Genomic DNA, 115,343 nt, shown 5'->3' with positions numbered 1-115,343 from the left:
TCGCCCGTTCACTGGATTTTGACTTGGATGACTTCCAACGCGAGGCCTGCCGGTCACTCCAGGAAGGACGGGGCGTCCTGGTGGCAGCACCCACGGGCGCGGGCAAGACGATCGTGGGTGAGTTTGCCATCTACCTCGCGCTTGAGCGCGGCCTCAAGGCGTTCTACACCACCCCCATCAAAGCGCTGAGCAACCAAAAATTCTCGGAACTGGCCTCGAAATACGGTGCCGGGAACGTGGGATTGTTGACAGGTGACACCACCATCAACGGCGATGCCCCGGTGGTGGTCATGACCACCGAAGTCCTGCGAAACATGCTTTATGCGGATTCGGAAACCTTGGGCGACCTGGGTTTCGTGGTGATGGACGAGGTTCATTACCTGGCCGACCGCTTCCGCGGCGCCGTGTGGGAAGAAGTCATCATCCACTTGCCCAGCGAAGTACAAGTGGCCTCCTTGAGCGCCACGGTCTCCAATGCTGAAGAATTCGGCGCCTGGCTGGACACCGTCCGGGGCGATACCGACGTCATCGTCTCCGAGCACAGGCCGGTCCCGTTGTGGCAGCACGTCATGGTGGGCCGGGAAATAGTTGACCTTTTTTCCGGCGACACCACTTTTGATGAGATCGCTCCACAGGCACCCGGTGCACCGGAGACAGAAGTACCGGATATCTCCGAGGCCGCCGAGGTAGACACCGAGCCCGCCTCGGCAGAGCGCCGAAAGGTCCATGCGAAGCGTACATCCGCGGCTAAGATCCATCAGGCAGTCACCGGACCGGAATTCGAGGTCAACCCCGATCTCCTGGCCATGGCCCGTTCCGAGAGCCGCATGAACATGAATGGCCGCTTTGGCCACGGAGGACGCAGCCGCCGTCGTCAGGACCGCTACCGTGACGAACGTCAGCAGTCCGAGCAGCGCAGCCCGGTTCGGAAGGCGAGCCGGCCACAGGTCATCGAGAGCCTCAGGCGCCAGGATCTCCTGCCCGCCATCACCTTCATCTTCTCCCGGGCAGGCTGTGACGCAGCCGTTGCCCAATGCGCAGCCTCCGGGCTGTGGCTGACCACCGAACATGAACAGCAGATCATCGCCCAGCGTGTGGACGAAGCCAGCCATGAAATTCCCGCGGACGATCTCGATGTCCTCGGATTCTGGGGATGGCGCGATGGCCTTGTCAGGGGCTTTGCCGCCCACCACGCAGGCATGTTGCCCACGTTCAAGGAAGTGGTGGAAAAACTCTTCGCCGATGGCTTGGTAAAGGCCGTCTTCGCGACTGAAACACTGGCACTGGGCGTGAACATGCCCGCCCGCTGCGTGGTGCTGGAGAAACTGGAGAAATTCAACGGTGAAGCCCACGTCAACATCACGGCGGGGGAGTACACCCAGCTGACCGGTAGGGCCGGACGCCGGGGCATCGACGTCGAAGGCCATGCCGTGGTGCTATGGCAGCCGGGAACAGACCCCGCTGCTGTAGCCGGACTCGCCTCACGGCGCACGTATCCCTTGAATTCCAGCTTCCGCCCCACCTACAACATGAGCATCAACCTCATTGCCCAGTTCGGCCGCGTGCGGGCGCGCGAAATCCTGGAGTCCTCCTTCGCGCAGTTCCAGGCGGACAGGTCCGTGGTGGGTCTGGCCCGGCAGGTCCGGGGACGCGAAGAGTCGTTGGCAGGCTACGCGAAATCCATGCAGTGCCACCTGGGCGACTTCACGGAGTATGCAAAACTGCGGCGCGAACTCAGTGACGCTGAGAACTTTGCGGCCCGGGACCATCAGCGTGCCCGCAAGTCCCATGTAGCCGATTCCCTGGCCCGGCTGATCCCCGGTGACGTCGTCAGCATCTACAGCGGCAGGATGGCCGGGCATGCGGTTGTCCTTGACGTTGACCCGAATGCCCGGGAGCCGCGCCCATCAGTGCTTACCTCCGATGGCCAGCTCCGTCGCATCGGCGTGCACGATCTCGATGGACCGGTCTCGCCTGTTACCCGCATCCGCATTCCCAAGTCCTTTAACGCCAAGGTTCCCAAGTCACGCCGCGACCTCGCATCCTCCATGCGTCACGCCATCAGCGAAGACGCACCGCACAGCCGCCGCAACAGCCGGCACGAGGACTTCGGGCTGGGGGCCCGGCTGCCGGACCAGGAAAAGAAGATCGCCGATCTGAGGCGCGCCCTCAGGGCCCACCCCTGCCACGGTTGCAGCGAGCGGGAGGACCACGCCCGGTGGTCCGAACGTTGGTGGAAGTTGCGCAAGGAAACCGACGGCCTGGTCCGCCAGATCCAAGGCCGGACCAACACCATCGCCAAAACGTTCGACCGCGTGTGCGACGTCCTCTCCGCCTATGGATACCTCGAGACGAACGATGCCGGCAACGTCACCATCAGCACTGATGGGCAGCGGCTGCGCCGGATCTATGGGGAAAAGGATCTGCTGATTTCCCAGTCGGTCCGACGCGGGGCATTGAACGATCTCGATGCCGCCGAGTTGGCGTCGCTAGCCAGCACGCTGGTCTATCAAGCCAAACGCGAAGACCGTGGCTTGCGGCCCAGGATGCCTTCTGTTTCGCTGGAGTCGGCCGTGGATATCGTCATCCGCGAATGGTCCCAACTGGAGGACACCGAAGAGCACCACAGACTTCCCTTAACGGGCGAGCCGGAACTCGGACTGATGTGGCCCATGTACAAATGGGCCAGGGGCCGCCATCTTCAGGATGTTCTCAGCGGCACCGACCTCGCTGCCGGCGATTTTGTGCGCTGGGCAAAGCAAGTGGTGGATCTGCTGGACCAACTGGCCAAGATCCCGCAATTGGATCCCAGGGTGGCGCGGATCTGCCGCGAGTCCATTGATCTGGTTCGCCGTGGTGTTGTTGCCTACTCAACAGTGGCTTAGCACCGCCTCCACCCATTGACATTCTTCGACGCTCAAGGAGCATCCGCATGAACCAGCCAGGCGCATCAGCCGGCCACCTCCGCCCTGCCGTGGACCGCAAGGTGACCATGTACCGCAACGGATCCATCTATACGGCTGCTGATCCTTTTGCCACGGCCATGGTGGTAGATGGCGATACCGTCGCCTGGGTGGGCTCGGAGCAGGCCGCCACGTCCATCGTTGACTCGTCCATGGAAGTCATCGACCTCCGCGGAGCCCTCCTGGCTCCCGGTTTTGTGGATTCCCACGCACACCTGACAGAAACGGGCCTTGCCCTGGCCGGCCTGGACCTTTCCACCGTGCGTTCAGCCAAAGAACTGCTCGACGCCGTTGCCAGCGTCGGCGGGACCGGCACCATTACGGGGCACGGCTGGGATGAAACGGCGTGGAACGATCCCACGCTGCCCTCGCTCGAAGAGCTTGAACGGGCATCGGCCGGACGGCAGGTTTACCTCTCACGCATAGATGTCCACTCCGCCTTGGTCTCTTCGTCCTTGGCTGAGGCTGCCGGGCTGAAGGGTCTGGACGGGTTCTCTGGTGAGGCACGGGTAGTGCGGTCGGCGCATACCGCCGCACGCTTGACGGCCCGGCAGTTCCCCGAGGCAGAACGGCGTGCTTTTCAGGAACGTGCCCTCAGGGAAGCGGCATCCCACGGCTATGTAGCAATGGCGGAGATGTCGGCACCCCACATCTGCGGCCCGGACGATCTGCGCCTGGCAGCATCGTGGAATGACCAGGGTGGCAGGCCTGAAGTACTTCCGTACCGGGGTGAGCTTGCATCGTCCGTGGAGCACGCCGAGGACATCCTGGCCGGCCTTGGGACCAAGGTGCTGGGCCTCGCCGGCGACCTCAACATGGATGGTTCACTGGGTTCCCGGACAGCCGCGCTGTTGGATGACTATTCCGACGCACCCGGGAACCGCGGCAGCCTATACCTTTCCGTTGACGATGCTGCCAGGCACTTGGCTGCGACGTCCCAGCTGGGCATCCAGGCCGGCTTCCATGTCATTGGTGATGCAGGCCTCGCCGCTGTTCTCGAAGCCCTGGACGTCGCGGCAGGTGAAGTGGGGGAGCAGAAGATCCGGGCCGCGGGACACCGGCTGGAGCATGTTGAGCTGGCCGATCAGGCCGCTATCGACAAACTTGCCAAGTACTCCATTACCGTCAGCGTCCAACCGGGCTTCGACGCCGCCTGGGGTGCTCCGAATGGGCTGTATGAGCAGCGCCTGGGCGTTCGCAGCAAGGCCATGAACGCCTTTGCGTCCTTCTACGCCAGTGGAGTCCCCATTGCCTTTGGCAGTGACAGCCCTGTTACTCCGTTGCGGCCGTGGTCCAGCGTGCGCGCCTGCCTGGAACACAGCAACCCGGAACAACGGATTTCCGCCAGGGCTGCATTCCTTGGGCATACCCGCGCCGGATGGCGGGCCGCGAAGTACCGCAACCCCCTGATGGGACAGTTGGTACCGGGTGCGCCGGCCAGTTTCGCTGTTTGGGAAGTCGAAGAGCTCATGGTTCAGGTAGCAGACAGCCGGGTGCAGTCCTGGAGCACGGACCCGCGTGCGCGGACTCCACTCCTGCCCGCGCTCGATACCGGCAGCGACCCCCGGTGCCTGCAGACCGTTCGCGAGGGACAAGAGCTGTTTGCCCACGAATCGCTCCGCGTATAAACACCACAATTTCCGGTTGACTGCCGGGCCGTTGAACTGGGCGGATGCCTGGATCCGCAGGTCACCGGCCAGTTGACAGTGCGGAGTGAGTCCGTAGCATTGAGGCTCTACGGACGATCAACCCAGGGCGTGAGTTGCGGCTTGATGGTCCGGTCGTGGCCGGAACACGTTCATGGTGGCGGCAATCAGGTGGGCAGGTCCGCAACGACCCAGAAAACAGTTCGCCCGGGATCCATATGCCCGGCATTACTGGCCCTGGGCTTGCGGGCCTGCCCACGGCATGCCGGCCGGGAGGCGTGCATGGGCCTGCGTGTCCCACGCCACAGCCGCCCAAGGAGTGCCTTTCGGCGTCCTATAATGGAGAGTTGCGCCAGAATGCCAGTCGCCACGGCTGGCCCGGCACACTGACCGCTCCATCAAGGAAAGGCCTCTTCTTGCGTGTCCTGACGATCATTCCCACCTACAACGAGCTCGAATCGCTCCCCGTAACCCTGGGGCGGCTGCGTGCAGCAGTTCCCGAGTCCGATGTCCTGGTGGTTGACGACAACAGCCCTGATGGTACGGGACAGCTTGCCGACGAGTTTGCAGCCTCGGACCACCAAGTACACGTGCTTCACCGCAAGGGCAAGGAAGGCCTCGGCGCTGCCTACATTGCCGGTTTCAAGTGGGGTCTCGCTGCAGGGTACGACATCCTGGTGGAAATGGACGCCGACGGTTCGCACAAGCCCGAGCAACTGCCCCTGCTCCTGGATGCCGTGAAGGACGGGGCCGACCTCGCCATGGGCTCACGCTGGGTTCCTGGTGGCAGTGTTGTCAACTGGCCGCTCTACCGCCAAGCCATCTCCAGGATCGGCAGCACGTACGCCCGCATCATGCTTGGCGTGAAGATCAAGGACGTCACCGGCGGCTACCGCGCCTTCAAGCGCAGCACCCTCGAGGCCCTGAAACTGGATGAAGTGGAGTCCGTGGGCTACGGCTTCCAGGTGGACCTCGCATGGAGGGTGGCCAAGCTGGGCCTCCGCATCGAGGAACGTCCCATCACTTTTGTGGAGCGGGAGCTCGGTGCCTCCAAGATGAGCGGCAACATTGTGGTCGAAGCCATGATCAACGTGACCAAGTGGGGTCTGGCCGCCCGCTGGGCCAAGCTCACGCGCAAGTCACCCGTCACGGCGAAGTAGTCGTCCAACAAAAAGGGCCGGGCCCGGTTCCCACAGGGGAACCGGACCCGGCCTTGCTTGTCTCCAAGGGTATTAAGCCTGGGTTGGAGACTACGCGGAGCGGCGCTCTCCGCGGCGCTCACGCAGAATGTTCAAACGATCCTCAAGGATCTGCTCCAGCTCAGGAAGGCTGCGGCGTTCCAGCAGCATGTCCCAGTGGGTGCGGACGGCCTTTTCATTAGCGTCCACAGGACGCTCGCCGTCAACCAGAAGAGCTTCCTTGCCGGTCTTCGAAACCCAGACCGGGGGAATCTCTGCCTCGGAAGAGAAGGTCACGAAGACCTGCTCGCCATCCTCGCAACGGTACTCGACCCGCTGGCGCGGTGCCGGTTCAACGCCGGATTCGGTTTCCATGCTTTGGGCGCCAAGACGCATACCCCGCAGGCTGCGATCGCTCATGATTACTCCCTCTGTCTGTACGCGGAGCAGGAACTCCGCGCTGGCCGTAAGCCGTTTTCACGATCCTTACGGACTACTTCTGCACACCTTGCATCACTAATTGCAACGCCTGGCCAAGCTTTTATGTTCCATCCGCGCTGAACCAGCCGGACAAATATCCCATTATACGCCGAACAGCACCCACTACTCAAAAGCCGGGACAAGCAGCGAGCGGCCAGCCGGAATGGCTGACCGCTCGTAACGCCCTGATCCGTGGTTACTCGACGGGCCTTGCGTGCTCCCCGGTTGCCGCAGAGGGGGCCTTGGATTCGTCATTGCCACCGAAGAGACCCGCGGGGGAGTCCCCGGAGTTCCCGCCGAGGGCGCCTCCAATGCCCTTGAGGGCTTCTCCGACTTCGCTGGGAATAATCCACAGTTTGTTGGAGCTTCCTTCAGCGATCTTCGGGAGGGTCTGCAGATACTGGTAAGCAAGGAGCTTCTGGTCCGGATTGCCCTTGTGGATGGCATCGAAGACCTTCTGGATGGCTTGGGCTTCACCATCGGCCCGCAGGATGGCTGCCTTGGCGTCACCTTCAGCGGCGAGGATGGCCGCTTGCCGCTGGCCTTCAGCGGTGAGGATCTGCGACTGCTTGGTACCTTCGGCGGTGAGGATCGCTGCGCGGCGATCCCGCTCTGCGCGCATCTGCTTCTCCATGGAGTCCTGGATGGAGTGGGGCGGGTCGATCGCCTTCAGTTCCACACGCGACACACGGATTCCCCAGCGACCCGTTGCTTCATCAAGTACGCCACGCAGTTGACCGTTGATCTGGTCACGGGACGTGAGTGCTTCTTCGAGGTTCAGCCCGCCCACCACGTTACGGAGGGTGGTGGTTGTCAGCTGCTCGACTGCCTGGATGTAGTTGGCGATCTCATAGGTGGCCGCCCTGGGGTCAGTGACCTGGAAGTAGACCACAGTATCGATCGAGACTACGAGGTTGTCCTCGGTGATCACGGGCTGCGGCGGGAAGGACACTACTTGTTCGCGGAGATCCAAGAGCGGCAAGAGCCGGTCGACGAACGGAATCAGAATGGTCAAGCCCGGATTCAAGGTGCGCTGGTACTTACCGAGCCGTTCAACGACGCCGGCACGGGCCTGCGGGATGATCCTGACCGAGCGGACCAACACAATGATGACAAAAATAACGAGAACAACCAGCACAATTGCTGCTGCTGTTCCTCCTAAGCCGTCCATACATCTCCTTCGTTCCCCAATTGCGTGGTTTGATGCGGCGGTCCGGCGTGACTGCCTGACCGCATGAATCCAGGGCGCTTGGTCAGCGCGGGCTGTTTTCGGCAGGCGAGGTCACAACCGCCGTCGCGCCGTCGATTTTGGTGACCTGAACCGTGGCGCCGGCATCGATGACGCCGGCGGTGCTGCGGGCGCTCCAGACGTCGCCGCCAATCTTGACAAGCCCACTGGTGCCGCTCACGGCTTCGATGACGAGAGCGGGTTGGCCAATCAGGCGGTCAATATTGGACCGCTGTTCTTCGGGGCCTTTATGCAGGTGCTTGAGCGCTACGGGACGGACGAAGGCGATCATGAGAAGGGAAACCACGCAGAAGATGACGATCTGCAGCCAGAAATCCGCGCCGGCAAAATCGGCCACCAGTCCGGCCAACGCTCCGCCGCCCAGCATGATGAAGAAGAGGTCCAGGGTGAGCATTTCCACCACTGCAAAAGCGAGGAAGACTGTGAGCCAGAGGGCCCACCAATTCTCGCCGAGCCATTCGAACATCGTTTCCCCCTTGGTCCCGGACCCCGCAGGCGGGATCACAGTCGCTGTTCTTCCATCCTAGCCCGATGCAGCGTGCCACGTCAGGACACGGTAAAGACGCTGATCCGGAATTTCGCCAAGGTTGCCACGGACCCGCTTGGCTCGTTCACTTCTTCTCCTTGCTGCCCGAGATGATGCCCGGCAGGGCCCATGTAGGCGAGATCGCCCATCTGCCTGCCCGTCAGCTCCATGGGTACGTCCAGGCTATAGGTCCTGGTAAGGGTGAAATGCCCCTTCATCGAGTCAACCAGCCGTTCTTCCTTGCCTTCTTCGATGCCCAGCATGGACGTCCTGTCAGCAATTTCAGCAAGGTGGCCGGGCCTGGGCGTGACCACAATCAGTTTCCCGCCAGGACGTAGCACCCTCCCGAATTCGGCGGGGTTCCGAGGGGCAAAGACCACCATGACCACGTCCACTGAATTCTCAGCCACAGGCAAGGGGCGCCAAATGTCCCACACGAGGTTTACTGCCTGGGGGTTGAGCCGGGCCGCCCTGCGCAGCGCGAATTTGGAAATGTCCAGACCGATCGCCGAGGCCCCGGATGCTTCGATGACTGCTTGGAGGTAGTGCCCGGTTCCGGTTCCGGCGTCAAGAACCACCGCGCCGTGGTCAGGCAGTGCTCGCGCAGCTTCCTCGGCCACTGCTGTGGTCAAAGCAAAATAGTGTCCTGCTTCCAGAAAGCGGTGACGTGCTGCCACCATATCGGCAGTGTCGGCTTCGAAGACCGTGCCCTTGCCTGTCAAGAGGTTGAAGTATCCCTGCTTTGCAGCGTCGAAGAGGTGGCCGGACGGGCAGACCAACGTCCTCTGCGGACGTTCCATCAGCTGGAGCGCCCTGTGGCACAGCGGACAGCGGAGGGCAGCGACGGCGTCGGAGAACATGGTTTCAATCCTACGGCTGGCCGGAGTGTCAGGTGCCGCGCACGGGGCTGCCGGGCTAGGCTCACCCTCGTGAAACCCGAGCAACTTCCCCTGCTGAACTCCGTGTCCGCCCCTGCCATCCACCCTGATGGGACCAAGGCGGTGGTATCTGTCACCAGGCCGGATTTTGATGCCGACAGTTATGTCGGCCAGCTGTGGTCCATCCCCTTGGATACCACCAAGTATCCGCGCCGAATCACCCGCGGCTTCAGGGATGGTTCGCCGGCGTTCTCGCCTGACGGCCTTGTCCTGGCATTCCTCCGAAGCGATCCCGATGGCAAACCCCAACTGTTCGTCGTGGAGGCAGCCGGCGGCGAGCCGCAGCGGATCACCGATCAGCACTCGGGGGTGGGCGGCTTCACATGGGCGCCCGATTCACACAGGATTGCCTTCCTGGCACGCGTCCCGGAACCAGGGCGCTACGGGACCGTGGAGGGCTTGACCGCGTCCGGCGAGGACGCCCGCCTGGTCACCGCGAACCAGTACAGGATGAACGGCATCGGCTACACCGCCGATCAGCGCCAGCAGGTGTTCGTTGTTGAGGTTCCGGAGTTGGGCGGTGAGCCTGCGGTGGTACCCCGCGGACGCGCTGCCCACGAACAGCCCACTCCCGTAGCCCCCGGCATTCCCGTGGCCAGGCAGCTGACATTTGGCGACTCGGACCACGAGTCCCCGTGCTTCTCTGCCGACGGCTCACACCTTTACTTCGTAGCGGCCCTGCATGAGAGGCACGACGACGATCTGGTCACCTCGGTTTACAGGGTGGAGGCCGCCGGTGGCGAGCCGACCGTCGTCGAGCCCTCCAACGGAAAACTCCAAACGGTGACTGCAGTCCGCGCTTCCCTGGATGGACGCTGGTTGTTCTATACAGCCCAGGATCTGGGGACTACCGGCCGGGACTTCGTTGCCCGGAACGGCGTCCTGTACGCGATGCCGACCGGCGGGGGAGAGGCGGCTGCCCTGACCGACGTCGAACATCTTGACGTTTCAGGACCGCTGGAGCCGAGCGGGCCTTCCAGTGTCCTTGTCCTGAACACGGCCCTGGGCAGCGTCGAACTGCTTGACGTCAAGGCCGACGGCGGCATCATGCCCCTGGTCCACGGTGCCCGGGTGGTCATTGGCGCAACGGTAGCGGCAAACGGTGAAATCGCGGTGAGCCTTTCCGACGCCTCCACCGTGGGCGACGTCGCTTCCTTGGAACGCGGGGAACTGCGTCTGCTGACCGATTTCTCCGCTGCCCTCCGGAACAATTCCCGCGTCAGCGAGCCCTTGGACTTTGAAGCCGAATCCGCCGACGGCCATCCCGTCCATGGCTGGCTTGTCCTTCCGGACGGGCCCGGACCGCATCCGGTCTTACTCACGATCCACGGCGGCCCTTTTGCCCAGTACACGGGGACTTTCTTCGACGAGGCACAGGTCTACGCCGCCGCAGGATATGCAGTGGTGATGTGCAATCCCCGAGGGTCCGCCGGTTACGGCCAAGCCCATGGCCGCGCCATCAAGGAGCGGATGGGCACACTGGACATGCAGGATGTGCTTGCGTACCTGGATGCAGCCATGGCCGCCCACAAATCCTTGGACAAGGACAGGGTAGGCATTATGGGCGGCTCCTACGGTGGCTACCTGACGGCGTGGACCATCGCCCACGATCACCGCTTCAAGGCTGCGATTGTGGAACGCGGCTTCCTGGACCCTGTCAGCTTCGCCGGGTCCTCGGACATTGGCTGGTTCTTCGGCGGTGAATACACTGGTGGAACTGCTGAGCAGATGACAGCCCAGAGCCCTATGGCCGTGATGGGTGCCGTCCAAACTCCAACGCTGGTGGTGCACAGCGAGAACGATCTCCGATGCCCCATCGAGCAAGGCCAGCGCTACTACTCACAATTGAAGGCCCAGGGAGTTGATGCCGCCTTGCTGGTGTTCCCGGGCGAAGACCACGAGTTGTCCAGGTCAGGGACACCGCACCACCGGAAGCAGCGCTTTGAGCACATCCTTCGCTGGTGGGCACGGCACCTGCCTACTGAATCGAATCAGGCTTAGTCCGCGGTGGGGGCGGCACCCGTCGTCAGTGCAGGAAGCCCAGGCTCCGGCGCGCGTCCTCGATGTCCGGAGTGGCCCAGCGTGCGGAATGCTCAGCGTTGCTGGCCAAGGACCTGATCTCGGCGCGGTCCAGGTACAGCGTGCCGTGGAGGTGGTCCGTCTCATGTTGGACAATGCGAGCCTGCCAACCTGAGAACCATTCCTCCACAGGCTCACCCGCCGGTGTGAGGTACCTCAGTTCCACGTTCCGGTAGCGGGTCACCACTGCCTGGTAACCGTTCACGGAGAGGCAGCCCTCATAGAAGGAGGCCATCTCCGTACCCAGCGGCGTGTAGTGCGGGTTCACGATGACGAAAAACTCCATCTGTTCCCGGTGCCGTACTGCGGCGGAGACGGGGTCCAGATCGTACTGATCCTCCAGCACGGCCACTTGCAGGGGGATGCCCAATTGGGGAGCAGCCAGGCCGACGCCCGGGGCCTCATGCATGACCTCGCGCATGCGGTCCACCAGGGCCGCCAGTTCGACGTCGTCCAATTGGCCATCGTACGGTGCTGCCAATTGCCGCAGCACGGGGTGGCCCGCTTGGACAACCAGTGGAAGTTCATCCGCATCAAGCAACCTGCGGACAGCGTCCCGGATCTGGGTGGGGGTGAAGTCCGTGGCCGGCCTCAGGCCCTCGTGTTGAGGTTGATGGTTCATGGCAAGAGCCTATCGCCATGGGCCTCCTTTGCCTTGGGCTAGGCTCGACCAATGAGCGATTCATCTTCTTTGGACCGTGTCCTCGGATTCGTCCGGGCTGTTGAGGCCGGCGGTGGAGCTGCTGAGCTTCAGCCTTACCTTGCCGAGGACTTCCAACTCACCGAGTGGCCCCACGCATTATCCAAAACAGGTTCCACAAGGAACCTGCAGGAGACGTTGGCCGGTGCCGACCACAGCAAGGATATTGTTGCCAATCAACGGTTCGAGGTGGTCCGTACCACCAGCGAGGGTAGTCGCGTGGTCCTCGAGATGAACTGGTCGGCCACGTTGCTCCTGGATCTCCCGCACTGGGACCGTGGCGATACCATCCGCGCCAGAAGCACAGCAGTCTTTGAGCTGCGTGACGGGCTGATCGTCAGCCAGGATACCTACGACTGCTACTACACCACCCCTGAGTAGCTAGCGCATGGTGAAGCGCCGCTCCACCAGCCCGGCCACGGAGGGGAGCTCAAGCACTCCGGCAAAGAGTTTGTTCCTCGCTTCCATGGCAGCCGGTGGCAGCGGCCTGCCCAACGCCATGTTCAGTCCTGCCTGACGCGAAGCCCGCCTGGCTGCTTTCCTGCGCGACTTCTCAAAACGGTCCAGCAACCGGCCGACGTCCGAACCGCCGAAGGACGCATCCATGATGGGGGCCAATTGGGCAGCATCCAACCAGCCCAAATTCATGCCCTGGCCTCCGATCGGGCTGATTTCATGGGCTGCGTCGCCAAGCAAGACAACACGGCCGTGCACCATACGCGCCGCCAGCCGGGACCGCACCTCGAAGGCGCTCAACATGGTGTTGCTGCCTGCGTCCGGGACTTCGCCGGTTCTGTCGCCGATCAGCTTAGCCAGCCCGGCCGCCGTCGTGCCTTGGTCCGGTGATCCCAGCCGTACCACCCATCTGCGTACCCCGCCCGGCAACGGGAACGACTCCACGATCCCGTCCGGCTCCAAATACAGGACGGCATCCGTTCCATGACCGGTGGCATCAGCAAAATCGCCCATGATGTAGCAATCGGGATAGCTCCGCGAGGGCAGATGCGGCAGAATCCTTTGACGAATCGATGAATGCGCCCCATCAGCGGCCACCACCAGCCGGGCGCGGAACTCAAGGGCACCGCGGGCTGAATCGGCGGCGACACGCACGGACCGGAAGTCATCCACCACGTGGTGGACATCGGCGCCGCGGACGATCGCCGCCGGGTCAAGATCCATGACGGTCTTCTCCAAGACTGTTTCGGTCACCGTCTGGGGTACTGCAAGGATGAATGGGAAAGCGGGATCGCCGTCAAATGCCAACCGGGCCACCATCCGGCGCTGGCTATAGGCAACACCTTGGTGGATATGGACCCCGGCCGCAATCAGCTGGCCGGCAACCCCGGCGCGAGCCAGCTCCGCCAGTGCCGGAGGGTGGATGCCAATGGCGCGGGAACTGTCACTACGGCTTGACCGCCGTTCCAGAATCCGCACCTGATGTCCCCGCTGGAGCAACAGTGCTCCCATGAACAGCCCTACGGGACCGGCTCCGACGATCACTACGTCAAACATTTTCCTGCCTCGTCCGGGTGGACCGCGAATCCTCAAGCACCAGAAGGTGATGCCAAGGTCCGTTGGCCTCGACCCTCCATGGCGCCGGAACGGTTGATTCCAATTCCAAGGCAGTGTAGCTGCGCTTGATGGACACCAAGCCGTCAGCCAAGATGTACGAGCCGAATCCCAACGGCCAGAATCCGGCCATGAACAGCCCGTAGGAGAGGTTGCTGCGTTTGAGGTCGTTGTGGAGGACCAGACTGCGGCTGAGTGCTTCCGAGTCGCGCAGGACTGCGGCAAGTTCTCCGGAACCGAGGTGGTGGAGGATGTGGTTGGAGATCACGAAATCGAAGACCTTGCCCTCGGCCACCAACTCGGAACTGTGCGCTTGACGGTACGTAACACCTTCAATGGCGGGAACCTTGGAGGCAAAGGCAAACGCCCTGGCATCAGGGTCGATCGCTGTCACCGTGAGGCGGAAACCATCCTTGCGGGCCCATCCCGCCAGGCTCCGGGCAACGTCACCGCTGCCGCATCCTATGTCCAGCAAGGAGGCTGCACCCTGGGACGCCAGTTCCGGCCGGATCCTGTGGCGGTAGATGCCGTGCCACCCCGAGAGGAGCCTGTTGACCACCGGAAACCTGGCATACGTCCTGGTGAGGCGGGCGGGGTCGCAGTCTTCCTTGTCCATTTCCTCCACTGCGGACAGATCCCTCTCCTGAAGAGGGCCCCATGGACTCACAGATCGGGGGAGACCAGCGTGAAGAGTCCCGTCTCCACCGTCAGGCCCGGTCCGAACGCCATGGAACAGATCCGCTCCTCACGTTCCGTGGCGGCCTGCCCCAGCATGTACTTCAGGACAAAGAGCACGGTGGCACTGCTCATGTTGCCGTACTCACGCAATATTTCCCTCGCAGGGATCAGCTGCTCTTGCGTCAGTTCGAGTTTGGACTCCACTTTGTCCAGAATGCTGCGGCCCCCTGGATGGATGGCCCAATGCGTGATGTCTCTGTAAGGAAGTCCGGCCAACTCCGGCTCCTTGGCCAGGAGTGGTTCCAGGGCGCCTGTGATGTGTTCCTCGATGATGTGCGGGACGTAGGAGCCCAACACCATTTCGAATCCCTCATCGCCGATGTTCCAGGCCATGGCTTCCTCGCCGACGGGTGTCAGTACCGTCTCGAAGTGGTCCAGCCTGATGACCGGTTCCGGCCCTTCCGGCTCTTTGGACGTCACGACGGCGGCTGCCGCACCATCACCGAAGATGGCTGAACCCATGATCGTATCGGGATCGTTGGATGTGCGTACATGAAGGGAACAGAGTTCCACGCAGATCACCAGGACCACGGCCTCGGGATCGGCCACGCAGAACTGCTTGGCGGCTTTGAGGGCGGGGAATGCTGCGTAACAGCCCATGAACCCGAGGTGGTAGCGCTGAACCGCCGGGTTCAGGCCCAACGCCCTGACTACCTTGTAGTCGGGTCCCGGGTTGAAGAAACCGGTGCAGGAGACGGTGATGACGTGGGTGATGTCATCGAGGTCGATTCCCGAGGCCTGGGCCACCGCCGTCTTTCCTGCCTCCACGAACAACTTGGTGGCTTCCGTAGCGAAGATTTCGTTGCGTACCTTGGTGCTCGGGCTGAGGACCCTGTTGGTTTCGGGGTCGAAAAACTGCGGATTCTCCGAATGTGCATCGAGGCTCAGCTCTGCAACCGCCGTGTAACGGGTGTCGATGGCTGCTGAGTCAAAGCAGGTGCTCACAAGGCGCGTTCCCAGCCGCGTCAGGCCTGGTTGGGAAGCGAAAACTTCGCGCGCCTGCTGCTGGACCAGGATGGTTGGCGGAACTGCGGTTTCAAGGGACCTCACGTATACCGGCATGCTTCATTCTTAGCGAGTAAACGGTGGAAGACAATGGCAGAATCGAACTTACTGACCGAGGTCGGTCACGGATAGCCAGGCGACGCCGACGGGGGACTGTTGGGCAGCGCCGCCCCATAGATGGAGAAATGATGACTATTGCCGCGAGCACTGACACGGATTCTCCGGCGTCGCATGTCGCTGACACCCACGATCTCATCAGGGTCCAGGGTGCGCGCGAGAACAACTTGAAGGATGTCAGCATCGAGATCCCCAAGCGCCGGCTCACGGTGTTTACCGGTGTCTCGGGTTCAGGAAAGAGTTCGTTGGTTTTCGCAACCATCGCTGCAGAGTCGCAGCGCATGATCAACGAGACCTACAGCGCATTCGTGCAGGGTTTCATGCCCTCGCTGGCCCGCCCCGACGTGGACATGCTCGAAGGCCTGACGACGGCGATCATCGTGGACCAGGAACGCATGGGCTCCAACCCGCGTTCAACCGTGGGCACCGCCACGGACGCCAACGCCATGCTGCGGATACTCTTCAGCCGCCTCGCCCATCCGCACGTCGGCTCACCCAACGCCTACTCCTTCAACGTCCCCACCGTGAAGGCCAGTGGTGCCATCACAGTTGAGCGCGGCGAGGGCAAAACCAAGACGGAGAAAGCCACCTTCAACCGCTTGGGTGGTATGTGCTCACGATGTGAAGGGATGGGCTCCGTCAACGACTTTGATCTCACGGCACTCTATGACGACACCAAGTCCCTCAGCGAGGGCGCGCTCACCATTCCCGGCTACACCATGGATGGCTGGTACGGACGGATCTTCAGCGGCTCCGGCTTCTTCAACATGGACAAGCCCATTGCCAAGTTCACCAAGAAGGAGCTCCACGACCTCCTGTACCGCGAGCCCACCAAGATCAAGGTGGAGGGCATCAACCTCACCTATGAAGGGGTGATCCCCAAGATTCAAAAGTCGATGCTCAGCAAGGATGTGGACGCGCTGCAGCCGCACATCCGTGCGTTCGTTGAGCGCGCCATCACCTTCACCACGTGCCCCGAGTGCGAAGGGACGCGGCTGAGCCCCGAGGCACGGTCTTCCAAGATCAAAGGCAAGAGCATCGCCGATGTCTGCACCATGCAGATCAGCGATCTGGCCAGCTGGATCCGCGAACTCCATGAGCCGTCGGTGGCGCCACTGCTGAAGGGCCTTCAGCACCTTCTGGATTCCTTTGCGGAGATCGGCCTGGGGTATCTATCCCTCGACCGGCCGGCTGGCACCTTGTCCGGGGGAGAGGCACAGCGGACCAAGATGATCCGGCACCTGGGATCTTCCCTCACCGACGTGACTTACGTCTTCGATGAACCCACCATTGGACTTCATCCGCACGATATCGAGCGGATGAACCAGCTGTTGCTGCAGTTACGGGACAAGGGCAACACGGTTCTGGTGGTGGAGCACAAGCCGGAAACCATTGCGATTGCCGATCACGTGGTTGACCTTGGACCCGGCGCAGGCACTGGCGGCGGCACCGTCTGCTACGAAGGCGATCTGGAGGGGTTGCGGGGGAGCGACACCATCACAGGCCGCCATCTCGATGACCGCGCCTCCCTCAAGGAAACCGTCCGTCCCGGCTCAGGCCACTTGGAGATCCGGGGAGCTGCAACCAATAACCTGAAAGGCGTCGACGTCGACATTCCCCTTGGCGTTCTCTGCGTCCTGACCGGGGTGGCCGGCTCTGGCAAAAGTTCCCTGATCCATGGCTCGGTAGCGACGCGCGAGGGTGTTTTGGTCATTGACCAAGGTGCCATCCGCGGCTCGCGCAGGAGCAACCCTGCCACCTACACGGGACTTCTGGAACCTATTCGCAAAGCCTTTGCCAAAGCCAATGGCGTGAAGCCTGCTTTGTTCAGTTCAAACTCAGAAGGAGCATGCCCCACCTGTAACGGTGCCGGTGTTATCTATACGGACCTGGGGGTCATGGCCACCGTGGAGTCACCGTGTGAGGAATGCGAGGGAAAGCGCTTTCAGGCCTCGGTTCTTGAGTACAAATTGGGGGATCGCAATATTGCAGAAGTGCTTGCAATGTCTGTGGACGAAGCCGAAGTGTTCTTCAGTGAAGGTGAGGCGAGAACGCCGGCCGCCCACAAGGTCCTGGACCGGCTGTCAGACGTCGGCCTAGGCTACCTCACGCTGGGGCAGCCACTGACCACCTTGTCCGGCGGTGAGCGGCAACGGCTCAAGCTGGCCACGCAGATGTCCGAAAAAGGTGACATCTACATACTGGATGAGCCAACCACCGGCTTGCACCTTGCAGACGTTCAGAACCTCCTGGGAATGCTGGATCGTCTGGTCGAGTCGGGCAAATCCGTCATCGTGATCGAGCACCACCAAGCCGTCATGGCGCACGCTGACTGGATCATCGATCTCGGACCCGGCGCAGGACACGACGGCGGCAGGATCGTTTTCGCCGGCACGCCGTCCGAGCTTGTGGCTGGCGAATCGACGCTGACCGGCAAGCATTTGGCGGCCTACGTCGGGAAATAGCACCTTGTTGGGGGCCGCGCCAGGAAGCAGCACCAGCGCGGCCCCTGACGTTCAGGAGGCGGAGTTCCAGCACCCCCTTCCACCCCCGGGCATAACGCCGATAATCTACATTATGTAAAGTAGTCGGAAAGAAGCCCTCCCCGGAGGCCCGGCGGCAGCCACCAGTATCGTCTGCATATGACGGACCGCCAGGAGAAAGCCGCAACGGCAACGCAATGGTGGTTCTGGCCGAAATCTCCCCGGCGGACGGCCGTGACATATCCACGCGCACCTCGCGTGCCGAGCAGCGGCGCGTCTCGAGTATTGCTGGCCGCTGCGCTGACGTCAGGACATGCCTAAACGTGTGAGTGTGAGCCTACTTGACCCTTGACGCATGCCTGCTAATATCGAAAAACGAAGGTATGTCCTATCAAAAGAACAAAGGGTGACATGCCGCGGACGCTGTAGGCATTGGCGGAGCGGACTGAGCCTGGAACGTGGGGAACATTCAGTGGCGAATCAACTCGGCCTCAACATCGACCGCTCCTCCCCCATCCCCCTTTACCATCAGGTGGTTCAAGGCATAGAGGCAGCGATCCACAGCGGCGTCCTGGAACCCGGGAGCCGGCTGGATAACGAGATCGATCTCGCAGCACAGCTCAACTTATCCCGGCCCACCATGCGCAAAGCCATGGATGAGCTTGTCCGATCCGGACTCCTGGTCCGCAAACGCGGCGTGGGCACGCAGGTGGTTTCCAGCCAGGTGCGCCGGCCGCTGGAACTTTCCAGCTTGTTCGATGACCTCACCAATAACGGCAAGAAACCCACAACTGAAGTTCTCAGCTTCTCGCACATGGAGGCAGACGCACCAACTCTGGCCACGCTCCAACTTCCGGCCGGCTCCAAGGTGTACCACTTCACCCGCCTCCGCAAAGTGGGCGGAAAGCCCCTGGCGTTGATGGAAAACTGGGTCCGTGATGACATCGCGAGCATGGATGAAGCCATGCTCGCCGCTGAGGGCCTCTACGCAATCCTCCGCAGGGGCGGCGTTAATTTCCGTCTCGCCACACAGCGGATCGGTGCGATGATCGCCAACGACTACCAAGCACCCCTTTTGGAGACGGACGTCAACTCCGCTTTGGTGACTATGGAACGCACAGCCGTGGATGACACCGGACGTCGGGTTGAAACAGGACATCACGTCTACCGCGCTGATTCCTACAGCTTTGAAATGACTCTTGTACAGCGCTAACCGCAAAGGACTCCCCCACATGACCAACTGGGTCTATCCCCTGGGCACTGCCGCAGAAGGCAGCTGGGACATCTCCCTCGGAACATCAGATTCCGCTATTGCAGTGGACGGCTGGGCCCATACGGGCCTGAAGGTCGCCACGCTGGCCGCGGGCTCCGCCGTCGAACTTCCAGCCGCTGGTGAGGAGCGGATTGTGGTTCCGCTCAATGGATCCTTCACTGTCACCGTGGATGGCACCGAATACGACCTTGCGGGACGGGCATCTGTCTTCAGCGGTCCCAGCGACGTCCTGTACTCGGGCACCGGCAAGGCCGTTTCCATCACGTCGGTCGACGGCGGCCGGGTTGCCGTGGCGACAGCCCCGGCCAAGGCTTCGTATCCTACGCGGCTGATCACGGCGGCTGAGACGCCGGTCGAATTGCGGGGAGCCGGCAATTGCTCACGGCAGGTCCACAACTTCGGAACGCCCGCAGCACTGGAGGCCGACCGTTTTATTGTGTGTGAGGTCATCACACCCGCCGGCAATTGGTCCTCCTATCCCCCGCACAAGCATGATGAGGAAAAGGATGGTGAAACGCACCTCGAAGAAATCTATTACTTCGAGACTCAAGTTGCCGCCGGCTCCGGGGCGCCCTCGGACGCGGACGCCATGGGCTACCAGCGGGTATACGCCTCTGATGACCGGCCCATCGATGTCGCGGCAGAAGTCCGCACAGGCGATGTGGTCCTGGTCCCCTACGGTTGGCATGGCCCCGCCATGGCAGCACCGGGCTATGACCTGTACTACCTGAACGTGATGGCCGGCCCCGGACCGGTCCGCGAGTGGCTCATCAGCGATGACCCGCACCATGGCTGGGTTCGCCAGGGCTGGGACAGCCAGCAGATCGATCCACGCCTTCCGTTCGGGGCTTGATCAGCCCGGCTTGGCATGACGTCGCAAAACAAAAGCCTCCTCCTGAATCCGCGGACTCAGGAGGAGGCTTTTCACTTTGTTCAGAACCTAACCGGAAGTGCCACCCTGACCGGCACGCCCGTCACCAGCGACTCCTGGGCGGCATCTGCTACCCGCGATGCCGCCACGGCATCTTCCGGTGTGCACGGGTTCTCCCTCTCCCCCAGTATCAGCTCGACGAACGCCGCCATTTCGGAGCGATATGCCTGATCGAATCTCTCAGCAAAGGTCCGGTGGGGTTCACCTTCCGGGAACATGACACCGGGTTCAGCAGAGACCATGGCGCTCTGCCCATCCAGGCCCACCATGACTGATTTGTTGGAACCTTGGATCTCCAGGCGGACGTCGTGCCCAGCTCCGTTGTAGCGGCTCGCCGAAACTGTTCCCACGGTACCGTCGTCAAAAGTCACAACGGCCAGGGCCGTGTCCACATCCCCCACCTCACCAATGGCGGGATCACCGTTGTTGGAGCCTTTGGCATACACCTCAACAATCTCGCGCCCCGTCAACCAGCGGAGGATGTCGAAGTCATGGACCGAACAGTCGCGGAACAAGCCGCCGGATGTCGCAAGGAACTCCACCGGCGGCGGCGTCATATCGCAGGTGACGGCACGCACTGAATGAATCCAACCGAGCTCGCCGGCCTGAAAGCCGCGACGTGCTTCGAGGTAGCCCGCGTCGAAGCGGCGTTGATGACCGATCTGGACCACTCCATTGTTGTCCCGGACATAGTCCAGCACGGGGAGCGCCTCGTCCACGTTCATGGCCACCGGCTTTTCGCAAAAGACCGGGATACTGGCGTCCACACCTGCCCGGATCAGCTCCGGATGGGTACCTGTGCCCGTGGCGATGACCAGGCCGTCCACCCCTGAGGCAATCAGTTCCGCAACTGACTCCACGTATTCGGCGCCCAGGTCCATCGCAACCGTTCTGGCATGGTCAGCGGCAACGTCTGTGAGGCGAAGCCGCACATTGACGCCCTTGTTACTGAGGCCTGGAGTCAATGCGGTGATGTTCTTCGCGTGCATGACGCCAATGCGCCCCACGCCGACCAAGCCGAGTGTGATGTCTTTCATGATGTTCCTTCCGGGGGAAAATACTGGTGGTGGCCGTGGTTTACTGACCGTGCTCGCCTGGGAACACAATCCCCAGCTGGCGCCGGATTTCGTCCGCGACTTCGAGAGTTCGGATGGATGCTGCCAGCGTTCTTTGGCTCGCTTGGAAGTCGCCACTGGAAATGGAGCGCGCCACCGCCGCCGCCTCATAGTGCAGACCTTCGAAATGGCTGCCCGATGCTTCGTCATAGCGAAGCCGGGACCCGTCAGGGAATCTGACCTCGAACGCGCCCGGCATGTTGAAGGGGCCTTCAATCACCAGGGTGGCATCGGTACCAACGATCGTTGCGGTTGTCGGGGTGAAGTTGTGCAGGTGGGTGTTCACGGCTGCCTGTGCACCGCCGTCGAACGTCATGATGGCCGACAACTGGGCGTTTACGCCTGTCCTGTGGGGCTGACCGACGGCGTGCAATTCCCGCGGGCTCCCCAGCACCTCTGTGATAAGGGCCAGCGGGTAGGTGCCCAGATCAAGCAGGGGCCCTCCGGCCAATTCAGGACGGAAGATGCGATGGGAGGGGTCAAAGTGCTCGCCGTACTCGGCAACAATAGTGGTGATTGTTCCCAGCATGCCGGCATCCAGGAGTTGCCGGATCACATCAAACTTTGGCAGGAAAAAAGTCCACATGGCCTCGGCGGCAAATACCCCTGCGGACTCAGCCCTTGAAGCAATGTCCCGCGCTTGATCGGCATTGAGTCCCAGGGGTTTCTCGATCAGGACATGCTTGCCGGCGTCGATTGCCAGCAGGGCGGACGCGTGATGGGAGGTGTGTGGTGTGCAGATATACACAATGTCCACCTCCGGTGCTGCAACGAGTTCCTGATAGTTGCCGTAGGCGGCTGGAAGGTTGAATTTCTCCGCAAACGCTTTTGACCGACTCAGCGAACGGGATCCGACGGCGGTGATCACCTGGCCGGTATGCGCCTGGACCGATTGGGCGAACCGTTCTGCGATCCACCCCGGCCCCAAAATGCCCCAGCGAAGTGCAGGAGCATCTTTCGAGTCCGGTACACGGGACTGCGGAAGCAAGGGCGTGGTCATGAATAGCTGACCTTCGTCGACGCCCCACTGCTGTGGAGGGACTGGATCATTGCCTGGGCGACAAGCGCTGCATTCAGTCCGTCCTGTGCTCCGGCCAGTGGTGGCTGTTCTCCACGGGTGAGGGCGGAGATCCATGCTTGTAACTGCAGGCGATATGCGTCGGCGAAACGGGGGCGCCAGTCAGGCGGAATGACACCCTGTTTCGTTCCGTCCTGTTCGATGCCAAGAAGGGAACTGTCTTGCAACGCCGTGGTTCCCAGCTCGGAGACCACCTCGCAGCGGGTGGTGTAGCCATACCGGGCATTGAGAAACAACTCCAACGTGGTGAGTGTTCCATCTGCGGTACGAAGTGTCATGAAGGACGGGTCCTGCAGGCCATCGCCGGCATCCCGGGTGCTTTTTCCGGCCTGCCACGACACTTCCGCAATGGGCGAGTCCAAGAGCCAGGGAATGATATCCAGCTCGTGAATGGCCGAATTGGTAATGGCGGATTCCGAGGTGGCTCCCGGTGCTGCGGAAGCATTGCGGCTAACGCAATGGACCATCAGGGGCTCTCCCTGCGACCCTGCCTGCACGGCTGCCCGGAGTGCTACGTAGCCAGGGTCGAAGCGGCGCATAAAGCCCAGGGACAGGAGCGAGGTTCCTGTGGCGGCAACCATGTCGGCATCGGCCGCCACCACTTCCAGGCTTTCCAGAAGCGTCGGTGCCAGCGGCTTTTCGCACAGCACCGGCGTCATCGCCTCGAAGCATTCCAGCACCAAGCCGGCATGCGTGGAATCATGTGAGGCAACAACAACGGCATCCACCTCACTGGAATTGATCAATTCCGACGGGTCCGTGGTGATGCGTGCTGAGGCAGGCGCTGCTGCAGCCGCGCGATCGGCGTCGAGGTCTGCAACAAAAGTGACTTCGGCCCCGCCGATGGTAGTGGCGAGGTTCCTGATGTGGTCTGCGCCCATGATGCCGGCGCCAATAACACCTACCCTGATCGGCATGGTGATCCCTTCTGGTTGTGGAAGTAGCGGGTGCAGGTGATGCGCACAGCAGCGCGGGGTGTTCCGCACCAGCTCCGGAACACCCCGCCGCCTGCCGGCATTACCCGTGTTTCGGGGCGCCGGAACTTACTGTGACATCGACGTCGGCCACCTCGGCTTTGACTGCTTTGACTACATCCCCGTGCCCGCCCAACTGCTCCAGCTCGTGGGCGAGTTCGGCAAGTTCGGCACCACCGGCCATCTGGGCGGTGAGCTCGTCCAGGGTGATGTCCTTCTTGTCGTAGTAGCCAATCGACTTGCCTCGTTTGAGCAGCAGGAACCGGTCTCCCACCGGGAAAGCATGGTGCGGGTTGTGGGTAATGAAGATGACGCCGAGGCCGCGGTCGCGAGCCTGGAGGATGTAGCGCAACACCACGCCCGACTGCTTGACGCCCAACGCAGCAGTGGGCTCGTCGAGAATGAGGACCTTCGCGCCGAAGTAGACAGCCCGGGCAATGGCAACGCACTGGCGTTCACCACCGGAGAGCTGTCCGATGGGTTGCTCCACGTCACGAAGGTCAATGCCCATCTCGGCAAGTTCCTTGAGCGTAATGGCCTTCATTTGCTCGACATCCATGGACTTGAACGGTCCAAAGCCTTTAGTGAGCTCTGATCCGAGGAAGAAATTGCGCCAGATCGGCATCAGCGGCACCACCGCAAGGTCCTGGTAGACGGTGGCGATGCCTGCGTCCAAGGCATCACGGGGGGAACTGAACTTCCGTTCCTCGCCCATGATGTTCAGGACGCCCTCGTCGTGCTGGTGGAGTCCGGCGATGATCTTGATCAGCGTTGACTTGCCTGCACCATTGTCTCCCAGCACGCAGGTCACGCGGCCGTTGTCTACGGCCATGGTTACTTCACTCAACGCGATGATGTTGCCGTAGTGCTTACCCACCCCATCCAAGGACAGCAGGTGAACGGGTGTGTGCGTAAGTGGATCACGCTCATTTTGCAGCAGCGTTTCCTGGTCGATTGCTTTGGCATTCATTTCCGGTGCCCCTTACTTCAATTCCGCGCGGCGTTTGACGATGAGGTTGACGATCGTTGCGAGAAGCAGCATCAGCCCAAGGAAGAACTTGAACCAGTCCGGGTTCCACTGCGCATACACGATGCCCTTGTTGGCCATGCCGAAGATAAACGCGCCGATGGCGCCACCCACGGCAGAACCGTAACCACCGGTCAGGAGGCAACCGCCAATGACAGCGGCGATGATGTAGAGGAACTCGTTGCCCACGCCTTCGCCGGACTGTACTGAGTCAAAGGCAAAGAGGTTGTGCATGCCCAGGATCCAGCCACAGAAGCCAACGCCCATGAAGAGCCCTATCTTGGTGGCCTTGACCGGAACACCTACTGCCCGGGCGGCATTTGCATCACCCCCGACGGCAAAGATCCAGTTACCCACGCGCGTTCGCATGAGAACCCAGGTAGCGACAGCGACGAGGGCAACCCACATGAAGACGGTGATCTTAACTTCAACTCCACCCAGGTTTACGGAGGAGGCAAAGACAGCCTGAGCTGAGGAAAAACCATCCATGTCAGAGATGGAGGGCGATGAAACTCCACCGCCGATCATCCTTGTCAGCCCCAGGTTCAGCCCGGTCAGCATCAGGAACGTGGCCAAGGTGACGATGAAGCTTGGAAGCTTGGTCTTCATCAGGATCCAGCCGTTGATGAAGCCGATGGCCAGCGACACCACCAAGGCCAGGCCCACACCTACCCAGACGTTGGTGCTGAAGTACCAACTGAACATGGATGCCGTGAGGGCTGAACTGATGACCGCAACACCGGTGGAAAGGTCGAATTCTCCGCCAATCATCAACAGGGAGACACCTACAGCCATGATTCCAATAGTGGAGCTTCCATAGAGGACTGTGGCAAATGATGCGGGTTGCAGGAATGTGGGCGAAACCAATGCAAAGAAGATGAAGAGGACTATTGCCCCCACAAGGGCGCCAACTTCCGGCCGGCCCAACAGCTTCTGAAGTGGATTGCGCCTGCCGATTCGTTCATCACGAAGGGGAAGGGGGGTTTTGGATAAGGTCTGTGTCATGGCTTTCTCCTGCTAGGGCAGGTTCCCGGACGAAGGCCCGGGAACCTGCTTGGGGGAATCCTTAGCGGATACCTTCCTTGGCGAACTTGAGGACGTCGGGGGCCGAGGACTGATCGATGATCGATGGACCCGTCAGAACCGGAAGGCCGCCGCCAACATGGAAGCCGCCGCGCTTGACCTGCCAGAGCGCGTCAACGGCGCCGTAGCCCTGAAGCCACGGCTGCTGGTCAACGGTGAAGGCCACTTTGCCATCGATGATGGACTGCGCGAGTTCGCCGTTCATGTCAAAGGAGGCAACCTTAACTTTGTTTTGCAGGCCGAGCGATTCCACTGCCTTGTTGATGGTCAACGTAAAGGGCGCACCCAGGCCAATGATGGCGTCTGCGTCCGGTGTCGCCTGGAGCTTGGCCGTTACTGTGGAGGAAACCTGGGTCATATCCGTGCCTTGCACGAACAGGTTTTCGGTGCCCGGGACTTTCGACTTGACCCCTGCACACCGTGAATCAAGAGCAACGTTGCCTTGCTCCATAATGACGCAGATCGGATGCTTCACCCCGAGCGAAGTGAGCTTCTCTCCCACCGCCGCGCCGGCCAGGTTCTCGTCGGAACCGAAGTGGGTGAAAGCACCCACCTGCTTCCACACGTCCGCACCGGAGTTGAGGCTGACAACAGGGATACCAGCGTCGGCAGCCTTCTTGAGGACATCCTTCAAGGCGTCCGGCTTGGCCAGAGTGACTGCGATTCCGGCCACTTTCTGGTCGATGGCCTGCTGAATCAGTTGAGCCTGCCGCCCGCCCTCGGGATCCGACGTGTAGAGAAGCTCCACGTTGTCCTTGGCAGCAGCTTCTTCGGCGCCTTTGCGGAGAATGTCCCAGAACGTGTCGCCGGGGGCGGCGTGGGTGATGAGCGCTATTTTGATACGTTCCGTAGAGGCGACCTGTCCCCCACCGGCACCGCTGCCGGATCCGTCGGTTTTGCCTCCCGTGCTCGAACACGCACTCAGAGCCAGCAGCGGGACAACTGCGGCCACCACGGCCGCCTTACGCCAGGAAAACTTTCCCACGATGAATCTCCTTTGATTTCAGCTCCGGGCTGCCACCTTGCAGCCACCGGATTGCGCCTACATTGATCATGGTGATCCACGGCACATAAGTCAATAGTTTGTCCTGACATTAGGATGTAATCACGTAATATCCATTTACTCCATGGAATGGACGGGCCTGAATCGACAAAAAAGGGCAGCGCCGCTGTTATCAGCGATGCTGCCCTTTACTGGGTTGTTTGTTGACGTAGCGCTGGAGAGCTCAGGGTCCCGCGGGTGCCGCCGACGCAGGTGCCTTGCCCGCCACGTTCTTGAAGTAGTGCTCCAGGTCCTCAAGGCTTTTGTCCTTGGTTTCCGGAATGCACTTCGCGGCAAAAGTGATGGCAGCCACGCCGAGTACCGCGAAGACGAAGAAGGTGTTGGACAGTCCGATGGCTGCCAGGAGCTGGGGGAAGCCAAAGCCCACCAGGAAGTTGACTATCCACAGGACAAAGGCAGAAGCTCCCATGCCCAGACCCCGGATCTTCAGGGGGAAGATCTCGGAAAGCATCAACCACGTGACCGGAGAAATCGCGCCCTGTTGGAACGCAAGGAACGTCACCGTCAAGGCCAGGATGACAAACCCCCGGGCAGTCCCTTCCGGCAGCACCAGGGAGAAGATGCCAATGAGCAGGAGGGCACTTGTAGTGCCTATCTGCCCGGTGATGAGCATTTTTCGCCGACCAACCTTCCCCAGGAGCCAAATACCCACAAAGGTAGCCAGAACGGAAATGACGCCGTTGGCAATATTTGCCGTCAGGGCAGCCTCCCGGCCAAATCCTGATTCCGCAAGTATCTGGGTGCCGTAGTACATGATCGAGTTCACGCCGGTGATTTGCTGGATCACAGCCAAGCCGAGGCCCACCACGAAAATCCTGCGGAGCCAAGGAATGCCCAGATCCTTCCACGAACCCATTTTGGACTTGTAGTCCTCCACGGCCATGGCTTTGACATCCTCGAACTCAACCCGGGCCTCTTCCTGTGACCGAATTCGCCGAAGGACGCTCAGCGTCTCCCCAAAGTTCCCCATGGAAGCAAGCCAGCGCGGGCTCTCCGGCATGAAGTTCATGCCAATCCAGAGGGCGATCGCCGGGAGGGTTGCGATCACCAGCATCCAACGCCAGATTCCACCCGCCTCCCCGAACGTGTTCCCAAGGTAGGCATTGAAGATAAAAGCCAGCAGCTGTCCAGTGACGATCATCAGCTCGTTCTGGGTGACAATCCTGCCACGGCGGGCACTGGGAGAAACTTCAGCGAGATAGACCGGTACCGTGACCGAGGCACCTCCGACGGCGAGGCCAAGAATGAACCGGGCCGCCACCATTATTTCCGTGGTGGGAGCGAACGTACAGGCAAGCGTCCCCAGCAGGAAGATCATGGCGAGAACCATGATCATTCTCCGGCGGCCGTGCCGGTCGGCGAGCCTTCCGCCCAGAAGGGCTCCAAACGCGGCACCAAACAGCAGCGAAGAGGTCACCAACCCTTCCGTAAAGGGAGTGAGACCCAGGTCCTCCTGCATGTACGGCAAGGCACCGTTGATGACACCAGTGTCGTAACCGAAGAGCAGCCCGCCGAAGGTGGAAATGATCGTTACGGTCCGGAGCGCCCTCTTGTGGTTGACCGGTTTCTCAGCGGTTCCTGAAGGCAGTGAAGCGCTCACGCGCTGACCTTTTGAATATGCTGCTTCATGGTCTCCAACTGGTAGAGGGAGACGTCCTCCGCATTCTCATCCTCGGCGAAGACTGACGAGACCATCACGGTGTTCGCCTTGTCCAGGAACCCGATCTCCTTCAGGCCGCCAAAGAACTCGTCCCAGTTCACGTCGCCGTCGCCGATTTTGAGGTGCTGGTGGACGCGGACGGCATTGCCGGGCGGGTTGGTGATGTAGCGAAGACCGTGGGAGGCATGGTGGTTCATGGTGTCCGAGACGTGGACCAGGCGCAGCTTGTCCCCTGCCGCCCGCATGATCTCCAATGGCTTGTTTCCCATGTGGAAACTGTGCGAAGCAACGTAAACCATCCCGATGTTGGGCGAGTTGACGCCCCGGATGACGCGCAATGCGGCCAGCCCGTCCTCCACGAAGTCATCAGGATGCGGATCTATCAGTACATCCATGTCTTCGCGTTCAATGATCGGCAGCAGTTCTTCCATGGAGCGGTAGAACGCGCGCTCGGACTCTTCCGCCTTCTCCGGGCGGCCGCTGAACTCAGTGTTCATGGTCTGGACCCCGAGGTCCACTGCAATCTGGATGGCTCGCTTCCAGTAACGCACGGCTGCTTCCCGGGCGTCCTCATCCGGCCCCGACCAGCGAAGAACGGGCAGCACAGACGCGATTTCGACGCCGGCGTCCTTGCACGCTGCTTTCAGCTTGGCCACCAGTTCGTCATCCGCCTTGGGGTGGTTGAAGAACGGGATGAGGTCCGCGTGCGGTGTCATCTGCAGGTACTTGTAGCCCAGGTCTGCAGCCACCCGAGGGAACTCCAACAGGCTGTGGCTGTGGTGGAACGGTGTGGGATCAAGTGCGATCTTCATGGCCCACCCCTACTTGTAAAGATCCGGCTTGGTGTTCAGTTGGACTTTGACCTTTTCGCCGGACTTCTGGGCCTCGACGCCGGCCTCGCAGCAGGCAGCTGTGGCGTACCCGTCCCAGGCGGTAGGGCCGCCGATCTCCCCACGCAGGGCGGCGTCAACCCATGACTGCACCTCGACGTCGTACGCGGCTCCAAAGCGGTCCTCGAAACCCGGGGTGACATTTCCGCCCCATTTGCCCGCGGTCTGGACATAGGGGCCGTTGTCCCCGCCGATGCTGACGATGCCGTCCTCGAACGAGGCTTGCGTAGCTACCTGATAGCCGAATTTGGCGTTGACATAGATTTCGACGTCGGCCAGCACGCCGGATTCCGTTTCGAGCAGCACGTGCTGGGGATCGTGCTGGCCGCTGGGTGCATTTCGGGTCGGCTTGCCAAGCCTGACCTGCACGGAGGTGATTTCCTCGCCGGTGAAGTACCGGATCGCATCGAACTCATGGACTACGGAGTCGTTGATCAGCATCTCGTTGGTAAAGCCCGCGGGCGTGCTCGGATTGCGATGCTGGTGATGCAACATCAGCAACTCCCCCAACTCGCCGTTGCGAATGATCGAACCCAACGCCGAGTACTCGGAGTCGAAGCGGCGCATGAAGCCCACCTGAATGCGCTGGCGACCCAACGCCAGCTCAGCCTGGACAACCTTCCACGCGCTTTCGGCGTCCGGGGTGAGCGGCTTCTCGCAGAGGATCGGGAAGTCCTTTTCCAAGGCCTTGTACAGGATTTCCTCATGCAGGAAGCCGGGGGTTGCAATAAGGACTGCGTTCACGTCCCCATTGTTGAGCGCCTCGTCAGCGCTGGTCAGGGCCACAGCGCCGTCGATTCCTTCAACGGCCGCTTGTGCCCGGGCAAGGTCGACGTCGACGACGGCGGCTACTTCAGCGCCGTGGATGCGGGTCCTGAGGCGCTTGATGTGGTCCGCACCCATGCGGCCTGCACCGATGACGGCAACGCGGAGAGTCTTGGTCACTGTATTCGTCCTTCGTGAAATTCTTCTGGGTGGCTCTTGCTGGACAGTGTTACTGGACCCGTGTGCGGGATCCGCAGGACAGCAGGTAATTACGGGTTCGCTTGGCGATCGGCATCGGCACGTCGAATGCTACCGGGTACATGTCCTGTTCAACGATGCCGAAGATGGGTCGGTTGAGGGCTTCGACAGCTTCGATGACGGCGCGAAGGTCCGGCAGCCCGTTCGGCGGCTCGGTCATGACGCCGGCCAGGTTGGCAGCTGCCCAGGTCATGTTCTTTTCATTTACCTCGGCCAGGACCTCAGGATTGATCTGCTTCAAATGCAGGTATCCAATGCGGTCGGGATAGTTCTTGATCAGTTCCAGGCTGGACGCGCCGCAGTATTCCGCGTGCCCCGTGTCCAGGCAGAGGTTCAAGTACCGCGGGTCCGTGGCAGCGAGCAGGGTTTCAATATCCTGCTGGGCTCCCACATGGGAGTCGGCGTGGGAGTGGAACTGCTGGTGCAATCCAAAGTCTTCAAGCAGCACCTTGCCCATACGGTTGTGGCCGGCGAACAGGTCTGCCCATTGCTCCTCGGAAAGTTCACCGTTCTCCACGGCCTCGCCGGTGACATCGTCGCGCCACATGGCCGGGATGACCACGATGTGTTCGCCACCCATGGCTGCAGTCAGTTCGGCAACCTTCCTGGCGGGCTCCCATGCTTCGTCATATTGCTTCGCACCGCGGTGGAACGCGGTGAAGACCGTTCCCGCGGTGACTTTGAGGTCGCGCTGCTTCAGTTCCTCAGCCAGCCGGGTGGGGTCATTGGGCAAGTAGCCATACGGCCCCAGTTCAATCCACTTGTAGCCGGACTCTGCTACTTCATCCAGAAATCGCTCCCATGGAGTCTGCTGGGGATCATCTGCGAACCAGACGCCCCAGGAATCGGGTGCTGTACCGATGATCAGCTTGTTCTCGACATCAGTCATGACGGCGTTGTCTTCCTTTGCGGCGGTGGGACGGATTTAGTTGGAGGGGAAGTTGTAGGAGGCGCCGGAGGCGTGGGTGGGTTCAGGCCAGCGCGAGGTGATGACTTTTCCGCGGGTGTAGAAGGACACGCCCTCGGGACCGTAGATGTGCTTGTCCCCGAAGAGGGAGTTCTTCCAGCCTCCGAAGGAGTGGTACGCCACCGGGACGGGCAGAGGTACGTTGATGCCCACCATCCCCACAGTCACCGAACGCTGGAACTTCCGGGCGTTCGCACCCGAAGAGGTGAAGATCGCGGTGCCGTTGCCGTAGGGGTTGGAGTTGATCAATGCGATGCCCTCTTCGAGGTCAGCGACGCGGACTACTACCAGGACCGGTCCGAAGATTTCCTCGGTGTAGGCGGTCATTTCGGTCTTCACGTGGTCGATCACGGTGGGGCCGACCCAGAAGCCATCTTCGTGGCCGGGGACCACGAGGTCGCGGCCGTCAACGACCATGGCGGCACCGGCGGTTTCGGCTTCGGTGACGATCTTGACGATCCGTTCCTTGGAGGCCGGGGTAATGACCGGACCCATTTCGGCGTCGGGTTCGGTACCGTTCTTGACCTTCACGGCCAAGGCGCGTTCTTCGACCTTCTTCACGATCAGGTCCGCGGCGTCACCAACAGCGACGGCGACGGAGATGGCCATGCAGCGCTCTCCCGCGGAGCCGAAAGCGGCAGCAGCGAGGTGGTCGGCTGCATTGTCCAGGTCAGCGTCGGGCATCACGATTGCGTGGTTCTTCGCACCGCCCAGAGCCTGGACACGCTTGCCGTGCTTGGTTGCGGTCTCATGGACGTACTGGGCGATCGGGGTGGAACCAACAAAGGAGATGCCGTCCACGTCCGGGTGTGTCAGCAATCCGTCTACGGTTTCCTTGCCGCCATGAAGGACCTGGAACACGCCGTCGGGCAGCCCTGCCTGCTTCCACAGCTTGGCCAGCAGCATCGAGGCGGAGGGGTCGCGCTCGGAGGGCTTGAGGATGAACGCGTTACCGGTGGCGATTGCCATCGGTGCCATCCACAGCGGGACCATCACCGGGAAGTTGAACGGGGTGATACCGGCAACCACGCCCAGGGGCTCGCGGAAGGAGAAGACATCGATCCCGGTGGAGACCTGGTCCGAGTAATCGCCCTTGAGAAGCTGCGGGATGCCGCAGGCGAACTCGATCACTTCAAGGCCGCGGCCGATCTCTCCCTTGGCGTCGGACAGGACTTTGCCGTGCTCGGCGGTGATCAGCTCTGCCAGTTCCTCCACGTGGGCGGCCACGAGCTCGCGGAACTTGAACAACACCGCGGTGCGCTTGGCCAGGGAAATATCGCCCCAGGACTCGGCGGCCTTCTTCGCCGCAGCGACGGTGGTGTTCAGGTCTGCCTCATTGGCCAGGCGCAGTTCAGCGGAAACCTGACCGGTGGCTGGGTTGTAAACGGGCTGGGTGCGGTCACCCTCGCCGGTGGTTTCAGCTCCGTTGATGAAGTGGTGAATGGTGGTAAGTGTGGTCGTCGTCGACATGTGCGGACTTCCTTTTGTCTGTGGCTGTAAAAACCGGGGTTAGCCGAGCAGTTTGCGCTGGCGGTTCTTATGGTCGGTGTATGTCTTGTAGGCCTGCTGTGTGGATTCAAGCTCAGAGACGGCCGAGACGGGGACGTCCCACCAGGACTCGGAGCTCGGGGCGTCCAGCAGAGGGTCGGATTCGACGTGGATCACGATCGGCCCGGTTTCGGGAGCAGCTTTGGCTTCCTTGATGGCAGCGCCAAGGGCTTCGATGACGTGCTCTCCCGGTTCGATCCGAATGACCCTCGCACCCAGTGATTCGGCGTTGGTGGCGAGGTCGATGGGAAGGTTCTCACCGGCGTCGAAGCTGTGCTGTTCCTTGTCCAGGACCCGGTACTGCGTGCCGAAACGCTGCGAGCCGAGGGATTCGGAGAGCGAACCGATGGAGGCATAGCCGTGGTTTTGGATGAGGATGACAATCAACTTGATACGTTCCGCGACGGCGGTGACCAGTTCCGTGTGCATCATCAGATAGGAGCCATCCCCTACCATGACCACCACATCCCGCTCCGGGCCACCGGCAGCGGCTTCGGCCAGAGCTGCGCGCTTCACACCCAATCCACCAGGAATCTCATAACCCATGCAGGAGTAGGCGTACTCCACGTGGTAGCCGAACGGGTCGCGGACTCGCCACATCTTGTGCAGGTCACCCGGCAAGGACCCTGCGGCGCAGATGACGACGTCCTGGTCATCCATGGCCTTGTTGGCGGCACCTATGATCTCATTTTGCGCCGGCAAAGGTGTGTAGCGGGTTTCGAAGGCCTCATCCACGATGGCATTCCACCGCTTCTTCTCTCCCGCCACCTTCTGTTCAAGATCGGCAGCAACGCGGTAACCCCCCAGGGCCCGGTTAAGCTTCACCAGGGCCTTGCGCGCGTCTGCGACGATCGGCAGCACAGTGCCGTGCTTATAGGCGTCGATAGGGGCGACGTTGATGTTCACGAACTTCACATCCGGGTTCTGGAACGCCGTACGGGAAGCAGTGGTGAAGTCCTCGTAGCGCGTGCCGATCCCGATGACGAGGTCTGCCTCGGCAGCGATCGCGTTGGCCGCCGTCGTACCCGTTGAACCGACCGCGCCAAGGGAGAACGCGTGGTCCCACGGCAGGACGCCGACACCTGCCTGTGTATTCCCCACTGGAATGCCGGTCAGTTCGGCGAACTTGGCGAGTTCCTCATTGGCGTAGGCATACAGGACGCCACCGCCTGCGATGATCAATGGGCGCTTCGCGGCGCGGATGGCCTCGGCAGCGCGGCGAATGTCCTGGTCCTCCGCCTCCGGCCGGCGGATCCGCCACTCCCGCTCCGCCAGGAATTCCTCCGGGACGTCAAAAGCCTCTGCCTGAACATCCTGCGGCAGCGAGATGGTCACCGCACCGGTCTCCGCCGGGTCGGTCAGGACTCGCAATCCGTGGTGGAAGGCGGAGAAGAGTTGCTCCGGGCGGGAGACCCTATCGAAGAACTTGGACAACGGACGGAAGGCATCGTTGACCGTAATGTCGTAGGCGTACGGGAGCTCCAGCTGCTGCAGCACAGGGTCAGCGGCCCGAGTGGCGAAAGTGTCACTGGGCAACAGGAGCACCGGCAGCCGATTGGTGGTTGCCAAAGCTGCCCCCGTCAGCAGGTTCGACGATCCCGGACCAATGGAGGTGCTGATGGCGAACGTCTGGCGTCGACGTGTGTGCCGGGCATAGCCAACTGCCTGGTGCACCTGGGCTTGTTCGTTGCGGCCCTGGTAGTAAGGCATGATCGAAGGGTCAGCAGCTTGGTACTGCTTCAACGCCTGGCCCACGCCGGCCACATTGCCGTGACCAAAAATGCCGAAGGTGCCCGGAATGAGCCGGTCACGATACTCCACGCCATCGATGGAATCCACGGTGTACTGCCGGGAGAGGTACTCGACCACGGCTTGCGCCACGGTCATACGTCGGGTTGCTTTACCCATGGTTGGCTACTCCGATACTTTCACTGGAATACGGTCTGTCAGGGTGCGCTCATCAGAAACCCCCGCTGCCGGGCCTGTGGTGTTGAGCAGCGAGGCTGCCATGGATACAGCACCGGCTACGTCGCCGTCGGCCGGATAGAGAAGTGTCCGCCCGACGGTCAGGCCCTGAACGCCGGGCAGTGCGAGGGCAGCCTGCCAACTGGCGAAAATTTCATCCTGGGTACCCGCAGGGTCTCCACCCAACAAGACGGTGGGCAACGTAGTGGACGCCATGACACGTTCCATCTCATCCACCACTGGCAGCTTCATCCAGGTATACGCGCTGGTCGAACCTAGACCTTCGGCAATGCCGACCGACTTGATGACAGCGTCTGCACGGAGGTCGTTGCGGACCTTGCCATGCGAATCACGTACCGAAAGGAACGGCTCCACCATCGCTATGAGTTTGCGCTCAGCCAACGAGTCAATGGCTTTCGCCGTGGCTTCGAGGGTGGCCACGGTGTCCGGGTCGCCCAGACAGATGCGCGTCAGCATTTTGCCGCCATCGGCGCCCAACGCTTCCAAGGCGGCTGCCGTGTGCCCTGTAAAACGGTCATCGAACTCATTGACAAGGCCAGCGAGACCTCCGCGATTCATGGAACCGAAGACGAGCTTGCCATCCAGGGCACCAAGCAGCAGGAGGTCATCCATGATGTCAGGAGAGGCCAGGATCCCATCCACCGCGGGGTTGGCCAGAGCGATCTGGAGCCGATCCAGCAGGTCACGGCGATCAGCCATAGCCATCGGCTGGGAGCCAACTGAGAGCGCACCGCGGGCCGGGTGGTCCGCGGCAACGATGAAATTCTGCTTCCCGTGCTTCAGGCCGGGGTGCTTGCGCCTGGTTGCAGCCGCGCGGGCCACAGCTTCAGGATCCTCCAACCGGACACGGCTGAGGTGTTCATAGCGGCGAGGGTCATCATTGAGGCTCATCGCACCGCTCCTTCCGCAGGAATGGACGCGGTAAGAGCTGTACCGGGCACAGGCCGGCCACGTTCGGCCAGCAGCGAAGTGACCTCTTCCGGCGTCGGCATGGCATCGGCGCAGGAAAGGCGCGATGCGACAATTGCACCAGAGGCGTTGGCGTAATCAAGGACCTCCGATAGCGGCCAGCCGGACAACAATCCATGGCAGAACGCGCCACCGAACGAGTCGCCCGCACCTAGTCCGTTGACGGTTTCCACAGGGACTGGAGCGGAAACCACTCGTTCCGTGCGGGTCTTGGCCATAACACCCTCAGGTCCGAGTTTCACAACAGCGATGTCGACGCCGGCATCCAGGAGGCGGTCGGCCTGCTCGTCAGGTGTTCCCTCCCCCACTGCAACAGCGCATTCCTTATCGTTGCCGATCGCAACGGTGACATGAGGGAGAATTCTGGCAACTTGTGCCCGGGCTTCCTCTTCAGAGGCCCAAAACATGGGACGGTAGTCGAGGTCGAGGATGGTGAACTGTCCGTCCTTTAGCCCGGTGCGCGGGCGGGCCTCGTGAGCCGCAATGTGCGCACTGCGGCTGGGCTCCTGACATAGCCCGGTGACAGTGGACCAAAAGATCCCCGCTTCCCGGATGGCTGCAAGGTCCAGTTCTGAAGAGGTGATCTGCAGGTCCGGGGCAGTAGGGAAACGGCCATAGAAATATAGGGGGAAGTCTTCCGGCGGCTTGATCGCGCAGAAGGTCACGGCTGTGGGGTACTCCTTGACCGGAGAGACAAAGGAGTCGTCAACGTTGAACTTATGCAGTTCCCGGTGAAGGTAATGACCGAATGCGTCATCTCCTGTACGGGTGATGATCCCGGTGCGGCGACCATGACGTGCAGCCGCTACGGCCACATTGGAGGGAGAGCCTCCGAGGTATTTACCGAAGGACGTCACATCCTCCAGGTCCACCCCAATATCGTTCGGGTAAATATCAACGCTGATGCGCCCGATCGTAAGCAGTTCGTGGGTCACGATGATCGTTGACCTTTCTCTTGTGAACTCTGAACCTTTGAGCGCTGGGCCCCAATGCCTGCCACCCCTGAGTGAGCGGGGCCACATCACTACTGTGCACCAGAATTTATGTCCTGTCAAAGGTTTGTAATGACATATTTACAACGAGACCTAAGTCGGCTGCAAGCCGCGCAGCGCACTCCTCAGGCCGGCACAGCAGCGCTCCCGAATCCTCGGAAGCGGCTAACCTGCAGGAACCGCCAACTCGCCAGTGACGTACTGCGCGCGACCAAAGCCAAAGGACCAATCACTGGCAGTATTTTCGACATAGCCAAGGAAGATATCCTCACCAGCAACGCCAACCTCGCCCAGTCGGGCGGCAATGGCAGCGAAGAGGGACTTTTTGGCGTCGCCGCTGCGCCCCTTTTGGGTGAATATCTGAATCATGACCACGTTGGATGAGCGCTCGAAACCCAGCCCCGCATCCAGGGCGTAGATCCGGCCAGGAGCGTGCTCGGTGACAATATGGAAGTAGTCGCGCTCCGGGATGCGGTACTCCTCAAGGATGGCGCGGTGGATGCTGCGGCTGATCGCATCGAGCTCTTCCGAACTTTTGCCAGCATTGACGTCAATTCGAACCAGTGGCATTTTCACCCCTAAATAGTTTGTCCTTACATACTAACAAACTTTGAGTTGGGAGCAACCAGGTGGCGGAAACTCCGAGTCAGGTCACCGTGGTGGCATCGCCCGTGGGCCGCTCACTCATGGCTTCATCAATCTCTTTGAGGTAGGCCAGAACATCAGCGCAACGGGGGCATTCAGTGAGATGGTGGGCAACGCGCAGCCTTGCTGCCTTGCGCACCGCATTCCGCACGTACTTCCCGAAGTGGCGGGAGAAATCGATGCAGGGGTCATTCGGCGCCTGCGAGACGTGCTCCTGGAGATATGCCTGACGCAGGCCCTCCCTGGCCCTGATGAGCAGGGACGAAACCCCGTTGGGGCTCAACTCCATGACACGTCCCGTGGCTGCCGGCTTAAGTCCCTCAACTTCGATACACCACAGCACGGCCTGCCACCGCACGGGGAGTGAACGGAAGGCACGCATCAGAATTGTTGCCTCAAAAGCCTTGATGGTGGAGTTTTCGTCCAGTACCAGGACATCCATCACACTGCCGTAACCCAAGGTGGCAGTCCGCCTGCTGCGGATATTTCGGCGATGGGCCATGCGCCTGACCGTAGTAGTCAGATATGCCTGGAAAGACTCCCTTGGGCCCTTGCCGGCCAGCAATGCTTCCAAGACCGAGGCAAAGGCCTCCGCCACCACGTCCTCCGCGTCACTGGAGTTGTCGGTTTCTGCTCGCGCTACGTAGCCGGCCACCGCAAGGTGACTTCTGTACAGCTCGCTGAAAGCCGCAAGGTCCCCCTGACGAACCAGGTCAACCAACCGAAAATCGTCCGGGTCTCCATGGTGGCGTGGTTTCACTGTCGCCCGGCTTGCCCGCCCGGTCCGCCCGGCGGGCGCCCCAACCCCCGAAGCAGGGGGTTGAACTGCCGGCGTTGCGGATTGATGCGACATTTCTGCCTTTCGGAATGGGGTGTTGAGCGCACCCAAACTAGGCAGGCAGTGATTGAATACGGACAGAATGCACGTTTCTAGCAAGAATTAGGGAGTCAATGCAGGATTATGAACTCGACGAGCGCGATCTTCGCTTGTTGCACGCACTGCAGATCCGTCCGCGTGCCCCCTGGGCGGCGCTGGCTCCTATCGTCGGCGCCGATGCGGTCACACTTTCGCGACGGTGGGCTGCACTGAAGGAAGCTGGACTGGCGTGGGTCACGTCCTACCCTGGAAACGGGACTAAATACTCCGGCGCCATAGTCGAGATCGACTGCGCGCCGGCCAGTATCCTTCGGGCCACCGAAGAACTCGCCAGCGACCCACAAGTTATGACCATCCACCAGACCGCCGGGGGAAGGGACCTGCTCCTTACCTTGCTGTGCTCTTCAGAGGCCGAGTTGAGCTACTTCCTGCTGGAACGGCTTTGCACCGTTGAGGGCATCCGCAGTACCCGCACGCACAGGGCCATCAAGCTTCTGTCGGACGCAAAGCAGTGGCGGCTTCGGTCACTCCACAGCACGGAATCACGGCTGTTGGAACGTAACCTGCCCGAGCCCACATCGACGAGCCGGGGAATAACTGCTGAGCATGAGAAGGGCCTGGCGTTACTTCTCAAGCTCGATGGCCGAACCTCCGTTGCAGACATATCCAACGCGCTTGAGATCAGTCCTGCAAAGGCGAGGAACGCCCTGGCCACGGTTATCGCAGAAGATCGCCTGACCTTGCGACTGGAAGTCGCCCGTTCTTACACACCGTGGCCGGTGAACGTGTGGTACTTCATGCGGGTCCCCGCCACAAAGGTTGAAGTAGTTGCCCGGAGGTTGTCCACCCTGGAAGAAGTGCGCATGGTGGCGACCACAGGCGGCATGTATTCCATCGTCATGACGGTATGGCTGCGCCGCGTCGAAGACATGACCATATTGGAACGGCAGTTAGGCGAACGGTTGCCCTTTGCCGAAATCATGGATCGGTCCATCGTCCTGCGGACACCTAAACACATGGGCCACAGGCTTGACACCAGCGGCAAGCGGACCGCTTAAGCTGAACTGCAAATGACCCGCCGCGGGCGCGGCTACAGGAGACTTTTGCCCCACCGGACCCTATGCAGTCTGCTGCTGCCCCTGCTGGGCGCCGGCAATGTTGACCAGCCAGCAGATACCGAATTTGTCGATACACATCCCGAACGTATCGCCCCAAGGCGCCGTCTCAAGGGGAACGGTGACAGTGCCGCCGTCGACCAGTTTGTCCCAGTAGCCCCGGAGCTCGGCTTCGTCAGCCGCTTCGCCGCTCAACGACACTGAGATGTTGTCCCCTGGATTGAAAGGCATGCCATTGGGTGTGTCGGCAGCCATGAGGGTCAAGCCGCCCGGAGTTTCCAGCATGGCATGCATGACCTTGCCGGCCTCTGCTGCATCCTCACTGGCCTGGTAGTCGCCGAAGGTGCTGATATTCAGTTCGCCACCGAAAACGGATTCATAGAAGGTGATGGCTTCCCGGGCATTGTCCCGGAATGAGATGTACGGGTTGAGACGGGTTGTCATGGCTCAGCCTCCTGTTGGGGCAGTGTTGATTACGTCACAATGCGGCCATGCTAACAGCCCCGGGCGGCACCTGTCCCCCACGTCTTCATCCCCCGTCGTACGCTTTTGAAGGGCATTGATGTCCAGCTTCCGCATCCGCATCATAGCCTCCATGGCGCGCCGGGAGCCTTCGGGATCCGCACCTCCCAAGAGGGCCGGCAATGCCGTCCGGCCGGGGCATGATGTTTTCGATGGAGGAGTTGTCAAAGACCACACACAACGCATTGGACCAGCAGCCCTTGACTTCGCGCGCGGGTCGCGGCCCGGATAATGTCAGAGACATGCCTTCACCATCCAGGCAATGGATTCCCTCAGCCATTGCAGACGTCCTGTTGATTCTTGTCTTCGCTGCCATTGGCAGGGACGCCCACGCCCGCGGCGACATCATTTCCGGCGCATTCATCACGGCATGGCCCTTCCTGACCGGAGCAGCCCTTGCGTGGATGGCTATTCGCGCTTGGCGCGCGCCTTTGGCTGTTTGGCCGACGGGCGTCCTCGTCTGGATCAGCGCGGTCCTGGTGGGGATGCTGCTACGGGCTGCCACAGGGCAGACCGTGGTGTTGCCCTTTGTACTGGTTGCGTCGATCAGCCTTGGGGTTTTCCTGCTCGGCTACCGGGTCGTAGCGCGCTTGTGGATACGGGCGACCCAAAGGCGGCAACGCCCCGTTTGAACGGAGCCTGTCAGTTACAGATGCACTAGGCTGAAGCAGTCCGCAATGATGCTTTTCCGGAAAGGCCCCACGTGATCACCGCTTTCGTCCTGATCAAGACAGATGCTTCACGCATCCCGGAGACCGCCGAGCAGATCTCCGCCATCCAAGGCATCAGTGAGGTCTACTCTGTCACCGGTGAATGGGACCTCATTGCGGTTGCCAGGGTGACCAAGCATGAAGAACTGGCGGACGTCATCGCAGACAAACTCTCCAAAGTGGATTCGGTGGTTCACACCACCACCCACATTGCCTTCAGGGCGTACTCGCAGCATGACCTCGACGCGGCCTTTGCGCTTGGCTTCGAGTAGGCTGCCCGCCTGCTGAGGCTGCCCGCCTGTCTAGGCTTCGCTGCGGCTGAGTTCCGTCCATTTAGCGAGGACTTCCGCAGCTTTCCCGGAGTCAACGGACTCGGCTGCCCGGGCGAATGCCGCGCGCATCCGATCAGTCAGACTTCCCTCAGCATGCAGGTCGAAGGAAACCAGGCCCGCGGCCGCATTGAGGAGCACGGCGTCCCTCACAGGGCCCGTCTTTCCGTCAAGGATGTCGCGGACGACTCCGGCATTGGCAGCGGCGTCCCCTCCACGGAGATCCGCCACGGTTGAAGGCCCAATACCAAGTTCGGCCGGATCGAAAACTTGCTCGGCGACTTCGCCATTCCTGATTTCCCATACAGTGGACGGGCCCGTGGGGGTGAGCTCATCGAGTCCGTCATCACCACGAAACACCAATCCACGGCTCCCCCGGTGCGCCAACACGCCGGCCACCAGCGGGGCCATCCGGACATTGGCAACACCAACAGCCGATGCCTGGACGTGAGCCGGATTAGTCAGCGGACCAAGGAAGTTGAAGGCTGTGGGAACTGCCAATTCCCGGCGCGGCACAGCCGTGTGACGGAAGGAAGGGTGGAAAACCTGTGCGAAGCAGAATGTGATTCCTGCCTCTTCAGCGTTCCGGGCCACCTCGTTGATCGAAAGGTCCAGCCGAACACCCAAGGCCTCCAGCACGTCCGCTGACCCCGAAGTGGAAGAAGCTGCCCTGTTTCCGTGCTTGACCACTTTGGCCCCGGCGCCTGCAGCAACCAATGCGGCCATCGTGGAAATGTTCACGGTATTGAGACGGTCGCCACCAGTTCCGACGATGTCCAGCTTCTCGCCCGAAATACTGATGGGGTTGGCGTGCTGGACCATGGCCTTGACCAGGCCTGCCAGCTCCTCCACCGTTTCACCCTTGGACCGGAGGGCAACAAGGAAGCCTGCAATCTGCGCCGGAGTCGCTTCCCCGGACATGATCGTATTCATGGCCCACTCTGTATTGCCCACTGCAAGGTCGTCGCCGTTGATCAGTGCTGAGATGAGCCCTGGCCAGGTATTGCTGGCTGCAGGTGCCGATGCCGGAGAAGTCACCCACTGATGCTATCGACCCTGCCACGCCGATGACCAATGTGAACGCAGCCGGGAACTTTTCCGCGCGATTTCGCGTCTTTGTAGAAAAAGTCTCCCGAATCGGTGGTTTGCATTGGGAACTCTGGACTTTTACAGACATAATGTCCTTGTGACATCTGCGACCCATGCCCCCAGTACCCCGGCGCACCCGACGCTGAACCGCCCCAACCTGGTTTCTGTTGGAACCGTTGTTTGGCTGTCCAGTGAGTTGATGTTCTTCGCCGGCCTTTTTGCCATGTACTTCACCCTGCGCTCCACATCTGGACTGATGTGGGCCGAAGAGACGGCCAAGCTCAACTTCCCGTTTGCGCTCGTCAACACGATCGTCCTTGTGGCAAGTTCATTCACTTGCCAGATGGGCGTTTTTGCCGCCGAGCGGCTCGAACCGCGCCGTACCGGCCGCCCGCTCCAATTCACACGGTGGGGCATGTCCGAATGGTTTGTCCTGACCTTCGTCATGGGCGCCTTCTTCGTTGCCGGACAGACCACGGAATACGCCATGCTCGTCTCCGAGCATGTCTCCCTGTCCTCCAACGCCTACGGCTCCGCCTTCTACATGACAACGGGCTTCCACGGCCTCCACGTCATTGGCGGCCTGATCGCCTTCCTGTTCATCATTGGCCGCGCTTTCGCAGCCAAGAAGTTCGGGCACTTTGAAGCGACGTCGGCGATCGTCACCTCGTACTACTGGCACTTTGTCGACGTTGTGTGGATCGGCCTGTTCTTGGTCATCTACGTCCTCAAGTAAGCCCGGCTTTGACTCTTTTTCTACAAGAGGCAGAATTTCAAGAAGCGGCTCGCGGAGCCGACGCAGGATCGAATAAAGGAACCACCACGTGAAGGCACTATCGCAGAAGCGACGTCACCCACTGGCAGCCATTGCGCTGCTGTTGATGGGCCTCCTCCTCACTGGTGGGCTCTACGCCGTTGCCACAACCGTCAACCAGGCCAAGGCCGACACCACAAGCTTCAGCGCTAGTGACGTAGAAGAAGGCGGCAAGCTCTTTGCCGCCAACTGCGCCACCTGCCACGGCATGGGTGCCTCCGGAACCCAGGACGGCCCCTCGCTGGTCGGCGTGGGCGCTGCAGCCGTTGACTTCCAGGTTGGCACCGGTCGTATGCCCATGCAGATGAGCGGACCGCAGGCCCAGCAGAAGCCCGCCCAGTTCAACGCAGAGCAGACCAAGCAGCTCTCCGCCTACGTTGCCTCCCTCGGTGCAGGCCCGGCCATCCCCGAGGAACACCTCCTCGACGGCAAGGGAGATGCCGCCAACGGTGGCGAACTCTTCCGCGTCAACTGCGCCATGTGCCACAACGCAGCCGCTGCCGGTGGCGCCCTGACACGCGGCAAGTTTGCTCCTGCACTGGCCGGCGTCAGCGCAGAGCACATTTACGAAGCCATGGTGACCGGACCGCAGAACATGCCTGTCTTCAGTGATTCCAATGTCACTCCTGAAGACAAGCGCGACATCATCACCTTCCTGAAGACCATCGAAGCCAACGGTTCACCCGGTGGCGCGGACCTGGGCTCCCTTGGCCCGGTCTCTGAAGGCCTCTTCGTCTGGGTTGCCGGTTTGGGTGTCATCATCGCGTTCACCATCTGGTTGACGTCCCGCACGTCCTGATCCGGACGCAACAAAAACTTCTGCTGCATTGTCAGCAGTTTGAAACTGAAAATAACTCGGCTCCGGCCGAGACAACGAGAGAAGGATGAGGCGAATTATGGGCAACCATAGTGACGGCAGTCCGAACCACTCGGGCACCGTAGCTACGGCTGGTCAGAATGAGGTGGAGAAGTTCCAGGATCCTGGTCTTCCTCCGCATCGTTTGCGCCTGGCTGACACGGACCCGGTAGCCGCAAAGCGAGCCGAACGTCAGGTAGCCATTCTGTTTGGCACCTCCGTCATTGGCACGCTGGTCTTCCTGGTGGCGTACTTCGCCATCGATCTGGGCGACGACACCACCATTGCGACCATCCGTACCCAGAACCTCCTTCTGGGACTCGGTACGGCCTTTGCAATGCTTGGCATCGGCACCGGCATCGTGCACTGGGCCAAGGCCCTCATGCCCGATCACGAAGTGTCTGAAGAGCGCCACGCCATCCGTACCGAAGAGGATCGCCAGGCTGCTGTCCGGATCGTCGACGACATCGTCGAGGAGACCGGCATCAAGCGCCGCCCGCTGATTCGCAACACCCTCCTTGGTGCAGTTGCACTTGCTCCGCTGCCTGCTCTCGCCATCTTCGGCGACTTGGGCCCGCGTCCCGACGATGCTCTGGCACACACCATGTGGGCTCCTGAGGGCGGAAAGCTGAAGCGCCTGACGCGTGACCCTGATGGCACCCCCATCAAGGCCTCGGACGTCACCATCGGCTCCGCTTTCCACGTCATCCCCGAAGGACTCAACGAGCTCCATGAGGGCAAGCTGAACGAGAAGGCAAAGGCCGTCGTCCTGCTGATGCGCCTGGATCCGAACTCACTGAACCCCTCCGAGGGCCGCGAAAACTGGAGCTACAACGGAATCGTTGCTTACTCCAAGATCTGCACGCACGTTGGTTGCCCTGTTGCTCTTTACGAGCAGCAGACACACCACCTTCTGTGCCCCTGCCACCAGTCCACGTTTGATCTCACGCAGGAATGCAAGGTCATCTTTGGACCGGCAAGCCGTCCGCTCCCCCAGCTGCCTATCGCAGTTGACGCAGAGGGCTACCTCGTCGCGACCAGCGACTTCAGAGAACCTGTAGGACCGAGTTACTGGGAGCGTGACGAGCATGAGCGCCTCATCAACAGCTGAAGCCCCCTTCGTTCCGAAGACCAAGGTTGGTAGTTTCACCAACTTCGTGGACGAGCGTGTGGGTGGCTCAGGCATCCTGCGTGAGTTCGGCCGGAAGGTCTTCCCCGACCACTGGTCGTTCATGTTCGGAGAGGTGGCGCTGTACTCCTTCGTCATCTTGCTGATGTCGGGTACCTTCCTGACGTTCTTCTTCGATCCGTCCATGGCGGAAACCCATTACCAGGGTTCGTACACACCGCTGTACAACGTCGAAATGTCCGTGGCATACAGCTCGTCGCTGAACATCTCCTTCGACGTTCGTGGCGGCCTGTTCATGCGCCAGGTACACCACTGGGCAGCCCTGCTGTTCGTGGCGTCCCTGGGTGTTCACATGCTTCGTGTGTTCTTCACGGGTGCCTTCCGTAAGCCGCGTGAAATGAACTGGGTAGTTGGCGGCGTGCTGCTCATCCTGGCGATGGCAGCCGGATTCACCGGTTACTCACTCCCCGATGACCTGCTCTCCGGCAACGGCCTCCGCATCATCGACGGCGTCATCAAGTCCATCCCGGTCATCGGAACGTACATCTCGTTCTTCCTCTTCGGTGGGGAATTCCCGGGTACGGCCATCATCGGCCGCCTCTATGTGCTGCACATCCTCCTGGTGCCCGCGCTCATCCTGCTGATGATCGTGATCCACCTCTTCATGGTGGTCGTGCACAAGCACACCCAGTACCCCGGCCCGGGACGCAATGACGGCAACGTCGTCGGTTACCCCCTTGGCCCGGTCTACGCAGCCAAAGCCGGCGGATTCTTCTTCATCGTCTTCGGCGTCCTGGCACTGATGGCTGCAGCGTTTACGATCAACCCGATCTGGAACTACGGCCCTTACGACCCCTCACCTGTGTCCGCTGGTACCCAGCCTGACTGGTACATCGGATTCGTCGATGGCGCCTTGCGCCTCATGCCGGGTGTCATCAACGACTTCCACTTCGAGTGGGTCATCTTCGGACGCGTACTGACCTTGAACGTTCTTCTGCCGGCGCTTGTGCCTGCAGGCATCATCTTCACGGTCCTGTTCATGTACCCGTGGATCGAACGCTGGATCACCAAGGACAACCGCGAGCACCACGTTCTTGACCGTCCTCGCAACGTGCCCACCCGCACGGCGATCGGTGTTGCAGGATTCACCTGGTACTGCGTGATGTGGGCAGCCGCAGGTTCCGACCTCATCGCAACCCACTTCCACGTGTCGTTGAATGATGTGACCTACTGGCTGAGGACTCTGTTCTTTATTGGCCCGGTCATCGCATTCATCGTGACCAAGCGCATTGCCCTCGCACTCCAGCGCAAGGACCGCGAGATTGCCTTGCACGGCCGGGAAACCGGACGTATTGTCCGCCTCCCCCACGGTGAGTTCATCGAGGTCCACGCTCCGTTGGATGAGTACAAGCGCTACAAGCTCGTTGGATTCGAGTCACCGGCTCCACTGCCGGCGGAGCCGAACGAGCACGGCGTTGTCACCGGCAAGGAAAAGCGCCGCGCGGCACTCTCCAAGTGGTTCTTCGAGGACCGTGTTGCTCCGGCAACACCGGCCGAGCTTGAAGCCGCCCACGCACATGGCCACCATGAGGCTATTGAAGCAGGCGAAGACCAGAAGAGCCTGAGCCACTAACGCTTGGAAGTCTCATACAGGAAGGGCCCGGTCCATTGGACCGGGCCCTTCCTTTGTGTCCATGTGCATCAATGTCCCTGCGAAACCTGAATTTCGTCCGTGGCCGACCCCGGGACTTCGGGTTTTCGCTTCGGATCCTGGTGCGCCGACATCCCAATGACGGCTACGGCTGGGAGCGGTATCCCGATGAGTAATTACGGGTGGGCCTCACTCCTGGACGCTGCAGGGGCACCCAGAGCTTGTAGCGGTCCGCCCGATAGTAGGAAACGGAATAGTCCACCATGGCACGTGCTACGAAGGCGTGGCGTTGAATCTTCAGCAAAGGAGCGCCCACATCCACGTTGAGCAGCCGCGCGGTTGAGGGTGAGGCAGCAGTGGCCTCAATCATGTCCTCGCCCCATTCCATTACCAAGCCGAACCGTTCGCTGAGAACGTTGTAGAGAGACGTAGGTGGCGCCTCGTCCAGTAGCCCCGGGACCCGGTGCGCCGGGATGAAGTTTTCATCCACGCTCATGGGTTCATTGTCTGCCAGCAGTAGACGCCTGAACCGGACCAGCGGGGTGCCTTCTTCCAGCTGAAGCTCCCGGGCAAGGAAGGCGCTTGCGGAAATCTGCTCAAAGCTCAGCACCTTCGCGGCAGGGACCATGCCTCGCCGCTGCATCTCTTCGCTGTAGGACGTCAGCTTCACTTGAAGGTCCAGCTTGGGCTTTCGGACAAATGTTCCAAGCCCGACGACGCGCTCAATGACCTCCTCGCCCACCAAGGCATCAATGGCCTGCCGCACTGTCATCCGGGCCAGGCCAAAACGATCGGAAAGATCCCGCTCGGAAGGAAGCGCAGAACCTGGTGGACAGGATTGGGCAATGAATGCGCGCAGTATTTCACGGAGTTGGACGTAAATGGGCGTACCGCTGGTGCGATCGATCTCGCCTGCGATGCTTGCTGCCTCAGGCACTGCAGCTGTCCAGCAATTGAGTCATGTTTCAAGGATAATTCAGCGGTTCTTCAGGTCTAGACCACGCTGTACCCATGTGGAGCACCGAGTCAGCGGAAGCTACGCTTGTAGGGACTATTTTCCGACGGATGTTCCGTCGACTAACCAAGGGAGTTGGGTTGCCGGAACAGAAGGCTATAGTTGCCGCGGAAATCGGGTTGCATGCACGGGCGGCAGCTGTGTTCGTCCGTGCCGTCACCGACACGGGCCTGCCGGTCACTATCCGTAAGCAGGACGGTCAACCCGTTGACGCGCGGTCGCTCCTCGAAGTCATGACCGACGACTTTGGACATGGGTGTGAAGTATTCCTGGAAGTCGCTCCAGATGCGCTGATCGCAGGACAGACTGTTGGGGCGGCTCAGAGTGCCTTGATTGCTCTTTCGGCCCTTCTGGAGGGCACTGAGGCCCGCTGAACACTTCTGAGACCGGCTTCCGCCTCCCCCGCACATAAAGAAATGGGCCCCACCAAAGGGTGGGGCCCATTTCTCATAACTCTATTTCTTATGCCTGGAATAGAAGGCTAGTGCGCGTGGTCGCCGCGGCTGTATTCAAAGACCCAGCCAACCAATGCCACGATGGCAAGGCCGCCGGCGACGTAGGTTACCCAGAAGCCGATAGCAAGGCCAAGGAACCCACCGGCGCAAGCCAGACCAAGAACCAGCGGCCACCAGCTCCAAGGGCTGAAGTGCCCCTGTTCGCCGGCACCTTCGTGGATTTCGGCGTCAGGCCGGTCCTCGGGGCGAAGGCCAATACGCTTGCCCGTGAAGCCCAAGTAGGCACCGATCATTCCGGCAAGGCCACCGACCAGGAGGATGCCCAGGACACCAACCCACTCGTTCCATTCCGTCAGGAATCCATAGGCAATGGCTACGGGAACGAAGAAGAAGACTCCGGCTCCGAAGAGCCACGATTCAATTTTCATTTGCTGACGTCCCTTTGGTCGGCGTTACCCAAAACAGCTGCTGCGGGTGACGGGGCCTCGGCGGTGTGAACCTGGGCCAACTCCGGGTGGTGAAGGTCAAGGGCCGGGCGCTCGGAGCGGATACGGGGCAAGGATGTGAAGTTGTGGCGCGGCGGCGGGCAAGACGTTGCCCATTCCAGTGAAGCACCGAAGCCCCACGGGTCATCCACTTCTACCTTCTTGTTGCTGCGCCAGGTGATGTAGACGTTCCAGAAGAACGGCAGGAGCGAAGCACCCAGGACGAAGGAGGAAATAGTGGAGAACTGGTTCATCCAGGTGAAGTTATCCTGCGGCATGTAGTCGGCGTAACGACGCGGCATACCTTCAACGCCCAGCCAGTGCTGGATCAGGAAGGTTCCGTGGAAGCCGAGGAACAGGAGCCAGAAGTGGATCTTGCCGAGGCGCTCGTTGAGCATCTTTCCGGTCCACTTGGGCCACCAGAAGTAGAAGCCTGCAAACATTGCGAAGACCACGGTACCGAAGACCACGTAGTGGAAGTGAGCCACCACGAAGTAGGAGTCTGAGACGTGGAAGTCCAGCGGCGGCGAGGCCAGGATGATGCCGGTGAGGCCACCGAAGAGGAAGGTCACCAGGAAGCCGATGCTCCACAGCATGGGGGTTTCAAAGGTGATGGACCCTTGCCACAAGGTGCCGATCCAGTTGAAGAACTTCACGCCGGTAGGCACTGCGATCAACATGGTCATGAAGGCGAAGAACGGCAGCAGCACCGAACCGGTGACGTACATGTGGTGCGCCCAAACGGTCACGGACAGGGCCGCGATGGCGATGGTCGCGTACACAAGACCCTTATAGCCGAAGATCGGCTTGCGGCTGAAGACCGGGAAGATCTCAGACACGATGCCGAAGAACGGCAGCGCAATGATGTACACCTCAGGGTGGCCGAAGAACCAGAACAGGTGCTGCCACAGGACCGCTCCACCGTTTTCGGGATCGAAGATGTGGGCACCAAAGCGGCGATCAGCACCAAGTGCGAACAGTGCAGCTGCCAGTGGCGGGAACGCCATCAGGACCAGGATTGCCGTAACCAGCGTGTTCCAGGTGAAGATCGGCATGCGCCACATGGTCATGCCCGGTGCACGCATGCAGATGATGGTGGTGATGAAGTTGACGGCGCCAAGGATGGTGCCGAAGCCGGAGAGGGCAAGGCCGAAGACCCAGAGGTCACCACCAACGCCGGGACTGAAGGTTGTGTTCGACAACGGCGCGTACGCGAACCAACCGAAGGAAGCAGCACCCTGGGGGGTGATGAAACCGGAGACGGCGATGGTGGAACCGAAGAGGAAGAACCAGAAAGCCAGGGCATTCAGACGCGGGAATGCGACGTCGGGGGCACCGATCTGCAAAGGCATGATGACGTTTGCGAAGCCGGCAAACAGCGGAGTTGCGAACATCAGGAGCATCACGGTGCCGTGCATCGTGAACATCTGGTTGTACTGCTCTTTGGTCTGCAGGATCTGCATCCCGGGTTCGAACAGTTCAGCGCGGATCAGCAGCGCCATGACGCCACCGAGGCAGAAGAACACGAAGGACGCGATCAGGTACATGTACCCGATGGTCTTGTGGTCGGTGGAGGTAATCCAGTTGACGACGATGCGCCCCTTGGATTTAGGAACTACGGGAGCTTCAAGGACCCCCGGTGCGGATTGAGTGTACGTAGCCACGTCGCTCCCCTTACTTGGTTTCGTTCAGGTTCGGGTTACGGTCGTATTCCGCACCGAGCAGGCCCGTGTTGCCTTCCTGGCGAAGCTTGTCCATGTGTGCCTGGAACTCAGACTCGGAGACAACCTTGACGCGGAAAAGCATTTCGGAGTGGTACTCGCCGCAAAGTTCGGCACACTTACCGTCGAAGGTGCCCTCCTTCGTGGGGGTGAACCTGATGTAGTTCGTCTTGCCGGGGATCATGTCGCGCTTCTGGAGGAACGCGGGAACCCAGAATGAGTGGATGACGTCGCGGGAGTTCAGCTCCAGGTCCACTGACTTGCCAACCGGCAGGTACAGGGTGGGGAGCAGTTCCTTGTCGACTTCATTGCCGGTCAGGTGGGCCTGAACGCCGGCCTCGTGGAGGTCTTCATTGATGACCTCGCCCTTTTTGTAGTTGAAGTCCCAGGCCCACTGCTTGCCGCGAACGTCAACAACGACGTCGGCGGGCTGCGAGCGGTCATCGATCGCACGCTGGTCCTGGTCGGTGAAGTAGAAGAACACCAGCACCATGAACAGCGGGATGGTCAAGTAGAAGACCTCAAGCGGCAGGTTGTAGCTGAGCTGCTTGGGGAAACCCGTGGTGCCCTTGCGGCGACGGTAAGCAATGATGCACCAGACCAGAAGGCCCCACGTGATAATACCGACTGCCAAGGCGGCGATCCATGAGTTGACCCAGAGGTCCATGATCCGGTCAGTGTGGTTGGTCGTGCCGCGCTCTGTAGGCAGCCAACCCTTCTCTACCTCTGGTGAACATCCGGTCAAAACCAACGCGCCGGCTAGTGCCAAGCCAGTGATCGATGTGATCTTTTTGCGTCGGCTGCCGGTTCGGTTCTGCGAACTCACAGACGGCCCTTCCTCTTGTTGCTGTCTCCCGGCAGGCCGAAGGCCCACCGGGCACACTAAAAGTTTTACTACCCGATGTAGAGCTTACCGCTATCAAGCGGTTTTCGCGCACATGTCAGCGCCGTGGCTCCGAATGGTTTTAAACCCATCCGAAGTGGCGCCGACATGCGGCGATGGCTCACATCAGTGGAACGAATCGCCGCAAGCGCAAGACCCGCCGGCATTCGGGTTGTCGATAGTGAAGCCCTGCTTCGAAATGGTGTCTTCGAAGTCGATGCTGGCGCCGCTGAGATACGGCACGCTCATCTTGTCCACTACGACCTCGACGCCGTCGTAGTCGCGTACAGCATCTCCGTCGAGCAGTCGCTCGTCGAAGTACAGCTGATAGATCAATCCGGAGCAACCTCCAGGCTGGACTGCAACGCGCAGCCGAAGGTCGGTGCGCCCTTCCTGTTCCAGGAGGCTGCGGACCTTGCCTGCGGCGACGTCGGTCAGATTGACCTCGTGCGTGGCCAGTTCGTCGTTGGCGACGACCTGTTCTCCGGTGCTGTTTTCGTTGGTTGCAGTGCTCATTGGCCTACCTTCTTATGAAGCTCCTGGCGGCGGCGCCGGGACGCTGCCTGCCCTTACCCAATTACATACGGGTTATAGCTAATGCTACGTCGCGCAGGCGTTTAGCTATAACTCCTGACGTAACTACAGACAGCATTTGGTTGTTCCCGGCGCGCCGCCGGTCCATCACAGGCCGCTAGCCCTCGAGTCCCTCCGCATTGAGCTTGGCCAGCATCAGTGCTTCAGCCAGCACAGCATGCCGGAAGTCACCAATGTGCAGGGATTCATTGGCACTGTGCGCCCGGGAATCAGGATCTTCCACGCCCGTCACCAGGATCTGGACGTCAGGATAAACATCCATGAGGTCCGCAATGAAGGGTATGGAACCGCCAATTCCCATTTCCACGGGCTGGACACCCCACGATTCCCCAAGCGCCCACAAGGCTACCCTTGCAGCTGCGGAGGAAGTATCCGTGGAGAAGGCGTTGCCCCGCTCCCCCGGCGTAAACGTCACCTTGGCACCGAATGGTGCGTTGGATTCGACGTGCGACTTGAGTGCATCCATAGCAACCGCCGGGTCCTGTCCCGGAGCCAACCGCATGCTGAACTTGGCCCGTGCGGCCGGAATCAGCGTGTTGGATGCGACATCGACTGAGGGGACATCCATACCGATGATGGACAGTGCGGGCTTGGTCCACAGTCGGGAGGCAATGGTTCCCGCACCGGCAAGCTTCACACCTTCAAGCACCGAGGCGTCTGCGCGGTAGTCTTCTTCGGCCAGGTCCACAGCTACCTCATCGCGGGCCACCAGGCCCTCAACGGCTACATTGCCGTCGTCGTCGTGCAGGGTGGCGATGAGCCGTGAGAGCAGGGTCGGGGCATCGAGCACCGGCCCACCAAACATTCCGGAGTGGACTGCATGGTCCAGGACGCGCACCTCAAAGGTCCCGTCCACCAATCCCCGAAGGCTGGTGGTCAGGGCCGGAACACCAACTTTCCAGTTGCTGGAGTCGGCCACCACAATGACGTCAGCCCGCAGGAGTTCCTGATGTTCCTCCAGGAATGTCCGGAACGTGGGCGAGCCCGCCTCTTCCTCACCTTCAAAGAAGAAGGTCACGCCGAGCCCAAAATCGTCACCCAGAACTTTGGTCACCGCATTGTAGGCGGCCAGGTGTGCCATGATTCCGGCCTTATCGTCAGCAGCACCACGTCCATACAGGCGGCCTTCGCGTTCCTCGGCCACGAAAGGCTCGGAGTTCCATAGGCTGCTGTCCCCGGGCGGCTGGACATCGTGGTGGGCATACAGCAGGATGGTCGGCTTGCCCTCCGCGGCGGGACGGCGCGCGACGACGGCAGGACCACCGGGGGTACCGTCGGTCTTGTTGCACCGCAGTATCCGAACGTCTTCCATGCCCGAGGCTTTGACCAAGGCAGCGACAGCTTCGGCGCTGCGGTCCAGTTCATTCGGGTCGAAACTGGGCCAGGCAATACCCGGAATACCAACCAGGTCCTTAAGGGATCCCAACGTGGTGTCGAAGGAATCGTTGACGGCTCCGGACAGTGCCTCCACTGGAGTATTGCCGGCGAGCCCTTGCTTGTTCTGCGGGATCTCCGCATGTGCTGAAGTCATGGCCACACTTTACCGCCGGGGTTTCGGCGCCAGCGGCAGGCATGGCCACCCGGCGTCTGTCCCAGCCAGTTGTCCACGTAACGTACGCCACCTCTCTGAGGGGTATTCTGTAGGGGTGTTCGGACGCAAAAAGGAAGAGCCCAGCGCTCAATCAGTAGTAGACCAGGCCTACGCCACCGCCATGGAGCCCGGTGCCGGAAAGGGCACCCCGACTCCCAAGCGGAAAGACCAGGAAGCAGCCCGCAAGCGACCCCTGGTTCCCAATGACCGCAAAGCCTCAAAGGCTGCGGAGCGGGTGGCCATCCAGGACCAGCGGCAGAAGATGCGGCAGGCGCTGGATACCGGTGACGAGAGGTTCCTGCCACTGCGCGACAAAGGACCCCAGAAGCGCTACACACGTGACTATGTGGACGCACGGTTCAGCCTCGGTGAGTACCTGATGTTCGGAGCCTTGCTGTTCGTGGTGATCTCCCTGATCATTCCGCCCACAAGCGCCGGCATCAGCTACGTCCTCATCGGATTCTGGATTATGTTCCTGGCTGTCTTCGTTGACGTCTTCATTCTTTCCCGCAAATTGCGGAAACGGCTCACCGAGAAGTTCGGTGAGGTTGAACGTGGCTCCGTTTGGTACGGCTGCATGCGCGCTCTTCAATTCCGCAAGCTTCGCCTGCCCAAGCCGCAGGTCAAGCGCGGGGAGTACCCGGCCTAGCCGCCCTATCCTTTCAAATACAGGAAGACCCCGGACCATTGGTCCGGGGTCTTCCTTATGGTTGGCTCTGTGCACCGACCGGGCAACCGGGGTTATCGCACAGCGTTTTTGCGGAACTTTGCGAGTCCCTTGTTGATGCGCGAGGCCCAGAAGGGGCCCTCGTAGAGGAACGCCGTATAGCCCTGGACCAAAGTGGCACCTGCGTCCAGACGGTCTTGAACATCCTTGGCAGTCTCCACCCCTCCTACGGCGACAAGCACGAGCTGGTCACCCACGGCGGCCTTGAGCCTGCGCAGTACTTCGAGCGATCGCTGCTTCAGGGGGGCTCCCGACAGGCCACCGGCTCCCAGGGATTCCACCTTGTCGGCGTCCGAAACGAGGCCTTCCCGGGAAATAGTGGTGTTGGTGGCAATGATTCCGTCCAACTTCAGGTCCAGCGCCAGCCGGGCGACGTCGTCGATGTCCTCGTTGGAGAGGTCCGGGGCAATCTTGACCAACAGCGGAATATGCCGTCCTGCAGCTTCGTCGGCGGCGTCACCAACTGCCCGCAGCAACGGCCGAAGCGTCTCCACATTCTGCAGCAATCGAAGACCGGGGGTGTTGGGAGAACTGACGTTGACCACCAGGTAGTCTGCCGCCGGTGCCAGGCTGCGTGCACTGACGAGGTAATCGTCAGTCGCTTCGTCGAGCTCAACCGCTTTGGTCTTGCCAATGTTGACGCCGATGACCGGCCGGACATCCGGGTGCTTCCTTTGCAAGGCCGCACGCGCGGACTTGAGTCGCGGCGCAACGGCTGCTGCGCCGTCGTTGTTGAACCCCATGCGGTTGACCACTGCACGATCCTCAATGAGTCGGAACAACCGCGGCTTGTCGTTGCCTGGCTGCGCCTGGCCCGTAATAGTCCCCACCTCTACGTGGCCGAAGCCGAGCTCGGTCAGGGCCTCAATGCCGTGGCCTTCCTTATCAAAGCCTGCTGCCAGGCCGAACGGCGAGGGAAACGTCAGCCCCAAAGCCTCCGTGCGGAGCGATGCGGCGGGGACCGTCAGCCGGGCCAGGATCCGGCCGGCGCCCGAACGGTGGGCCGCCCGGATTCCCTGGAAACCGATCTTGTGTGCCTTTTCGGCATCCATCCAGGAGAAAGCCAGCTTGAAAAATGTGGGGTAAACACGCATGTTCCTAGTTTTCCGGTTTCCGGACGACTCGCCAAACCCGTGACCCGCGATGCCGCTAGCATGTACCCATGCCGCGGACAAATAGTGACGCAGATCATGGGAGCGCCATCAATACCGACTTCTCTGCCGACGTCGTCGTAGTGGGTGCCGGACTTTCCGGCCTGGTGGCCGCAGCTACGGCGTATGCCGCGGGTAAGTCGGTGGCCATACTGGATCAGGAACCGGCAGCTTCAGCAGGTGGCCAGGCCCATTGGTCTTTCGGTGGCCTTTTCATGGTGGACACCCCTGAACAACGGCGTCTTGGGGTCAGGGACAACGCCCACCTTGCCCTGTCGGATTGGCTAGCCTCAGCGGCCTTTGACCGAAGCCAGGACGTCAATGCCCGTCAGTGGGCAGAGGCCTATGTCCACTTCGCCGCGGGCGAGAAACGGGCCTGGTTGAAGGGGCTCGGGGTGGGCATCTTTCCCTTGGTTCAGTGGGCCGAGCGGGGCGGCTACGGAGCCCAGGGACACGGCAACACTGTCCCCCGCTTCCACGTCACCTGGGGAACGGGGCCGGCATTGGTGCAGCCTTTCCTGGCCAAGGTCATGGAAGGCGTCGGCGCCGGGCGCGTCAGCCTGCACTTCAGGCACAGGGCACTGACCCTGGCAATGACGGCTGGCCGGATCACGGGTGTTTCGGGCGAGATTCTGGAAACCTCGACGGCGGCACGGGGCCAAGCCTCCTCGCGGCTGCCGGTTGGTCAGTTCACGGCCAATGCGGGCGCGGTGGTCGTCACAACGGGCGGCATAGGCGGCAATCACGCATCGGTGCGTCGCCAGTGGCCAGGGGGTACGGCCCCTGTACACATGCTAAGCGGGGTGCCTGCCTCCGTTGACGGCGAGTTCCTTCCTGCGGTGGAAGCCGTCGGAGCAGCATGGGTCAATGGTGACCGGATGTGGCACTACCCCGAAGGAATCCACAACTACGATCCCGTCTGGCCGGCCCATGGAATCCGGATCCTTCCAGGGCCATCGTCCCTGTGGCTCGATGCCCAAGGCCGCCAACTGCCTGCTCCCCTTTTCCCCGGCTTTGACTCGCTGGGTGCACTGAACCACATCGTCAAGACAGGACATGGCTATTCATGGTTCGTCCTGAACCGAACCATCGCGCTGAAAGAACTTGCGCTATCAGGCTCCGAGCAGAACCCCGATCTCACGCAAAAAAATGTCCGGCTGCTCGCGTCGCGTTTGCGTCCCACAAGCGACTCACCCATCCAGCGTTTCCTGGACCGCGGCGTGGACTTCATCCAGGCATCCTCGCCCAGGGAGTTGGCCTCCCGGATGAACCAACTCACCGGAAATTCCATGATCGGGGCTGACGCCCTTGAAGCACTGATCCAAGCCCGGGACCGGCAGGTCGAAAGCGGCCTGGGAAAGGACCCCCAGCTTGCTGCCATCAGGGCGGCGCGACGGTTCGCCACGGACAAACTGATGCGGGTGGCCCCGCCGCATCGCCTCACAGATCCCGCCCACGGGCCGTTGGTGGCCATTCGGCTTTCCGTGCTGACCAGGAAAAGCCTGGGCGGGATCACCACCGATCTGCAGTCCCGGGTCCTTGACCCTCAAGATCAGCCCATCCCTGGCCTCTACGCAGCAGGGGAAGCAGCAGGTTTCGGCGGTGGCGGCATCCATGGTTACAGGGCTTTGGAGGGAACATTCCTTGGGGGCTGCCTGTTCACGGGGAGGGCCGCGGGGCGGGCCGCCGCTGCCAGTGTCTAAGCTAAAGCCATGGAGTGGACGGCTGACATCCTGGGAAGAGACTTCCAATCCTGTGGCATTGATGCCACAGGATCCGACGGCGTCATCCGCCATGCCACCTTGGTACGCCACCGGGCGGAGAATCAGGAATCGATGAAAACCCGGCAGCCACAAGGCGCGGTCCTGTTTCTGCACGGCTGGAGCGATTACTTCTTCAACACCGAGCTGGCTGGGTTCTGGGCCGCACAGGGCTACGATTTCTACGCACTGGATATGCATAACCACGGCCGCAGCCTGCAGACCGATATGCCTGGCGGTTACGTGGCAAACCTGATGGATTATGACGCCGAAATCAACCAGGCACTTGCCATCATCCGCGACGAGCCGGGTAACCCACCGGGAGGGACTGTGACCCTGATGGGACACTCCACAGGAGGGTTGGTTGCCGCGCTATGGGCGAGCCGCCATCCTGGATCCATTCAGTTCCTGATCCTCGACAGCCCGTGGTTGGAAATGCACGGCAGTTCCTTGGTACGGAGGGCTGCACAGGCGATGGTGGCACCCATAGCGAAGCTCCGGCCTGAAACCGTTTTGAGATTGCCCGAGCGGGGGTTTTACTTCCGGAGCATCAGCAGTACAGCAGAGGGTGAGTGGGCGTTGGACGAAAAGTACCGCCCACCGCTGGCCTTTCCGGTCCGGGCCGGCTGGCTTAGTGCGGTCTTTGCCGGGCACTCCCAGGTTGCCCGAGGGCTGAACCTTGATGTGCCCGTCCTCGTCCTGACATCTTCCGCCAGCGCCAATGGCATGGTGTGGCAGGAGTCCATGCGCCGCTCGGATGCGGTGCTGGATGTCGGTGTCATTGCGCTCAGGGCCATGGCACTGGGCCGTAGCGTGACGCTGGAGCGCATCGACGGAGGGCTCCATGACGTCTTCCTTTCAGCCCCTCCAGTGCGGAAGGACGCCTACGCCCGGCTTGAGCGGTGGATCAAGGGCTTCATGCAGAGCGGTGCGCCGGCAGATGTGCAGCAGGGGGAACAATGAACACCACGCAAGAACCCACCTCACGGTGGAGACGCGACGTACTGGGTCACGGCTACGAATGCATGGACCTGCCGCTGAAGCCTGACGAGGAAGGGCCTGTCCACGCAACTCTTGTCCGGTACGCTCCACCCGCGCCGCAAACTTCCCAGAATGGCGTGTTGGACTTCCTGACGTCCTTTACCAAGCGCAAACGCCGCGCAGTCCCGGCCGATCCAGGCGGAGCGCCCCGCGTTGTGCTCTATCTCCACGGTTGGGCGGATTATTTCCTGCAGACCGAACTGGCCGAGTACCTCACGGCGTCGGGCTTTTACTTCTATGCGGTGGACCTTCGTAAATTCGGCCGCAGCCTGCTGCCCGGACAAACGCCCGGCTACATTACGGACCTCAACGCCTACGACGAGGACCTCGCTGCAGCGTTGGTGGAGATTGAACGGGACGTGGCTGAGCGGACAGGCAACACGACGGCGCCAACCATCCACATGCTGGCCCATTCCCTGGGCGGCTTGATCGCGGCCCTATGGGCCGACCGCAACCCTGGCCGGTTGGGCACTTTGGTTTTGAATTCCCCTTGGCTCGAGCTCCAGGGCAGCAGCCTGGTGCGCAGCATCGCCATGCATCTGGTGGAACCTTTTGCACGCACGGACCCCAAGCGGCCCTTCCGCTTTCCCGAGATGCCGGCCTACTGGGAGAGCGTCAGCAATGAAGCACATGGCGAGTGGATCCTCGATCCACTGTGGCGGCCACGCGCGTCATTCCCGATCCGCGCAGGCTGGACCAAAGCTGTCCTGGCAGGGCACGCTGCCGTGGAACGAAAACTAAGCATCGATGCGCCGGTCCTGGTTTTGTTGTCGGGACGAACAAGAATCCAAGGTGAGTGGACGGCCGACCTGATGCGGGCCGACGCGGTCATTGACGTTGAGGAAACATCGCGAAGGGCCCTGGGCCTGGCCCGCCGCACCGCGGTCTTCCGGTACCCGGGCGCCCTTCATGACGTGTTTCTGTCCAGGCGCACCGTCCGTCAGCAGGCGTACCGCGATGTTGCTGTCTGGCTAGCCGCTTATCCCTACTGATGTAGCAAGGGTGCGCTACATTCCGGTTGGCGCCGCATCCACGGCGCCTCCATAGCGCCTGTCGCGCTTTGCATAAATCTCGACGGCGTCCCACAGGGTCCGCCGGTCTACGTCCGGCCACAGTGTGTCCATGAAGACGAATTCAGCGTAGGCAGACTGCCACAGCAGAAAATTCGAGAGCCGCTGCTCTCCGGAACTACGAAGAAAAAGGTCGACATCCGGCAAGTCGGGCTCATCGAGGTATTTCTGGATGGTCTTCTCCGATACGGATCCAGGCTTCAACCGACCCTCGGCGACGTCATGGGCGATGGCAGAGACTGCGTCCGCAATCTCGGCGCGGCCGCCGTAATTAACACACATGGTCAACGTGCAGGTGTCGTTGGCCTTGGTGTATTCCTCGGCTTCTTCGAGTTCCCTAATAACAGAACCCCAGAGTTTTGGGCGCCGGCCCGCCCAGCGAATGCGCACGCCCCACTCGTCGAGCTGGTTCCGCTGGCGTCGTAGTACATCCTTGTTAAATCCCATCAGAAAGCGGATCTCCTCAGGGGATCGTCTCCAGTTCTCAGTCGAGAACGCGTAGACGCTGACGTATTTGATGCCCAGTTCGATCGCCCCTGCCATCACGTCAAGCAGAGCAGGCTCGCCGGCTTTGTGCCCCTCGATGCGAGGAAGCCCGCGCTGATTCGCCCAGCGTCCGTTGCCGTCCATGACTATTGCCACGTGTTGAGGAATAAGTTCGCTGGGAATACCGGGCGGCACGGCCCCCGAGGGGTGTCCGTAAGGCGCTGTAACAGGGGCCGTCCTGGACGTTGTCGTCTTGCTCTTCTTACCAAGTGCCACTGTCAGCTTCGCTCCACGTGTTTGAGTGATTTCAGGGCCCGTTCCAAATGCCATTGCAGATAGCCTGCCACCAGCCCTGCGGCTTCCCGCCGGTGCCTCGGATCCGATGCATCAGCCACACCCCAGTTGCCTGTCAACAAAGCACCAAGCAGTACCACGGTCTCCGCAGCCGGCGCCGGCGAACCCGGAGGGCGGCAGTCGCTGCACACCATGCCGCCGACCGGAGCAGCAAAGGCCGTGTGCGGCCCCGGCCGGCCACACCGCGCGCAATCAGTAAAACTGGGAGCCCAACCACCAGTGGCCAAAGCCCTCAGCAGGTACGAGTCCAGAATAAGTTCAGGCGGATGGTCCGAACGGCTCAGGGCTGCAAGTGCCCCCACCAGCAGGTTGTATTGCGCGGTCCCGGATTCGGTATCGGCATCCGTGAGTTTCTCGGCAGTCTCCGTCATGGCCGCAGCAACGGTGAACCTGCCATAGTCGGCAGCAATACTGCTGCCATACGCACCCTTGGCCACGGCCTGGGTCACAATGTCCAAGGTGCGGCCGGAGACAAGCTGCAAGTCTGCCACCATGAAGGGCTCAAGACGGGCCCCGAAACGGCTGCTGGTCCTCCGCACGCCCTTGGCAACTGCGCGTACCTGGCCATGGTGCTTGGTCAAGAGCGTAATGATGCGATCTGCTTCGCCCAACTTGTGGGTACGGAGCACCACGGCATCGTCCCTGTAGGAACGTGCTGCAAACGACGGATTGGCCACAACTAATCTTCGCACTAGGACGGGACCACTCTGCGATCCCCGGACCGTGTGGTGACGGTATTTCCCGTCACCACACGGCAGATACTTTAGGCCCGGGCGTCCCGCACTGCCCGGTTCACAGCCGAAATCAGCGCCTTGAGTGATGACGTGGTGGTGCTGGGGTCGATACCCACACCCCACAGGACCCGCTCGCCAACGGCACATTCAACGTAGGCCGCCGCGCTGGCGCTGCCACCCTCGGACAGCGCATGTTCGCTGTAGTCAAGCACACGGACATCAACGCCGTCGTGATGCAGGATGTCCAGCAGTGCAGCAATGGGACCGTTGCCATGCCCGGTCCGCCGGACTTCCACGCCGTCGATCCGCAGGTTGGCATTCATGGTCATGGCGCCGGATTCGTCGGTTTCGGTGCTGACGCTACCAAGGGCGTAGCGGCCCCACTGGGCCTGCTCCTCATCGGACGGCAAGTATTCATCCTGGAAGACCTGCCACAGTTGTGCACCGCTGACCTCGCCACCCACGGCGTCGGTGCGCCGCTGGATGACTCCGGAAAACTCAATCTGGGCACGCCTGGGAAGATCCAGGTTGTGCTCATTCTTCAACAGGTAGGCAACCCCGCCCTTGCCCGATTGAGAGTTCACCCGGATGACAGCTTCATAGCTGCGTCCGAGGTCCTTGGGATCCACGGGCAGGTATGGAACCTGCCAAGTGAAGTCGTCTACCGATTTTCCGGCCGCCGCGGCGTCCTTCTCCAGGGCTTCGAAACCCTTCTTGATGGCATCCTGGTGCGAACCGGAGAACGCTGTGAAGACGAGGTCGCCACCATATGGTGAACGCTCCGGAACCGGCAACTGGTTGCAGTACTCCACCGTGCGACGAACTTCATCGATATCGGAGAAATCGATCATGGGGTCCACGCCCTGCACGAACATGTTCAATCCGAGCGTTACCAGGTCCACGTTGCCCGTGCGCTCACCGTTACCGAACAAGCAGCCTTCAATGCGATCGGCGCCGGCCAGGTAACCGAGCTCGGCCGCAGCCACACCCGTGCCGCGGTCGTTGTGCGGGTGGAGGGAAATGATGATGCCCTCGCGAGGGTGCAGGTTGCGGTGCATCCACTCGATGGAGTCGGCATAGACGTTCGGTGTAGCCATCTCTACTGTGGCCGGCAGGTTGATGATCACCTGGTTGTCAGCAGAGGCCTCAAAGACGTCGGCTATGGCGTTGCAGACCCGGGCGGCGTACTCGAGCTCGGTTCCCGTGAAGGATTCCGGTGAGTATTCATACGTGATGTGCGTATCCTGCAGGGTTTCCTCGTACTTTTTGCACAAGCGGGCACCCTGCAACGCGATATCAAGAATTCCGTCTTCGTCCTGGTTGAAGACCACGCGCCGCTGCAGTACGGAGGTGGAGTTGTACAGGTGGACAATGGCCTGCTTGGCACCCACCAAGGACTCGTAGGTCCTCTCGATCAGATGCTCACGCGCCTGGGTCAGGACCTGGATGCTGACGTCATCAGGGATGTGCCCACCCTCGATGAGTTGGCGAACGAAGTCGAAGTCGGTCTGTGACGCCGAAGGGAATCCAACTTCAATTTCCTTGTATCCCATTTTCACGAGCAGCTGGAACATCTTCAGCTTGCGCGCCGGGCTCATGGGGTCGATCAAGGCCTGGTTTCCATCGCGCAGGTCAACGGCGCACCAACGCGGGGCTTTGGTGATGATCTTGTCCGGCCAGGTGCGGTCAGGAACTTCGACGGTGATTTGGTCCTGGAACGGCAGGTAGCGGTGAATCGGCATACCGGAGGGCTTTTGTGCATTACGCATGACGTGTGGCCTTTTCTCTAAGAACTAAGTGAAAGCTTAGCCGGACACAACGGAACTCCGCGGCGAGGATGGCCCAGCTTCAGATAGCTTTCAGGCCCCGCCGCGGCAGCTAAGAAGAAGCATCGCCGTACGCACAAAATCACAGTAACACGATGCGTATGATGACAGTGCAACACCTCATGCAACGTCCACTATGCAGACGCAGCGACGGTGGCAACGCCGGCTGTGTCCACACAAGGAGCCACAGTGCCACAGTCGGGGATCACTCTTTCGAACATAGATCACAGCGTCCGGCCCCAGGACGACCTTTACCAACACGTCAACGGCGCGTGGCTCAACAGCACAACGATCCCTGATGACAGGCCGCTGGAAGGCACGTTCACCGCGTTGCGGGACGGGGCGGAGTTGGCCGTCAAAGCGATCATCGAGGAAGCGGCAGGCAAAGGCGGGTCGGCAACCGGCGTTGAACAGCAGGTAGGCGGGCTCTATGCGAGCTTCATGGATGAGGCGGCAGCCGAGGCAAAAGGCATAGACCCTATCCGGAGCCGGCTCGAGGAAGTCCATGCCGTGAAATCAACCCACGAACTGGCTGCCCTGATCGGCCGCCTGTTCCGGTCAGATGTCTCCGGGCTCTTCTCCATCTACCCCGCCCCTGACGCCGGCAATCCCGAGCGCATCCTGCTGTACATCGGGCAGGGCGGCCTGGGATTGCCTGACGAGTCCTACTACCGGGAAGAAAAGTTTACCGGGATCGTGACCGCCTACGGCGAATACATTGCCCGGTTGCTCGGGCTGGCAGGTATCCCGGATTCCGAAGCTGCATCAACGCGCATTGTCGCCCTTGAAAAAGCCCTGGCCGCGCACCACTGGGACAACGTCACACTGCGGGATCCCCAGAAAACGTACAACCTGAAAACGTCCGATCAAGCATCGGAACTGTTCCCCCTGATCGATACGTGGTTCCAGGCTGCGCGGGTTGATGCCGCAAAGCGGAACGAAATAGTGGTCAGTACCCCGGATTTCTTCGCCGGCGCGGCGGGTTTGCTGGAGTCCGAGTCCTTGGATACGTGGAAAGAGTGGCTCACACTCCGGGTCCTCAGCTCAGCGGCCCCGTACCTTTCGTCCGAATTTGTGGATACCAATTTCGGGTTCTACGGCACCACGCTCAGCGGCACACCCCGGAACAAGGAGCGCTGGAAGCGTGGCGTTGCCGTCGTCGAAGCTGCTCTTGGCGAAGCCGTTGGACAGATTTACGTGGACCGCCACTTCCCCGCCGGCCACAAAGCCCGGATGGAGACCCTCGTCGCCAACTTGATCGAGGCCTACCGTGAGAGCATCTCCTCCCTGACGTGGATGGGTGAGGACACGAAGAAGGAAGCGCTCAAAAAGCTCGAGGCATTCCGTCCAAAGATTGGTTTTCCCGGGAAATGGATTGACTACTCTGCCGTGATCATCGATCCATCAGATCTGTTGGGCAATGTGGAGCGGGCCCACGATGCCGACGTCGATCGCCACCTGGACGAAATCGGCAAACCCGTGGACCTCAACAAGTGGCTCATGACTCCCCAAACCGTCAACGCCTACTACCACCCCATGCTGAACGAGATCGTCTTCCCGGCCGCCATTCTGCAGCCGCCATTCTTCACGGCCGAGGCTGACGACGCAGTGAACTACGGTGGAATCGGCGCAGTGATCGGTCATGAGATCGGCCACGGCTTCGACGACCAAGGATCACAGTTCGACGGAAGCGGGGCCCTTCGCAACTGGTGGACTGAAGAGGACCGGACCGCTTTCGAAGCCCTCACCGCTAAATTGGTGGCACAGTACGATGCCCTCTCCCCCTACGCGGCACCTGACCACAAGGTCAACGGCAAACTCACCCTCGGCGAGAACATCGGCGACCTCGGCGGCCTGACCATTGCTTACAAGGCCTACCTGCTCAGCCTCGGTGGTGCCGAGCCGGAGGTGATCGACGGCTTCACTGGCCGGCAGCGCTTCTTCATGTCCTGGGCAGCAGGATGGCGCCAGGTCATCAGGCGCGAGGAGGCGATCCGGCGCCTGGCCACAGATCCACACTCCCCCAACGAGTTCCGCACTAATGCCATTGCCCGCAACCTCGATGCTTTCCATGAAGCGTTTGGGGTCAGTGCAGCAGATGGCATGTGGATGGAACCCGGAGACCGCGTCAGCATCTGGTAACACCGGAAAGAAAAGGCCGGGCCGGTTCGTGGAGAACCGGCCCGGCCTTTCCCATGCATGGGGTGGTACCAATTACTGATCGATGTATAACGGATTCACTTGCTGGCAGACGGCATCGCTGGCGGTCTGGTTGACCACGTCCGGCGGCACGGAGGTTGCTCCGTAGGCAGTGCCGCTTCCGAAGTCCGTGCCGACATAGAGCTGCACCCCTGCCACGCCCGGCGCTTCCTGCACTTGTGAAGCCGGGATGCCGTAGAGCGCCGCCACGTCCGTGGCGACGTCGGCAAAACCTGCTCCGTAGTAGAGAACTGTCTGGTCCACCGGGTTTGCCAGATAAGACACGGCCTGCGTAAAGCCGTTGCCTGTCAGTACTGCCATGACCTCTTGGGCCCGTGCAGGCACTCCAGTGCCGTTGGCTACCGCAACGGGCTGGATCGCTTTGTCGTAGGCAGGGACCGCAGGCGCGGATGCTGTTGGCTGCGGCGCCGGAGTCTCTGTGGCCTGCGGCGAAGAGGTGGCCCCCGGGGTGGTCAGGTCGAGGTCCGCCCGGAGTGCTGCAAAGAGCTGTGATGACTGCGGTTCCACCAGTTCGAGCCTGTTGGGATCAACAGCTGCTGCCTGGGTTGGCACGGCGACAAACGCAACTTTGGACACATCAATGTCCTTCAACCGTCCGCCGATGGTCAGCAACGACGGCACGGATGCCAGGCCCTCATCAACGGTGAGGTTCTGAGTAACGACGTCGGCAATCTGCAGGAGCCGCTGGGGATTGCCCAACGTTCCTTCATCCTTGAGTTTCCTTGTCAGAGACGAGAGGAAGGCCTGTTGGCCCTTGATACGGCCGAGGTCCCCTCCATCGCCAAAGGCATGCCGGGTCCGCAGGAAAGCCAGGGCTTGTTCACCTTCAACCAGGGAATCACCCTTGGGCAGGCGAAGGCGGGAGTCCGGGTCAAAGACCGGATCACTGACACAAACGTTGACGCCGCCAATGGCATGCGACAACTCCTTGACGGCGTTGAAGTCCGCCATCATGAAGTGATCGATTTCCAAGCCGGTAAGTTTGTTCACCGTGTCTACAGCACAGCCAATGCCAGCCTCTGCCATGGCCTCATTGATCATCACGCCACTGCGGGCCGGGAATGTCTGGTTGTTGGTCCGATCCGTGCATTGCGGGACGTCCACCAGGAGGTCGCGCGGGAAACTCATGACGCTGACGCGCTTGTTGTCAGCGGATATGTCCAGCAGCATCATGACGTCCGAGTGGCCGTAGCCAGTGGAGTCTTCCGTACTTCCGTACTCTGAGTTCTTCCCATCACGAGTGTCTGACCCGAGGATGAGGATTTGCAGGCGGTCGGACTTGTCGTTGGCAAGGGTTTCTCCGCTATCGCGGGTTTCGCCTGCGCTCAACGGCGCCTTGGTGATGTTGTTCTGCAGCCGGATGAACCAAAAGGCGGCAAAGGCAACGCCTGCAACCAAGGCCACGGAGACCACGCCGGTAACAATCTTCAGCCACAGCGGCAGTCCCTTGCGGGGCTTCATGTGGCGGGGAGTGCCCTCGGCATCTTCTCCATGGCGACCCGCAACGGGGTCAGCGGTGCCGGTGCCCTGCGGGCGGGCGTCACGACGTCGCACTATTCGGTTTACCTTTCCTCAAACACGTGGATTCCCGCCATCATAGTTGCCGAGTCTGGGAAGTTCCTTATCGCCTCACCATGATGCCTGGACGTGTCCCGCCCGCTAGAACCCCAGTTTGACCAATTGTTTGGGATCCCGCTGCCAGTCCTTGGCCACTTTGACGTGCAGATCCAGGTAGATCCGGGTGCCCAGGAGGGTCTCGATTCCCTTGCGGGCGTTGGTGCCCACTTCACGCAACCGGCTTCCACCCTTGCCAATGATGATGGCCTTCTGTGAGGGGCGCTCCACATAGAGGTTGACCCTCACGTCCAACAGCGGATTGTCCTCGGTTCGGCCCTCACGGGGAACGATCTCTTCGACCACCACGGCGAGCGAGTGGGGAAGTTCGTCCCTGACACCTTCCAAGGCGGCTTCACGAATGAGTTCGGCAATCATGACGGCCTCGGGCTCGTCGGTCAGTTCGCCGTCGGGGTACAACGGAGGCGAGGACGGCATATGGCTGATCAATACGTCAGCGACGGTGGACACCTGGAACCCGTCAGCGGCTGAAACGGGAACGATGTCGGCCCAGCCCTGCTCGCCCAGGACGTCGCGGCCCAAGGCAGCGACAGCGAGCAATTGCTCCGTCAACGCCTGCCGGTCCACGAGGTCGGTCTTGGTCACCAGTGCAACGATCGGCTTCCTGCCAACTGCCGCGAGCTGAGCTGCAATGTATTTATCGCCGGGGCCGATCTTCTCGTTCGCCGGCAGGCAGAATCCAATGGCGTCCACTTCAGCCAAGGTGTCGGCCACGAGTTCATTGAGCCTCTTGCCCAGCAGCGTGCGCGGCCTGTGCAGGCCAGGGGTATCCACCAGGATCAACTGCGCATCCTCGCGATGGACAATGCCACGGATAGTGTGCCTGGTAGTCTGCGGCTTGGCTGAGGTGATGGCCACCTTCTGGCCAACCAAGGCGTTGGTCAGAGTCGATTTGCCGGCATTGGGCCGTCCTACCAGCACAGAGAAGCCTGCGTGGAAGCCGCCGAAGTCACTATCGGCATCGAATTTCTTATTTTGCTTGCTCACGTGGAACTCCCTGTTGCGTTGAGTCGGCGTCGTCGAGTAGGTCTTCAAAGTCAGTGTCTTCCTTTGGCATGGCTGCCGCAATGATGTGGCTGACCCTGTTTCGGCGACCCTCAAGCCTATCGGCCTTAAGCGATATTCCATCCACATCGACTGAGCTGCCGACAATAGGGACCTGACCAAGGGCCTTGGCGAGGAGGCCGCCCACGGTGTCCACCTCGTCGTCGTCGAGGTCAATGTCGAACAGTTCACCGAGGTCATCGATACTCATGCGGGCGCTGACCCGGAACGTACCGTCACCAAGGTCCACCGCTTCTTCCGCAGCAGCGTCATATTCATCAACGATTTCACCCACGATTTCCTCGATAAGGTCTTCGAGGGTCACCAGTCCCGCCGTACCGCCATACTCATCAATCACGATCGCCACATGCGTTGATTCCTGCTGCAGTTCCCTGAGAAGGTCACTCACCAGCTTGGACTCAGGTACGTAGCGCACGTCCCTGGCGAGGGAGTCGACGTCGTGTGCCTGCAGCCCGGGTTCGCCACGATGCATGGCGGCGGCTACATCCTTCAAATACAGAATTCCACGGATCTGGTCCGTATTCTCGCCGATGACCGGAATTCTCGAATAGCCCGACCGCAGAAAGAGGCCCATGGCCGTTTCCAGGTCCGAGCCGGTCCCGATGCTGACGATGTCGGTCCGGGGTACCATCACCGAACGCACCAAGGTGTCCCCGAAGTCGAAGACCGAATGGATGAGTTCAGCCTCGTTGTCCTCGATCATGTCCGACTCGGCGGCCCGGTCCACGAACTCGCGGAACTCTTCTTCGCTGACGAAGGCGTCGTCGCCGCTGGGTGCACCGGGAGCCACTGCCTGGCCCAAGGCCACAAGCCACCCCGGGATTGGCCCGAGAACCCAGCAGAGGAAGCGGATCAGCGGAGCGGTGAAGCGGACAACGGGGCCGGAATGTGCCCTGCCCAGTTGCCGTGGAGACACCCCGACCAATACGAACCCAATGACCGCCATGATGCCTGTGGCGGCGAGCCCGGCAAGCCATACGTTGTCGAGCAAACTGTGCAGCACTACCGCCACCGCTACTGCAGCTGCCATTTCGAACCACACACGCCAGAAGCGCAACGCACGCATATGGGCGATCGGGTTCTTGAGGATACCGCCCAGGGCTTTGCCCTTGCTGCGGACAATTGATTGTTCGGCTTCGTGCCGGGGCAGGAAGTTGAATGCGGCCTCAGCCGCTGTCAGCAAGGCGACGAAGCTAAGGAAAACCAGCGCCATGCCGACCAGGATGATCCAGGTCACTGCATGGTCTCCATGGGGGCATCCTTGCCCAGGAATTCAGACAGCAGTTCCCGCTGCAAACCGAACATCTCTTCTTTTTCCTCGGGTTCGGCGTGGTCGAACCCGAGGAGATGGAGGATGCCGTGTGTTGTCAGGAGCAGCATCTCATCCTGGGTGGGGTGACCGGCGTTGCGGGCCTGAACCTCGGCCACCTGGGGACAAATGGCGATATCGCCCAGCATCCCTTGCGGGGTGGGCTTATCCGGGGTGCCGGGAGTCAATTCGTCCATCGGCACGGACAAGACGTCGGTGGCACCGGGTTCATCCATCAGCTCAATGTGGAGTTTTTCCATAGCGGGTTCGTCCACTAGGAGGATGGAAAGCTCTGCCTGGGGATGAATGTAGAGCCGTTCGAAGATGAAGCGGGACAACGTCACCAGCTGGGCTTCATCCACCGCCACGCCGGACTCGTTGTTGACTTCAATGCTCATTGACGCTCTCCACGTTTGTAGTGTGTGCCTGGTGCGTCCTTGCGGTGCGCATCATCCCAGGTGCTGTAGGCGGATACGATGTCGGCCACAAGGCGATGCCGTACGACGTCGGCTGCCTCGAGAATGGAGAAATTGACGTCGTCTATGCCAGTCAGGATCTCCCGGACAATCCGCAGGCCTGATGTCGCCCCAAGGGGAAGGTCTATCTGTGTGACGTCCCCGGTAACCACCATTTTTGAACCAAAACCGAGGCGCGTCAGGAACATCTTCATCTGTTCCGGCGTGGTGTTCTGAGCTTCATCCAGGATGATGAAGGCGTCATTCAGCGTACGTCCGCGCATGTAGGCCAAGGGTGCCACCTCAATGGTGCCCGCAGCCATCAGCCTCGGGATGGATTCAGGATCCATCATGTCGTGGAGGGCGTCATACAGCGGACGAAGGTACGGATCGATCTTGTCGCTCAACGTGCCGGGCAGGAACCCCAGCCGCTCCCCGGCTTCAACAGCCGGACGTGTCAGGATGATCCGGCTGACTTCCTTCATCTGGAGTGCCTGCACGGCTTTGGCCATGGCCAGGTACGTCTTGCCGGTACCGGCTGGACCGATACCAAAAATCACCGTGTTTGCGTCAATGGCATCCACGTAGTTCTTCTGGTTCAGCGTCTTGGGCCGGATGGTCTTGCCCCGGCTGGAAAGAATGTTGTGGGTCAAGACATCAGCGGGATTCTGCACGGACTGCGTCCTCAACAGGGACACCAACTGCTGAAGGACGTCCGGGGTTACCAGGGTCCCCTTTGCCACCAACCCGCGGACTTCCTCAAGGAGGCGCATAATGCGGGGAATGACCGTGGAGGGGCCGGTCATGGAGAGTTCGTTGCCGCGAACGTGGAAATTTACGTCCTGGAACTGTTCCTCGATGTACCTCAGGGCTTCGTCATGGCTGCCCAGTGAGTGAACCATCTGGTCGGAGTTGTCGAAAGTGACAACTTCCGTGCGCGTGCCCGGTAAAGTGTGCGGGAACTCGTTGGGCGGCTGGTTGCCGTTTCCGGTCCTGAGCCGCCCGTTCAAAGATTCACTCATAGTGTTGGCCCTCAGGCCTTTTCTCCTCCGGTTATTAATAACGCCATCGATTCGACATCCCGGCAAAGGCTTTAACTGCCCGCGTTAATGCCGGAATGTCTCCAATCCTACGCCAGCGCGGCCTCTGGTGAACCTACCGGGCCAGCCTGATTCGGCGCCCCGGGCATGGTGCGGACATTTGTCTCAACTCGGCATCAAGCCGGTATCAATCATGTTTCAGTTGCTGCCGTTCCCCGCAAACCCGGCCGACCGCCGTCGACGATGTGCCAAGCTGGCATAGCGGGTGGAAACAAAACCCCGCATTCCAGCTATAACAAGGCTGCAAAACCACGCACGGCAGGACAGGAAACCCATCAGGAAAACAGCCAGTAAAGTTCGTGGCGCCAACAAGCGGACCAAGTCCGCTGTTGCAGTGCCGGCGATGCTTGCTGTCCTCCTCCTGACCGGGTGCATCGCCAACGGCGGCGGCACCCAGGCCACCTCAACTCCCCCGCCGTTAACTGTCCAGGAAGCCCCGGCCAGCAACGCCCCGCTGGAGACAACCCAAGCCTCCACCAAAATCCCGGTCTACTGGATTGGACGGAGCAAAGAAGAGGTTTACCTCTACCGCGAGTTCAGGGACATCACCGGCGACGGAAATCCGGTGACCACTGCGTTGAAAATCATGATGGCGGAAAAGCCCCTGGATCACGACTTCTTCACCCCATGGCAGGAACCTGCCAGCCTGGCCACGTCCATCTCGGGGAAAAACGTCATCACGGTGGACATCTCCCGCGATGCCTTCAACTCAAACCTGGACGCCGGCATGGCGCAGCGGGCCGTACAGCAACTCGTATACACGGCTACGGCAGCAGCCTCGTCCTCAGGGCTGATCAACTCCGGCCAGCAAATCCAAGTGGTCATCCTGGTTGACGGCCATACGGACTACATGGCGTTCGGGCAAGTGCAACTCGGTGAGCCCATGACCCGCGACGCATCCTTGGTGGCGCCACTGTGGATCATCGATCCTCAAGAAGATGCCACCATGCCCACCGGATTGGTCAAATTCAACGGGCGGAGCACTGACAGCTCCAGGCCGATCGCCTGGCAGGTCCTTCAGGACAACGGCAAGGGCGAGAAGACCAGCCTTCTCACGGGCCAAACGCAAGCCACTGGCGAAGCAGGACAGTACGGCTTGTTCACCTTTGGCGCTACCTTGAAAGCCGGGCAGTACGAGGTCCGCGTCTCCCAAGTGGACAGTGCCGGTAACGCCATAGCGACCAGCACGGACACACGGCTGTTCAGGGTCGGCTGACTGCTCAGCCTCCGATAACCGGAACCCGTACGGCTACCAGCGGCCCAGGATGTCGCTCGCAAGGACGACGGCGGCCGGTCCCGCCGTCGAGGACCTCAAGACGTGGTTCCCCAAGAGCGCAGTCACGGCACCGGCGTCGCTGAGGCGCGTTACTTCGCGTGGCGAAATTCCGCCCTCGGGCCCCACGATCAACAGCACTTCACGGGGAACGGCAGTCTTGGTCGCCACCCACTCCTCCAGGACCGTCCGCAAGGGATTCTTCGCGTCTTCGTGCAAGATGATAGCCAAGTCAGCCTCGGCAACGGCCTTCGCCAATGACCCCGTGTCCACCATGGTGCGGACCTGAGGAATCCATGCCCGCCGGGCCTGCTTGGCCGCGGCAGTCACCACGGACTCCCATTTGGCATGGGCTTTTGCGGCGCGATCGCCCTTCCATCGAACAATGGAACGCTCTGACTGCCACGGAAGCACAGCATCGATTCCGAGTTCCGTGGCTGTCTCGATGGCCAGCTCGTCACGGTCTCCCTTGGCCAAGGCCTGGACCAGCACCAAACGGACATCCGGCTGCTCTTCAAAGACCACCTCGGCAGCAGTGACAGTCAAACCGGCGGGTCCCGCCTCGGCAACCGTGCCGGTCAACCGCGCGCCGGACCCGTCGGCAATATCAACGGACTCGCCCACCCCGAGGCGCTTGACAGTGACTGCGTGGCGAGCTTCGGGACCTTCCAGTACGAAGGTGCCGCCGGGACTGACATCACCAAGGCTCCCGGCCGAGGTGAAGAAAACGGGGTTGCTCACCGCTACAGGTTACCGAGCTTGTCCCGAAGCTTGGCGAACATGCCGCCGCTGGCTACGAGCTTTCCCTCGGTGAACTGCTCTCCGCGAAGCTTGGCAAGCTGCTGCAACAGTTCTTCCTGAGCAGGATCCAGCTTGCTGGGCGTTTCAACATGGAGGTGTACCTTGAGGTCGCCGCGGCCGTAACCACGCAGGTGCGTGACACCCAAGCCCCGAAGGGTGATGACTTCGCCAGATTGGGTTCCGGCCTTGACATCAATGTCCTGCGCGCCGTCGAAGGTATCCAATTGCAGTTCGGTACCAAGCGCCGCGGCCGTCATGGGCACACTGAGAGTGGCGTGGAGGTCGTCACCTTCGCGCATGAACATCGAGTCATTGTTGACCCGGATCTCCACGTAGAGGTCGCCGGAGGGACCACCTGCGGGTCCTGCTTCACCTTGGCCGGACAACTGGATCCGCGTACCCGTGGCAACACCGGCAGGAACCTTGATGGTCAGGGAGCGGCGGCTGCGGATGCGTCCTTGCCCGTTGCATTCGTTGCAGGGGTCCTTGATGACTGTGCCGAAGCCCTCGCAGGAGCCACAGGGGGCAGCGGTCATGACCTGGCCGAGGATGGACCGTACAGCGCGCTGGACTTGGCCGCTGCCGCCACAGATATCGCAGCGTTCGGGGTGGGTGCCCGGGCGGCAGCAGCTGCCGTCACAAGTGGGGCAGGTAACGGCCGTATCCACTTCGAGCTTCTTGTTGACGCCGAAAACGGCGTCCTTGAGGTCAATTCGGACGCTGATGAGTGCGTCCTGGCCGCGTCTGACACGGGAGGCGGGGCCGCCATGACCCCCGCCACCGCCAAAGAAGGTGTCGAAAATATCCTGGAACGCGAAGCCCTGGCCGGCATATCCGCCACCAAATCCGTTGTCCGTTCCATTCTCGTTACCGGTGGCATCGTAGACGCGGCGCTTCTGGGGATCGGACAGGACCTCATAAGCATGGGTCACGGCCTTGAACTGTTCCGCGACGTCCTCACCCGGGTTGACGTCCGGGTGGAGTTTCCGCGCCAACTTGCGGTACGCCTTTTTGATCTCTTCCCCGGTGGCTTCCGGCGAGACTCCCAAAACGTCATAGTGGCTGCTCAAAGTCGGTTCTCTTCCTTGTTGTACTGCGGATGTTTCTTCGGACCGGCGTTCAGCCGCCGAGAATGCGTGAAAGGTATCGGGCCACTGCCCGGACTGCGGCCATGGTGGTCGGATAATCCATGCGGGTCGGGCCAAGGATTCCTACCTTGGCACCGGAGCCGTAACCGGTGGCCACCACGGAAGCTTCCGCCAATCCGTCGTAGGGATTCTCACGGCCGATGCTGACAGTGACGCCCCGTGGGTCATCCCCCATGTCTGACAACAACCGGAGCATCACAACTTGTTCCTCGAGCGCTTCAAGTACTGGACCAATACTCAACGGGAAGTCCACGTTGGACCTGGCCAGGTTGGCCGTTCCGGCCATCAGGATGCGCTCTTCGCGACTGGTGTCGCTCAAAGCCTGCAACCCGTTCGCCAATGTTTGAGCCAGCCCGCGAAGCTCCGGCGGGCAGAGGGCAACCACTGACGGCAGGACCTGCGGCAACAGGGCCAGTTGTGTCCCTGTGATGCTGCCCAGGAACCGGGACCTCAACTGCATCAGCGCTTCATCGCCCACGGCAGACCCAGCCTCGATGACCTTCTGTCCAACGCTGCCGGTGTCGGCAATCAGCACCACCAAAACCTGTTGGGGGGCCAACAGGACAAACTCAACGTGCCGCACCAGGGCGCGGTTTGAGTGTGGATACTGCACGACGGCGACCTGGTTGGTCAGCTGCGACAGGAGCCTGACGGTGCGCTCAAGGATGTCGTCCACATCATCAGGGCCCTCAAGCAATGAATGGATGGCCCTGCGCTCGGCGGCCGAAAGGGGCTTGACCTGGGAGATGCGATCAACGAACAAGCGATAGCCCTTGTCCGTGGGAATCCGCCCGGCACTGGTATGCGGAGCTGCAATGAGGCCCTCTTCTTCAAGAACGGCCATATCATTACGGATGGTGGCGCTGGAAACTCCAAGATGATGCCGTTCCACAAGGGCCTTTGATCCAACAGGCTCCCGCGAATGCACGTAATCTTCAACGATGGCACGCAGTACTTCCAACTTGCGCGGCTCACTCATTGCTCCACCTCCTGACAACTGCCATGGTCACTGGGACCGGGTCCACTTAGCACTCAACATGCCCAAGTGCTAACCAGTCTAGTATGAGCCACCCCGTTGCTAGCATTGAACTTTCCCGGCCCAACCCGGCACAAGCCCGGCCGGCACAAACATTAACCCAGCACAAAAGGTAGGAATTCCTTGGCATTCGACACATGGGGTCCTCAGGATCTGTCAGCTCCTGCCAAACGTCAGCTGCCGGAAGTGGCGGTCCAGCGGGGGATGGTCCTGGAGGACGTCCAGTCGGGCTGGGTGGGCGAAGTCACCCGGGTCGAAATAACCGGTGGCATGCACATCGTTTCCCTGGAGGACAGGCGGGGAAAGACCAAGTCGTTTCAGCTCGGATTCGGCTTCCTGCTTGAGGGACAGCCCATCCGATTGATGCCCCCTGCCCCGCGTCAACCCGCGTCGGCTGTTCGCAACGGGCGGACAGCCTCCGGTTCGGTAAAGGTCCAAGGTCAACGCGCACAAGTGGCCAAAGCCAGCCGCATCTGGGTGGAGGGAAAGCACGACGCCGAACTCGTCGAGAAGGTCTGGGGCGACGATCTTCGAGTAGAGGGCATTGTGGTGGAGCCCTTGCATGGTGTCGATGACCTCAAATCAGCGATCTCGGCTTTCAACCCCGGCCCCGGTCGGCGTCTCGGCATCCTGGTGGACCACCTTGTGGATGGCTCCAAAGAATCCCGGATCGCCGCCGACGCTATGACGGTTCCGGGAGCCGCGGGCAACGTCCTCATTGTTGGACACCCCTATATCGATGTATGGCAGGCCATCAGGCCCAAGGTGCTTGGCATTGAGGCCTGGCCGTCCGTGCCGCGTGGAACTGACTGGAAGACCGGAATTCTGACCGCTTTCGGCTGGCCTCACGAAACCGCCGAAGACGTAGGCCTCGGCTGGCAACGGCTCCTCGGCGCAGTCCGGAGCTACGCGGACCTTGAGTCTTCGCTGCTGGGCCGGGTGGAGGAAGTCATCGACTTTCTCACAGTTCCGTGACCTTGCCCGCAAAGCAGCAGCAAGTGACGTGTCATCGTGGCGTTTGTCCTGTGAAGGCAGCCGGGGCCGGTATTCTGGGACAGCAACACCGCAGCATCTTTACAGTAAAGGGAACACACCGTGGCAGAGAACGCTCCTGAAGAACCGGGCAGCGCCGCAGGCCAGCCCCAGTACCATGGCGCGCCGGCAAACGCGCTGCCACTGACCGCCAGCGAGGACAGGCAATGGGCCACTTTGGCACACTTTGGCGGCATCCTGGGTTGCCTGCCATCGCTCCTGATTTACCTGATCTTCCGTGACCGTGGTCCTTTCACGGCTCAGGAGTCCAAGGAAGCGTTGAACTTCACCCTTCCTCCCACCATCGCTGCTGTTGTGGCCAACATCCTGGTGCTGCTGCCCGTAGTGGGCAACATCTTTGCCGTGATCGCCACCGGAATCTGGGTAGCCCTGACCTGCTTCTCCGTGTCCGCTGGAATCAGGGTCAACCATGGCCAACCGCATCGGTACAAGCTCAACCTGCGCTGGATAAAGTAACCCACCCCGCCGCAGCCTGGCCGGGCTCAGCCGGGCAGGCCGCGGGTTGGCCGGGCCAGCGGGCGTGCCGGGCCAGCGGGCGTCAGTCGGGAAGAATCCTGCGGACTACAGCGTCCGCCAAGAGGCGGCCCTTCAGCGTAAGAATCAGACGGCCCTTGAAAGCCTGCACGGGATCCACCAACTGCTCAGCTATCAGCCCGGCCATTGCATGACGCCCCACCGCGTCCAGAGCATCCACCGACAAACCTGTACCCAGCCGCGCCTCCAGCATGATGCGCTCGACTTCCCGGGTTTCGGCGTCCAAGGTCTCCCTGCCTGCCGCCGGTGAACTTCCGGCAGCCAAACGGCCCGCGTAGGCGGTGGGGTGCTTAACGTTCCACCACCGGACCCCTCCCACATGGGAGTGAGCGCCAGGGCCGATGCCCCACCAGTCATCGCCGCGCCAGTAGGCCAGGTTGTGCCGGCATGCCTGGTCCGGCGTCCGGGACCAGTTGCTGACCTCATACCAATCCAGGCCGGCTTTGGAAATCAATTCATCGGCCAACTCGTATTTGGCGGCGTGATCGTCGTCGTCAATTCCGGGCACTTCGCCGCGGCGGATCTGGGCCGCGAGCTTGGTTCCGTCTTCGACGATCAATGCGTACGCGCTGATGTGGTCAGGCTGATAGGAAAGCGCCGTCTCCAAGGACAGCCGCCAGTCGTCCATGGACTCACCCGGCGTGCCGTAGATGAGGTCCAGGCTCACCGCGAGTCCGGCTTCGCGGGCCCACTGGACCACGAGCGGCACACGGCTGGGGGTATGCGTGCGGTCAAGGACCTTCAGCACGTGAGGTACAGCTGACTGCATGCCGAACGAGACCCTGGTGAACCCGGCATCAGCCAGCACTTTGAGCGACTCAGGGGTCACGGAATCGGGATTGGCTTCGGTGGTCACCTCGGCTCCGGGCTCAAGTCCCCAATGGTGGACGGCCGCCCGTAGGATTCGTGCCAGATCTTCCGCAGGAAGGAGGGTGGGAGTACCGCCGCCAAAGAAAACAGTGCTCATGCGCCGGTGGGGCAGCCCGGAGGCCTCCAGTGCAACAGCTGCGAAGTCGAGTTCGCTCACCGCCGTTGAAGCGTAGGCATCCTGGGAGGCCCCGCCACCGAGCTCGGTGGCCGTGTAGGTGTTGAAGTCACAGTAGCCGCAGCGAACTGCGCAAAACGGGATATGGACGTAGAGCCCGAACTTACGGTGCTCGACGCCGGCCAGCACCTGCGACGGAAGTACTCCGTCCGCAGGTGCCGGATCGCCCAAAGGTAGGACGCTGGGCATCTACTTCTTGGCCTTGTCCTTGGACTCGTCGGTGGTCAGGGCTGCAATGAACGCTTCCTGGGGAACCTCGACGCGACCCACCATCTTCATGCGCTTCTTGCCTTCCTTCTGCTTTTCCAGCAGTTTGCGCTTACGGGTGATGTCACCGCCGTAGCACTTGGCAAGAACGTCCTTACGGATGGCCCGGATGCTCTCTCGGGCAATAATGCGTGATCCGATGGCTGCCTGGATGGGAACCTCGAACTGCTGCCTCGGGATGAGCTCACGGAGCTTACCCGTCATCATCACACCGTAGGCATAGGCCTTGTCACGGTGGGTAATGGCGCTGAAGGCATCCACTTGTTCACCCTGCAGCAGGATGTCGACCTTGACCAGGTCTGCCACTTGCTCGCCGTCGGCTTTCCAGTCCAGCGAAGCATAGCCGCGGGTCTTGGACTTCAAGAGGTCGAAGAAGTCGAACACGATCTCGGCCAACGGGATCCAATAGCGGAGCTCTACGCGGTCCTCGGACAGGTAGTCCATACCGCGCATCTGGCCGCGGCGGCTCTGGCAGAGTTCCATGATGGACCCAACAAACTCGTTGGGTGCCAGGATAGTGGCCGAAACCATCGGCTCGCGAACCTCGGAGATCTTGCCCGTGGGGTACTCACTGGGGTTGGTGACGTGGATGACCTTTTTGTCTTCCAGGGTCACCTCGTACTCCACGTTGGGAGCTGTGGAGATAAGGTCCAGGTTGTATTCACGCTCAAGGCGCTCACGGGTAATTTCCAGGTGCAGCAAGCCGAGGAACCCCACGCGGAATCCGAAGCCCAGTGCCGCGGACGTCTCGGGCTCGTAGACCAGAGCGGCATCGTTGAGCATCAGCTTTTCAAGGGCGTCGCGGAGCACAGGGTAGTCGGTTCCATCCAGTGGATAGAGGCCGGAGAAAACCATCGGCTTCGCATCTGCGTAACCGCTGAGTGACTCTGACGCCGGTTTGGCCAGGTTGGTGACGGTATCTCCAACCTTGGACTGCCGGACATCCTTCACGCCGGTGATCAGGTAACCCACTTCACCGACACCAAGGCCCTTTGACGGAGTGGGCTCCGGTGAGCTCACTCCAATTTCCAGGAGCTCGTGCGTTGCCCGGGTGGACATCATCTGGATGCGTTCGCGCGGGTGGAGCATGCCGTCCACCACGCGGACGTAGGTGACAACGCCGCGGTAGGTGTCATAGACGGAGTCGAAGATCATGGCCCGGGCCGGCGCGTTGGGATCGCCCACGGGAGCAGGAAGATCGCGCACAATCTTGTCCAGCAGTGCCTCGACGCCGACGCCGGTCTTACCCGAGACCTTGAGGACATCCTCCGGGTCTCCGCCAATGAGGTTGGCAAGTTCTGCCGCGTACTTCTCAGGCTGGGCAGCCGGAAGATCGATCTTGTTCAGCACAGGAATGATGGTGAGGTTGTTTTCCATTGCCAGGTACAGGTTGGCAAGAGTCTGGGCCTCAATGCCCTGGGCAGCATCCACCAGCAGCACTGCGCCTTCACAAGCGGCGAGCGAGCGGGAAACCTCGTAGGTGAAGTCGACGTGGCCGGGAGTATCGATCATGTTCAGCGCGTAGCTGTTGCCATCAAGTTCCCACGGCATGCGGACAGCCTGGGACTTGATGGTGATGCCGCGCTCACGTTCGATATCCATACGGTCCAGATACTGGGCCTTCATGTCGCGTTGCTTAACGACGCCGGTGTACTGCAGCATGCGGTCGGCCAGGGTGGACTTACCGTGGTCAATGTGGGCAATGATGCAGAAGTTCCGGATGATGGCCGGATCTGTTGCGGCGGGCACCGGTGCGGTGCGGGCCATGGGAGACACGCAGGATCCTTACTGTCGACACTCACACGGCTATTCCTGGAACCGGGCATAGGCCAGCCGGAACACGCCGCGCATCTGATCCTCTAGTGTCCCATGAACCTGCGCTTCACCGTGCATTGCGTTCCTGGCGCTGGAAGCCGCCGGCTGTAGCGTTGTCACATGGCTTTCGACTTGCGCCCCTTGGGCAAACTCATCCTGCGATCCTTCAAAGCCCTCGGCGGCAACAGCCCCAAAGCAGCCACTCCGCCAGGTGCCGGCAGGACGAAGGCCCTGCGGACCGACGTCGCGAATCAGCCAGCCGCCTATCCCGGCGACTTCCGCGGCTCCCTTAAGGTCAGCTACTCCCCCAAGCCCGATGGCCAACCGGATCCCGGCGAGATTGTGTGGAGCTGGGTCCCCTTCGAAGAGGACCACGCACGAGGCAAGGACCGGCCCGTACTCTTGGTGGGTCGGGACCGCGAATGGCTTTTGGGCCTCATGCTGACAACCAAAGACCACAACAACGGAGTGCGGGCGGCCGATTACGTTGACATAGGTACCGGCCCTTGGGACAGGCAAGGCAGGCCCAGCGAAATCAACATCGGACGCGTTATCCGGCTGGATCCTGCTGCGGTCCGGCGCGAAGGCGCCATCCTGGGCAAGGCGCAATTCCGGGAGGTAGCCCGGGCACTCCAGACTCGGCATTAGCCGTGCAGGACGCCCGGTTCTCTATAAGCCCGAACTTTCTGCTATCCTTTATAGCTGTGTGTCCGTGCAGGTCGACGGCCACTCATGGTTGGCTGCCATAGGCATCCCCACGCCGCTCAGTCGATGGCCAACCTGAAAACCCTCTAGACCATTTCCGCATTAAAAAGAGAGTTCATACGTGGCTAATATCAAGTCCCAGAAGAAGCGCATCCTCACCAACGAGAAGGCTCGCCTGCGCAACAACGCAGTCAAGTCCGAGCTGAAGACGGCCATCCGCGCCGTCACCACCGCCGTTGAGTCTGCTGACAAGGATGCTGCTGGAACTGCACTTGTTGCTGCCAGCCGCAAGCTGGACAAGGCTGTCAGCAAGGGCGTTATTCACAAGAACAACGCTGCAAACCGCAAGTCGGCGATCTCCAAGAAGGTCAACGCACTCTAAGGTTTTTCCAGTTCGACTGAGCTGATCAAAAGGCCGGCGCCCATTGGGTGCCGGCCTTTGGGTTTAAGCGGCGGTATGGGCGGCGGCGATGCCGCTGCCTGCTGGCTTCAGCGTCGACTGGCCGACATGGCAATCACTGTCACCGCGTGCTCCACGGCGTAAACAGGGTCCCGCGACTCACCCTTCACCTGCGCGTCAGCCTCTGCGATGACCTGGATGGAACGGATCAGGCCCTCGGGCGTCCATCGCCGGACATCCCGCTGCGCCTGCTCAACAAGCCACGGCTGCATTCCCAGATTCTTGGCGATGGTAGCTGGCGAACCATTGGCCCCCGCAACTTTGGCCAACGTCCGCAGCTTGGCCGCCAGCGCCGCAACCAGGGGAACCGGATCCACCCCGGTGGCCAGGGCATGCCTCAACGTGGACAATGCCACCGGCCCATTGCCTGCCATCGCAGCGTCCGCCACCTTGAACGCCGTAGCCTCGACCCGGCCGCCGTAGTAGCGCTCAACGGTCTCCGCCGTCACAGCGGTAGTGGCATCGGAGATCAACTGGTTGCACGCCGCTGCCAGCTCGGAAAGGTTGGCGCCCACTGCGTTCACCAGCGCCTGGACGGCTTCGCCCTCAATGCGGCGGCCTCCAGCCCTGAACTCCGAGACGACGAATGCTGTCTTGTCCGAGTCCTTCTTCAGCGGCTGGCAATCGATGACGGGCCAGCCGGCGGACTTCACGGCATCGAGCAACTTTTTGCCGCGCACTCCTCCGGCATGACGCAACACAAGGACGACGTCCTGGTCCGGATGCTGGAGATAGGCCAGTCCGTCGGCCAGGAAGGCGTCGTTCATGGCTTCGAGGCCCTCGACCTCAATCAGCTTGCCCTCGCCGAAGAGGGATGGCGTCACGGTCATCGCCAGGGAACCGGCCTCGTAGGAGGCTGCGTTCAGTCGGCTGAGCTCGACATCAGGGGTGGCGCTTCGCACCTGCGTCCGGATGGCGTCAATGGCCCGGATACCGAGATAATCTTCCGGTCCCATGATCAGTACGACGGCGGCCGGCGCGGCATCGCGCCAGCTGACGGTGTTCGCCGCGACGCTCTTGGCCCGGGTGTTTTGGGCAGCAGCCACAGGTGGTTCCTTCCGGACGTTTCTTTGCAAGATTCAAGTCTGCCATGTCTGCCATGGGTCCGCGTTCGGCGCTCATGCGAAGGGGACCCGGCTTGCGGCGTAGGGCCCTGCTCCCGAGGTGCCAACAGACGTTCGAGGAGCACTATCACGGCGCCATGCAGTCCCATGACGTGTCGCCGCACACGCGCCGGGTGCAACGCCATCCAGACGGCCAAGAGTGTCACCACCGAGGAGAGCACCATGGCCGCTACTCCCACCGGCCCCTCGGCCCACGGCAATGCAGCTCCCGGTAAGCCGGCAAAAAACCTTGCCACTCCCGCCACCATTCCAGCGCAGGTCCCCGCAACAGCGATGGGCACCACCGCGAGCCAGGGCAGAGCTGTGGCCAGAGGCACGGCGATCGTCCCCAAAATAGTCACCGGAGCCACCAAAGGACCCGCCGCCACGTTGGCGATAAGCGCGAACGTCGTGAACTGTGGCTGAAGCGCCACGATCACCGGACCACACAGCAGCTGCGCAGACAACGGCACGGCAACCCCGGCAGCCACCCACCGTGGTAGCCAGGCAGGGATCCATGACGCAACGCGCGCCGCAAGCAGCACAATTCCAAGGGTCGCCAGAACCGAGAGGAGAAACCCCACGTTGGCCGCCATGGCCGGGTCCAATAGCAGCAGGATGGTTGTGGCGAGGCAGAGGAAGGACAAGGACCGTCCACGCAGCCCGCCCGACAGGGCAGCCAGCCCCACTGTCCCCATGACTGCCGCCCGTAAGACGCTTGGGTCCGGCCCTACCATGATGACAAACGCCAACAGGCCGCAGGCAGCAAATGCCCCAGCTGCCGGGCGCGCCCACCGGAAGCACCGTGCCAACAAAATGAAGCCACCCAGGATAAGGGAGCAGTTGGCACCCGAGACGGCGGTTAGGTGTGTCATTCCCGTGGTCTTCATGGCCGTTTCCAGGCTTTCCGGCAAGGCGCTGGTGTCGCCTGTCACCATCCCGGGAAGCAAGCCCGCCGCATCTGGAGGCAACCAGTCAGCTGCGGAGACAAACCGTTTCCTGACGTCGGCCGCAGTTTGCCTGACATCGAACCCGGAGTCCGTCACGACAGGAGCAGAGGACGCGCTGAGAAGCGCTGCTTCTGGTTGTCCCTCCCGCACCTGCTTCAGCGTCCCGGTTGTTCGGATGCTCTGCCCCGCCCGCACATTCTGCCAGGCAGCACCGCCCGTCACAACGATGTCGGCAGTTCCACGCACCACGTTTCCCTTGGACGTGAGATCTATCAGGCTCGCATCAACCGTCCACCTGCCGTCACTGGAATGCCCCGGTGCAGGCGCCGGCGCTGGGCTGCCCGTGATGAGTATGTGGACCACGACTCCCTCATCGGCGGCCATCGCCGGGGCCAGTGGTCCGTTCTCACGGTTGCCGGCGATGACAGCGCAATGAACCGCAACAGCGGCCCCCAGGGCACAAGCGAGGGCGAAGGTGGCGAACATTGTTCTGGGCCGAACCCCGGACGGCCTTTGGCGATGCCCCATAGCCAGGAACACCCCGCCAGAGACGCCCAGTGCGACCGCCAACACAGCGGACCAGACCCCATCAACGAAGCCACCTGCCAGCGCTGCAGACCACGTCACCACCGCCACAGGCACGAGCCTCAGGTCTGTGCGTTTTCCTGCTTCAGGACCTCCGACGGACTCAGCCACCCTGCACCGTCACAAGGTCTTTGAGGGACTCCATGAGCTTGGGCCCAATCCCGTCAATGGCATCCAGTTCATCCACCGATGCGAACGATCCGTGCTCTTTCCGCCAGTCCAGAATTCGCTGGGCGGTCACTGGCCCCACCCTGGGCAACGTCCCCAACTCCTCCAAGGTGGCAGTGTTGATGTTAACCTTCGCGGCCCCTCCGCTGGAACTGCCAGTGCCAGTACTGCCGGCAGGCGCAGACGGGGCGGCTTGCGGCGCCTCCCCCGCTACTGGAACGACCACCTTGGCTCCATCGCCAAGCACCTCGGCAAGGTTCAGCCCGCCGAGTTCAGCGTTTGGCGCTGCACCTCCAGCCGCATCAATGGCTTGAAAGACGCGACTACCGAGCGGCAACGAAACAACACCGGGCTTCTGCACAGCTCCCGCTACATGAACAAGCAGGCTCCCTTGAGCCTCCGACCCCGCTGGCCGCGGCGATTCTGACGAATCCGGAACAACGGGGCCAACAGACGTGGACGGATCCAACGGTTCTGATGTTGGCTGGCCCAGGGAAGACTGCCATAAATGCCACGCGATGAGCCCTGCCCCTACCAATGCCAGGAGTATCGCTACGCGCCACGGGGCCCTCCATCGAAGCCTGGACCCGTGCACGAACTCACCAGGCTCGCCCTCGTCGCCCACTGGATCGGAGGGATAGTTGTCCGGTAACTCCAACAGTGAAGGTGTCCGGGTGTCTCCGGCCAAACGGGAGGTAAAACGCTGCCGTGCTGCCTGCGCTGCGGCGTCTGGGGAGGCATCCCGGTTCCGGCGTGGCATCTTTTGAGCCTATGGCTCCTCCTGAGGGAATGACGCGGCCGAAGTGCTCTATGTGGATAAGAGGACCAATCAGTCCGTTGGCGTGCTGCTCTCCCCCACGATGACCGCAAGAACGCCTAAGCCTGCATGTGCTGCCAGCACAGCCGGGAGCGCACTGATTTGAGGTGCCGGACATTCCGGACACTTCTCGTTCAGCCGGGCGGCCAGGGCTTCAGCCTCCATCTGGTTGCCGAAGTGGTGAACTGCCAAACGCTGCTGTCCGACCGGGCGGGAAGCAACATCCGCTGCAACGATCTCCTCCAAGCGAGCCACGGCGCGCACAGCGGAACGGACCTTTTCCAGCGGAACGATCCTGCCGCCGTCGACCGCCAAAATGGGCTTGATGGCCAGGACTGTACCCAACAAGGACGCAGCGGCACCGATTCGGCCTCCACGGCGCAACTGTTCAAGGCTGGGCACGTAGAAGTAGACCTTGGTGCGCTCCATGCGCCGCTCAGCGAAGCCACGGACTTCTGCAGCCTCCTGCCCATCGGCAGCGGCAACCACCGCACTTTGGACCCCCATGCCCTGCGCCATGCCCACCGTGCGGGAATCCACCACCTCCACGGGAATGCTGACGCGGGCTGCAGCCAGTCGGGCGGCATCGGCGGTGCCGGAGAGTTCGGATGAAATGTGGATGGACACCACGGATTCGAAGCCGCGCCGCTGGGCTGCGAGGTAGGCCTGTTCAAACTGCCCGGGTGATGGTCGTGACGTCTTGACCGAGGCGCCTGAAGCGAGAGCCAAAGACAGGGTTTGGGTGATGTCGTCTTCGCCCTCACCGTAAATTTCGTTGCCCACCATGACCGGCATGGGGACAACCGCAAGCCGTCCGTCGGCGGTGAAGGCCGAGACCCAGTCCGGCGGCAGGGCAGCTGCGGAGTCAGTAACCACGGCGGTCTTTACGACGGCGGCCAGCGGCACGTCAGCTACTGGAACCGGCGCGCTGGGCTGCCTAAGGCGCGCCACTCTTTCCTTCAGCCATATCCATGCGGGTGGTTCTCGCTCAGGCACGCAACCTCCAAAGATGATGGCTGGCCGCCGGCACAGTGCCGGCGGCCGCACCATCCCTGCTAGGCAGGGACGATGTTCACCAGTTTAGGTGCCCGCACGATCACAGTGCGGATGCCGCGGCCGTCCATGGCCCGCTGAACGTTCTCCGAGGCCAATGCAAGCTCACGCAGCTCGTCCTCAGTGATGTTCGGCGAAACTTCCAAGCGGTCGCGAACCTTGCCCTGGACCTGAACCACAGCGGTGACGGTGTCCTGAACCAACAGCGCGTCATCGTGCTTGGGCCAGCCTGCATTGGCTACTGATGCCGGGTGACCGAGGGTGTTCCAGAGGTCTTCGGCCGTGTACGGCGCGAAGAGGCTCAGGATCACTGCCACGGCTTCCACCGCTTCACGAACGGCAGGATCTGCTGCACCTGCGCCCGAGTCGATGGTCTTGCGGGTAGCGTTGACCAACTCCATCAGACGGGCCACCACAACGTTGAACTTGTTGTTGTCCAACAGTTCAGCGGCGTCGGCGATGGTCTTGTGGGTAACCGTCCGCAAGGCGCGGTCACCAGTTGCCGGGTCTACACCCGGCTCGCTGCTGACGTCCTGGCCCAGCCGCCAGGCCCGGGCCAGGAACTTGGCGGAGCCGGACGGCGATACGTCCGCCCAGTCGACGTCGTCTTCCGGTGGGGAGGCAAAGACCATGGTGAGGCGCACGGCGTCGACGCCGAACTTGTCCAGCTGCTCTCCGAGGTCTACACCGTTGCCCAAGGACTTGCTCATGGCCTTGCCGCCGTTGAGCACCTGGCCCTGGTTGAGCAGCGCCGAGAACGGTTCGTTGGCTTCGATCAGTCCGATGTCCTTGATGACCTTGGTGAAGAAGCGGGCGTAGAGCAGGTGCAGGATGGCGTGCTCAACGCCGCCTACGTACTGTCCAACCGGCATCCAGTTGTTGATCTTTTCAGGATCGAACGGGCCCTCGGTGTATTCCGGGGACACGAAGCGCAGGAAGTACCACGACGAGTCCACGAACGTGTCCATGGTGTCGGTATCGCGCTGTGCGGCACGGCCACAATTGGGGCACTCAACGTTAACCCATTCGACGGCGGCGGCCAACGGGGAGGTTCCCTTCGGAGACAACGCCTCACCGCGCAGGTTATCGGGCAACCTGACGGGCAGTTGGTCATCGGGGACGGGCACTTCTCCACATTCACCGCAGTGGATGATGGGGATGGGGGTGCCCCAGAAACGTTGGCGGCTCAGCAACCAGTCACGCAACCGGAAGTTGACGAATTTCTCGCCCGTTCCAAGCTTCTCCAGGATCTGGATCGCGGCCGGAATTGCCTCGGACTTGGACAAGCCATCCAGGTCACCGGAATTCTTGAGCGTGCCTTCGCCCGTAGTGGCTACACCGGTCTCCGAAGGATCCTGGGCACCGGTTTCCAACACTGCCCGGACGGGCAGGTTGAAGGCCTTGGCGAAGTCGAGGTCACGCTGGTCGTGCGCAGGCACGGCCATGATGGCACCCGTGCCGTAGTCGGCCAGCACGTAATCAGCGGCCCATACCGGGAGCTTCTCGCCATTGAGGGGGTTGATGGCGTAACGGCCGGTAAAGACGCCGGTCTTCTCACGTTCAGTGGACTGACGCTCAATTTCAGAGAGAGCCTTGACCTTCTCGCGGTACGCCATGAGTTCGTCGTGCTGTTCCGGGGTGACCAGGTCCAAGGCCAAATGCGCGTCAGCGGCGACCACGAAGAAGGTAGCACCGTAGAGGGTGTCCGGACGGGTGGTGAAGACAGTCACTTCGCGCTCGGCCCGCTCTTGGGCGGCCTCGATGACGAAACGCACGTGGGCGCCTTCGGAGCGGCCGATCCAGTTGCGCTGCATGGCCAGAACGCGCTCAGGCCAGTGACCCTGCAGCTGGTCCATGTCCTCCAGCAAGCGGTCTGCGTAGTCGGTGATCTTGAAGTACCACTGGTTCAACGACTTCTTGGTGACAGGCGTGCCGCAGCGTTCGCAGGCGCCGTTGACAACCTGCTCGTTCGCCAGAACCGTGAGGTCCTTGGGGCACCAGTTGACCGGTGAGTCTTTTCGGTAGGCCAGGCCACGCTCGTAGAAGCGCTTGAACAGCCACTGGGTCCACCGATAGTACTCAGGATCCGAGGTGTGGATGCGGCGGGACCAGTCAGCGGAGATGGCGTACCGCTTGAACGACGCCGCCTGGGTGTCGATGTTCGCGTAGGTCCACTCACTGGGGTGCGCATTGCGCTTGATGGCAGCATTCTCAGCCGGCAGGCCAAAAGAGTCCCAGCCAATGGGATGCAGGACGTCGAAGCCCTTCTGGCGCAAGTAGCGAGCAACCACATCGCCCATTGCAAAGGCTTCAGCGTGGCCCATGTGAAGGTCGCCGGAAGGGTAGGGGAACATGTCCAGCACGTAGCGGCGCTCCCGCGAACCGTCGTCCGCCGGCGTGAAGACTTTGAGGTCTTCCCAGACCTGTGGCCATTTGGCTTCCATCGCAGCGAAGCTGTAGACGCCCTCTTCAGGCGTTTCAGCTGCGGCTGCCTGTGCTGTTCCGGTCTCTGTCTCCGGCTGAACGCTCACTGCTGCCCTCTTCTGTTCTTCGGTGGCGGTTTTGACTCCTGCTATGGGACCGGAAGGTCCCGGACACACAAAAGCCCCTCAACAATGGAGGGGCGGCCGCACGGCTAAATAAAGCCGGGCGGCTAGCTAAGCAGAAGGATCGCACGCATAGATCTACAATAGCGCACGATTATCCATCCACTCACCGGCAAATCATGGTTGGCGGCGCATCGCCAAACGTCGAAAAAGGGGCCGATGACTCCCCGCCATGGTGTGGTGGGCACCGCGAAGCAGGCAGGCGGGAGTTATCGGCCCCTTTTTTGAACTACTTAACGTCCTCGTCGACCCAATCCATGGACTTTGTCACGGCCTTCTTCCAGAGGCGCAGCTGCCGCTCCTGCTCCTCTGCCGGAAGTTGCGGTTCCCAGCGCTTGTCTTCGTTCCAGTTGGCGCTGAGCTCGCCCAGGTCCTTCCAGAACCCGACGGCGAGACCGGCCGCGTATGCAGCGCCGAGGGCCGTGGTTTCCACTACCTTGGGACGGACCACCGGTACGCCCAGGATGTCTGCCTGGAACTGCATGAGGGCCTCGTTGGCGACCATTCCGCCGTCGACCTTCAACTCGGTCAGGGGTACGCCGGAGTCCGCGTTGACAGCGTCCAGGACCTCGCGGGTTTGGAAGGCAGTTGCTTCCAGCGCCGCACGGGCAATGTGTCCCTTGTTGGCGAAGCGCGTGAGCCCGACGATCGCACCGCGGGCATCTGCGCGCCAGTAGGGTGCGAAGAGGCCGGAGAAGGCAGGGACGATATAGACGCCACCGTTGTCCTTGACACCGGCAGCCAACTCCTCAACTTCCGGAGCGGAACTGATCATGCCCAGGTTGTCGCGGAGCCACTGGATCAAGGAACCGGTAACAGCGATGGAACCTTCCAGCGCGTAGTGCGGCTTGGCGTCGCCCAGCTTGTATCCCAGCGTGGTGAGGAGGCCGTTCTTGGAGTGAACAATTTCCTCACCTGTGTTGAAGATCAGGAAGCAACCCGTCCCGTAGGTGTTTTTCGCTTCGCCGGGCTGGAATGCCGCCTGGCCGAAGGTGGCTGCCTGCTGGTCGCCCAGGATACCGGCAACCGGAGTTTCGCGGAGAAGCTGGGAGGTGTGGACCTGGCCATAGACCTCAGAGGAGGACTTAATGGTGGGCATCATGGAGGCCGGGACACCAAAGACGTCCAGGATTTCCTGGTCCCATTGAAGGGTTTCCAGGTCCATGAAGAGCGTGCGCGATGCGTTGGTGACGTCGGTGACGTGGACGCCGCCGTCCACGCCGCCGGTCAGGTTCCACAGAACCCAGGCGTCCGTGTTACCGAAGAGGAGATCGCCGGCTTCCGCACGTTCGCGGGCGCCATCGACGTTGTCCAGGATCCATTTGATCTTGGTCCCCGAGAAATAGGTGGCCAGTGGCAGGCCAACCTTCTGTTTGAATCGTTCGAGCCCGCCGTCCTGTGCCAGTTGGTCGACGATCGGCTGGGTACGGGTGTCCTGCCAAACGATGGCGTTGTAGACAGCTTCTCCGGTGTTCTTGTCCCACACCACAGCTGTTTCGCGCTGGTTGGTGATACCGACTGCGGCGATATCGTGCCGGGTCAGGTTCGCCTTGGACAGGGCCGAGGCAATGACCTCGCGGGTGTTGTTCCAGATTTCGGCGGGGTTGTGCTCAACCCAGCCGGCCTGCGGAAAAATCTGCTCATGCTCCATCTGGCCGGTTGAAACGATGTTGCCGGAGTGGTCGAAAACGATGGCGCGGGAGCTGGTGGTGCCCTGATCAATGGCGATGACGTATTGATTCATGGTGACGTCCTTGTCTCAGTGTTGGTCGTTGCTGGTTTCTCAGTGGTTATCTCAGAGGTGATTGAGGGTGTGTGCGGTTGAGTGCGCGAAGGATCAGCCGGCGATCGCGGGCATGATGTCGGGAACCCACATGGCCACCAGGCCGGCAAGGGCGCCGCCGACCAGCGGTCCAACAACGGGGACCCAGGCGTAGGCCCAGTCGCTGCTTCCCTTGCCCTTGATAGGCAGAAGGGCGTGGGCGATGCGGGGGCCGAGGTCACGTGCGGGGTTGATGGCGTAGCCGGTGGGGCCACCGAGGGAAACGCCGATACCAACGACGAGCAGTGCCACAGCCAGCGGACCGAGTTGGTGGGGAGTACCGCCAAAGGTCAGGATGACGAAGACCAGGACGAACGTGCCGATGATTTCCGTGATGAGGTTCCATGGCGTGGAACGAATGGCCGGTCCGGTGGAGAAGGTGCCCAGCTTGTTCGCTGCAAGGGGCTCCTCGTCGAAGTGCTGCTTGTAGGCGAGCCAGCAAACGACGGCACCCAGGAAGGCGCCCAGCAATTCAGCGCCGAAGTAGGTCAGGGTGGAGGCGAACGTGACGGCCACATCCGGGGCGTACTCTGCCTTGCCGTTGACCAGCAGGCCCAACGTCACAGCAGGGTTCAGGTGCGCACCGGACTTTGCGGCCACGAAAACGCCCGCGAAGACCGCAATGCCCCAGCCCCACGTCACCATCAAGAATCCACCGTTGTTGCCCTTGGTGCCTTTGAGCGCAACGTTTGCCACGACACCGCAACCCAGCAGGGTCAGCATCATGGTTCCGAATACTTCGGAAAGGAAAACAATTCCAAGAGACATCTTTGACTCCTCATTTTTTCTGTTGTCAGCCTCCTCGCGGGTGAGGAGGCTGTTTGGGACGGTTCCGTTGTCTCCGGAACCGTCCCGGTGTGGTGGTCCCCCGTCGGGCCCACCTACCCCGTTCCGTCCCTGCCGCACGCAGGGACGGTCAAGCTGTCGGACGCCGCTTGGCCTCAGGCTACGAGGCTGTGCACGTCAACCTTGTGGAACCGCTGCAGGACGTCCTGGGCGTGACGGATTTCTGCTTCGCGGGCAGCAGCATCCCACCCGAGCGGTTCGGCCAATGCCGCGGCTGTTTCATTGAGCAGTTCTCCGGTCACCAGGCCACGGAACGCCAGGGAGGTCCTGCGGATGAGAACATCAACCAGATGCCCGATCTGCTCGTGCTCAGCCATGAACGCCAGTTCCCGGACGCTCAGTTCACGGGTGGAACGCAAGGGCTGGTCCTGCCCTGCGTTGAGGTACTCGATCACGGCTTCAGCCCGGGTTCCGTATCGGGTCAGCAACCCGGCTACCCGGTCGGCGTCCAAGCCCGGACCCATGTGCTTCTTGATCCATTCCTGTTCACCTTGTTCAGTGGAAGGGAAACCGGCCCCGCCGCCGATGGCGAGTTTCGCCGTCGAGACTTTGCGTTCCATGCCCAGTTCGCGGAGGACGTCGTTGGTCATGTGTTCGGCCAAGGCCCGGAAAGTAGTCCATTTACCGCCCACCAAGCTCAGTACGACGGCGGCCTTACCGCCTGGTGTTGCCACCGCACCGTCACCGGCGCGGACGCTGCGTTCAATGCGGTAATCACGCGAGACAAAGCCGGGCTGGGTTTCGTCGTGGCGGGGCAACGGGCGGACGCCCGCGAAACTGTAGACGATCTGGTCCCGCTCCACCTTGATGGTGGGGAATACGTGTCCTACCAAGTCGAAGAAGTAGTCGATCTCTTCTTCCGTGCACACGGCGTCTTCGGACATGTCCGCGTCAACGTCGGTGGTGCCCACCAGGACGCGGTCACCCATGGGGTAGATGAGGACGATGCGGCCGTCGGTGTGTTCGAAGAAGATTTCGCGTCCATTGCACGCCGCGAGCAGTTCCGGGTGGTCCAAAACAATGTGTGAGCCCTTGGTGCCGCCCATGAACTTGCTGACGGCGCCCATGGCCTGGTTGGTGAGGTCCACCCAGGCGCCGGTGGTGTTCACGATGACGTCTGCCTGGAAGTCGAATTCCTTGCCGGTCAATTCATCCCGGAGCCTGACTCCGTCCGAATCCATGGAGACGAGCGAGACGTAGTTGCTGGCTCGAGCGCTCCCTCCGGGGAGTCCGGAGCCAAGGCCGGCTTTCTCGCCGTCCTGCAGGACGTCGAGGGTCAGGCGCTCCGGGTTGTGCACGGAAGCATCAAAGTACGTAGCGGCGTACTTGATACCTGAGTGGAGCTTGGGAAGCTCGGCCAGGGCTTTCGTCCGGCCGCGGAACTGGTGGCGGGGTACGCTGCCGCCATCGCGGGAGAAGAAGTCATACATGCTCAGGCCCACCTTGATGAGGAACGCACCGCGCTCCTTGGGCTTGCCCTGCTTGTGGGTCAGGAAGCGCATGGGGGCGGACAGAATGCCTGAGAACGTGCTGAAAATCGGGATGGTGGTCTGCAGCGGCTTGACGTAGTGCGGGGCAATACGCAGGAGCCTGTTGCGCTCAACCACGGATTCCTGGACCAGGCGGAACTCGCCGTTTTCGAGGTAGCGGATGCCACCGTGGATCATGTGGGAGGACGCGCCACTGGCACCTTGGCAGTAGTCACCTCGTTCAACAAGTGCGACATCGACCCCTTGAAGGGCCAGATCGCGGAACGTTCCGACACCATTGATGCCACCGCCGATGATGAGTACCTTGGCCGAAGGCCGCTCCTGCAGTGCAACGACGGAGTCGCGCTGTGCGTGCTGTGAGGTACCGGAAATCTTGTTGTGTCCCAAAACTGCTCCCTTGGGCTTGGTTCGTGCGCCGCGCCACTCGCTGCTGCACCGTTCACCACTAATCTTGCGAAGGTGGAAAATGGAGTCAAGCTATTTGCACAAACGTGCAGTAAGGAAATGAGATGGCACGATCACGTCACTCGGATGCGCTCCGGGCTGCACAGATGTATTACTTGCAGGACTTGACCATGGATGCGATTGCACGGGAGTTGCGAACGTCCCGGTCCACCGTGTCCCGGCTCCTGTCTTCGGCCCGCGAAACCGGCTTGGTCCAGGTTCAGATTCGGAGCCCTTTCGACACCGGCCCCGAGTTGGAAAGCCAGATCCGCAACCAGTACGGAGTGGATGTCCACGTGGTTCCAGTGCTGGATACGCTCAACGAAGCGGAGACCCTGGACCGCGTCGCCATGCAAGCTGCACGGACAATAGGACCGTTGGTGGACTCAAATGCCATCATCGGCGTGGCATGGGGTGCGACGCTGAGCGCAGTCAGCCGCCACCTCACCCGCAAAGTGACGCACGACAGCATCGTGGTCCAACTCAACGGTGCTGGAAACATGCAAACCACTGGCATCACCTATGCCAGCGACATCATGCGCCGCTTCGGCAGCGCCTACGGCGCCCGCGTGGAACAGTTTCCCGTCCCGGCGTTCTTTGATCACGCATCCACCAAAACGGCCATGTGGAATGAGCGCAGCGTTCAACGCATCCTCGATTTACAGGCGCGTATGAGCATTGCCATCTTTGGCGTCGGGTCGGTCGATTCGGACTACCCGAGCCACGTTTATGCCGGCGGTTACCTCGATGAACACGACCTCACCATGCTGGCCGCCGATGATGTGGTGGGCGACGTCGCCACGGTCTTTTTCCGCAGCGACGGGTCCTCGGACGGCATTACCCTCAACGCGAGGTCCACTGGACCCAGCCATGAGCAGTTGCGGCAGGTCAGGCGCCGGATCTGCGTGGTCTCCGGGGCCTCCAAAATCAATGGCCTCCAAGGGGCTTTAGCCGCTGGGCTGGCCACGGACCTCATCCTGGACGAAGCCTCAGCCAGACGCCTGGTGAGTTTCAACGGCCATTCCTGAAGCAATCGTGCAAGGAATGGGTAGAGTCGTTGCTATGAGATCCCCCTCCAAGCTGACATCGAACCGGCTGGCATTGAACAACGGCGTACAGATGGACCGCCTGGGGTTCGGACTCTACAAAGTGCCCGCTAAAGACGCCGAAGCTTTGGTTTCCACGGCCCTGGGCGAGGGCTACCGCCGATTCGATACCGCCGCGATGTACGGCAACGAAGCTGGAGTGGGCCGTGCTCTGGGCGGCGCCATCGGTGATGCCGCGGAGGCCAACAGAGGCACCGGCGGCTCCGGCGAGTCGGTGCACGCACTGGCACGCGAGGACGTCTTCGTCACCACCAAGGTTTGGAACGATGACCAGGGCTACGATGCGACAGTGCGGGCCTTCAACACCTCCATAGCGAATCTTGGCCTCGATTACGTGGACCTCTACCTCATCCATTGGCCGTGCGCCGGGCGCGGGCTCTTTGCAGAGACGTACAAGGCCATGGAGACGCTTTACCGCGAAGGAAAAGTGCGGGCCATTGGAGTGTCCAACTTCCAACCGGCACACCTCGACGAGCTCATGCAAAAAGCAGAGGTTGTGCCCGCCGTGAACCAGATCGAACTGCACCCTTGGCTGCAGCAGGCCAGGCTGCGGACTTTGCACGAGCAACTCGGAATCCGCACAGAGGCCTGGAGTCCCCTGGGCCGGGGGCAAGTGTTGTCAGATCCTGCCATTATTTCCCTGGCGGAAAAGTACGGCAGAACCCCTGCCCAAGTGATTCTCCGCTGGCATCTTCAAGTGGGGAACCTGGTCATCCCGAAGGCAAGCTCGGCCGGACGGATCAAGGAGAACCTTGCAGTGTTCGATTTTGAACTGGAAGCACCGGACATGGACGGCATCGCCGGGCTGGAGCGCCACCATCGAACGGGTTCGCACCCGGACAACGTGAACTAGGAACAGCTACATGGCAAAAGTGGACACCGCAAAATCCTCGGACGGGACCCAAACCCCCGGCGATTTCTTCAGCGCAGCCCTGCCGGGACGGACCGTCGCTTCCGAGGTGGAAGTCGATGGCAGCAAAGTGGCGTTTTGGACCTACGAACCGGTCACCGTCAGCCCGGCGACGCGCACCATCCTGGTCATCCACGGCTTCCGGGGAGACCACCATGGGTTGCTGCGTGTAGCCGACCAACTGCCCGAAATGCGGATCATCATGCCGGATTTGCCGGCCTTCGGAAGCTCGGAACCTTTCCTTGAAGAAGAACACAGCGTTGAGCGCTATGGGAAGTTCATCTCCGGTTTCATGGCTGCCCTCGCGTTGGACGAGAAGACTGTCCTGCTGGGCCACTCCTTCGGATCGATCGTCGCCAGCCACTTCGTGGCCGCGAATCCCGGTGCTGTCCATCCGCTGATCCTGATCAACCCCATTGCCGCACCCGCATTGGAAGGCCCCAAGGGCATCATGACCAAACTTGCGGTGCTCTACTACCAGGCGTCCGCCAAGCTTCCAGCCCAACTGGGACTGGCCATTCTTCGGAATCGGGTGATAGTTCGCGTCATGAGCATCACCATGGCCAAAACCAAGGACAAGGGCCTACGCCGTTTCATCCACGGCCAGCACGATGCCTACTTCAGTGCCTTCGCGGACAGGAAAAGCCTGCTCGAGTCATTCAAAGCCTCCGTTTCAGGCAACGTGGCCGAGGTGGCCGAGCAGCTCACTCTCCCCGTGCTGCTGGTCGCCGGCGAGAAAGATGAGATCGCCACCTTGCCCAACCAGCACAAACTCATGAAGCGGCTCCCTGACGCCAAGCTGGAAGTGATTCCCGACGTCGGGCATCTTATCCACTACGAGACGCCGGTCCCGGCCGCCGCAGCCATTCAGAAATTCCTGGAGGAACATCCCGCGTGAAAATTGTCATCGACGCCCGCTTTACCCGAACGGACCACCACGATGGCATCAGCCGCTACGGTTCAAGCCTCATAGCCGCAACGTCCAAAATAGCGGACGTCACCATGCTCATCAGTGACAAACGTCAACTGGCCCTCCTGCCCGACGTCCCGTACGTGATGATCAACAGCCCGTTGTCTCCCCTGGAATTGTTCGTCGCCCGTAAGGTCAACCCCCTTGGCGCCGACGTGGTGGTGTGCCCCATGCAGACCATGGGAACCTTTGGGCGCCGTTACGGACTGGTCCTTACCCTCCACGACCTCATCTACTACGAACACCCGACTCCCCCGGGATTCCTCCCCGCACCCGTACGCGTGCTCTGGAGGCTTTACCACAAGGCGTTCTGGCCCCAGCGGCTCCTGTTGAACCGAGCGGACCTTGTGGCCACCATCAGCCGCACCACAGAGGCCCTCATGGCCAAGTACGCCCTGACAAAACGACCCGTTCGGATTGTGGGTAACGCCCCGCAGCCCGGACAAAAACCGCGTGACCCCGAAGCCGGAGCCGACAAAACACTTCTCTACATGGGTTCATTCATGCCGTACAAGAACGTGGAAACCATGATCCGGGGCATGGCCGGACTGGACGATTACACCCTGCACCTGCTTAGCCGGATCACTCCCCAGCGGAAGGCTGAATTGGAGGCAATGGTGCCGGCGGGAGCCAAAGTCCTGTTCCACAACGGCGTCACAGACGCCGAGTACGACGAACTCCTGCTGCGGGCCACCGCACTGATCAGCCTTTCGCGGGCAGAGGGGTACGGTTTGCCGTTGGTGGAGGCCATGGCTTTGGGAACGCCGGTCATTGCCAGCGACATCCCCATCTTCCGGGAAGTCGGTGGCGACGCCGTCAGTTACGTGGACCCTGAGTCACCCACGGATTTCGCCGCTGCTGTGACTGGCCTGGGCGAGACCTCCCTCTGGCAGCAACGCTCCCGCCGGTCCGTGGAACGGGCTGCACAATTCAACTGGGATGAATCGGCACGGCAGCTCCTGTCCGCGGCGGAAGAAGTCGTGGCCAGCCGTCAAAATCGGAAATAGCCAAGGGCACAGCGGGCGTTACAGGACATCGACTCCATCCAAACGCAGCTGCACCGGGCCCGAGGTGCGTTTGGCTGCGCTGGCCACCTTCACGGCCCGCATGGCACGGGTTGACTCCGCGGCGTCTGCGTAAGGAATGAAGTAAAGTGTCCGGACGTCGGCATCTGCCTCATTGACACTGGATGGGGCGCCTGAGGACATCAACATCGGGGCAGGCCCGGCACTGCGGAGTTTCTTGCCCGGTGCGGCACTTGCCTCGAACGCTTCGGCGAAATGCACGACGTCGGCCCTTGCCCCGGTAACCGAGGCCACCCGGACCGCCGGGGGCAGTTGCAGTTCCTTCCGGAGCGCCAGTTCACGTGAGGCGTAGCCGGAGGCATCCCATCTCAGGAGGGCTCCCGTCGCGGGGGTATCGTCAGCGGTAATCACCACGAGTCCGCCTTGCCTGGCCGGCTTCACAAGGGACGCGGCGTTGAACCATCGGCGGACGGTATCCTCCCCCGCCCGCAGGTTCTCCCGCCGGAGCAACGAGTTGCCGTCCAACAGAAGTGCCGCTGCATAGCCGTTGGGCGCAATCGGTTCGGCGCCCACAGTGGCCACCACCAAGGCAGGAGCATCCGGCACCGTTGCCTTGATGTGTTCGCCCGAGGATGTCACCACGGGCTTACCGGGAAAGGCCCGGCCCAGTTCCTCGGCGGTCCGCATGACACCTGCGGCCCCCCGGCGCAGCCGGGTCCCGCTGCAGTGCGTGCAACGCCACTGCGGAGCCGGGGTGGAGCACCACTTGCAGGCTGGTACGGCTGTGCCGCTGGATACAGCCAGCGGCCCCTGGCAGGCGTTGCAACGTGCCAGTTCGCGGCAGGACTCACACACCAAGGAGGGGGCATAGCCCGCCCGCGCAACTTGCACCAGGACCGGGCCACGTTCCAAGCCTTCCTTGGCCGCGCGCCATGCAGCCCCCGGCAAACGGGCGATCCTGGCCAAGGGGTCCCGCTCCTGCTCAAAACTGTCGGCGGTGTTCAGAACCCGCGGAACCGTGGCGCGGACAATACTGCGCGGCGCTTCGATGCCGACAGCCCACTGCATCTCCACAAGGCGTTGGAGCTCGGTGCTGCGGCTGTGTGAAGCCATCAGGCAGGCCGCATTGGCCTGCTCCGCACGCAGCAGGAGGACTTCCCGGGTATGCGCGTAAGGCGCCCGTTGTTCGATGTGGAGGTCATCGCCGTCGTCCCAACAGACCACCAGGCCAAGGTTTTGGACGGGCGCATAAGCCGCTGAGCGGGTTCCAACGGCAACCCCGGCAGACCCGCTCAACAGCCGCAGGAAGTTCCTGTAGCGGGGAGTCTGGCCGTCATCGGCGGTAAGCCTGGCAACATCGGACGACGGCAGGACGTTGGCAAGAGCCGTCTCCACCTGCTCGAGATCCCGGTAGTCGGGCACCACCACCACTGCCCCACGTCCCGATGACCTGACCGTGGCAACAGCTGAAGCCACCAATGCCGCCCAGCCGCCGGGACCGAAACCCTGAAGGGCAGCCAGGACGGCCTTCGGGGAACCCCCGCTGGCCAGATGCTGCAGGTAAGAGGCTCCATTGGAGTACGTGGCCCAAGCATGGGCATCCGGCAGGGGCTTGAGTTCACGGACGCCGGCGTCCAGATCCCCGGCCAGCAATTCCTTCTCCACTTTGGCAACCCTGGGCGGGATCGCCGTCCGCAGGACGTCGCTGAGCGTACCGGCGTATCGGGCAGCGACCGTACCAGCCAATTCGATGACCGCCGGGGTCAACACCGCAACCGGCGATACCACCTTGTGCAGGGTACTCAGGGGTGAGGAAGCATCAGAGTCTGCACGCCGTTCGATGATGTATCCGTTGAGTTCCTGGCCGTTGAATTTCACCTTCACCCGGACGCCGGGCAAAGCAACCTCGTTCAATTCAGCCGGAACGCTGTAATCGAAGGGTCTGTCCAGATGGGGCAGTGATGATTCAAGTACCACCCGCGCCACGGGATTGACCGGGGCAAGGGGTGGACCGTCAACCGGCGTGCGATCCGGAAAACCTTGCAGCAACGAGGGCTGTAGCAGCGACGGCCGGGCCTCGCTTCCTGCCATTCACTTCACCTCCGACTCGTAGCGTCCACTCTTAACCCGAGATGCCCGCAACGGGATTAACCACGCTGCGGGCATCTCCGGCACCAGCCAATCACGGACCACTGACAAAACAGCAACGTCCGGGATGATGACTCCGGTGCCGGCCGGTCTTCCAAGAATCAAGCGTTGAAGTATTCCTTCAGGTCCGCCACCCGGTCCAGCCGTTCCCACGTGAAGTCAGGTTCGTCACGGCCGAAGTGTCCATGGGCCGCAGTCTTGGCATAGATGGGCCGCTTAAGGTCCAAAGCATCGATGATGGCGCGGGGACGCAGGTCAAAGAGTTCGTCGATCGCCTCGCTGATACGGGCCGGGTCCACGGTCTCCGTGCCAAAGGTTTCGACGTAGGTTCCCACCGGACGAGCCTGCCCGATGGCGTACGCAATCTGGATTTCAGCACGCTTGGCAAGTCCTGCAGCCACCACGTTCTTGGCAACCCAGCGCATGGCGTACGCCGCAGAACGGTCAACCTTGGAGGGATCCTTGCCCGAGAACGCACCACCGCCGTGGCGGGAGAATCCGCCGTAAGTGTCCACGATGATCTTGCGCCCGGTCAGTCCGGCGTCGCCCACCGGGCCGCCGATGACGAACGCACCGGCAGGGTTCAGGATGTTTGCCGTACGCGACAGATCAAGGTTTGACGCCGCCAGGACAGGGTCGATGACGTAGCTGGCGAGGTCGGCGCGAAGCTGCTCAAGGCTCGCCTCTTCAGCGTGCTGGCTCGAGATGACTACGGTTTCCACCGAAACCGGTCGGTCGCCGTCGTAGCCTACTGTGACCTGGGTCTTGCCGTCCGGGCGGAGATAAGCCAGTTCGCCGTTCTTGCGGACTTCCGTAAGACGCTCAGACAAGCGGTGGGCAAGCCAGATGGGCGTGGGCATGTAGGAGGCAGTTTCGTCGCTGGCATAGCCGAACATGATGCCTTGGTCGCCTGCGCCTTGGAGGTCGTAATCGTCCTCCTGGCGGCCTTCGCGGGCCTCCAGCGAGTTGAAGACACCACCGGCGATGTCGTTGGACTGTTGGCCGATGGACACCGAGACACCACAGCGGGCTCCGTCGAAGCCATTGGCGGAAGAGTCGTATCCGATGCCAAGGATGGTCTCACGCACTATCTGCGGGATCTCAACGTAAGCGTCGGTAGTGACCTCACCAGCGACGTGCACCAGGCCGGTAGTGGCCATGGTTTCAACGGCCACGCGGGACTCGGGATCGGCGGCCAGCAGCGCATCAAGGATGGAGTCGCTGATTTGGTCGCAAATTTTGTCCGGGTGTCCTTCAGTGACCGACTCTGAAGTGAAGAGCCGGAGCTTGGACGGGGTGCCATGGTGTTCATGGTGCAGCGGTAAAGTCACTCGACCACCTTACTGGGTTGCGGGACGGCGGCATCTGCCCTGTGTCCCTTTGCTAAGAATTCGGGTGTGGCCTCAGTTACACAGCCGGAAAGACCCGCGCGAGCTCGGCTCCCACGCGATCAATCACAGCAGCAGCAACATCGGCCTTGGAGCCTGCAGCCGACTGCGGTTCGGCACCGTGACCCGAGAGAATCACCACGGAATTCTCATCCTGGCCGAACACGCGTCCAATGCCCACCTGGTTAACCACCAAGAGATCGCAGCCCTTGCGTTTGAGCTTGGCCGTGGCATGTTCCAGGACGTCGCCTTGGGCGTCGCCCGTTTCGGCCGCGAAGCCGACGATCAGCTGCCGGCCGCCCTCGGAATTGCGGCGTTCCACAAGTTCATGCAGGATGTCCGGATTGCGGATCAAGCGCACAACCGGCGCGTCTTCGCCGTCGACCTTTTTGATCTTGGTGTCCGAGACCTCTGCCGGACGGAAGTCCGCCACGGCCGCAGCCATGATGACGACGTCGGACTCCACTGCCGCTTTCAGCGCAGCCTCGCGCAGTTCCAACGCTGATTCAACACGAACAAGCTCGACCCCGGCGGGCGGCTCGACGTCCATATGCGCGGCAAGGAACCGAACAGTTGCCCCCGCAGCCAAGGCTGCGGCAGCCAGGGCTGTCCCCTGCTTGCCGGATGATCGGTTGCCCAGGAAGCGGACAGGGTCCAGGGCCTCCCTGGTACCACCGGCCGAAATCGTCACGGTCCGTCCTGCCAGCGGCGGCTCTGCGGAAGGGGATGCGCCGGCATCATCCGGGGCCTGAACCAACGCAATGGCCGCGGCGAAAATCGCCTCGGGCTCAGGCAGGCGCCCGGGGCCCGAATCTGATCCGGTCAGACGGCCAGAGGCTGGTTCCAGCACTGTCACGCCACGGCTGCGCAGCGTCTCCACGTTGGCCTGCGTGGCCGCATGTTGCCACATTTCAGTATGCATCGCAGGAGCTAACAGCACCGGGCCGTGGGCCATAAGCAGCGTATTGGTCAGGAGGTCGCCCGCTTGCCCGGTTGCGGCTTTGGCCAAGAGATCGGCCGTGGCCGGAGCAACCACGATCAGGTCCGCCTCATGTCCCAAACGGACATGGTTGACCTTCTCAACGTCATCAAAGACGCTGTTGCTCACAGGGTTGCCGGAGAGTGCTTCCCACGTGGCCACTCCGACGAATCGGGTTGCGGCTTCCGTGGGAATGACCGTCACCTTGTGACCGGCTTCAGTAAAAAGCCGGAGGAGCGATGCAACCTTGTAGGCTGCGATCCCTCCCCCGACTCCGAGGACTATGCGCACGTGACCTCCGTCAACAGGCAGTCAGTGTTATTCGGTGGGCTCGATCGGCGTGGAGACCAGGAGGCCTTCGTTGATCTCGCGCAGGGCAATCGACAGCGATTTCTCGTTCAGCTTGGTGTCGACCAACGGTCCGACGTACTCGAACAGGCCCTCGTGCAGCTGAGCGTAGTAGGCATTGATCTGGCGGGCGCGCTTAGCGCCGAAGATGACCAGGCCATACTTGGAATCAGCAGCCTCAAGCAGCGAATCGATCGGCGGGTTGATGATGCCTTCAAGGTTCGTGGACACGAATTCTCCAAATTTTAGCGGGCCAACAAATGCAAGCGCTTAGCGCTGGTGCGGGGTAAGCCCCATGAGTGAAACAAGCTCGTCCGCTGCCCGGCGAACGTCGTCATTGATGACGGTGTGGTCAAACTCCGGTTCAGCAGCAAGTTCCAGTTTAGCGGTTTCCAGCCTGCGCTGCTGTTCCTCGGGAGTTTCCGTGCCGCGGCCCACCAGACGGCGGACCATTTCATCCCAGGTGGGCGGAGCCAGGAACACAAAATTCGCGTCCGGAACAGCCTCCTTGACCTGGCGCGCGCCCTGCAGGTCGATCTCCAGGAGCACCGACTTCCCTTCTGCGATGGCGGCGTTGACAGTGCTCCGGAGCGTCCCGTAACGGTTCTGCCCGTGCACCACGGCCCACTCCAGCAATTCACCGTCGGCCACCAGGGAGTCGAACTCTTCGGCGGTCTTGAAGAAGTAGTGGACGCCATCCTGTTCACCCGGGCGCGCGGCCCGGGTGGTTGCCGAGACTGAGAGCCAGACCTCCGGATAGTTGTCCCTGATGTAGGTGGATACGGTTCCCTTGCCAACGGCAGTGGGGCCTGCAAGGACAGTCAGTCCGGGTTTCTTGCTCACGGATTCCTTCGGGGAGATGCGTCAAACGCTTTGCTGGGTATCCATAAAATCTACCAGCGCCCGGGCCTGGTGAATGCCCAGGCCCCTGATGCGCCGGGATCCGGCGATTCCGATCTCCGCCATGATCCCGGCAGCCCTGACGGGCCCAATGCCCGGCAGGGCCTCCAGGAGTTCCACCACACGCATTCGCGCAATTGCCTCGTCCGTAGCACCGGAGGAGATCAGCTCCGCAATGCTCACCTCGCCGCGCTTGAGCCTCTCCTTGGCGGCGGCACGCACTGCCCTGGCCTTGGCGGCCTTCTCCAGCGCATCGGAACGCTCCTGTGGTGTCAGCTCTTTAAGGCCCACTGCCAAACCCCTGTCAGATCGCGATTGTGATCCAGATCACGCGGACTGATCCTGAACCTACCGGCAGGGGCGCGCTTGCGCAATGAGGGTGGGCAACTTAGTCTTCGCGCAGCCCGGCCAGCGTTTCCTCGGTTGCGGAGCGAAGTGCCGCCAACGATGGACCCGCGGCCAGGATCCCACGGCTGGAGGTGGCCAGCACCGTGGGATAGGCAGCACCGAACGTCGCCCGAAGGTCAGCAGGAGTAGCACCCTGGGCACCAAGCCCGGGAGCCAGGATGGCACCGCGCACCGGTCCAAGATCGATATCCAAGTCATCCAATGCAGAACCGATGGTGGCCCCCACCACCAGGCCAACAGAACCAAGGGCCCCGCTGTAACGCTGATTCTCCGCGGCGGCTGCAGCGGCAATCCTGCGGGCCACCGAATCCCTTCCGCCAACGTGCTGGACAGACTGCCCCTCAGGGTTCGATGTCAGTGCCAGCACGAACACTCCCCTGCCGTGCTGGGCAGCGAGGTCCAACGCCGGACGCAGCGACTCGAAGCCCAGGTAGGGGCTCAGGGTCACGGAGTCCGCAGCCAGGGAAGAACCATCCCGCAGCCAGGCGTCCGCGTAGGCAGCCATGGTGGAGCCGATGTCCCCGCGCTTGGCGTCGGCAATGCTCAGCACGCCTGCCTCAGCGGACGCGGCCAGGGTGCGCTCCAGGACCGCCATGCCGGCGGAGCCGTGACGCTCATAGAGTGCCACCTGCGGCTTGACCGCGGCAGCGAGGGAAGCCACGGCCTCCACCACTGCCAGCGAAAAACGCTCCAGCCCTGCGGCGTCGTCGTTCAGTCCCCAATCAGCCAGCAGCTGCGGGTGCGGATCGATTCCGACGCAGAGCGGACCGCGCGCGGCCATGGCCGCAGCCAGCCGGGAGCCAAAAGACTCCCGGGCCGGCTGCTGACCCTGCCGGGATGAAGCAGACTCAGGCATTGGCTGCTTCCATTGCTGCTGAGAGGTTGGCGGCGTGCTCCTGCAGGCTCGTGACCGACCATTCATAGGTGCGCAGTGCCTCGATGGCCTGCACTGCTGCGTTGAACTCGGCCACGGTGGTGATGCAGGGAATGCCGATGGACGTTGCTGCGGCCCGTAGTTCGTATCCGTCACTGCGTGCTTCGCCGCCGGACGGAGTGTTGAAGACCATGTCGATCTCACCTGCGATCACCAGGTCAGCGATGGTGCCTTCGCCTTCGGCGCTGCTGCCTTCGGCCACCTTGCGGACCGGAGTGGCCTGGATGCCGTTGCGGCGCAGGACATCAGCGGTGCCACCGGTGGAGACGATCTCAAAACCGAGGTCCGAGAGGCGCTTGACGCCCATGATCACCGAACGCTTGTCACGGTTGGCTACCGAAACGAAGATCTTGCCTTCGGTGGGCAGCGCGTTGTTCGCAGCAGCCTGGCTCTTGGCGAAAGCGGTATCGAAGTGCTTGTCGATGCCCATGACTTCACCGGTGGAACGCATTTCCGGGCCGAGGAGGGAGTCCACAACCTTGCCTTCGGGCGTGCGGAAGCGGCTGAACGGCAGCACAGCTTCCTTCACGGCAACCGGTGCATCCAACGGCAAGGTGGAGCCGTCACCGGTTTCCGGCAGCATCTTGTAGGCGCCGCGGAGCTGGTTAATGGTCACGCCGGTGCCGATCAGGGCTGCCGCCTTGGCCATCTGCACACCCGTTGCCTTGGAGACGAAGGGGACCGTGCGGGAAGCACGCGGGTTGGCTTCGAGCACATACAGGACGTCGGAGGCCAGCGCGAACTGGATGTTGATCAGGCCGCGGACGCCCACGCCTTCGGCAATGGCCCGGGTTGCGGTGCGCACGCGCTCGATCACGTTGTTGCCCAAGGTGATCGGGGGAAGGACGCACGCGGAGTCGCCGGAGTGGATGCCGGCTTCTTCGATGTGTTCCATGATGCCGCCGAGGTACATGTCAGTGCCGTCGAAGAGCGCGTCAACGTCGATCTCGACGGCGTCCTCAAGGAAGCGGTCAATCAGCACCGGGTGGTCCGGGGTGATCTCCGTGGCGTTGGCGATATAGCGGGAAAGGTTCGCTTCGTCATAGACGATCTCCATGCCACGGCCGCCCAGAACGTAGGACGGGCGGACCAGCACGGGGTAACCGATCTCGTCGGCGATCTTCTTGGCATCTTCGAAGGAAACGGCGGTGCCGTTCTTCGGGGAGGTCAGGCCGGCTTCATCCAGGACCCGGGCAAAGGCGCCGCGGTGCTCTGCGAGGTCGATCGCTTCGGGCGAGGTGCCAAGGATCGGGACACCGGCGTCGGCGAGCTGCTGCGCCAGCTTCAGCGGAGTCTGGCCACCGAGCTGGACGAAGACACCCATGACGCCACCAGTGCGCTCCTCCGCGGCGATGACCTCGAGGACGTCCTCGAGGGTCAACGGCTCGAAGTAAAGGCGCGTGGAAACGTCGTAGTCCGTGGAGACGGTCTCGGGGTTGCAGTTGACCATGACGGTCTCGTAACCGGCCTTGCGCAGCGCCATGGAGGCGTGGACGCAGGAGTAATCGAATTCGATGCCCTGGCCGATGCGGTTCGGTCCTGAGCCCAGGATGATGACCGAGGGCTTGGCGTGCAGGCCCACTTCGTCTTCCTCGTCATAGGAGGAGTAGTGGTACGGGGTGTAGGCGGCGAACTCAGCGGCGCAAGTATCCACCGTCTTGTAGACCGGACGAATGCCCAAAGCCTGGCGGACGCCCCGGACCACGGCCTCGTTGTTGTGCGTCAAGGCACCGATTTGCTCGTCTGAGAAGCCGTGGCGCTTGGCATTGCGCAGCATTTCTTCGGTAAGCACTCCGGCCTTGCGGATCTCCTGCGCTGTCTCGTTAAGGAGCTGGAGCTGGTCCAGGAACCAGGGGTCGATCTTGGTGGCTTCGAAGAGGTCTTCCACCGTGGCTCCGCCCAGGAGCGCGCGCTGTACTTGGTGCAGGCGGTCCGTGGTGGGACGCTTGGCCTTCTCAATGAGCTCGGCAACCTCGTACTCCGGCACGGAGCTGAAGTCCAGCTGCGACCCCTTCTGCTCCAACGAGCGAAGGGCCTTCTGCAGGGCTTCGGTGAAGTTGCGGCCCATGGCCATGGCTTCGCCAACAGACTTCATGGTGGTGGTCAGCGTGTTGTCCGCCGCCGGGAACTTCTCGAAGGCAAAGCGCGGAACCTTGACCACGACGTAGTCCAACGTGGGCTCGAAGGAGGCAGGCGTCTTCTGCGTGATGTCGTTCGGAATCTCATCCAGGGTGTAACCGAGGGAGAGCTTGGTGGCGATCTTGGCAATGGCGAAGCCCGTGGCCTTCGACGCCAGCGCGGACGAGCGCGAAACACGCGGGTTCATTTCGATGACCACTACGCGGCCCGTAGCCGGATCAATGGCGAACTGGATGTTGCAGCCGCCGGTGTCAACGCCAACTTCGCGGATCACGGCGATGGAGACATCGCGGAGCTTCTGGTATTCGCGGTCGGTGAGCGTCAGTGCCGGGGCAACAGTGATGGAGTCACCGGTGTGGACGCCCACGGGATCGAAGTTCTCGATGGAGCAGACAACAACGACGTTGTCGTTCTTGTCGCGCATCATTTCCAGCTCGTATTCCTTCCAGCCAAGGATGCTCTCTTCGAGCAGGACCTCGGTGGTGGGGCTGTACTGGAGGCCCTGGCCGACAATGCGCCGGAGGTCGTCCTCGTTGTAAGCCAGGCCTGAGCCCAGGCCACCCATGGTGAAGGACGGACGGACCACCATGGGGTAGCCGAGGTCCTCGGCAGCAGCGAAGGCCTCTTCCATGGTGTGGATGATGTGGCTTCGTGCGGACTCCGCACCGCAGCGTTCCACCACGCCCTTGAATTTCTCGCGGTCTTCACCGAGCTCAATGGCGGCAATGTTGGCGCCGATGAGTTCCACGTTGTACTTCTCCAGCACACCGTTCTTGTCCAACGCGATGGCTGTGTTCAAGGCAGTCTGGCCACCAAGGGTGGGCAGGATGGCGTCCGGACGCTCCTTGGCGATGATCTTCTCCACCACCTCGGGAGTGATGGGCTCAACATAGGTGGCATCAGCGAACTCCGGGTCCGTCATGATGGTGGCCGGGTTGGAGTTCACCAGGATGACCCGCAGGCCTTCCTCCTTCAGGACGCGAAGCGCCTGGGTACCGGAGTAGTCGAACTCGGCGGCCTGGCCGATGACGATGGGGCCGGATCCGATGACAAGGACGCTCTTGAGATCTGTACGCTTGGGCATTACTTCGTGTCCTCAGTCTTGGAGTCGGTGGAGTCGGCAGCTGTGGCCTTGGACTTGGTATCGGCCATGAGGTCGATGAAGCGGTCGAAGAGGTAGGCGGCATCGTGCGGTCCGGCTGCGGCTTCGGGGTGGTACTGGACCGAGAACGCCGGGATGTCGAGGCAGGCGAGTCCTTCAACGACGTCGTCGTTCAAGGAGACGTGGCTGACTTCCACGCGGCCGAAGCGCTCTTCCGGCGCTACGGTGGAACCGTTCAACGGGGCGTCAACGGCGAAGCCGTGGTTCTGCGAGGTGATCTCCACCTTTCCGGTCCGGCGGTCCATGACGGGCTGGTTGATGCCGCGGTGGCCGTAACGGAGCTTGTAGGTGCCAAAGCCCAGGGCGCGGCCCAGGATCTGGTTGCCGAAGCAGATGCCGAAGTACGGGAGTTTCTCGTCCAGCACCGAGCGCAGCAGGGAAACCTGGTGGTCTGCCGTAGCCGGGTCCCCGGGTCCGTTGGACATGAAGAAACCGTCCGGCTTGACCGCGTTGACATCCTCGAGCGTGGACGTTGCAGGCAGGACGTGCACCCGCACGCCTCGTTCCGCGAAGCGCACAGGAGTCATTGCCTTGATGCCAAGGTCAACGGCCGCGATGGAGAAACGCGGCTCGCCTTCCCAGCCGTGGTCCTTGGGTTCCACAACGTAGGCCTCATCGATGGAAACTTCCTCAGCCAGCGCCGCACCTTCCATCGGCTCGCTGGCCAGGACGGTCTCCAGCAACTCCTTGTCGGTGGCCTGGGCGGCCTCGCCGGAGAAAATACCCGCGCGCATGGTCTTGTGCTCGCGGAGGTGACGGGTGATGGCCCGGGTGTCTACGCCCTGGATACCAACGATCCCCTGTTCCACCAGTTCGTCATCGAGGCTGCGTTCAGAGCGCCAGTTGGAGGGGCGGCGGGCGGCGTCACGCACGATGTATCCGGCAACCCAGATACGGCGGGATTCAGCGTCTTCGCTGTTGACGCCGGTGTTGCCGATGTGCGGCGCGGTCTGGACCACCAGCTGACGTGCGTAGGAGGGGTCGGTGATGGTCTCCTGGTAGCCGGTCATGCCGGTGGCGAAGACGGCCTCACCGAGAGCGGTTCCCTGGGCTCCGTAGCTGCGGCCGCGGAACATGCGGCCGTCTTCGAGCACAAGTACTGCTGCTGAGGGGGTGGGCGTGGTGGCTGCTTTACTATCCGTCACTTTATTACTTTCCACTATCGGCATCTGCCTGAGGGGCTGCGGAGATCAATTCTTGGAGGGCTTCGAGGAGGAGCTGTTTGTCGCTTGCATGCCTGGAACGGAATCCGGTGTCGAGCTCCCTGGCGCCGAGCTTCCAGTTGATGACCAGGAGTCCGTCCTTTTCGACGAATTTCCCTGCCATTCCGGTGGCTTCACGACTGTCCAACAGGGCGGTGCGGGGAATGAACACCGGGGACGCACCGGGACGGTCGAACAGCACACCTTCTGCGTGGATGCTCAGTTCCGCGTTGGTCCGGATACCCAGGCCCTGCGCTGCGATGCGGTCAAGCCAGTCGCCCGCCGTGGTGGTGGCCACGTATTGGCCGTCCGCGACGACGCTGGCCGGGGTCAGCTGCTGCGGCACCTCGGGAAGGCGCTCGACGTCGGCCTGTCGCCTCAGCCGGTTGCGCCATCCCAGCCAGATCATCACCAGGACGACGATGATCAACGGCACCGTGATTAGCACGGTCAGTGTTTGGTTGTCCATCAGTTGCTGCTGACCGCCGGGTACCTGTACGGCGTGTTAAGCCGGCCATCGAGCACAGTGGGGTGGCCCTTGAAGAATGTTGCCACCACTGATCCGGGCAGCTCCTTGCCCTTGAACGGTGAATTGCGGCCCATGGTTGCCATTTTATGGGGATCGACCGTCCAACGCGCAGCCGGGTCCACCAGGATGACATTGGCGGGTTCGCCAACCTCCAGCGGACGCCCCTGGTCAGCGAGGCGGCCGATCACAGCAGGCGTGAATGAGGTGACCCTGGCGAAGTCCGCCCAGGTCATGAGGCCGGTTTCGATCATGGTCTCCTGGACTACCGACAACGCGGTTTCCAAGCCGGTCATGCCCATTGCGGCCTGCGCCCACTCACATTCCTTGTGCTCGCTGGGGTGCGGGGCGTGGTCAGTTCCCACGACGTCGATGGTGCCATCGGCCAGGCCCTCGCGGAGAGCCTGCACGTCAGCATCGGTACGAAGCGGCGGATTGACCTTGTAGACGGGATCGTAGCTGCGGACCAGTTCATCGGTCAGGAGCAGGTGGTGCGGGGTAACTTCGGCAGTGACGTTGATTCCCCGTGCCTTGGCCCAGCGCACGATTTCCACGGATCCAGCGGTGGAGACGTGGCAGACGTGGAGGCGGGATCCCACATGCTGGGCCAGCAGGACGTCACGGGCGATGATGCTTTCCTCGGCAACGGCCGGCCAGCCGGTCAGTCCGAGTACGGCCGAGACTGTGCCCTCGTTCATCTGTGCCCCGGCGGTCAGGCGCGGTTCCTGCGCGTGCTGGGCCACCACGCCGTCGAACGCTTTCACGTATTCCAAGGCCCGCCGCATGAGGACGGGATCGTGGACGCAAATGCCGTCGTCGGAGAACATCCGGACCTGGGCACGGGAGTCCGCCATGGCGCCGAGCTCTGCGAGCTGCTCCCCGGCCAAGCCAACGGTCACTGCTCCGACGGGGCGCACATCCACCCACCCCGACGCGCGGCCCAGGCTATGCACCTGCTCAACGACGCCTGCGGTGTCCGCAACAGGATTGCTGTTGGCCATGGCATGGACAGCAGTGAAGCCACCCAAAGCAGCAGCGCGGGTGCCGGTTTCCACTGTCTCGGCGTCTTCGCGGCCGGGTTCGCGCAAGTGGGTGTGGACATCCACCATGCCGGGCAGGGCAATGAGGCCCTTGGCGTCAATGACAGTTGCGCCGTCAGTTGAGAGGTCCTTGCCGCGTGCTTCGATGACGCCGTCACGGATCAAAAGGTCTTCAGCTTCGCCGCCCAGGATGGCAGCCCCACGAATCAGGTAAGTGTTCTCGGCCATCAGTTGGTCTCCTTGCTGGACTGGCTTATGTTCGAGGCCGCTTCGCGGGAGTCCCCGGAGAGCAGCAGGTAAAGAGCGGCCATACGGACCGAAACACCGTTACGCACCTGTGCGAGCACGGTGGAACGCGGCGAATCGGCGGCGGCCGAGGAAATCTCCAGTCCCCGGTTCATGGGGCCGGGGTGCATGATGATGGTGTCTTTCATGCCCAGTTCATCCAGGGTGCGGAGCCTGGCGTCGTCGAAGCCCCAGCGCCGCGAGTACTCGCGGGTTGAGGGGAAGAACGAGGCGTTCATGCGCTCACCTTGGACACGCAGCATCATCATGGCGTCGATGCCCGCTTCCAGCGTCCGGTCAAGGTCGTAGCTGACCTTGCAGGGCCAATGCTCGACGCCGATCGGCAGCAGCGTGGGTGGCGCCACCAAAGTAACCTCGGCGCCCAGGGTCTTCAGGAGCCAGACGTTGGACCGGGCTACACGGGAATGCAGGACATCCCCCGCGATCGCTACCCGCATACCTTTGAGATCGGCACCGGTGGACTCGATGCCGTTGACCTTGGACCAGTGCCGACGCATGGTGAAAGCGTCCAGGAGCGCCTGTGTTGGATGCTCATGGGTGCCGTCTCCTGCATTGATGACGGCGGCATCGATCCAGTCCGTGGCAGCAAGCCGGTGCGGGGCGCCGGATGCCCAGTGGCGGATGACCACTGCATCCGCGCCCATTGCCGCCAGTGTCTGCGCAGTGTCCTTCAGGGATTCGCCCTTGGACACCGAGGATCCCTTGGCGGCGAAGTTGATCACATCGGCTGAAAGGCGCTTGGCCGCGGCCTCAAAGGAAATACGGGTGCGGGTGGAGTCTTCGAAGAAGAGGTTCACCACGGTACGGCCACGCAGTGCAGGCAGTTTCTTCACTTCACGCTCGCCCACGGCGGACATCTCTTCAGCCGTGTCCAGGACGCGGATGGCATCGAAGGCGCTCAGGTTTTCGGTGGAAAGAAGGTGCTTCATTGACCGGCCTCGATGACTACTTCGTTGACAGGAACACCGTCAACGAGGTCGATCTCCTCGAGGTGGACGCGGACTTTTTCCGACGAAGAGGTGGGGAGATTTTTCCCCACGTGATCTGCGCGGATGGGGAGCTCACGGTGGCCCCTGTCCACCAGCACGGCCAAACGGACAATCCGCGGACGGCCAAGGTCCACCAGGGCATCAAGTGCCGCGCGGATGGTGCGGCCCGAATACAGGACGTCGTCAATCAGGACAACCACTTTGTTGTCGATCCCTGACAACGGCAGGCGCGTGTGGCGTGGGGGCCGGGTGGGCTGGTGGGAGAGGTCGTCACGGAACATGGTGACATCAAGTTGGCCCACCATGGCTTCGGCGTTGACCGAGGGATCGGCAGCTGCGATCTTGTGGGCGAGCCGAACGGCCAGTGGATAGCCGCGGCTGGGAATGCCCAGGAGAACCAAGTCCTGCGAGCCTTTGTTGGCTTCAAGGATCTCGTGGGCGATACGAGTGAGCGCACGATCAATGTCCGCCTGGTTGAGGACAACCCGCGACGGCACGTGCGATGAAGTGACTTCAGTCATTCGCTCGTCTCCCCTTTCCCCGCCTCACGGGACGGAATTAAAAAAGGAATATTTGCTTTTCCAAGCTACCACAGAGGCCATCTGCCACCTCACCGAAGAATGACCAGGCTGGTGAGTTTAAGCTCACACTGCACGCTGTGGAATAGGCTCTTGCCCATGACCATGAACCACCACGGGCAACCCGGCGGACAACCATATCCACGGCCGTACCTGGAACCTGGCGCCAACCCTACCTGGATCGGACGGGTGCAGCCAGGCAATTACCAGCCCGCTCCAGGCAATCCGATGACCCTCCCGCGGCAAACCTGGGCCCACCCGCCTGCACCGCGAAGCCGGCGGTCCCTGGGCACACTGCCCCTGCTGATTGTTGGAGGCGTACTTGCCCTTGCAAGCCTGATGCTAGTGCTCCCCTTCCTGTTGGGTAACACGGGCGTGACAGGGTTTGTGATCGGCTTCATTGCCTCATTGATTCCGTTGTCGGTGGTTCTGCTGACGGTGCGACTGATTGACCGCTGGGAGCCGGAGCCAAAGAGGCTTCTCTGGTTCGCCTTCACCTGGGGCGCTGCTGTGTCGATTGCCGGGACCCTGCTCATCCAACCGCTCTTCGCCCTTGCCGCGCCCACCAGCAGCGAAGAAGCCTTCACCTATTTCATGGCAACGGTCCAGGCACCCATCGTGGAGGAATTTACCAAGTCACTGGGTTTGCTGGTGTTGATCCTGGCCGCACGAAAGTATTTTGACGGTCCGGTGGACGGCGTGGTGTTCGCCTTCACCATTGCCGCCGGGTTCGCCTTCACGGAGAACATCCTGTACTTCGGACGCGAAATTGCCTCCTCCACCGACCCCGGGACAGACCTTGTCCGTATCTTCATCCTCCGCGGCGTTATGTCGCCCTTCGCCCACGCCGTGTTCACGGGCACCACGGGCCTGATCATGGGGTTCGCTGCCCGGCGGTGGCACACCGGCTATGCCGTCCTGGCATTCTTCATCGGCTTGTTGCCTGCCATGTTCCTGCATAACCGCTGGAACAGCATGGGCCAGAACTTCTTGCTGGAGTACTTCGTGGTGCAGGTGCCGATTTTCCTGGTTGCCGCCGTCGGCATCATTCTCCTCCGGCTCGCGGAGGGAAAGCTCACCCGTCAACGGCTCCTTGAGTATGCGCGCGCGGGCTGGTTTACTCCAGCTGAAGTGGAGATGCTGGCCACGTCCCGGGGCAGGCGGCAAGCGGTCCGCTGGGCTTCCTCGCGGGGGCGGGGCCGGCAGATGAAGTCCTTCATCAAGGGGGCCACGGCATTGGCGTTCACCCGGCAACGGATACTCAGCGGCCGCGACGTCCACCTTCACCAGCAGGACGAACTTGACCATCTGCGCAGCATCCCGGGCCTACGGGCTGCAGTTCTACAGTAAGGGCAAAAAGGACCCGCTTTCACAGTTTCCTGTGAAGCGGGTCCTTTGCCTTCAGGTCAGGCATACACCTATGCCAGAAGTGACGGCTTGAGCTTCTGGAGCCGGCCCAGGAGTCCATTGATGAACGCCGGGGACTCGTCCGTGGACATCGTCTTGGCCAGGGCCACGGCTTCGCTGACGGCTACGCCGTCCGGAACTTCGTCATTGTAGAGGAGCTCCCAGGCGCCGATCCGAAGAATGATGCGATCAACCGAGGGCATCCGCTCCAGCGTCCAGCCCTGGGCGTACGTCTCCAGGAACTCGTCGATGGTCGCCTGCATCGAGACAACGCCTTCAACGATTTCCACCGTGTAAGGGTTGATGATCAGGTCGGTCTTCTCCCGGCGCGCCGTCATGGCGTCGAAAGCCGAAACGGAGCGCTGCTCTGCCTCGAAAAGTACTTCAAGTGCCCTGCTACGGGCTTTACCGCGGGCGCTCACTAGTCGTTGACCCGGCCCAGGTAGCTGCCATCGCGGGTATCGACCTTGACCTTGGTGCCCTGCTCAACGAACAGCGGAACCTGGATCTCATAGCCGGTTTCAACGGTGGCCGGCTTGGTGCCGGCGGAGGAGCGGTCGCCCTGAAGGCCCGGCTCAGTGTAGGTGATTTCGAGGACAACGCTCGGGGGCAGTTCAATGTACAGCGGGGTGCCCTCGTGGATGGCAATGTTGACCATCTGGTTTTCGAGCATGAAGTTGGTGGCATCGCCTACAGTGGCACCGGACACGGTGATTTGGTCGTAGTCCTGGGTGTCCATGAAGACGAAGTCTTCGCCGTCCTGGTACAGGTACTGGTAATCGCGGCGGTCAACCGTAGCGGTTTCGATCTTGAGGCCGGCGTTGAAGGTCTTATCGACCACCTTGCCGGACATGACGTTGCGCATCTTGGTGCGGACAAAGGCGCCGCCCTTGCCAGGCTTGACGTGCTGGAACTCGATGATGTTCCAGAGCTGGCCCTCGAGCTTCAGTACGGTCCCGTTCTTGATGTCGTTTGTGGTTGCCACTCGTATCCTCTGGTTATCGCACTGGTTCTAGCTGCCAGCTATCTATGCCAAGCAGGCGTGCCAATCGGCCCGCCAGCGCGTATTTATCAAAAATCCAAGAACCATTCTACCGGCAAATCCCTCGAAGGCTTGCGGGCGGTGTTTCCAAGAGGTTCAAGAAGCGAGTTCCAGCACATTCCGCGCCCTCTGGAGGGCGACCGCGGAGGAATAGATCAGGGAAGCATCAGCGGCCATGGCAACCCGAAGGTCCAGCGCCTTGGCGAACTCTTCGGATGCAGCCAAAGCGTTGCCGCTGACGAAGTATGCCCGGCCCAGATACTGGCGGACGATCGCTTCCTTCGGGCTGCCCTGGACATCCTGCAAAAGGTGGCGGAACAACTGTATGGCGCGGTCAAGCCTGTTGGTGGCCCGGTGGACTTCGGCTTCGAAAATCCTCAGCCGGAACGACTCAGGATCCTTATAGCGGGCCTCAGCCAACAGCTCGGCTGCCTCATTGGGGTGGTTTTCGAGCAGCAAGGCCATGATGCGGTCTGCAGGGTCGTCGGAAGCGGCAAGAGCCGTCTCCATGACGTCCTCGTTGACAATCACCGGCAGCAGGGTATCCGGATTAGTCCTGACACCCGGGAACCCGGCAGTTGGCCAATCACTAACGCCTTCACGCACAGCCACACTCATGATGCGATTTCCTGATAGGCAGCAAACAGCAGGGAGGTATCGGGAACGTCCAGGATGCCCGGCTTGGCCACTCCGTCAAGGACAACAAAGCGCAAAAGGTCGCCACGGGACTTCTTGTCACGGCGCATGCCATCGAGCAAACCCTGCCACCGGTCACGGCGGTAAGTGATCGGCAATCCGAGGCTTTCCAGGATGGTTCGGTGCCGATCAGCGTCGACATCCGACAACCGTCCTACGCTCCGGGACAACTCCGCCGCGAACATCATGCCCACTGAGACAGCGGCGCCATGGCGCCACGAGTAGCGCTCCACCAGTTCAATGGCATGGCCCAGCGTGTGTCCATAATTCAGGATTTCGCGAAGTCCGGATTCCTTGAGGTCCTGCGAAACGACATCCGCCTTGACCGTGATGGCCCGCTCAATGAGTTCGCGGACAACGTCAGAGGCCGGGTCCATCACGGCGTCAGTGTTCTTCTCGATCAGGTCCAGGATAGCGGGATCGGCAATGAACCCGCACTTGATGACCTCAGCCATACCGGAAATAAGCTCGTTCTTGGGCAGCGTCTGAAGGGTGTCCAAGTCTGCCAGAACAGCAGCCGGCGGGTGGAAGGATCCCACGAGGTTCTTGCCCTCGGCAGTATTGATGCCGGTCTTTCCGCCCACAGAGGCGTCCACCATGCCCAAAAGGCTCGTGGGCATGTGAATGACCTTCACGCCACGAAGCCAGGTGGCCGCCACGAAGCCTGCAAGGTCTGTCACTGCGCCGCCCCCGACCGCCACAATGGCGTCAGAGCGGGTGAAATCATTCTGGCCCAGGACTTGCCAGCAGAAAGCGGCAACCTGGATGTGCTTGCCTTCTTCCGCATCCGGAATTTCGGCCGTCAGGGCGGTGAAACCAGCTGTTTCCAGCTCATCGCGAACGGTATCGCCCGTCAGGCGAAGGGCCCGGGGATGAATGACAAGCACACGTCGGACCCGTTCCCCCAGCTTTTCGGGAAGGGTGGACAACAGGCCGCGCCCCACTACGACGTCGTAGTTTTCGTGGGCGGATTGGCCGGTCACCTTGATGACAGTTGCTTCGTTACTCACTTTTCAACTTCCTCTTTCAAGGCTGCATGCTGGCGCAGCCGCTCCTCCAACTGGAGGCCGATTTCGGCCACGGATCCCGTTCGGACGTCCATGACGATGTTTGCGAGGCGTTCGTAGACCGGACGCCTTGTGGCAAACAGTGCTTCCCACCGCGTCATTGCATTACCTTTCAGCAATGGCCGGCCTGTGTTCCGCGCGATCCTGTCAGCTACAGTCTCCGCGTCACACTCGAGATAAACCACGGTGCACTCCCCCAGCAGTTGCTGGGTTCCGGAGTCCAGGACCGCTCCCCCGCCCAAGGAAATAATGGCGGGTTGGACCTTGGCGTTCTCAATGGACTTCGCCACTGCGCGGGCCTCAATCTCACGGAAGGCATGCTCTCCGCGTCCGGCGAAAATATCCGCGATACTGCCGTGGGCAGCCACCACCACGGCGTCGGTGTCCA

The 115,343-nt window shown here is 61.6% G+C and carries 103 protein-coding genes (2 of these 103 running past the window's edge); 31 read left to right on the top strand and 72 right to left on the bottom strand.

What is annotated here, in order from left to right:
* The 3 genes from M1D51_RS10145 to M1D51_RS10135 form a co-directional block, all read left to right on the top strand.
* Positions 1-2,885, top strand: the 3' portion of a protein-coding gene (locus M1D51_RS10145) for a DEAD/DEAH box helicase (RefSeq protein WP_458109378.1). The gene continues 91 nt to the left of window position 1, outside the view; only the last 2,885 of its 2,976 coding nucleotides appear in the window; the start codon falls outside the window, past its left edge; its stop codon occupies positions 2,883-2,885.
* Between the two features lie 47 nt (positions 2,886-2,932).
* Positions 2,933-4,591: an amidohydrolase gene (locus tag M1D51_RS10140; RefSeq protein ID WP_458109377.1), complete on the top strand. Its 1,659-nt coding sequence runs from the start codon at positions 2,933-2,935 to the stop codon at positions 4,589-4,591.
* Positions 4,592-5,025: 434 nt separating this feature from the next.
* Positions 5,026-5,769 (top strand): polyprenol monophosphomannose synthase, encoded by a 744-nt coding sequence (locus tag M1D51_RS10135; RefSeq protein WP_458109376.1) that lies wholly within the window; start codon positions 5,026-5,028, stop codon positions 5,767-5,769.
* Between the two features lie 90 nt (positions 5,770-5,859).
* Here M1D51_RS10135 and M1D51_RS10130 read toward each other — a convergent pair whose 3' ends face one another.
* The 4 genes from M1D51_RS10130 to M1D51_RS10115 form a co-directional block, all read right to left on the bottom strand.
* The gene (locus tag M1D51_RS10130; RefSeq protein ID WP_011774875.1) at positions 5,860-6,207 is read right to left on the bottom strand and encodes an RNA polymerase-binding protein RbpA; all 348 of its coding nucleotides are present in this window, start codon (positions 6,205-6,207) and stop codon (positions 5,860-5,862) included.
* Positions 6,208-6,463: 256 nt separating this feature from the next.
* Positions 6,464-7,438: an SPFH domain-containing protein gene (locus tag M1D51_RS10125; RefSeq protein ID WP_458109375.1), complete on the bottom strand. Its 975-nt coding sequence runs from the start codon at positions 7,436-7,438 to the stop codon at positions 6,464-6,466.
* Between the two features lie 82 nt (positions 7,439-7,520).
* Complete coding sequence (locus M1D51_RS10120) at positions 7,521-7,982, bottom strand: NfeD family protein (RefSeq protein WP_311213385.1); 462 nt, start codon at positions 7,980-7,982, stop codon at positions 7,521-7,523.
* A gap of 80 nt (positions 7,983-8,062) precedes the next feature.
* A complete protein-coding gene (locus M1D51_RS10115; protein ID WP_458109374.1) occupies positions 8,063-8,902 on the bottom strand; it encodes a putative RNA methyltransferase in 840 nt (279 codons plus the stop codon).
* A 69-nt stretch (positions 8,903-8,971) separates the two neighbouring features.
* Here M1D51_RS10115 and M1D51_RS10110 point away from each other — a divergent pair, with 69 nt between their 5' ends.
* A complete protein-coding gene (locus tag M1D51_RS10110) occupies positions 8,972-10,981 on the top strand; it encodes a S9 family peptidase (protein ID WP_458109373.1) in 2,010 nt (669 codons plus the stop codon).
* Between the two features lie 25 nt (positions 10,982-11,006).
* On the opposite strand, the gene M1D51_RS10105 is transcribed toward M1D51_RS10110, so the two are convergent.
* Complete coding sequence (locus M1D51_RS10105) at positions 11,007-11,681, bottom strand: peptide deformylase (protein WP_458109372.1); 675 nt, start codon at positions 11,679-11,681, stop codon at positions 11,007-11,009.
* A gap of 51 nt (positions 11,682-11,732) precedes the next feature.
* On the opposite strand from M1D51_RS10105, the gene M1D51_RS10100 reads away from it, so the two are divergent.
* Positions 11,733-12,140, top strand: coding sequence for a nuclear transport factor 2 family protein (locus M1D51_RS10100; protein ID WP_458109371.1), 408 nt, complete (start codon positions 11,733-11,735; stop codon positions 12,138-12,140).
* Here M1D51_RS10100 and M1D51_RS10095 read toward each other — a convergent pair whose 3' ends face one another.
* Genes M1D51_RS10095 through M1D51_RS10085 form a run of 3 tightly spaced genes read right to left on the bottom strand, consistent with a single transcriptional unit; the run spans position 12,141 to position 15,128 of the window.
* Positions 12,141-13,271 (bottom strand): FAD-dependent oxidoreductase, encoded by a 1,131-nt coding sequence (locus M1D51_RS10095; RefSeq protein WP_458109370.1) that lies wholly within the window; start codon positions 13,269-13,271, stop codon positions 12,141-12,143. It lies immediately after the preceding gene.
* Positions 13,264-13,995 (bottom strand): class I SAM-dependent methyltransferase, encoded by a 732-nt coding sequence (locus M1D51_RS10090; protein ID WP_458109369.1) that lies wholly within the window; start codon positions 13,993-13,995, stop codon positions 13,264-13,266. Before M1D51_RS10090 ends, M1D51_RS10095 begins: the two co-directional genes overlap by 8 nt.
* Positions 13,992-15,128, bottom strand: coding sequence for a type III polyketide synthase (locus M1D51_RS10085; RefSeq protein ID WP_458109368.1), 1,137 nt, complete (start codon positions 15,126-15,128; stop codon positions 13,992-13,994). The genes M1D51_RS10090 and M1D51_RS10085 overlap by 4 nt, the downstream gene beginning before the upstream one ends.
* Positions 15,129-15,259: 131 nt before the next feature.
* Between M1D51_RS10085 and M1D51_RS10080 the strand changes: the two genes are divergently transcribed.
* The 3 genes from M1D51_RS10080 to iolB all read left to right on the top strand — a co-directional run bounded on the left by M1D51_RS10080 (position 15,260) and on the right by iolB (position 19,797).
* Complete coding sequence (locus M1D51_RS10080) at positions 15,260-17,653, top strand: ATP-binding cassette domain-containing protein (RefSeq protein ID WP_458109367.1); 2,394 nt, start codon at positions 15,260-15,262, stop codon at positions 17,651-17,653.
* Positions 17,654-18,143: 490 nt separating this feature from the next.
* Positions 18,144-18,884, top strand: a complete 741-nt coding sequence (locus M1D51_RS10075) for a GntR family transcriptional regulator (RefSeq protein WP_172322518.1) — start codon at positions 18,144-18,146, stop codon at positions 18,882-18,884.
* Between the two features lie 19 nt (positions 18,885-18,903).
* Positions 18,904-19,797, top strand: coding sequence for a 5-deoxy-glucuronate isomerase (iolB, locus tag M1D51_RS10070; RefSeq protein WP_458109366.1), 894 nt, complete (start codon positions 18,904-18,906; stop codon positions 19,795-19,797).
* Between the two features lie 80 nt (positions 19,798-19,877).
* Here iolB and M1D51_RS10065 read toward each other — a convergent pair whose 3' ends face one another.
* The 16 genes from M1D51_RS10065 to M1D51_RS09990 all read right to left on the bottom strand — a co-directional run bounded on the left by M1D51_RS10065 (position 19,878) and on the right by M1D51_RS09990 (position 37,616).
* Positions 19,878-20,912 (bottom strand): Gfo/Idh/MocA family oxidoreductase, encoded by a 1,035-nt coding sequence (locus tag M1D51_RS10065; RefSeq protein WP_458109365.1) that lies wholly within the window; start codon positions 20,910-20,912, stop codon positions 19,878-19,880.
* A 40-nt stretch (positions 20,913-20,952) separates the two neighbouring features.
* Positions 20,953-21,990, bottom strand: coding sequence for a Gfo/Idh/MocA family protein (locus M1D51_RS10060; RefSeq protein ID WP_458109364.1), 1,038 nt, complete (start codon positions 21,988-21,990; stop codon positions 20,953-20,955).
* A complete protein-coding gene (locus tag M1D51_RS10055; protein ID WP_172322514.1) occupies positions 21,987-22,985 on the bottom strand; it encodes a Gfo/Idh/MocA family oxidoreductase in 999 nt (332 codons plus the stop codon). The genes M1D51_RS10060 and M1D51_RS10055 overlap by 4 nt, the downstream gene beginning before the upstream one ends.
* Positions 22,986-23,085: 100 nt before the next feature.
* The gene (locus M1D51_RS10050; RefSeq protein WP_172322513.1) at positions 23,086-24,012 is read right to left on the bottom strand and encodes an ATP-binding cassette domain-containing protein; all 927 of its coding nucleotides are present in this window, start codon (positions 24,010-24,012) and stop codon (positions 23,086-23,088) included.
* A 12-nt stretch (positions 24,013-24,024) separates the two neighbouring features.
* Complete coding sequence (locus M1D51_RS10045) at positions 24,025-25,074, bottom strand: ABC transporter permease (RefSeq protein WP_026540733.1); 1,050 nt, start codon at positions 25,072-25,074, stop codon at positions 24,025-24,027.
* 61 nt (positions 25,075-25,135) lie between these two features.
* Complete coding sequence (locus M1D51_RS10040) at positions 25,136-26,137, bottom strand: substrate-binding domain-containing protein (RefSeq protein ID WP_458109363.1); 1,002 nt, start codon at positions 26,135-26,137, stop codon at positions 25,136-25,138.
* 241 nt (positions 26,138-26,378) lie between these two features.
* A complete protein-coding gene (locus tag M1D51_RS10035; RefSeq protein WP_458109362.1) occupies positions 26,379-27,815 on the bottom strand; it encodes a sugar porter family MFS transporter in 1,437 nt (478 codons plus the stop codon).
* A complete protein-coding gene (locus M1D51_RS10030) occupies positions 27,812-28,687 on the bottom strand; it encodes a sugar phosphate isomerase/epimerase family protein (protein ID WP_458109361.1) in 876 nt (291 codons plus the stop codon). Before M1D51_RS10030 ends, M1D51_RS10035 begins: the two co-directional genes overlap by 4 nt.
* Positions 28,688-28,696: 9 nt before the next feature.
* Positions 28,697-29,710, bottom strand: a complete 1,014-nt coding sequence (locus M1D51_RS10025; protein ID WP_458109360.1) for a Gfo/Idh/MocA family protein — start codon at positions 29,708-29,710, stop codon at positions 28,697-28,699.
* A 49-nt stretch (positions 29,711-29,759) separates the two neighbouring features.
* The gene (locus M1D51_RS10020) at positions 29,760-30,677 is read right to left on the bottom strand and encodes a sugar phosphate isomerase/epimerase family protein (RefSeq protein ID WP_458109359.1); all 918 of its coding nucleotides are present in this window, start codon (positions 30,675-30,677) and stop codon (positions 29,760-29,762) included.
* A gap of 36 nt (positions 30,678-30,713) precedes the next feature.
* Positions 30,714-32,225 (bottom strand): CoA-acylating methylmalonate-semialdehyde dehydrogenase, encoded by a 1,512-nt coding sequence (locus M1D51_RS10015; protein ID WP_458109358.1) that lies wholly within the window; start codon positions 32,223-32,225, stop codon positions 30,714-30,716.
* A 39-nt stretch (positions 32,226-32,264) separates the two neighbouring features.
* Positions 32,265-34,211, bottom strand: a complete 1,947-nt coding sequence (gene iolD, locus M1D51_RS10010; RefSeq protein WP_458109357.1) for a 3D-(3,5/4)-trihydroxycyclohexane-1,2-dione acylhydrolase (decyclizing) — start codon at positions 34,209-34,211, stop codon at positions 32,265-32,267.
* Positions 34,212-34,217: 6 nt separating this feature from the next.
* Entirely contained in the window at positions 34,218-35,180 is a 963-nt protein-coding gene (locus M1D51_RS10005) for a Cgl0159 family (beta/alpha)8-fold protein (protein WP_458109356.1), read from the bottom strand.
* Positions 35,177-36,193 carry a 5-dehydro-2-deoxygluconokinase gene (gene iolC / locus M1D51_RS10000; protein WP_458109355.1) on the bottom strand — a complete coding sequence of 339 codons (1,017 nt, stop codon included), beginning with the start codon at positions 36,191-36,193 and terminating at the stop codon, positions 35,177-35,179. Before iolC ends, M1D51_RS10005 begins: the two co-directional genes overlap by 4 nt.
* 222 nt (positions 36,194-36,415) lie before the next feature.
* Entirely contained in the window at positions 36,416-36,820 is a 405-nt protein-coding gene (locus tag M1D51_RS09995) for a tautomerase family protein (protein ID WP_458109354.1), read from the bottom strand.
* 76 nt (positions 36,821-36,896) lie between these two features.
* On the bottom strand, positions 36,897-37,616 hold the full coding sequence (locus tag M1D51_RS09990) for an RNA polymerase sigma factor (RefSeq protein WP_172326471.1): 720 nt from the start codon (positions 37,614-37,616) through the stop codon (positions 36,897-36,899).
* A 230-nt stretch (positions 37,617-37,846) separates the two neighbouring features.
* Here M1D51_RS09990 and M1D51_RS09985 point away from each other — a divergent pair, with 230 nt between their 5' ends.
* A complete protein-coding gene (locus M1D51_RS09985; RefSeq protein ID WP_458109353.1) occupies positions 37,847-38,830 on the top strand; it encodes an Lrp/AsnC family transcriptional regulator in 984 nt (327 codons plus the stop codon).
* 60 nt (positions 38,831-38,890) lie between these two features.
* Here the strand turns inward: M1D51_RS09985 and M1D51_RS09980 are convergent, their stop codons facing one another.
* On the bottom strand, positions 38,891-39,331 hold the full coding sequence (locus M1D51_RS09980; protein WP_458109352.1) for a VOC family protein: 441 nt from the start codon (positions 39,329-39,331) through the stop codon (positions 38,891-38,893).
* Between the two features lie 320 nt (positions 39,332-39,651).
* Here M1D51_RS09980 and M1D51_RS09975 point away from each other — a divergent pair, with 320 nt between their 5' ends.
* Together M1D51_RS09975 and M1D51_RS09970 are read left to right on the top strand one after the other, a co-directional pair.
* Entirely contained in the window at positions 39,652-40,041 is a 390-nt protein-coding gene (locus tag M1D51_RS09975; protein ID WP_458109351.1) for a DUF3054 domain-containing protein, read from the top strand.
* Between the two features lie 71 nt (positions 40,042-40,112).
* Positions 40,113-40,391 carry an Lrp/AsnC family transcriptional regulator gene (locus M1D51_RS09970; protein ID WP_207593620.1) on the top strand — a complete coding sequence of 93 codons (279 nt, stop codon included), beginning with the start codon at positions 40,113-40,115 and terminating at the stop codon, positions 40,389-40,391.
* Positions 40,392-40,421: 30 nt separating this feature from the next.
* Here M1D51_RS09970 and trpD read toward each other — a convergent pair whose 3' ends face one another.
* Entirely contained in the window at positions 40,422-41,486 is a 1,065-nt protein-coding gene (trpD, locus tag M1D51_RS09965) for an anthranilate phosphoribosyltransferase (RefSeq protein ID WP_458109350.1), read from the bottom strand.
* A 148-nt stretch (positions 41,487-41,634) separates the two neighbouring features.
* On the opposite strand from trpD, the gene ctaE reads away from it, so the two are divergent.
* The 4 genes from ctaE to qcrB all read left to right on the top strand — a co-directional run bounded on the left by ctaE (position 41,635) and on the right by qcrB (position 45,969).
* On the top strand, positions 41,635-42,273 hold the full coding sequence (gene ctaE / locus M1D51_RS09960; protein ID WP_309138323.1) for an aa3-type cytochrome oxidase subunit III: 639 nt from the start codon (positions 41,635-41,637) through the stop codon (positions 42,271-42,273).
* 88 nt (positions 42,274-42,361) lie between these two features.
* Positions 42,362-43,150, top strand: a complete 789-nt coding sequence (qcrC, locus tag M1D51_RS09955; protein WP_172322266.1) for a cytochrome bc1 complex diheme cytochrome c subunit — start codon at positions 42,362-42,364, stop codon at positions 43,148-43,150.
* 97 nt (positions 43,151-43,247) lie between these two features.
* Complete coding sequence (gene qcrA, locus M1D51_RS09950) at positions 43,248-44,318, top strand: cytochrome bc1 complex Rieske iron-sulfur subunit (protein WP_026540751.1); 1,071 nt, start codon at positions 43,248-43,250, stop codon at positions 44,316-44,318.
* Positions 44,296-45,969, top strand: coding sequence for a cytochrome bc1 complex cytochrome b subunit (gene qcrB, locus M1D51_RS09945; protein WP_172322267.1), 1,674 nt, complete (start codon positions 44,296-44,298; stop codon positions 45,967-45,969). The genes qcrA and qcrB overlap by 23 nt, the downstream gene beginning before the upstream one ends.
* Positions 45,970-46,132: 163 nt before the next feature.
* Here qcrB and M1D51_RS09940 read toward each other — a convergent pair whose 3' ends face one another.
* The gene (locus tag M1D51_RS09940) at positions 46,133-46,924 is read right to left on the bottom strand and encodes a GntR family transcriptional regulator (protein ID WP_458109349.1); all 792 of its coding nucleotides are present in this window, start codon (positions 46,922-46,924) and stop codon (positions 46,133-46,135) included.
* 158 nt (positions 46,925-47,082) lie between these two features.
* Between M1D51_RS09940 and M1D51_RS09935 the strand changes: the two genes are divergently transcribed.
* Positions 47,083-47,376 carry an HPr family phosphocarrier protein gene (locus M1D51_RS09935; RefSeq protein ID WP_458109348.1) on the top strand — a complete coding sequence of 98 codons (294 nt, stop codon included), beginning with the start codon at positions 47,083-47,085 and terminating at the stop codon, positions 47,374-47,376.
* A 107-nt stretch (positions 47,377-47,483) separates the two neighbouring features.
* Here the strand turns inward: M1D51_RS09935 and M1D51_RS09930 are convergent, their stop codons facing one another.
* The 5 genes from M1D51_RS09930 to M1D51_RS09910 all read right to left on the bottom strand — a co-directional run bounded on the left by M1D51_RS09930 (position 47,484) and on the right by M1D51_RS09910 (position 52,671).
* Positions 47,484-47,885: a cytochrome c oxidase subunit 4 gene (locus M1D51_RS09930; RefSeq protein ID WP_172322270.1), complete on the bottom strand. Its 402-nt coding sequence runs from the start codon at positions 47,883-47,885 to the stop codon at positions 47,484-47,486.
* The gene (gene ctaD, locus M1D51_RS09925; protein ID WP_011774899.1) at positions 47,882-49,606 is read right to left on the bottom strand and encodes an aa3-type cytochrome oxidase subunit I; all 1,725 of its coding nucleotides are present in this window, start codon (positions 49,604-49,606) and stop codon (positions 47,882-47,884) included. The genes M1D51_RS09930 and ctaD overlap by 4 nt, the downstream gene beginning before the upstream one ends.
* A 10-nt stretch (positions 49,607-49,616) precedes the next feature.
* Positions 49,617-50,489: an aa3-type cytochrome oxidase subunit II gene (ctaC, locus tag M1D51_RS09920; protein ID WP_172322271.1), complete on the bottom strand. Its 873-nt coding sequence runs from the start codon at positions 50,487-50,489 to the stop codon at positions 49,617-49,619.
* 183 nt (positions 50,490-50,672) lie between these two features.
* A complete protein-coding gene (locus M1D51_RS09915) occupies positions 50,673-51,062 on the bottom strand; it encodes a HesB/IscA family protein (protein WP_172322272.1) in 390 nt (129 codons plus the stop codon).
* Between the two features lie 175 nt (positions 51,063-51,237).
* On the bottom strand, positions 51,238-52,671 hold the full coding sequence (locus M1D51_RS09910) for a M20/M25/M40 family metallo-hydrolase (RefSeq protein ID WP_458109347.1): 1,434 nt from the start codon (positions 52,669-52,671) through the stop codon (positions 51,238-51,240).
* A gap of 115 nt (positions 52,672-52,786) precedes the next feature.
* On the opposite strand from M1D51_RS09910, the gene M1D51_RS09905 reads away from it, so the two are divergent.
* Positions 52,787-53,380 carry a DUF3043 domain-containing protein gene (locus tag M1D51_RS09905; RefSeq protein WP_172322274.1) on the top strand — a complete coding sequence of 198 codons (594 nt, stop codon included), beginning with the start codon at positions 52,787-52,789 and terminating at the stop codon, positions 53,378-53,380.
* A 92-nt stretch (positions 53,381-53,472) separates the two neighbouring features.
* Here the strand turns inward: M1D51_RS09905 and M1D51_RS09900 are convergent, their stop codons facing one another.
* Complete coding sequence (locus M1D51_RS09900) at positions 53,473-54,552, bottom strand: quinone-dependent dihydroorotate dehydrogenase (protein WP_458109346.1); 1,080 nt, start codon at positions 54,550-54,552, stop codon at positions 53,473-53,475.
* Positions 54,553-54,620: 68 nt separating this feature from the next.
* Here M1D51_RS09900 and M1D51_RS09895 point away from each other — a divergent pair, with 68 nt between their 5' ends.
* Genes M1D51_RS09895 through M1D51_RS09885 form a run of 3 tightly spaced genes read left to right on the top strand, consistent with a single transcriptional unit; the run spans position 54,621 to position 58,402 of the window.
* Positions 54,621-56,312: an FAD-binding dehydrogenase gene (locus M1D51_RS09895; RefSeq protein WP_458109345.1), complete on the top strand. Its 1,692-nt coding sequence runs from the start codon at positions 54,621-54,623 to the stop codon at positions 56,310-56,312.
* Between the two features lie 9 nt (positions 56,313-56,321).
* Positions 56,322-57,332: an alpha/beta hydrolase gene (locus tag M1D51_RS09890; protein ID WP_458109344.1), complete on the top strand. Its 1,011-nt coding sequence runs from the start codon at positions 56,322-56,324 to the stop codon at positions 57,330-57,332.
* Positions 57,329-58,402, top strand: coding sequence for an alpha/beta hydrolase (locus M1D51_RS09885; RefSeq protein WP_172322278.1), 1,074 nt, complete (start codon positions 57,329-57,331; stop codon positions 58,400-58,402). Before M1D51_RS09890 ends, M1D51_RS09885 begins: the two co-directional genes overlap by 4 nt.
* A 15-nt stretch (positions 58,403-58,417) precedes the next feature.
* Here the strand turns inward: M1D51_RS09885 and M1D51_RS09880 are convergent, their stop codons facing one another.
* The 3 genes from M1D51_RS09880 to leuA form a co-directional block, all read right to left on the bottom strand.
* Entirely contained in the window at positions 58,418-59,242 is an 825-nt protein-coding gene (locus tag M1D51_RS09880) for an isoprenyl transferase (RefSeq protein ID WP_172322285.1), read from the bottom strand.
* Between the two features lie 2 nt (positions 59,243-59,244).
* A complete protein-coding gene (recO, locus tag M1D51_RS09875; RefSeq protein WP_172322279.1) occupies positions 59,245-59,997 on the bottom strand; it encodes a DNA repair protein RecO in 753 nt (250 codons plus the stop codon).
* 86 nt (positions 59,998-60,083) lie between these two features.
* Positions 60,084-61,823 (bottom strand): 2-isopropylmalate synthase, encoded by a 1,740-nt coding sequence (leuA, locus tag M1D51_RS09870; protein ID WP_172322280.1) that lies wholly within the window; start codon positions 61,821-61,823, stop codon positions 60,084-60,086.
* A gap of 246 nt (positions 61,824-62,069) precedes the next feature.
* Here leuA and M1D51_RS09865 point away from each other — a divergent pair, with 246 nt between their 5' ends.
* Positions 62,070-64,022: a M13 family metallopeptidase gene (locus M1D51_RS09865; protein ID WP_458109343.1), complete on the top strand. Its 1,953-nt coding sequence runs from the start codon at positions 62,070-62,072 to the stop codon at positions 64,020-64,022.
* 72 nt (positions 64,023-64,094) lie between these two features.
* Here the strand turns inward: M1D51_RS09865 and M1D51_RS09860 are convergent, their stop codons facing one another.
* The 5 genes from M1D51_RS09860 to M1D51_RS09840 all read right to left on the bottom strand — a co-directional run bounded on the left by M1D51_RS09860 (position 64,095) and on the right by M1D51_RS09840 (position 69,586).
* Positions 64,095-65,654 carry an LCP family protein gene (locus M1D51_RS09860; RefSeq protein WP_458109342.1) on the bottom strand — a complete coding sequence of 520 codons (1,560 nt, stop codon included), beginning with the start codon at positions 65,652-65,654 and terminating at the stop codon, positions 64,095-64,097.
* Positions 65,655-65,759: 105 nt separating this feature from the next.
* Positions 65,760-66,722 (bottom strand): GTPase Era, encoded by a 963-nt coding sequence (gene era / locus M1D51_RS09855; protein WP_172322283.1) that lies wholly within the window; start codon positions 66,720-66,722, stop codon positions 65,760-65,762.
* Positions 66,706-68,037 (bottom strand): hemolysin family protein, encoded by a 1,332-nt coding sequence (locus M1D51_RS09850; RefSeq protein ID WP_172322284.1) that lies wholly within the window; start codon positions 68,035-68,037, stop codon positions 66,706-66,708. Before M1D51_RS09850 ends, era begins: the two co-directional genes overlap by 17 nt.
* Positions 68,034-68,507 (bottom strand): rRNA maturation RNase YbeY, encoded by a 474-nt coding sequence (ybeY, locus tag M1D51_RS09845; protein ID WP_089595199.1) that lies wholly within the window; start codon positions 68,505-68,507, stop codon positions 68,034-68,036. Before ybeY ends, M1D51_RS09850 begins: the two co-directional genes overlap by 4 nt.
* Positions 68,504-69,586, bottom strand: coding sequence for a PhoH family protein (locus M1D51_RS09840; protein WP_172326586.1), 1,083 nt, complete (start codon positions 69,584-69,586; stop codon positions 68,504-68,506). Before M1D51_RS09840 ends, ybeY begins: the two co-directional genes overlap by 4 nt.
* 421 nt (positions 69,587-70,007) lie before the next feature.
* On the opposite strand from M1D51_RS09840, the gene M1D51_RS09835 reads away from it, so the two are divergent.
* Positions 70,008-70,880: a GerMN domain-containing protein gene (locus M1D51_RS09835; RefSeq protein ID WP_172324723.1), complete on the top strand. Its 873-nt coding sequence runs from the start codon at positions 70,008-70,010 to the stop codon at positions 70,878-70,880.
* Positions 70,881-70,913: 33 nt separating this feature from the next.
* On the opposite strand, the gene M1D51_RS09830 is transcribed toward M1D51_RS09835, so the two are convergent.
* Genes M1D51_RS09830 through hrcA form a run of 3 tightly spaced genes read right to left on the bottom strand, consistent with a single transcriptional unit; the run spans position 70,914 to position 73,865 of the window.
* Positions 70,914-71,678, bottom strand: coding sequence for a 16S rRNA (uracil(1498)-N(3))-methyltransferase (locus M1D51_RS09830; protein WP_458109341.1), 765 nt, complete (start codon positions 71,676-71,678; stop codon positions 70,914-70,916).
* A gap of 2 nt (positions 71,679-71,680) precedes the next feature.
* Positions 71,681-72,808, bottom strand: a complete 1,128-nt coding sequence (dnaJ, locus tag M1D51_RS09825) for a molecular chaperone DnaJ (RefSeq protein WP_172324709.1) — start codon at positions 72,806-72,808, stop codon at positions 71,681-71,683.
* A gap of 49 nt (positions 72,809-72,857) precedes the next feature.
* Positions 72,858-73,865 carry a heat-inducible transcriptional repressor HrcA gene (hrcA, locus tag M1D51_RS09820; protein WP_172324711.1) on the bottom strand — a complete coding sequence of 336 codons (1,008 nt, stop codon included), beginning with the start codon at positions 73,863-73,865 and terminating at the stop codon, positions 72,858-72,860.
* A gap of 180 nt (positions 73,866-74,045) precedes the next feature.
* Here hrcA and M1D51_RS09815 point away from each other — a divergent pair, with 180 nt between their 5' ends.
* On the top strand, positions 74,046-74,897 hold the full coding sequence (locus M1D51_RS09815; protein WP_458109340.1) for a DUF3097 domain-containing protein: 852 nt from the start codon (positions 74,046-74,048) through the stop codon (positions 74,895-74,897).
* A 120-nt stretch (positions 74,898-75,017) separates the two neighbouring features.
* Positions 75,018-75,431, top strand: coding sequence for a DUF4870 domain-containing protein (locus M1D51_RS09810; RefSeq protein ID WP_172324715.1), 414 nt, complete (start codon positions 75,018-75,020; stop codon positions 75,429-75,431).
* Positions 75,432-75,513: 82 nt separating this feature from the next.
* Here the strand turns inward: M1D51_RS09810 and hemW are convergent, their stop codons facing one another.
* Complete coding sequence (gene hemW / locus M1D51_RS09805; protein ID WP_172324717.1) at positions 75,514-76,743, bottom strand: radical SAM family heme chaperone HemW; 1,230 nt, start codon at positions 76,741-76,743, stop codon at positions 75,514-75,516.
* Positions 76,744-78,597, bottom strand: coding sequence for a translation elongation factor 4 (gene lepA, locus M1D51_RS09800; protein ID WP_011774924.1), 1,854 nt, complete (start codon positions 78,595-78,597; stop codon positions 76,744-76,746).
* A 159-nt stretch (positions 78,598-78,756) separates the two neighbouring features.
* On the opposite strand from lepA, the gene M1D51_RS09795 reads away from it, so the two are divergent.
* Together M1D51_RS09795 and rpsT are read left to right on the top strand one after the other, a co-directional pair.
* On the top strand, positions 78,757-79,284 hold the full coding sequence (locus M1D51_RS09795; RefSeq protein ID WP_458109339.1) for a type II toxin-antitoxin system PemK/MazF family toxin: 528 nt from the start codon (positions 78,757-78,759) through the stop codon (positions 79,282-79,284).
* A 178-nt stretch (positions 79,285-79,462) separates the two neighbouring features.
* Positions 79,463-79,723, top strand: a complete 261-nt coding sequence (gene rpsT / locus M1D51_RS09790) for a 30S ribosomal protein S20 (RefSeq protein WP_054808077.1) — start codon at positions 79,463-79,465, stop codon at positions 79,721-79,723.
* A 107-nt stretch (positions 79,724-79,830) separates the two neighbouring features.
* Here the strand turns inward: rpsT and holA are convergent, their stop codons facing one another.
* The 8 genes from holA to M1D51_RS09750 form a co-directional block, all read right to left on the bottom strand.
* The gene (gene holA, locus M1D51_RS09785) at positions 79,831-80,847 is read right to left on the bottom strand and encodes a DNA polymerase III subunit delta (protein WP_172324721.1); all 1,017 of its coding nucleotides are present in this window, start codon (positions 80,845-80,847) and stop codon (positions 79,831-79,833) included.
* Positions 80,760-82,550 (bottom strand): ComEC/Rec2 family competence protein, encoded by a 1,791-nt coding sequence (locus M1D51_RS09780; protein ID WP_458109338.1) that lies wholly within the window; start codon positions 82,548-82,550, stop codon positions 80,760-80,762. The genes holA and M1D51_RS09780 overlap by 88 nt, the downstream gene beginning before the upstream one ends.
* A complete protein-coding gene (locus tag M1D51_RS09775; RefSeq protein ID WP_458109337.1) occupies positions 82,543-83,367 on the bottom strand; it encodes a helix-hairpin-helix domain-containing protein in 825 nt (274 codons plus the stop codon). The genes M1D51_RS09780 and M1D51_RS09775 overlap by 8 nt, the downstream gene beginning before the upstream one ends.
* Before the next feature lie 69 nt (positions 83,368-83,436).
* A complete protein-coding gene (locus M1D51_RS09770) occupies positions 83,437-84,471 on the bottom strand; it encodes a DegV family protein (RefSeq protein ID WP_172325856.1) in 1,035 nt (344 codons plus the stop codon).
* Positions 84,472-84,479: 8 nt separating this feature from the next.
* Positions 84,480-87,008, bottom strand: coding sequence for a leucine--tRNA ligase (leuS, locus tag M1D51_RS09765; protein ID WP_458109336.1), 2,529 nt, complete (start codon positions 87,006-87,008; stop codon positions 84,480-84,482).
* Positions 87,009-87,312: 304 nt separating this feature from the next.
* Entirely contained in the window at positions 87,313-88,827 is a 1,515-nt protein-coding gene (gene glpK / locus M1D51_RS09760; protein ID WP_458109335.1) for a glycerol kinase GlpK, read from the bottom strand.
* Between the two features lie 93 nt (positions 88,828-88,920).
* Positions 88,921-89,673: an MIP/aquaporin family protein gene (locus M1D51_RS09755; RefSeq protein ID WP_458109334.1), complete on the bottom strand. Its 753-nt coding sequence runs from the start codon at positions 89,671-89,673 to the stop codon at positions 88,921-88,923.
* A 173-nt stretch (positions 89,674-89,846) separates the two neighbouring features.
* Entirely contained in the window at positions 89,847-91,628 is a 1,782-nt protein-coding gene (locus tag M1D51_RS09750; protein WP_458109333.1) for a glycerol-3-phosphate dehydrogenase/oxidase, read from the bottom strand.
* 122 nt (positions 91,629-91,750) lie between these two features.
* Between M1D51_RS09750 and M1D51_RS09745 the strand changes: the two genes are divergently transcribed.
* From M1D51_RS09745 to M1D51_RS09730, 4 genes are read left to right on the top strand one after another with little or no spacing between them, the layout of a single operon-like run.
* Positions 91,751-92,713, top strand: a complete 963-nt coding sequence (locus M1D51_RS09745) for a sugar-binding transcriptional regulator (protein ID WP_172323254.1) — start codon at positions 91,751-91,753, stop codon at positions 92,711-92,713.
* Between the two features lie 34 nt (positions 92,714-92,747).
* A complete protein-coding gene (locus tag M1D51_RS09740) occupies positions 92,748-93,644 on the top strand; it encodes an aldo/keto reductase (RefSeq protein ID WP_305849735.1) in 897 nt (298 codons plus the stop codon).
* Between the two features lie 10 nt (positions 93,645-93,654).
* The gene (locus tag M1D51_RS09735) at positions 93,655-94,599 is read left to right on the top strand and encodes an alpha/beta fold hydrolase (RefSeq protein ID WP_458109332.1); all 945 of its coding nucleotides are present in this window, start codon (positions 93,655-93,657) and stop codon (positions 94,597-94,599) included.
* Positions 94,596-95,678, top strand: a complete 1,083-nt coding sequence (locus M1D51_RS09730) for a glycosyltransferase family 4 protein (RefSeq protein ID WP_458109331.1) — start codon at positions 94,596-94,598, stop codon at positions 95,676-95,678. The genes M1D51_RS09735 and M1D51_RS09730 overlap by 4 nt, the downstream gene beginning before the upstream one ends.
* Positions 95,679-95,696: 18 nt before the next feature.
* On the opposite strand, the gene M1D51_RS09725 is transcribed toward M1D51_RS09730, so the two are convergent.
* From M1D51_RS09725 to pyrR, 13 genes are all read right to left on the bottom strand, one after another.
* Positions 95,697-97,787 carry a primosomal protein N' gene (locus M1D51_RS09725; protein ID WP_458109330.1) on the bottom strand — a complete coding sequence of 697 codons (2,091 nt, stop codon included), beginning with the start codon at positions 97,785-97,787 and terminating at the stop codon, positions 95,697-95,699.
* 158 nt (positions 97,788-97,945) lie between these two features.
* The gene (metK, locus tag M1D51_RS09720) at positions 97,946-99,175 is read right to left on the bottom strand and encodes a methionine adenosyltransferase (RefSeq protein ID WP_172323244.1); all 1,230 of its coding nucleotides are present in this window, start codon (positions 99,173-99,175) and stop codon (positions 97,946-97,948) included.
* 76 nt (positions 99,176-99,251) lie between these two features.
* The gene (coaBC, locus tag M1D51_RS09715; RefSeq protein ID WP_458109329.1) at positions 99,252-100,502 is read right to left on the bottom strand and encodes a bifunctional phosphopantothenoylcysteine decarboxylase/phosphopantothenate--cysteine ligase CoaBC; all 1,251 of its coding nucleotides are present in this window, start codon (positions 100,500-100,502) and stop codon (positions 99,252-99,254) included.
* A 27-nt stretch (positions 100,503-100,529) separates the two neighbouring features.
* Complete coding sequence (rpoZ, locus tag M1D51_RS09710) at positions 100,530-100,790, bottom strand: DNA-directed RNA polymerase subunit omega (RefSeq protein ID WP_011774945.1); 261 nt, start codon at positions 100,788-100,790, stop codon at positions 100,530-100,532.
* Positions 100,791-100,829: 39 nt separating this feature from the next.
* Positions 100,830-101,402 (bottom strand): guanylate kinase, encoded by a 573-nt coding sequence (gmk, locus tag M1D51_RS09705; protein ID WP_172323240.1) that lies wholly within the window; start codon positions 101,400-101,402, stop codon positions 100,830-100,832.
* A gap of 21 nt (positions 101,403-101,423) precedes the next feature.
* Positions 101,424-101,750, bottom strand: coding sequence for an integration host factor, actinobacterial type (gene mihF, locus M1D51_RS09700; RefSeq protein WP_172323238.1), 327 nt, complete (start codon positions 101,748-101,750; stop codon positions 101,424-101,426).
* 97 nt (positions 101,751-101,847) lie between these two features.
* Positions 101,848-102,723 (bottom strand): orotidine-5'-phosphate decarboxylase, encoded by an 876-nt coding sequence (pyrF, locus tag M1D51_RS09695; protein ID WP_458109328.1) that lies wholly within the window; start codon positions 102,721-102,723, stop codon positions 101,848-101,850.
* The gene (gene carB / locus M1D51_RS09690; RefSeq protein WP_011774949.1) at positions 102,716-106,024 is read right to left on the bottom strand and encodes a carbamoyl-phosphate synthase large subunit; all 3,309 of its coding nucleotides are present in this window, start codon (positions 106,022-106,024) and stop codon (positions 102,716-102,718) included. The genes pyrF and carB overlap by 8 nt, the downstream gene beginning before the upstream one ends.
* Positions 106,024-107,271 carry a glutamine-hydrolyzing carbamoyl-phosphate synthase small subunit gene (gene carA / locus M1D51_RS09685; protein WP_458109327.1) on the bottom strand — a complete coding sequence of 416 codons (1,248 nt, stop codon included), beginning with the start codon at positions 107,269-107,271 and terminating at the stop codon, positions 106,024-106,026. Before carA ends, carB begins: the two co-directional genes overlap by 1 nt.
* Positions 107,252-107,773: a PH-like domain-containing protein gene (locus M1D51_RS09680; protein ID WP_458109326.1), complete on the bottom strand. Its 522-nt coding sequence runs from the start codon at positions 107,771-107,773 to the stop codon at positions 107,252-107,254. Before M1D51_RS09680 ends, carA begins: the two co-directional genes overlap by 20 nt.
* Positions 107,773-109,098, bottom strand: a complete 1,326-nt coding sequence (locus M1D51_RS09675; protein WP_458109325.1) for a dihydroorotase — start codon at positions 109,096-109,098, stop codon at positions 107,773-107,775. The genes M1D51_RS09680 and M1D51_RS09675 overlap by 1 nt, the downstream gene beginning before the upstream one ends.
* Entirely contained in the window at positions 109,098-110,105 is a 1,008-nt protein-coding gene (locus tag M1D51_RS09670; RefSeq protein ID WP_458109324.1) for an aspartate carbamoyltransferase catalytic subunit, read from the bottom strand. Before M1D51_RS09670 ends, M1D51_RS09675 begins: the two co-directional genes overlap by 1 nt.
* Positions 110,102-110,686 carry a bifunctional pyr operon transcriptional regulator/uracil phosphoribosyltransferase PyrR gene (pyrR, locus tag M1D51_RS09665; RefSeq protein ID WP_172324008.1) on the bottom strand — a complete coding sequence of 195 codons (585 nt, stop codon included), beginning with the start codon at positions 110,684-110,686 and terminating at the stop codon, positions 110,102-110,104. The genes M1D51_RS09670 and pyrR overlap by 4 nt, the downstream gene beginning before the upstream one ends.
* 156 nt (positions 110,687-110,842) lie before the next feature.
* Here pyrR and M1D51_RS09660 point away from each other — a divergent pair, with 156 nt between their 5' ends.
* Positions 110,843-112,093, top strand: a complete 1,251-nt coding sequence (locus M1D51_RS09660; protein ID WP_216659909.1) for a PrsW family intramembrane metalloprotease — start codon at positions 110,843-110,845, stop codon at positions 112,091-112,093.
* Between the two features lie 68 nt (positions 112,094-112,161).
* Here the strand turns inward: M1D51_RS09660 and nusB are convergent, their stop codons facing one another.
* From nusB to M1D51_RS09635, 5 genes are all read right to left on the bottom strand, one after another.
* Positions 112,162-112,572, bottom strand: a complete 411-nt coding sequence (gene nusB / locus M1D51_RS09655) for a transcription antitermination factor NusB (protein ID WP_172324006.1) — start codon at positions 112,570-112,572, stop codon at positions 112,162-112,164.
* Positions 112,572-113,135, bottom strand: a complete 564-nt coding sequence (gene efp, locus M1D51_RS09650) for an elongation factor P (RefSeq protein WP_011774957.1) — start codon at positions 113,133-113,135, stop codon at positions 112,572-112,574. The genes nusB and efp overlap by 1 nt, the downstream gene beginning before the upstream one ends.
* A gap of 153 nt (positions 113,136-113,288) precedes the next feature.
* Positions 113,289-113,810, bottom strand: coding sequence for a tetratricopeptide repeat protein (locus M1D51_RS09645; protein WP_172324005.1), 522 nt, complete (start codon positions 113,808-113,810; stop codon positions 113,289-113,291).
* Positions 113,807-114,898 carry a 3-dehydroquinate synthase gene (aroB, locus tag M1D51_RS09640; protein ID WP_458109323.1) on the bottom strand — a complete coding sequence of 364 codons (1,092 nt, stop codon included), beginning with the start codon at positions 114,896-114,898 and terminating at the stop codon, positions 113,807-113,809. The genes M1D51_RS09645 and aroB overlap by 4 nt, the downstream gene beginning before the upstream one ends.
* On the bottom strand, positions 114,895-115,343 hold the 3' portion of the coding sequence (locus M1D51_RS09635) for a shikimate kinase (protein ID WP_458109322.1). Its footprint extends 61 nt past the window's final position; only the last 449 of its 510 coding nucleotides appear in the window; its start codon lies off the right edge, out of view; it ends in the stop codon at positions 114,895-114,897. Before M1D51_RS09635 ends, aroB begins: the two co-directional genes overlap by 4 nt.

This window comes from Arthrobacter sp. R3-55 (assembly GCF_054161505.1).
The sequence above is the reverse complement of the archived record's forward strand: the minus strand, read 5'-3'. Positions and strand labels throughout refer to the sequence as shown.

Bases quoted from the DNA above. Each gene is read 5' to 3' on its own strand.
- M1D51_RS10140 (WP_458109377.1), top strand. From the start codon at position 2,933: ATGAACCAGCCAGGCGCATCAGCCGGCCACCTCCGCCCTGCCGTGGAC.
- M1D51_RS10130 (WP_011774875.1), bottom strand. From the start codon at position 6,207: ATGAGCGATCGCAGCCTGCGGGGTATGCGTCTTGGCGCCCAAAGCATG.
- M1D51_RS10125 (WP_458109375.1), bottom strand. From the start codon at position 7,438: ATGGACGGCTTAGGAGGAACAGCAGCAGCAATTGTGCTGGTTGTTCTC.
- M1D51_RS10120 (WP_311213385.1), bottom strand. From the start codon at position 7,982: ATGTTCGAATGGCTCGGCGAGAATTGGTGGGCCCTCTGGCTCACAGTC.
- M1D51_RS10115 (WP_458109374.1), bottom strand. From the start codon at position 8,902: ATGTTCTCCGACGCCGTCGCTGCCCTCCGCTGTCCGCTGTGCCACAGG.
- M1D51_RS10105 (WP_458109372.1), bottom strand. From the start codon at position 11,681: ATGAACCATCAACCTCAACACGAGGGCCTGAGGCCGGCCACGGACTTC.
- M1D51_RS10100 (WP_458109371.1), top strand. From the start codon at position 11,733: ATGAGCGATTCATCTTCTTTGGACCGTGTCCTCGGATTCGTCCGGGCT.
- M1D51_RS10095 (WP_458109370.1), bottom strand. From the start codon at position 13,271: ATGTTTGACGTAGTGATCGTCGGAGCCGGTCCCGTAGGGCTGTTCATG.
- M1D51_RS10085 (WP_458109368.1), bottom strand. From the start codon at position 15,128: ATGCCGGTATACGTGAGGTCCCTTGAAACCGCAGTTCCGCCAACCATC.
- M1D51_RS10080 (WP_458109367.1), top strand. From the start codon at position 15,260: ATGACTATTGCCGCGAGCACTGACACGGATTCTCCGGCGTCGCATGTC.
- iolB (WP_458109366.1), top strand. From the start codon at position 18,904: ATGACCAACTGGGTCTATCCCCTGGGCACTGCCGCAGAAGGCAGCTGG.
- M1D51_RS10065 (WP_458109365.1), bottom strand. From the start codon at position 20,912: ATGAAAGACATCACACTCGGCTTGGTCGGCGTGGGGCGCATTGGCGTC.
- M1D51_RS10060 (WP_458109364.1), bottom strand. From the start codon at position 21,990: ATGACCACGCCCTTGCTTCCGCAGTCCCGTGTACCGGACTCGAAAGAT.
- M1D51_RS10055 (WP_172322514.1), bottom strand. From the start codon at position 22,985: ATGCCGATCAGGGTAGGTGTTATTGGCGCCGGCATCATGGGCGCAGAC.
- M1D51_RS10050 (WP_172322513.1), bottom strand. From the start codon at position 24,012: ATGAATGCCAAAGCAATCGACCAGGAAACGCTGCTGCAAAATGAGCGT.
- M1D51_RS10045 (WP_026540733.1), bottom strand. From the start codon at position 25,074: ATGACACAGACCTTATCCAAAACCCCCCTTCCCCTTCGTGATGAACGA.
- M1D51_RS10030 (WP_458109361.1), bottom strand. From the start codon at position 28,687: ATGAAGATCGCACTTGATCCCACACCGTTCCACCACAGCCACAGCCTG.
- M1D51_RS10020 (WP_458109359.1), bottom strand. From the start codon at position 30,677: ATGACTGATGTCGAGAACAAGCTGATCATCGGTACAGCACCCGATTCC.
- M1D51_RS10015 (WP_458109358.1), bottom strand. From the start codon at position 32,225: ATGTCGACGACGACCACACTTACCACCATTCACCACTTCATCAACGGA.
- iolD (WP_458109357.1), bottom strand. From the start codon at position 34,211: ATGGGTAAAGCAACCCGACGTATGACCGTGGCGCAAGCCGTGGTCGAG.
- M1D51_RS10005 (WP_458109356.1), bottom strand. From the start codon at position 35,180: ATGAGCCTCAATGATGACCCTCGCCGCTATGAACACCTCAGCCGTGTC.
- M1D51_RS09995 (WP_458109354.1), bottom strand. From the start codon at position 36,820: ATGCCACTGGTTCGAATTGACGTCAATGCTGGCAAAAGTTCGGAAGAG.
- M1D51_RS09985 (WP_458109353.1), top strand. From the start codon at position 37,847: ATGCAGGATTATGAACTCGACGAGCGCGATCTTCGCTTGTTGCACGCA.
- M1D51_RS09980 (WP_458109352.1), bottom strand. From the start codon at position 39,331: ATGACAACCCGTCTCAACCCGTACATCTCATTCCGGGACAATGCCCGG.
- M1D51_RS09975 (WP_458109351.1), top strand. From the start codon at position 39,652: ATGCCTTCACCATCCAGGCAATGGATTCCCTCAGCCATTGCAGACGTC.
- qcrA (WP_026540751.1), top strand. From the start codon at position 43,248: ATGGGCAACCATAGTGACGGCAGTCCGAACCACTCGGGCACCGTAGCT.
- qcrB (WP_172322267.1), top strand. From the start codon at position 44,296: ATGAGCGCCTCATCAACAGCTGAAGCCCCCTTCGTTCCGAAGACCAAG.
- M1D51_RS09930 (WP_172322270.1), bottom strand. From the start codon at position 47,885: ATGAAAATTGAATCGTGGCTCTTCGGAGCCGGAGTCTTCTTCTTCGTT.
- M1D51_RS09915 (WP_172322272.1), bottom strand. From the start codon at position 51,062: ATGAGCACTGCAACCAACGAAAACAGCACCGGAGAACAGGTCGTCGCC.
- M1D51_RS09910 (WP_458109347.1), bottom strand. From the start codon at position 52,671: ATGACTTCAGCACATGCGGAGATCCCGCAGAACAAGCAAGGGCTCGCC.
- M1D51_RS09900 (WP_458109346.1), bottom strand. From the start codon at position 54,552: ATGCGTGTTTACCCCACATTTTTCAAGCTGGCTTTCTCCTGGATGGAT.
- M1D51_RS09895 (WP_458109345.1), top strand. From the start codon at position 54,621: ATGCCGCGGACAAATAGTGACGCAGATCATGGGAGCGCCATCAATACC.
- M1D51_RS09890 (WP_458109344.1), top strand. From the start codon at position 56,322: ATGGAGTGGACGGCTGACATCCTGGGAAGAGACTTCCAATCCTGTGGC.
- M1D51_RS09885 (WP_172322278.1), top strand. From the start codon at position 57,329: ATGAACACCACGCAAGAACCCACCTCACGGTGGAGACGCGACGTACTG.
- leuA (WP_172322280.1), bottom strand. From the start codon at position 61,823: ATGCGTAATGCACAAAAGCCCTCCGGTATGCCGATTCACCGCTACCTG.
- ybeY (WP_089595199.1), bottom strand. From the start codon at position 68,507: ATGAGCATTGAAGTCAACAACGAGTCCGGCGTGGCGGTGGATGAAGCC.
- M1D51_RS09840 (WP_172326586.1), bottom strand. From the start codon at position 69,586: ATGAGTGAATCTTTGAACGGGCGGCTCAGGACCGGAAACGGCAACCAG.
- M1D51_RS09835 (WP_172324723.1), top strand. From the start codon at position 70,008: ATGCTTGCTGTCCTCCTCCTGACCGGGTGCATCGCCAACGGCGGCGGC.
- hrcA (WP_172324711.1), bottom strand. From the start codon at position 73,865: ATGAGTGAGCCGCGCAAGTTGGAAGTACTGCGTGCCATCGTTGAAGAT.
- hemW (WP_172324717.1), bottom strand. From the start codon at position 76,743: ATGCCCAGCGTCCTACCTTTGGGCGATCCGGCACCTGCGGACGGAGTA.
- M1D51_RS09795 (WP_458109339.1), top strand. From the start codon at position 78,757: ATGGCTTTCGACTTGCGCCCCTTGGGCAAACTCATCCTGCGATCCTTC.
- M1D51_RS09775 (WP_458109337.1), bottom strand. From the start codon at position 83,367: ATGCCACGCCGGAACCGGGATGCCTCCCCAGACGCCGCAGCGCAGGCA.
- glpK (WP_458109335.1), bottom strand. From the start codon at position 88,827: ATGAATCAATACGTCATCGCCATTGATCAGGGCACCACCAGCTCCCGC.
- M1D51_RS09755 (WP_458109334.1), bottom strand. From the start codon at position 89,673: ATGTCTCTTGGAATTGTTTTCCTTTCCGAAGTATTCGGAACCATGATG.
- M1D51_RS09745 (WP_172323254.1), top strand. From the start codon at position 91,751: ATGGCACGATCACGTCACTCGGATGCGCTCCGGGCTGCACAGATGTAT.
- M1D51_RS09740 (WP_305849735.1), top strand. From the start codon at position 92,748: ATGAGATCCCCCTCCAAGCTGACATCGAACCGGCTGGCATTGAACAAC.
- M1D51_RS09735 (WP_458109332.1), top strand. From the start codon at position 93,655: ATGGCAAAAGTGGACACCGCAAAATCCTCGGACGGGACCCAAACCCCC.
- M1D51_RS09725 (WP_458109330.1), bottom strand. From the start codon at position 97,787: ATGGCAGGAAGCGAGGCCCGGCCGTCGCTGCTACAGCCCTCGTTGCTG.
- pyrF (WP_458109328.1), bottom strand. From the start codon at position 102,723: ATGCCTGAGTCTGCTTCATCCCGGCAGGGTCAGCAGCCGGCCCGGGAG.
- carB (WP_011774949.1), bottom strand. From the start codon at position 106,024: ATGCCCAAGCGTACAGATCTCAAGAGCGTCCTTGTCATCGGATCCGGC.
- carA (WP_458109327.1), bottom strand. From the start codon at position 107,271: ATGCCGATAGTGGAAAGTAATAAAGTGACGGATAGTAAAGCAGCCACC.
- M1D51_RS09680 (WP_458109326.1), bottom strand. From the start codon at position 107,773: ATGGACAACCAAACACTGACCGTGCTAATCACGGTGCCGTTGATCATC.
- M1D51_RS09675 (WP_458109325.1), bottom strand. From the start codon at position 109,098: ATGGCCGAGAACACTTACCTGATTCGTGGGGCTGCCATCCTGGGCGGC.
- M1D51_RS09670 (WP_458109324.1), bottom strand. From the start codon at position 110,105: ATGAAGCACCTTCTTTCCACCGAAAACCTGAGCGCCTTCGATGCCATC.
- pyrR (WP_172324008.1), bottom strand. From the start codon at position 110,686: ATGACTGAAGTCACTTCATCGCACGTGCCGTCGCGGGTTGTCCTCAAC.
- M1D51_RS09660 (WP_216659909.1), top strand. From the start codon at position 110,843: ATGACCATGAACCACCACGGGCAACCCGGCGGACAACCATATCCACGG.
- M1D51_RS09645 (WP_172324005.1), bottom strand. From the start codon at position 113,810: ATGAGTGTGGCTGTGCGTGAAGGCGTTAGTGATTGGCCAACTGCCGGG.